The organism is Sphingomonas sp. 22176 (genome assembly GCF_052045505.1).
Lineage (GTDB): Bacteria > Pseudomonadota > Alphaproteobacteria > Sphingomonadales > Sphingomonadaceae > Sphingomonas.
In genome coordinates this window covers 449734-560698 of record NZ_JBQEPL010000001.1, presented here as the reverse complement: position 1 = coordinate 560698, position 110965 = coordinate 449734, and the positions used below count along the sequence as shown (strand labels likewise).

Annotated in this window: 113 protein-coding genes and 2 tRNA genes (2 of these 115 running past the window's edge); 50 read left to right on the top strand and 65 right to left on the bottom strand. The window is 68.0% G+C overall.

Annotation, left to right across the window (positions count from 1 at the left end):
• Together ACTJKY_RS02660 and ACTJKY_RS02655 are read left to right on the top strand one after the other, a co-directional pair.
• On the top strand, positions 1–553 hold the 3' end of the coding sequence (locus tag ACTJKY_RS02660; protein WP_440844028.1) for a membrane-bound PQQ-dependent dehydrogenase, glucose/quinate/shikimate family. It extends 1850 nt beyond the left edge of the window; the window shows 553 of its 2403 coding nt (coding positions 1851–2403); the start codon falls outside the window, past its left edge; its stop codon occupies positions 551–553.
• A 139-nt stretch (positions 554–692) separates the two neighbouring features.
• Complete coding sequence (locus tag ACTJKY_RS02655) at positions 693–2603, top strand: ATP-binding protein (protein ID WP_440844026.1); 1911 nt, start codon at positions 693–695, stop codon at positions 2601–2603.
• 7 nt (positions 2604–2610) lie between these two features.
• Here the strand turns inward: ACTJKY_RS02655 and ACTJKY_RS02650 are convergent, their stop codons facing one another.
• The 8 genes from ACTJKY_RS02650 to ACTJKY_RS02615 all read right to left on the bottom strand — a co-directional run bounded on the left by ACTJKY_RS02650 (position 2611) and on the right by ACTJKY_RS02615 (position 15563).
• On the bottom strand, positions 2611–3348 hold the full coding sequence (locus ACTJKY_RS02650) for a Crp/Fnr family transcriptional regulator (RefSeq protein ID WP_440844024.1): 738 nt from the start codon (positions 3346–3348) through the stop codon (positions 2611–2613).
• A gap of 203 nt (positions 3349–3551) precedes the next feature.
• On the bottom strand, positions 3552–5741 hold the full coding sequence (locus ACTJKY_RS02645; protein WP_440845209.1) for a xanthine dehydrogenase family protein molybdopterin-binding subunit: 2190 nt from the start codon (positions 5739–5741) through the stop codon (positions 3552–3554).
• A 14-nt stretch (positions 5742–5755) separates the two neighbouring features.
• Complete coding sequence (locus ACTJKY_RS02640; protein ID WP_440844022.1) at positions 5756–6739, bottom strand: FAD binding domain-containing protein; 984 nt, start codon at positions 6737–6739, stop codon at positions 5756–5758.
• Complete coding sequence (locus ACTJKY_RS02635; RefSeq protein WP_121072803.1) at positions 6736–7236, bottom strand: 2Fe-2S iron-sulfur cluster-binding protein; 501 nt, start codon at positions 7234–7236, stop codon at positions 6736–6738. Before ACTJKY_RS02635 ends, ACTJKY_RS02640 begins: the two co-directional genes overlap by 4 nt.
• Before the next feature lie 211 nt (positions 7237–7447).
• Positions 7448–8386, bottom strand: coding sequence for a DUF808 domain-containing protein (locus ACTJKY_RS02630; RefSeq protein ID WP_440844020.1), 939 nt, complete (start codon positions 8384–8386; stop codon positions 7448–7450).
• Between the two features lie 73 nt (positions 8387–8459).
• A complete protein-coding gene (locus ACTJKY_RS02625) occupies positions 8460–11102 on the bottom strand; it encodes a glycoside hydrolase family 3 C-terminal domain-containing protein (RefSeq protein WP_440844019.1) in 2643 nt (880 codons plus the stop codon).
• Between the two features lie 20 nt (positions 11103–11122).
• Positions 11123–12664 carry a tryptophan halogenase family protein gene (locus tag ACTJKY_RS02620; protein WP_440844017.1) on the bottom strand — a complete coding sequence of 514 codons (1542 nt, stop codon included), beginning with the start codon at positions 12662–12664 and terminating at the stop codon, positions 11123–11125.
• Between the two features lie 70 nt (positions 12665–12734).
• Positions 12735–15563: a TonB-dependent receptor gene (locus ACTJKY_RS02615; RefSeq protein ID WP_440844016.1), complete on the bottom strand. Its 2829-nt coding sequence runs from the start codon at positions 15561–15563 to the stop codon at positions 12735–12737.
• A gap of 384 nt (positions 15564–15947) precedes the next feature.
• Here ACTJKY_RS02615 and ACTJKY_RS02610 point away from each other — a divergent pair, with 384 nt between their 5' ends.
• Together ACTJKY_RS02610 and ACTJKY_RS02605 are read left to right on the top strand one after the other, a co-directional pair.
• The gene (locus tag ACTJKY_RS02610) at positions 15948–16625 is read left to right on the top strand and encodes a SapC family protein (RefSeq protein WP_440844015.1); all 678 of its coding nucleotides are present in this window, start codon (positions 15948–15950) and stop codon (positions 16623–16625) included.
• Between the two features lie 2 nt (positions 16626–16627).
• Positions 16628–17620: a cupin-like domain-containing protein gene (locus ACTJKY_RS02605; protein WP_440844013.1), complete on the top strand. Its 993-nt coding sequence runs from the start codon at positions 16628–16630 to the stop codon at positions 17618–17620.
• A 3-nt stretch (positions 17621–17623) separates the two neighbouring features.
• On the opposite strand, the gene upp is transcribed toward ACTJKY_RS02605, so the two are convergent.
• Positions 17624–18274: a uracil phosphoribosyltransferase gene (gene upp / locus ACTJKY_RS02600; protein WP_440844011.1), complete on the bottom strand. Its 651-nt coding sequence runs from the start codon at positions 18272–18274 to the stop codon at positions 17624–17626.
• Between the two features lie 230 nt (positions 18275–18504).
• On the opposite strand from upp, the gene ACTJKY_RS02595 reads away from it, so the two are divergent.
• Positions 18505–19575 (top strand): alpha/beta hydrolase, encoded by a 1071-nt coding sequence (locus tag ACTJKY_RS02595; protein WP_440844010.1) that lies wholly within the window; start codon positions 18505–18507, stop codon positions 19573–19575.
• Here ACTJKY_RS02595 and ACTJKY_RS02590 read toward each other — a convergent pair.
• From ACTJKY_RS02590 to ACTJKY_RS02555, 8 genes are all read right to left on the bottom strand, one after another.
• Complete coding sequence (locus tag ACTJKY_RS02590) at positions 19524–19697, bottom strand: hypothetical protein (protein ID WP_440844009.1); 174 nt, start codon at positions 19695–19697, stop codon at positions 19524–19526. The two genes, ACTJKY_RS02595 and ACTJKY_RS02590, sit on opposite strands and share 52 nt — an antisense overlap.
• An 85-nt stretch (positions 19698–19782) precedes the next feature.
• Positions 19783–20979 carry an FAD-binding domain-containing protein gene (locus ACTJKY_RS02585; protein WP_440844008.1) on the bottom strand — a complete coding sequence of 399 codons (1197 nt, stop codon included), beginning with the start codon at positions 20977–20979 and terminating at the stop codon, positions 19783–19785.
• A 62-nt stretch (positions 20980–21041) separates the two neighbouring features.
• On the bottom strand, positions 21042–21938 hold the full coding sequence (locus ACTJKY_RS02580; RefSeq protein WP_440844007.1) for a ParB/RepB/Spo0J family partition protein: 897 nt from the start codon (positions 21936–21938) through the stop codon (positions 21042–21044).
• On the bottom strand, positions 21935–22717 hold the full coding sequence (locus ACTJKY_RS02575; protein WP_141987810.1) for a ParA family protein: 783 nt from the start codon (positions 22715–22717) through the stop codon (positions 21935–21937). The genes ACTJKY_RS02580 and ACTJKY_RS02575 overlap by 4 nt, the downstream gene beginning before the upstream one ends.
• On the bottom strand, positions 22714–23337 hold the full coding sequence (locus tag ACTJKY_RS02570) for a 16S rRNA (guanine(527)-N(7))-methyltransferase RsmG (protein WP_440844006.1): 624 nt from the start codon (positions 23335–23337) through the stop codon (positions 22714–22716). The genes ACTJKY_RS02575 and ACTJKY_RS02570 overlap by 4 nt, the downstream gene beginning before the upstream one ends.
• A complete protein-coding gene (gene mnmG / locus ACTJKY_RS02565) occupies positions 23334–25169 on the bottom strand; it encodes a tRNA uridine-5-carboxymethylaminomethyl(34) synthesis enzyme MnmG (RefSeq protein ID WP_440844004.1) in 1836 nt (611 codons plus the stop codon). Before mnmG ends, ACTJKY_RS02570 begins: the two co-directional genes overlap by 4 nt.
• 80 nt (positions 25170–25249) lie before the next feature.
• On the bottom strand, positions 25250–26533 hold the full coding sequence (gene mnmE / locus ACTJKY_RS02560; RefSeq protein WP_440844003.1) for a tRNA uridine-5-carboxymethylaminomethyl(34) synthesis GTPase MnmE: 1284 nt from the start codon (positions 26531–26533) through the stop codon (positions 25250–25252).
• 11 nt (positions 26534–26544) lie between these two features.
• A complete protein-coding gene (locus ACTJKY_RS02555) occupies positions 26545–26781 on the bottom strand; it encodes a DUF6489 family protein (RefSeq protein ID WP_010542707.1) in 237 nt (78 codons plus the stop codon).
• Between the two features lie 46 nt (positions 26782–26827).
• On the opposite strand from ACTJKY_RS02555, the gene ACTJKY_RS02550 reads away from it, so the two are divergent.
• On the top strand, positions 26828–27313 hold the full coding sequence (locus ACTJKY_RS02550) for a methylated-DNA--[protein]-cysteine S-methyltransferase (RefSeq protein ID WP_440844002.1): 486 nt from the start codon (positions 26828–26830) through the stop codon (positions 27311–27313).
• Positions 27310–28005 carry a dienelactone hydrolase family protein gene (locus ACTJKY_RS02545; RefSeq protein ID WP_440844000.1) on the top strand — a complete coding sequence of 232 codons (696 nt, stop codon included), beginning with the start codon at positions 27310–27312 and terminating at the stop codon, positions 28003–28005. Before ACTJKY_RS02550 ends, ACTJKY_RS02545 begins: the two co-directional genes overlap by 4 nt.
• Before the next feature lie 47 nt (positions 28006–28052).
• Here the strand turns inward: ACTJKY_RS02545 and ACTJKY_RS02540 are convergent, their stop codons facing one another.
• From ACTJKY_RS02540 to hemE, 4 genes are all read right to left on the bottom strand, one after another.
• The gene (locus tag ACTJKY_RS02540; protein WP_141987815.1) at positions 28053–28772 is read right to left on the bottom strand and encodes a TerC family protein; all 720 of its coding nucleotides are present in this window, start codon (positions 28770–28772) and stop codon (positions 28053–28055) included.
• Between the two features lie 135 nt (positions 28773–28907).
• A complete protein-coding gene (gene rho, locus ACTJKY_RS02535; RefSeq protein WP_064313625.1) occupies positions 28908–30164 on the bottom strand; it encodes a transcription termination factor Rho in 1257 nt (418 codons plus the stop codon).
• Positions 30165–30340: 176 nt separating this feature from the next.
• A complete protein-coding gene (locus ACTJKY_RS02530) occupies positions 30341–30793 on the bottom strand; it encodes a CopD family protein (RefSeq protein WP_440843998.1) in 453 nt (150 codons plus the stop codon).
• Positions 30790–31746, bottom strand: a complete 957-nt coding sequence (gene hemE, locus ACTJKY_RS02525) for a uroporphyrinogen decarboxylase (RefSeq protein ID WP_440843997.1) — start codon at positions 31744–31746, stop codon at positions 30790–30792. Before hemE ends, ACTJKY_RS02530 begins: the two co-directional genes overlap by 4 nt.
• Before the next feature lie 377 nt (positions 31747–32123).
• Here hemE and ACTJKY_RS02520 point away from each other — a divergent pair, with 377 nt between their 5' ends.
• The 11 genes from ACTJKY_RS02520 (at position 32124) to ACTJKY_RS02470 (ending at position 39007) form a co-directional block, all read left to right on the top strand.
• Entirely contained in the window at positions 32124–32939 is an 816-nt protein-coding gene (locus tag ACTJKY_RS02520; protein WP_183049464.1) for a pyruvate, water dikinase regulatory protein, read from the top strand.
• Complete coding sequence (locus ACTJKY_RS02515) at positions 32939–33538, top strand: Maf family protein (RefSeq protein ID WP_440843996.1); 600 nt, start codon at positions 32939–32941, stop codon at positions 33536–33538. The genes ACTJKY_RS02520 and ACTJKY_RS02515 overlap by 1 nt, the downstream gene beginning before the upstream one ends.
• Positions 33535–34344, top strand: coding sequence for a shikimate dehydrogenase (gene aroE / locus ACTJKY_RS02510; protein WP_440843995.1), 810 nt, complete (start codon positions 33535–33537; stop codon positions 34342–34344). Before ACTJKY_RS02515 ends, aroE begins: the two co-directional genes overlap by 4 nt.
• Positions 34341–34946, top strand: coding sequence for a dephospho-CoA kinase (gene coaE, locus ACTJKY_RS02505; RefSeq protein WP_440843993.1), 606 nt, complete (start codon positions 34341–34343; stop codon positions 34944–34946). The genes aroE and coaE overlap by 4 nt, the downstream gene beginning before the upstream one ends.
• A gap of 7 nt (positions 34947–34953) precedes the next feature.
• Positions 34954–35664 (top strand): DNA polymerase III subunit epsilon, encoded by a 711-nt coding sequence (dnaQ, locus tag ACTJKY_RS02500; RefSeq protein WP_440843992.1) that lies wholly within the window; start codon positions 34954–34956, stop codon positions 35662–35664.
• A 35-nt stretch (positions 35665–35699) separates the two neighbouring features.
• Positions 35700–36299, top strand: a complete 600-nt coding sequence (gene hpf / locus ACTJKY_RS02495; RefSeq protein WP_121072758.1) for a ribosome hibernation-promoting factor, HPF/YfiA family — start codon at positions 35700–35702, stop codon at positions 36297–36299.
• A 44-nt stretch (positions 36300–36343) separates the two neighbouring features.
• Complete coding sequence (locus tag ACTJKY_RS02490) at positions 36344–36811, top strand: PTS sugar transporter subunit IIA (RefSeq protein ID WP_440843989.1); 468 nt, start codon at positions 36344–36346, stop codon at positions 36809–36811.
• Positions 36798–37265: a PaaI family thioesterase gene (locus ACTJKY_RS02485; RefSeq protein WP_440843988.1), complete on the top strand. Its 468-nt coding sequence runs from the start codon at positions 36798–36800 to the stop codon at positions 37263–37265. The genes ACTJKY_RS02490 and ACTJKY_RS02485 overlap by 14 nt, the downstream gene beginning before the upstream one ends.
• A complete protein-coding gene (locus ACTJKY_RS02480; protein ID WP_440843986.1) occupies positions 37262–37603 on the top strand; it encodes a DUF1491 family protein in 342 nt (113 codons plus the stop codon). Before ACTJKY_RS02485 ends, ACTJKY_RS02480 begins: the two co-directional genes overlap by 4 nt.
• A gap of 197 nt (positions 37604–37800) precedes the next feature.
• Complete coding sequence (locus ACTJKY_RS02475; RefSeq protein ID WP_440843985.1) at positions 37801–38424, top strand: cell wall hydrolase; 624 nt, start codon at positions 37801–37803, stop codon at positions 38422–38424.
• An 85-nt stretch (positions 38425–38509) separates the two neighbouring features.
• Positions 38510–39007, top strand: a complete 498-nt coding sequence (locus ACTJKY_RS02470) for an MmcB family DNA repair protein (protein WP_440843984.1) — start codon at positions 38510–38512, stop codon at positions 39005–39007.
• A 7-nt stretch (positions 39008–39014) separates the two neighbouring features.
• Here ACTJKY_RS02470 and ACTJKY_RS02465 read toward each other — a convergent pair whose 3' ends face one another.
• Positions 39015–39632: an ankyrin repeat domain-containing protein gene (locus ACTJKY_RS02465; RefSeq protein WP_440843982.1), complete on the bottom strand. Its 618-nt coding sequence runs from the start codon at positions 39630–39632 to the stop codon at positions 39015–39017.
• A gap of 71 nt (positions 39633–39703) precedes the next feature.
• Here ACTJKY_RS02465 and ACTJKY_RS02460 point away from each other — a divergent pair, with 71 nt between their 5' ends.
• Genes ACTJKY_RS02460 through ACTJKY_RS02450 form a run of 3 tightly spaced genes read left to right on the top strand, consistent with a single transcriptional unit; the run spans position 39704 to position 41384 of the window.
• A complete protein-coding gene (locus ACTJKY_RS02460; RefSeq protein ID WP_440843980.1) occupies positions 39704–40285 on the top strand; it encodes an SCO family protein in 582 nt (193 codons plus the stop codon).
• The gene (locus ACTJKY_RS02455; protein WP_440843979.1) at positions 40273–40716 is read left to right on the top strand and encodes a YcgN family cysteine cluster protein; all 444 of its coding nucleotides are present in this window, start codon (positions 40273–40275) and stop codon (positions 40714–40716) included. Before ACTJKY_RS02460 ends, ACTJKY_RS02455 begins: the two co-directional genes overlap by 13 nt.
• Complete coding sequence (locus tag ACTJKY_RS02450; RefSeq protein WP_440843978.1) at positions 40713–41384, top strand: M48 family metallopeptidase; 672 nt, start codon at positions 40713–40715, stop codon at positions 41382–41384. The genes ACTJKY_RS02455 and ACTJKY_RS02450 overlap by 4 nt, the downstream gene beginning before the upstream one ends.
• Before the next feature lie 63 nt (positions 41385–41447).
• Here the strand turns inward: ACTJKY_RS02450 and ACTJKY_RS02445 are convergent, their stop codons facing one another.
• The 4 genes from ACTJKY_RS02445 to ACTJKY_RS02430 are packed head-to-tail and all read right to left on the bottom strand — an operon-like array spanning position 41448 to position 45572.
• A complete protein-coding gene (locus ACTJKY_RS02445; RefSeq protein ID WP_440843976.1) occupies positions 41448–43598 on the bottom strand; it encodes a transglycosylase domain-containing protein in 2151 nt (716 codons plus the stop codon).
• 44 nt (positions 43599–43642) lie between these two features.
• Positions 43643–44056, bottom strand: a complete 414-nt coding sequence (msrB, locus tag ACTJKY_RS02440; protein ID WP_440843974.1) for a peptide-methionine (R)-S-oxide reductase MsrB — start codon at positions 44054–44056, stop codon at positions 43643–43645.
• Positions 44057–44106: 50 nt separating this feature from the next.
• On the bottom strand, positions 44107–44607 hold the full coding sequence (locus tag ACTJKY_RS02435; protein WP_440843972.1) for a sterol desaturase family protein: 501 nt from the start codon (positions 44605–44607) through the stop codon (positions 44107–44109).
• A 59-nt stretch (positions 44608–44666) separates the two neighbouring features.
• Entirely contained in the window at positions 44667–45572 is a 906-nt protein-coding gene (locus ACTJKY_RS02430) for a LysR substrate-binding domain-containing protein (RefSeq protein WP_440843970.1), read from the bottom strand.
• A 296-nt stretch (positions 45573–45868) separates the two neighbouring features.
• On the opposite strand from ACTJKY_RS02430, the gene ACTJKY_RS02425 reads away from it, so the two are divergent.
• Together ACTJKY_RS02425 and ACTJKY_RS02420 are read left to right on the top strand one after the other, a co-directional pair.
• Positions 45869–48154 carry a CDC48 family AAA ATPase gene (locus tag ACTJKY_RS02425; RefSeq protein ID WP_440843968.1) on the top strand — a complete coding sequence of 762 codons (2286 nt, stop codon included), beginning with the start codon at positions 45869–45871 and terminating at the stop codon, positions 48152–48154.
• Between the two features lie 69 nt (positions 48155–48223).
• Positions 48224–48898 carry a phosphatase PAP2 family protein gene (locus tag ACTJKY_RS02420; RefSeq protein WP_440843966.1) on the top strand — a complete coding sequence of 225 codons (675 nt, stop codon included), beginning with the start codon at positions 48224–48226 and terminating at the stop codon, positions 48896–48898.
• 3 nt (positions 48899–48901) lie between these two features.
• On the opposite strand, the gene ACTJKY_RS02415 is transcribed toward ACTJKY_RS02420, so the two are convergent.
• Entirely contained in the window at positions 48902–50353 is a 1452-nt protein-coding gene (locus ACTJKY_RS02415; protein ID WP_440843964.1) for an ATP-binding protein, read from the bottom strand.
• A gap of 75 nt (positions 50354–50428) precedes the next feature.
• Positions 50429–50941, bottom strand: a complete 513-nt coding sequence (locus ACTJKY_RS02410) for a GAF domain-containing protein (protein WP_440843962.1) — start codon at positions 50939–50941, stop codon at positions 50429–50431.
• Positions 50942–51050: 109 nt separating this feature from the next.
• Here ACTJKY_RS02410 and recQ point away from each other — a divergent pair, with 109 nt between their 5' ends.
• Both recQ and ACTJKY_RS02400 read left to right on the top strand, forming a co-directional pair.
• Positions 51051–52820: a DNA helicase RecQ gene (gene recQ / locus ACTJKY_RS02405; protein ID WP_440845208.1), complete on the top strand. Its 1770-nt coding sequence runs from the start codon at positions 51051–51053 to the stop codon at positions 52818–52820.
• Between the two features lie 64 nt (positions 52821–52884).
• Positions 52885–53310, top strand: coding sequence for a TIGR01244 family sulfur transferase (locus ACTJKY_RS02400; protein ID WP_440843960.1), 426 nt, complete (start codon positions 52885–52887; stop codon positions 53308–53310).
• Positions 53311–53484: 174 nt separating this feature from the next.
• Here ACTJKY_RS02400 and ACTJKY_RS02395 read toward each other — a convergent pair whose 3' ends face one another.
• The 4 genes from ACTJKY_RS02395 to ACTJKY_RS02380 form a co-directional block, all read right to left on the bottom strand.
• Entirely contained in the window at positions 53485–54909 is a 1425-nt protein-coding gene (locus tag ACTJKY_RS02395) for an ammonium transporter (protein ID WP_440843958.1), read from the bottom strand.
• Between the two features lie 14 nt (positions 54910–54923).
• Positions 54924–55262: a P-II family nitrogen regulator gene (locus tag ACTJKY_RS02390; RefSeq protein WP_010542740.1), complete on the bottom strand. Its 339-nt coding sequence runs from the start codon at positions 55260–55262 to the stop codon at positions 54924–54926.
• Between the two features lie 145 nt (positions 55263–55407).
• On the bottom strand, positions 55408–56016 hold the full coding sequence (locus ACTJKY_RS02385) for an LON peptidase substrate-binding domain-containing protein (RefSeq protein WP_440843956.1): 609 nt from the start codon (positions 56014–56016) through the stop codon (positions 55408–55410).
• Complete coding sequence (locus tag ACTJKY_RS02380) at positions 56013–56909, bottom strand: tetratricopeptide repeat protein (protein ID WP_440845206.1); 897 nt, start codon at positions 56907–56909, stop codon at positions 56013–56015. The genes ACTJKY_RS02385 and ACTJKY_RS02380 overlap by 4 nt, the downstream gene beginning before the upstream one ends.
• A 220-nt stretch (positions 56910–57129) precedes the next feature.
• On the opposite strand from ACTJKY_RS02380, the gene ACTJKY_RS02375 reads away from it, so the two are divergent.
• Positions 57130–57204, top strand: a tRNA-Gly gene (locus ACTJKY_RS02375).
• A gap of 29 nt (positions 57205–57233) precedes the next feature.
• Here the strand turns inward: ACTJKY_RS02375 and ACTJKY_RS02370 are convergent.
• Complete coding sequence (locus ACTJKY_RS02370; RefSeq protein WP_440843954.1) at positions 57234–57926, bottom strand: FadR/GntR family transcriptional regulator; 693 nt, start codon at positions 57924–57926, stop codon at positions 57234–57236.
• Between the two features lie 63 nt (positions 57927–57989).
• On the opposite strand from ACTJKY_RS02370, the gene ACTJKY_RS02365 reads away from it, so the two are divergent.
• From ACTJKY_RS02365 to nhaA, 5 genes are all read left to right on the top strand, one after another.
• Complete coding sequence (locus tag ACTJKY_RS02365) at positions 57990–58793, top strand: DUF72 domain-containing protein (RefSeq protein ID WP_440843952.1); 804 nt, start codon at positions 57990–57992, stop codon at positions 58791–58793.
• A 285-nt stretch (positions 58794–59078) separates the two neighbouring features.
• The gene (locus ACTJKY_RS02360) at positions 59079–59357 is read left to right on the top strand and encodes a FeoA family protein (RefSeq protein WP_440843950.1); all 279 of its coding nucleotides are present in this window, start codon (positions 59079–59081) and stop codon (positions 59355–59357) included.
• Positions 59354–61210: a ferrous iron transporter B gene (feoB, locus tag ACTJKY_RS02355; RefSeq protein WP_440843948.1), complete on the top strand. Its 1857-nt coding sequence runs from the start codon at positions 59354–59356 to the stop codon at positions 61208–61210. Before ACTJKY_RS02360 ends, feoB begins: the two co-directional genes overlap by 4 nt.
• 41 nt (positions 61211–61251) lie before the next feature.
• Complete coding sequence (locus ACTJKY_RS02350) at positions 61252–62847, top strand: lysine--tRNA ligase (RefSeq protein ID WP_440843946.1); 1596 nt, start codon at positions 61252–61254, stop codon at positions 62845–62847.
• A gap of 62 nt (positions 62848–62909) precedes the next feature.
• Positions 62910–64172 (top strand): Na+/H+ antiporter NhaA, encoded by a 1263-nt coding sequence (gene nhaA, locus ACTJKY_RS02345; protein ID WP_440843944.1) that lies wholly within the window; start codon positions 62910–62912, stop codon positions 64170–64172.
• Here the strand turns inward: nhaA and ACTJKY_RS02340 are convergent.
• Positions 64073–65191, bottom strand: coding sequence for an MFS transporter (locus tag ACTJKY_RS02340; protein ID WP_440845205.1), 1119 nt, complete (start codon positions 65189–65191; stop codon positions 64073–64075). The genes nhaA and ACTJKY_RS02340 overlap by 100 nt on opposite strands.
• Before the next feature lie 140 nt (positions 65192–65331).
• The gene (locus ACTJKY_RS02335) at positions 65332–66402 is read right to left on the bottom strand and encodes an AI-2E family transporter (protein ID WP_440843942.1); all 1071 of its coding nucleotides are present in this window, start codon (positions 66400–66402) and stop codon (positions 65332–65334) included.
• Positions 66403–66513: 111 nt separating this feature from the next.
• On the opposite strand from ACTJKY_RS02335, the gene ACTJKY_RS02330 reads away from it, so the two are divergent.
• From ACTJKY_RS02330 to ACTJKY_RS02320, 3 genes are all read left to right on the top strand, one after another.
• Positions 66514–67089 carry a sigma-70 family RNA polymerase sigma factor gene (locus tag ACTJKY_RS02330; protein WP_440843940.1) on the top strand — a complete coding sequence of 192 codons (576 nt, stop codon included), beginning with the start codon at positions 66514–66516 and terminating at the stop codon, positions 67087–67089.
• A complete protein-coding gene (locus tag ACTJKY_RS02325; RefSeq protein WP_440843938.1) occupies positions 67082–67777 on the top strand; it encodes an anti-sigma factor in 696 nt (231 codons plus the stop codon). The genes ACTJKY_RS02330 and ACTJKY_RS02325 overlap by 8 nt, the downstream gene beginning before the upstream one ends.
• A gap of 85 nt (positions 67778–67862) precedes the next feature.
• Positions 67863–68426 (top strand): fasciclin domain-containing protein, encoded by a 564-nt coding sequence (locus tag ACTJKY_RS02320; RefSeq protein ID WP_440843936.1) that lies wholly within the window; start codon positions 67863–67865, stop codon positions 68424–68426.
• Positions 68427–68510: 84 nt separating this feature from the next.
• Here the strand turns inward: ACTJKY_RS02320 and ACTJKY_RS02315 are convergent, their stop codons facing one another.
• The 6 genes from ACTJKY_RS02315 to ACTJKY_RS02290 form a co-directional block, all read right to left on the bottom strand.
• Positions 68511–69173, bottom strand: a complete 663-nt coding sequence (locus ACTJKY_RS02315) for a phytanoyl-CoA dioxygenase family protein (RefSeq protein WP_440843935.1) — start codon at positions 69171–69173, stop codon at positions 68511–68513.
• A gap of 7 nt (positions 69174–69180) precedes the next feature.
• Positions 69181–70110 carry an electron transfer flavoprotein subunit alpha/FixB family protein gene (locus tag ACTJKY_RS02310; RefSeq protein WP_440843933.1) on the bottom strand — a complete coding sequence of 310 codons (930 nt, stop codon included), beginning with the start codon at positions 70108–70110 and terminating at the stop codon, positions 69181–69183.
• Complete coding sequence (locus tag ACTJKY_RS02305) at positions 70110–70859, bottom strand: electron transfer flavoprotein subunit beta/FixA family protein (protein ID WP_440843931.1); 750 nt, start codon at positions 70857–70859, stop codon at positions 70110–70112. The genes ACTJKY_RS02310 and ACTJKY_RS02305 overlap by 1 nt, the downstream gene beginning before the upstream one ends.
• A gap of 60 nt (positions 70860–70919) precedes the next feature.
• Positions 70920–71393: a GFA family protein gene (locus ACTJKY_RS02300; protein WP_440843929.1), complete on the bottom strand. Its 474-nt coding sequence runs from the start codon at positions 71391–71393 to the stop codon at positions 70920–70922.
• On the bottom strand, positions 71390–72589 hold the full coding sequence (gene sucC, locus ACTJKY_RS02295; protein WP_440843928.1) for an ADP-forming succinate--CoA ligase subunit beta: 1200 nt from the start codon (positions 72587–72589) through the stop codon (positions 71390–71392). The genes ACTJKY_RS02300 and sucC overlap by 4 nt, the downstream gene beginning before the upstream one ends.
• Positions 72590–72857: 268 nt before the next feature.
• Entirely contained in the window at positions 72858–73313 is a 456-nt protein-coding gene (locus ACTJKY_RS02290; protein WP_440843926.1) for a peptidylprolyl isomerase, read from the bottom strand.
• A gap of 117 nt (positions 73314–73430) precedes the next feature.
• Here ACTJKY_RS02290 and mgtE point away from each other — a divergent pair, with 117 nt between their 5' ends.
• Positions 73431–74834 (top strand): magnesium transporter, encoded by a 1404-nt coding sequence (gene mgtE, locus ACTJKY_RS02285; protein ID WP_440843924.1) that lies wholly within the window; start codon positions 73431–73433, stop codon positions 74832–74834.
• 36 nt (positions 74835–74870) lie between these two features.
• Positions 74871–75272, top strand: coding sequence for a DUF1489 family protein (locus ACTJKY_RS02280; protein WP_440843922.1), 402 nt, complete (start codon positions 74871–74873; stop codon positions 75270–75272).
• 123 nt (positions 75273–75395) lie between these two features.
• Here ACTJKY_RS02280 and ACTJKY_RS02275 read toward each other — a convergent pair whose 3' ends face one another.
• Together ACTJKY_RS02275 and tsaD are read right to left on the bottom strand one after the other, a co-directional pair.
• Positions 75396–76373: an NAD(P)H-dependent glycerol-3-phosphate dehydrogenase gene (locus ACTJKY_RS02275; RefSeq protein ID WP_440843920.1), complete on the bottom strand. Its 978-nt coding sequence runs from the start codon at positions 76371–76373 to the stop codon at positions 75396–75398.
• Positions 76370–77395, bottom strand: a complete 1026-nt coding sequence (gene tsaD, locus ACTJKY_RS02270) for a tRNA (adenosine(37)-N6)-threonylcarbamoyltransferase complex transferase subunit TsaD (RefSeq protein WP_440843918.1) — start codon at positions 77393–77395, stop codon at positions 76370–76372. The genes ACTJKY_RS02275 and tsaD overlap by 4 nt, the downstream gene beginning before the upstream one ends.
• A gap of 106 nt (positions 77396–77501) precedes the next feature.
• On the opposite strand from tsaD, the gene hemC reads away from it, so the two are divergent.
• Genes hemC through ACTJKY_RS02240 form a run of 6 tightly spaced genes read left to right on the top strand, consistent with a single transcriptional unit; the run spans position 77502 to position 82805 of the window.
• A complete protein-coding gene (hemC, locus tag ACTJKY_RS02265) occupies positions 77502–78407 on the top strand; it encodes a hydroxymethylbilane synthase (RefSeq protein ID WP_440843916.1) in 906 nt (301 codons plus the stop codon).
• Positions 78404–79066: a uroporphyrinogen-III synthase gene (locus tag ACTJKY_RS02260; protein WP_440843915.1), complete on the top strand. Its 663-nt coding sequence runs from the start codon at positions 78404–78406 to the stop codon at positions 79064–79066. Before hemC ends, ACTJKY_RS02260 begins: the two co-directional genes overlap by 4 nt.
• Positions 79067–79098: 32 nt before the next feature.
• Complete coding sequence (locus tag ACTJKY_RS02255; RefSeq protein WP_440843913.1) at positions 79099–79992, top strand: hypothetical protein; 894 nt, start codon at positions 79099–79101, stop codon at positions 79990–79992.
• A 1-nt stretch (position 79993) separates the two neighbouring features.
• On the top strand, positions 79994–81178 hold the full coding sequence (locus ACTJKY_RS02250; RefSeq protein ID WP_440843911.1) for an acyl-CoA dehydrogenase: 1185 nt from the start codon (positions 79994–79996) through the stop codon (positions 81176–81178).
• Complete coding sequence (locus tag ACTJKY_RS02245) at positions 81178–81690, top strand: GNAT family N-acetyltransferase (protein WP_440843909.1); 513 nt, start codon at positions 81178–81180, stop codon at positions 81688–81690. The genes ACTJKY_RS02250 and ACTJKY_RS02245 overlap by 1 nt, the downstream gene beginning before the upstream one ends.
• Positions 81687–82805, top strand: a complete 1119-nt coding sequence (locus ACTJKY_RS02240; RefSeq protein ID WP_440843907.1) for a CaiB/BaiF CoA transferase family protein — start codon at positions 81687–81689, stop codon at positions 82803–82805. The genes ACTJKY_RS02245 and ACTJKY_RS02240 overlap by 4 nt, the downstream gene beginning before the upstream one ends.
• Here ACTJKY_RS02240 and ACTJKY_RS02235 read toward each other — a convergent pair.
• Entirely contained in the window at positions 82790–83446 is a 657-nt protein-coding gene (locus ACTJKY_RS02235) for a COQ9 family protein (protein ID WP_440843905.1), read from the bottom strand. The two genes, ACTJKY_RS02240 and ACTJKY_RS02235, sit on opposite strands and share 16 nt — an antisense overlap.
• Before the next feature lie 39 nt (positions 83447–83485).
• Entirely contained in the window at positions 83486–84391 is a 906-nt protein-coding gene (locus ACTJKY_RS02230) for a DMT family transporter (protein ID WP_440843903.1), read from the bottom strand.
• Between the two features lie 54 nt (positions 84392–84445).
• Here ACTJKY_RS02230 and ACTJKY_RS02225 point away from each other — a divergent pair, with 54 nt between their 5' ends.
• Positions 84446–85561, top strand: a complete 1116-nt coding sequence (locus ACTJKY_RS02225) for an alkene reductase (RefSeq protein ID WP_440843901.1) — start codon at positions 84446–84448, stop codon at positions 85559–85561.
• Here ACTJKY_RS02225 and ACTJKY_RS02220 read toward each other — a convergent pair.
• The 8 genes from ACTJKY_RS02220 to ACTJKY_RS02185 form a co-directional block, all read right to left on the bottom strand.
• Positions 85522–86049, bottom strand: a complete 528-nt coding sequence (locus tag ACTJKY_RS02220; protein ID WP_440843899.1) for a hypothetical protein — start codon at positions 86047–86049, stop codon at positions 85522–85524. The two genes, ACTJKY_RS02225 and ACTJKY_RS02220, sit on opposite strands and share 40 nt — an antisense overlap.
• Positions 86050–86053: 4 nt before the next feature.
• Positions 86054–86599: a GNAT family N-acetyltransferase gene (locus ACTJKY_RS02215; RefSeq protein ID WP_440843897.1), complete on the bottom strand. Its 546-nt coding sequence runs from the start codon at positions 86597–86599 to the stop codon at positions 86054–86056.
• A complete protein-coding gene (ribH, locus tag ACTJKY_RS02210; RefSeq protein WP_440843895.1) occupies positions 86599–87018 on the bottom strand; it encodes a 6,7-dimethyl-8-ribityllumazine synthase in 420 nt (139 codons plus the stop codon). Before ribH ends, ACTJKY_RS02215 begins: the two co-directional genes overlap by 1 nt.
• Positions 87018–88154: a 3,4-dihydroxy-2-butanone-4-phosphate synthase gene (ribB, locus tag ACTJKY_RS02205; protein ID WP_440843893.1), complete on the bottom strand. Its 1137-nt coding sequence runs from the start codon at positions 88152–88154 to the stop codon at positions 87018–87020. The genes ribH and ribB overlap by 1 nt, the downstream gene beginning before the upstream one ends.
• Complete coding sequence (locus ACTJKY_RS02200; RefSeq protein ID WP_141987864.1) at positions 88141–88749, bottom strand: riboflavin synthase; 609 nt, start codon at positions 88747–88749, stop codon at positions 88141–88143. The genes ribB and ACTJKY_RS02200 overlap by 14 nt, the downstream gene beginning before the upstream one ends.
• The gene (gene ribD / locus ACTJKY_RS02195) at positions 88749–89714 is read right to left on the bottom strand and encodes a bifunctional diaminohydroxyphosphoribosylaminopyrimidine deaminase/5-amino-6-(5-phosphoribosylamino)uracil reductase RibD (RefSeq protein ID WP_440843891.1); all 966 of its coding nucleotides are present in this window, start codon (positions 89712–89714) and stop codon (positions 88749–88751) included. Before ribD ends, ACTJKY_RS02200 begins: the two co-directional genes overlap by 1 nt.
• Positions 89711–90058, bottom strand: coding sequence for a hypothetical protein (locus ACTJKY_RS02190; RefSeq protein WP_440843890.1), 348 nt, complete (start codon positions 90056–90058; stop codon positions 89711–89713). The genes ribD and ACTJKY_RS02190 overlap by 4 nt, the downstream gene beginning before the upstream one ends.
• 73 nt (positions 90059–90131) lie before the next feature.
• The gene (locus ACTJKY_RS02185) at positions 90132–90800 is read right to left on the bottom strand and encodes a TonB family protein (RefSeq protein ID WP_440843888.1); all 669 of its coding nucleotides are present in this window, start codon (positions 90798–90800) and stop codon (positions 90132–90134) included.
• 201 nt (positions 90801–91001) lie between these two features.
• Here ACTJKY_RS02185 and ACTJKY_RS02180 point away from each other — a divergent pair, with 201 nt between their 5' ends.
• Positions 91002–91937, top strand: a complete 936-nt coding sequence (locus tag ACTJKY_RS02180) for a ribose-phosphate pyrophosphokinase (RefSeq protein WP_125972996.1) — start codon at positions 91002–91004, stop codon at positions 91935–91937.
• A gap of 40 nt (positions 91938–91977) precedes the next feature.
• Here the strand turns inward: ACTJKY_RS02180 and ACTJKY_RS02175 are convergent, their stop codons facing one another.
• Positions 91978–92736 (bottom strand): sulfite exporter TauE/SafE family protein, encoded by a 759-nt coding sequence (locus tag ACTJKY_RS02175; protein ID WP_440843885.1) that lies wholly within the window; start codon positions 92734–92736, stop codon positions 91978–91980.
• 64 nt (positions 92737–92800) lie between these two features.
• Here ACTJKY_RS02175 and ACTJKY_RS02170 point away from each other — a divergent pair, with 64 nt between their 5' ends.
• Positions 92801–93124 carry an antibiotic biosynthesis monooxygenase family protein gene (locus ACTJKY_RS02170; protein WP_440843883.1) on the top strand — a complete coding sequence of 108 codons (324 nt, stop codon included), beginning with the start codon at positions 92801–92803 and terminating at the stop codon, positions 93122–93124.
• Positions 93121–94413, top strand: coding sequence for an MFS transporter (locus ACTJKY_RS02165; RefSeq protein WP_440843881.1), 1293 nt, complete (start codon positions 93121–93123; stop codon positions 94411–94413). The genes ACTJKY_RS02170 and ACTJKY_RS02165 overlap by 4 nt, the downstream gene beginning before the upstream one ends.
• A gap of 16 nt (positions 94414–94429) precedes the next feature.
• On the opposite strand, the gene ACTJKY_RS02160 is transcribed toward ACTJKY_RS02165, so the two are convergent.
• Entirely contained in the window at positions 94430–94705 is a 276-nt protein-coding gene (locus ACTJKY_RS02160) for a hypothetical protein (RefSeq protein WP_440843880.1), read from the bottom strand.
• 98 nt (positions 94706–94803) lie between these two features.
• Positions 94804–94877 (bottom strand) — tRNA-Gln (locus ACTJKY_RS02155).
• Positions 94878–95055: 178 nt separating this feature from the next.
• Between ACTJKY_RS02155 and ACTJKY_RS02150 the strand changes: the two genes are divergently transcribed.
• The 3 genes from ACTJKY_RS02150 to ACTJKY_RS02140 are packed head-to-tail and all read left to right on the top strand — an operon-like array spanning position 95056 to position 97371.
• Positions 95056–96093, top strand: a complete 1038-nt coding sequence (locus tag ACTJKY_RS02150; protein WP_440843878.1) for a Ppx/GppA phosphatase family protein — start codon at positions 95056–95058, stop codon at positions 96091–96093.
• 18 nt (positions 96094–96111) lie between these two features.
• A complete protein-coding gene (locus ACTJKY_RS02145; protein ID WP_440843876.1) occupies positions 96112–96804 on the top strand; it encodes an RlmE family RNA methyltransferase in 693 nt (230 codons plus the stop codon).
• A gap of 51 nt (positions 96805–96855) precedes the next feature.
• Positions 96856–97371, top strand: coding sequence for a DUF4269 domain-containing protein (locus ACTJKY_RS02140; protein ID WP_440843874.1), 516 nt, complete (start codon positions 96856–96858; stop codon positions 97369–97371).
• 57 nt (positions 97372–97428) lie between these two features.
• On the opposite strand, the gene rpoZ is transcribed toward ACTJKY_RS02140, so the two are convergent.
• Positions 97429–97773, bottom strand: a complete 345-nt coding sequence (rpoZ, locus tag ACTJKY_RS02135; RefSeq protein WP_294257031.1) for a DNA-directed RNA polymerase subunit omega — start codon at positions 97771–97773, stop codon at positions 97429–97431.
• A gap of 150 nt (positions 97774–97923) precedes the next feature.
• Between rpoZ and ACTJKY_RS02130 the strand changes: the two genes are divergently transcribed.
• Positions 97924–99156, top strand: coding sequence for a phospholipase D-like domain-containing protein (locus tag ACTJKY_RS02130; protein ID WP_440843871.1), 1233 nt, complete (start codon positions 97924–97926; stop codon positions 99154–99156).
• A 16-nt stretch (positions 99157–99172) separates the two neighbouring features.
• On the opposite strand, the gene ACTJKY_RS02125 is transcribed toward ACTJKY_RS02130, so the two are convergent.
• The 8 genes from ACTJKY_RS02125 to ku form a co-directional block, all read right to left on the bottom strand.
• Positions 99173–100063, bottom strand: a complete 891-nt coding sequence (locus ACTJKY_RS02125) for a transglutaminase family protein (protein ID WP_440845204.1) — start codon at positions 100061–100063, stop codon at positions 99173–99175.
• The gene (locus ACTJKY_RS02120) at positions 100063–102543 is read right to left on the bottom strand and encodes a circularly permuted type 2 ATP-grasp protein (RefSeq protein WP_440843869.1); all 2481 of its coding nucleotides are present in this window, start codon (positions 102541–102543) and stop codon (positions 100063–100065) included. Before ACTJKY_RS02120 ends, ACTJKY_RS02125 begins: the two co-directional genes overlap by 1 nt.
• 76 nt (positions 102544–102619) lie before the next feature.
• Positions 102620–103828, bottom strand: a complete 1209-nt coding sequence (locus tag ACTJKY_RS02115) for a histidine-type phosphatase (RefSeq protein ID WP_440843868.1) — start codon at positions 103826–103828, stop codon at positions 102620–102622.
• A 14-nt stretch (positions 103829–103842) separates the two neighbouring features.
• Positions 103843–106614, bottom strand: a complete 2772-nt coding sequence (locus ACTJKY_RS02110) for a TonB-dependent receptor (protein WP_440843866.1) — start codon at positions 106612–106614, stop codon at positions 103843–103845.
• A gap of 78 nt (positions 106615–106692) precedes the next feature.
• The gene (locus tag ACTJKY_RS02105; protein ID WP_440843864.1) at positions 106693–107646 is read right to left on the bottom strand and encodes a FecR family protein; all 954 of its coding nucleotides are present in this window, start codon (positions 107644–107646) and stop codon (positions 106693–106695) included.
• A complete protein-coding gene (locus ACTJKY_RS02100) occupies positions 107612–108187 on the bottom strand; it encodes an RNA polymerase sigma factor (RefSeq protein ID WP_440843862.1) in 576 nt (191 codons plus the stop codon). Before ACTJKY_RS02100 ends, ACTJKY_RS02105 begins: the two co-directional genes overlap by 35 nt.
• Positions 108188–108247: 60 nt before the next feature.
• The gene (gene ligD / locus ACTJKY_RS02095; RefSeq protein WP_440843860.1) at positions 108248–110800 is read right to left on the bottom strand and encodes a DNA ligase D; all 2553 of its coding nucleotides are present in this window, start codon (positions 110798–110800) and stop codon (positions 108248–108250) included.
• Positions 110793–110965, bottom strand: partial view of a non-homologous end joining protein Ku gene (ku, locus tag ACTJKY_RS02090; RefSeq protein ID WP_440843858.1) — the 3' portion only. Its footprint extends 694 nt past the window's final position; the window shows 173 of its 867 coding nt (coding positions 695–867); the start codon falls outside the window, past its right edge; its stop codon occupies positions 110793–110795. Before ku ends, ligD begins: the two co-directional genes overlap by 8 nt.

Genomic DNA, 110965 nt, shown 5'->3' with positions numbered 1-110965 from the left:
GGTGCCGCGCAAGGAATCGGATGCCGCGCCGCGCGGGCAGCGTGGTCCGGCCGGCGGCTCGGACTTCAGCGGATCGGACATCAAGGGCTTCAACCCGAACACGGGCGCGCCCTTCGCGGTGGCGCTCAACCCGTTCCTCTCGGCGCTCGGCCTGCCCTGCCAGGCGCCGCCCTGGGGCTATGTCGCCGGGATCGACCTGGTAAGTGGCAAGACCGTGTGGAAGCACCGCAACGGCACCTCGCGCGACCAGACACCGGTACCGCTGCCGTTCAAGCTGGGCGTACCCTCGCTCGGCGGGCCGATGCTGACCGCGGGCGGCGTGGCGTTCATGGGCTCGGCGCTCGATTATTACCTCCGCGCCTATGACGTGACGAGCGGCAAGGTGCTGTGGCGCGGCCGGCTGCCCGCGGGCGGCCAGGCGACGCCGATGAGCTACTGGTCTGCGAAGAGCGGCCGCCAGTTCGTTGTCATCGCCGCCGGCGGCCATGGCTCGCTGGGCACCAAGCGGGGTGATTCGATCGTCGCCTATGCGCTGCCCAAGGGGACGCAGTGAGGGCCAGAGGTCGTTTCGCCCTAGGTATTGATCCAGGATATGGGTTTGACTTTCCCCATGAAATACATGCCTGATCCGAAACGGGCATGATCGGCCCGGAGAACGGGGACGGGTCACTTTGCGACGCTCGCTGATCCTGATGGGTCTCACCGGCCTGCTGCCGATCGTCGTCCTCGGCTCGGCTTATGGCGCGGTGACCTTGCGTGAGCAGCGCGCCGCGCTCGATCGCCAGGCGGCGCTCGCCAGCCGGTCGACCGCACGGCTGGTCGGCCGCGAGATCGCCGCGACGGTGGACGCGGTGAAGATGATCAGCCGCTCGCCGACGCTCGATGGCGGTATCGATCGCCCCCGTTTCACGCTGCTGGGCCTGCGCCTGTTGCAGGACCATCCGAATTGGGCCGCCCTCAGCGTCGCCGATTCGGACGGCAATCGCCTGCTCGACCTGCCCAAGCCGATCGGCGGCAAGATGGGCAAGGTGGTCGATCCGATCAGCCTCGCCCGCGCGGTACGGACGCGCCTGCCGCAGGTGGGCCACGTCGTAAGCGATGCCGGCCTGACGGCCTTCGCCGTGCGCGCACCCGTGCTGAATCACGGTGCCCCGCCCTATGTCGTCTCCGCCGTGGTGCCCATCGCCTCGATGCAGCACCTGCTGTTCGCCGAGGAAATCCCCGCCGGCTGGCGGCTGCGGATCTTCGACAAGCGCGGTGCGGTGATCGCCCAGTCGGGATCGGCCGGGGAGGAGGCGATGCAGTCCCTCGTCACCCCCGTGCCGGAAGCGGGCTGGCACGTCGAAGTGGCGGTGCCGCGAGGCAACTTCGCCGCGCTCACCCAGCAGGCCCAGCTGGTGTTGATCGGCGGCAGCGTGATTGCGCTGGCGCTGTTCGCAGCGCTTACCTTCGCGCTCGCCATCGAGCTTCGCCGCTACCGACAGCGTCAGGCGGCGACCTTGCAGGCGCAGCGGCTGGAGGCGCTGGGACGGCTGACCGGCGGCGTCGCGCACGATCTCAACAACCTGCTGACCCCGATTCTGGGCGGGCTCGATCTGCTGCGCGCGCGGATCGGCGAGGATGCCAAGGCGCTGCGCTACATCGACAGCGCGACGAGCAGTGCCGAGCGCGCCCGCACACTGGTCGCGCGGCTGCTCGCCTATGCCAAGCGCCAGTCGCTTACCCCCGAGGCGATCGATGTCGGCGCGATGCTCGCCGACCTCCACGAACTGCTCCAGCGCTCGGTGGGACCCACCATCACCTGTACCATCCGCAGCGCGCCCGATCTTCCCGCCGTCCGCGCCGATCGCAACCAGCTGGAGCTGGCGGTACTCAACCTGGTGATCAACGCGCGCGACGCGATCAAGACCGATGGCCGGACCAGCGGCACGATCGTGGTCGAGACGCGCCTCCCCCGCCGCGACGAGGCACGCGGCCTCGCCCGCGGCGACTATCTGGCGCTGGCGGTGCACGACGATGGCTGCGGCATGGACGCCGCCACGCTGCGCCGCGCGCTGGAGCCCTTTTTCACCACCAAGGCGGGCGACCGCGGCACCGGGCTGGGCCTGTCGATGGTGCATGGCTTTGCCGAACAATCGGCAGGCCGGCTGGTGCTGGAAAGTACGCCGGGCCAGGGCACCAGCGTCATTCTGGTGCTGCCGGCAACCGACGCCGCGCCGCCGACGCTCGATACCCTGCGCGATCGGCCGACCCGCACCGCCGAGATCCTGCTGGTGGACGATGACCCCGCCGTGCGCGAGGCCGCCGCCGAAGTGCTGCGCGCGCACGGCCATCTCGTCGCCGAGGCGGAATCGCTGATCCAGGGCATGGCCGCGCTCACCGGTGCGCCCGAAACGGCACTGGTGATAACCGATTACATGATGCCCGGCGGCACCGGCGGCGAATTCATCACCCGCGCCCGCGATGCGGGGCTCCCCCAGCCCTTCCTGCTGCTCACCGGCTATACCGATGCGGCGGAAGACCTGCCGGGCGACGTGCCGCAGCTCCGCAAGCCCTTCCGCGAGCGCGAGCTGCTCGACGCGGTGGACGCGTTGCTCGGCTGAGCGCGGTTCACATCTCGCCGGGGCCGGGCAGCCAGGCGGGATCGAAGCGGATGTGCCGCGGCGGCACCGGCGACATCTTGCGCAGCGCCTCGATGTCGCCGAACGCGATGCGCTGGCCATGCCGGGCGATCAGTCCCTCGCGTTCAAGCAGCCGCAGCGTCCGGTTGACGTGCACCGCCGTCAGCCCGAGCGCATCGCCCAGCACTTCCTGGGTCAGCGGCATGTCGAAGCGCCCCTCCTCCACCGCGCCGATCTTCGCCAGCCGATCGTGGAGATCGAGCAGCAGCCGCACCATCCGCTCGCGCGCCGAGGACTTGCCCATCGCCGCGACGATGTCCATCAGCGCCAGCCGCTCGACCTGCACGCCCATCAACAGCAGCGGCCCGAGCCGCGGAGAGGCGATCAGCACCTCGCGCAGGCGGTCAAACGACACCTTGGAGACGCGACATTCGGTTACCGCCGTCAGCGTATCCGCGGCGGTGTCGAGCACCATGCTCGGCGTGCCCATCATGTCGCCGGTGATGTGGACCTTGACGATCTGCCGCTGCCCGGCGGGAAGCCGGATCGATGAGGTCGCCCACCCTTCCAGCAGCAGATACATACCATCAACGGGTTCGCGGTCGCGCCGGATGGTCGCATTGCGGCGATAGACGATCTCCGGATCGCCGAGGCCGTGCAATGTCTGTGCTTCGTCATCGGTGAGCGTCGCCTGCTCGTGGAATCGCGTCAACGGGTAGTTCGGCACCCCAGATGCTCCCCTGTCCTGGATGTGTCCCCCGCCGGCAGAACGCCGGCGAACGGAGGGGCGGCCCCCATGAAAGGGGCCGCACCGCTCGCGAAACAATGCCTAGCGGGCGGGTGTCCCACTGACAATTCCACCCTGCGGGGTATTCGACTTAACCTGTTATAAGGTTTGCCTTTTCATCCGTGAAGACAAGGTGCTTGCGCTCACACTTCCGGCAGCTGTTCGAGCAGCTTGTCTGGGGTGATCGGGAAGCTCCGCACCCGCACCCCGCAAGCATGATGGATGGCATTTGCGATCGCCCCCGCCGCGCCGCAGATGCCCAGCTCGCCGACGCCCTTGGCCTGGAGCGGGCTGCCCGCCGGATCGCGCTCGTCGACCAGCACCACGTCGAGCGCGGGCACGTCGGCATTCACCGGCACATGATATTCGGCGAGGTCGTGGTTGACGAGGTGGCCGTCGCGCGGATCGAAGACGAGCTCCTCGGTCAGCGCGCTGCCGATGCCCCATACCATGCCGCCCAGGCACTGCGAGGTCGCCGTCTTCTCGTTGAGCGCACGGCCGAGCCCGAAGGCGCCGGTCATTCGCCGCACGCGGGTCTCGCCGGTATAGGCATTCACGCCCACCTCGACGAAGAAGGCGCCGTACATCGCGATGGCGAACTGCTCGTCGATCCCGCCATTCTTGAAATGGCCGGTCTCGGTGAGGTCGGCCTTGAGCAGTTCAGTGAACGGAATGCGGCGGTTGCCTGTGATCGCCTCGCCATCCTTGAGCGTGAGATCGGCTTCCTCGACGCCGAGTTGCGCCGCCAGCTGCTCGCGGATCGCCTCGCAGGCGGCGAACACTGCCGAGCCGGTAGACGCCGCGCCCCAGCTGCCGCCCGAGCCGGCACCCGGCGGGAAGCGCGTGTCGCCGAGCTGGACGAGCACCTTTTCCGGCGGCAGGCCGAGCATCTCGCCCGCGATCTGGCCCAGCACGGTATAGGTGCCGGTGCCGATATCGGTCATGTCGCTTTCGACCACGGCGGTGCCGTCCGCCGACAGCGTCACCTTGGCCTGCGCCTCGTTGAGGTTGTGGACGCGGCAGGCGGTTGCCATACCGGTGCCGATCCACCATTCGCCCTCGCGGCGCTGAAGCGGGCGGCGGTCGCTGCCGTCCCAGCCGAAGCGCTCGGCGCCGACCTTGAGGCTCTCCGCGAACCGCCGCGAGCTATAGGGCAGGCCCTCGCTCGGATGCTGTTCGGGGATGTTGCGCAGCCGCAGTTCGACGGGATCGATACCGCTGGCCAGCGCGAGTTCGTCCATCGCGGCTTCAAGGCACTGCATGCCCACCGCCTCGCCCGGTGCGCGGACCGAGCCTGCGGTCATCCGGTGGATGCGGGCGAGATCGATCCGCAGCGTGCGGTGCTCGCCGCGATAGAGAAACTCGCTCGCCTGGGTGACCGGCTCCGCGAATTTCTCGCCCGGCAGGTTGGAGACCCAGGCCTCATGGCCGAAGCCGTCCAGCCGGCCCTCGGCATCGGCGGCGAGGCGGATGCGCTGGCGCGTCTCGGAGCGCCGCATCACCGTCTGGAACACCTGCTGGCGGCTCATCACCACCCGCACCGGCCGGCCGAGCTCGATCGCCGCCACCGCCGCTGCGGTGAGCTCGGCGCTGATGCCCAGCTTCGAGCCGAAGCCGCCGCCGACATAGGGCGAGATCAGCCGCACCTGCTCGGGCTTGATCCCCAGTGCGTCGGCGAGCTCCTTCTGGTTGTATTTGAGCATCTGCAGGCTCGAATGGGCGGTGAGCGTGTTGCCGTCCCATTCGGCGATGCTGGCATGCGGCTCCATCGCCGCGCTGGCATGGCCCTCGGTGGTGTAGGTGACGTCGACGGCATAGACGGCATCGCGCATCGCGGCGTCGAGATTGCCCTGCTGCACCGGGTCGCCATAGGCCTCGTGGGAGGCATGGCTGTCCTCGGAATCGAGCGGCACCTTGGCGGGATCATCGGCGCGATAGGCGATGCGCAGCCGTGTCGCGGCATCGCGCGCCTGCTCGAAGGTCTCGGCGACGACGAGTGCGACCGGCTGGCCGAAATAATCGACCTTGTGGATCTCGCGCACCGGCGACTTGCCCGCGCCGCCTTGCGCCGAGCGGGTGATCATCCGCGGATCGGCAATCACCGCCAGCACGCCGGGCATGGCGAGCACCGGCTCGGATTCGATCTCGACGACCTCGCCGCGGCTGATCGTCGCGAGGACGAGCACGCCCTCCGCGCAGTCGGCGATCTTGTACTCGGCCGCATAAGGCGCGACGCCGCTGGTCTTGGCGCTGCCATCGGGCCGGTCGAGCGGGCGGCCGATGATGCCCTGCGCCATCGCATCCAGCCGGTTGCGGTCGTCCGGCTTGTCCATCGTGTACAGGCGAGTCACAGCGTACCTCCCGTCGCTTCGCGCAGCACCGCTTTCAGCGTGCGGCGGGTGAGCGGAATCTTGAAATCGTTGCTGCCTTGCCCGCGGGCATCTTCCAGCAGCAGCGCCGCGGCCTGGTCGAACAGCGCATCGGAGGGCGCCTCGCCTTCGAGCAGTGCCTCGACGCGGGTGTCGTGCCAGGGCTTGTGCGCCAGCCCGCCGAACGCGAGCCGCGCCTTGGCGATCTTGCCCTCCGCGACATGGATCACCGCCGCCACCGAGACGAGCGCGAAGGCATAGGAAGCACGGTCGCGGACCTTGCGGTAGAGCTGCGTGCCACCCGCCGGGGCCGGCAGCACCACGCCGGTGATCACATCGCCGGGTTCGAGGACATTGTCGCGCTCGGGCGTGTCGCCGGGCAGGCGATGGAAATCGCGCACCGGGACCATGCGCTTGTCGCCCTTCGCGTCGACGATCTCGACCGTTGCGTCGAGCGCCGACAGGGCAACCGCCATGTCGCCGGGATAGGTCGCGATGCAGGCGTCGCTCGCGCCGAGGATCGCGTGGATCCGGTTGAACCCGCCGATCGCCGCGCAGCCGGTGCCGGGCTCGCGCTTGTTGCACGACTGGCTGAGGTCATAGAAATAGTAGCAGCGCGTCCGCTGGCAGAGATTGCCGCCGGTCGTCGCCTTGTTGCGCAGCTGGAAGGTCGCGCCCGCCAGGATCGCACGCGCCAGCACCGGATAGTCGGAGCGGATCCGCGGATCGGCGGCGCAGGCGCTGTTCGAGACGAGCGCGCCGATGTGCAGCCCCTCGCCATGCTCCGTGATCCCGCCCAGCGGCAGGCGGTTGACGTCGACCAGCGCGGTCGGTGTCTCCACCTCCAGCTTCATCAGGTCGAGCAGATTGGTGCCGCCGGCGATCGGCTTGGCACCGTCGGCGACGAGCAGCTGTCCCGCATCGCCCAGGCCATGGGCCCGCTGATATTCGAAGGGTTTCATGCCTGCGCCTCCGCCACTTCCGAAATCGCCGCGACGATGTTGGAGTAGGCACCGCAGCGGCAGACATTGCCGCTCATCCGCTCGCGAATCTCGTCCTCGGAGAGCTTGGGGGTGCCGGCGACGTCGTCGCTGACATAGCTGGTCCAGCCCGCCGCGATCTCGTCGAGCATCGCCTTGGCCGAGCAGATCTGGCCGGGCGTGCAGTATCCACACTGATAGCCGTCATGCCGCACGAACGCCGCCTGGAGCGGGTGCGGCGCATCGGGGGTACCGAGGCCTTCGATCGTGGTGACGCTGTCGCCGTCGTGCATCACCGCGAGGGTGAGGCAGCTATTGATCCGCTGGCCGTTGAGCAGCACCGTGCAGGCGCCGCACTGGCCGTGATCGCACCCCTTCTTGGTGCCGGTAAGGCCGGCGTCGCGGCGGAGAAAATCGAGCAGACTGGTACGGGGATCGACGTCGAGCTCATGATCGACGCCGTTGATGGTGATGGGCATGCGCGGACTCCCTGGGTCAGGAGGCGAACGCGCAGATGTCGGGATTGGTCCCGATCTACTGCAAGATCCTCCCCTGCAAGGGGAGGTGGCGCGCGCAGCGCGACGGAGGGGTGTCAGCGCTGGTGTGGCGGACCTCCGCTTCGACGGGGACACCCCTCCACCACCGCTTCGCGGCGGTCCCCCTCCCCCTTCGGGGGAGGATCGGTTCTGCTCAACGCCCTTTGCGCGGGATCAGGTGGAGCAGCCCCGCGACAACCGCCCCCACGACCAGCCCCGCCACTGCCGAGCCCAGCGCATAGACCAGCCATGCGACCACGCCGCTCAGCGGGCCGGTCGCGGCACCCACAACCTCGGACCAATGGTGCAGCGCGTGGGGTACCGCACCGACGCCGAATTCCTCCAGCCCATGCAGCAGGATGCCGCCGCCCACCCAGGCCATTGCCGCCACGCCGATATGCGACAGCGCGGTGAGCAGCACCGGCATCGCCGTCACCAGCCCGCGCCCGAACACCGCGACACCGCCCGATCCGCCATTCCGGCTGAGGTGCAGGCCGATATCGTCCATCTTCACGATCAGCGCGACGACGCCGTAGACGCCGATGGTGATGGCGAACGCCACCAGCACCAGCGCGCCCGCGCGGGTAACGAAGGACATGTCGGCGGGCAGCTGCGCCAGCGCGATCACCATGATCTCGGCCGAGAGGATCAGATCGGTGCGGATCGCGCCGAGCACCTGGCGCTTCTCCAGCGCCTTGGCGTCGGTGATCTCGGCCACCGCGTCGGCATCGTGCGTCCCGGTCAGCGCCTCGAGGATCTTCTCCGCCGCCTCGAACGAGAGATAGGTGCCGCCCAGCATCAGGATCGGAGTCAGCGCCCAGGGCGCGAAGGCGCTGAGCAGCAGCGCGAGCGGCAGGATCACGACGAGCTTGTTGGCAATCGAGCCCAGCGCGATCTTGCCGATGATCGGCAGCTCGCGATCGGGGGTTAGCCCCACGACATAGCGCGGCGTGACCGCGGTATCGTCGATCACCACGCCCGCGGCCTTCACCCCCGCGCGGCCCGCGGCGGCGCCCACGTCGTCAAGCGACGCCGCCGCCAGTTTCGCCAACGCCGCGATATCGTCCAGCAATGCGACCAGGCCACCCGCCATCAAATCCCCCTCATGTTTCGCCCGGGCTAGCCGAGATGAAGCGGAAATGCACGCGGATGGCCGAGGCTCCGCCTCAATTCGGCAGATCGATCGCCTTCTCGATCTTGAACTGCACCGACGCCCCCGCCGCACCGCTGCCCGGCTGGCCGCCGCCGACGGTCGCGCGATAGGTGCCGGCGAGCACCCGGTGCTGCCCTTCCACCGTCACCGTGCTCAGGTCACGCGGCGAGAGGGTGAAGGTGACCTTCCGCGCCTCGCCCGGCTTGAGCGACACGCGCTGGAAGCCGCGCAGCGCCACCTTGGGCGCGCCGGGATCCTCGGGGAAGTTGAGGTAGAGCTGCGCCACCTCGTCCCCTGCCCGCGCGCCGGTGTTGCGCAGCTCGGCGGTAACCGTCAGCCCCGCCTCGGCCTTCTCCACCACCGGCGCGCCATAGGCGAAGCTGGTGTAGCTAAGCCCGAAGCCGAACGGATAGACCGGCGTGCCGGTGAAGTAGCGATAGGTCCGCCCTTTCATGCCGTAATCGCCGAACGGCGGCAGGTCGTCGACGCTGCGGTAGAAGGTCAGCGGCAGGCGGCCCGAGGGGCTGGTCTTCCCCGACAGCACATTGGCGATCGCGGTGCCGCCCACCTCGTCCGGATACCAGGCTTCCAGGATCGCGGCGGCATGGTCCTTCGCCCAGCTCAAGTTGATCGGGCTGCCGTTCATCGCGACGACCACCAGCGGCTTGCCGGTCGCCCTGGCCGCGTCGAGCAGCGCCTGCTGGTCGGGCAGCAGGTCGAGGCTGGTCTTGTCGCCGCCCTTGAAGCCTGGGACCTGGATCGGCGATTCCTCGGCCTCGAGGTCCGAGGTAATACCCACCACCGCGACCAGCACGTCCGCCTTGGCCGCCGCGGCCTTCATTGCCGCCACCGGATCGGCGCTGATCCGTTTCCAGACGAGATCGATGCCCGAGAGCACATGCTCGTCGGTGCGCACCTCGATCGGATAGCGCTTGCCCTTGACCAGCTGCACCTCGCGCATCGTCGGCAGGCTGCCCCAGCCGGACTTGGTAAGGTCGACAAACGGCTTGCCGTCGAAGCTCATCGCGCCGCCGAAGCCGGTCAGGCCCAGCCGATAGGTGCCGGTTTCGGGCGCCACGAGGAAGCCGGTCCAGATCGTGCGGTGATGCTCAGAGACGGTCGGCAGGTCGAGGCTGCGCGCCGAGACATCGGCCTCGACGCGGGTCACCACCGGCGTGTCGGCGAACTGCATCTTGGCGACGGCATCGCGGAAGGTGCCAGGGGCGAACTCGGTCGGCGCCGGCGTCGTCGGGTTGAAGTAGCGCGCGAGCAGCCCCGGCTTGCCGCTGGGGGTGCGCAAGGCCGAGCCGGAGACGCGGTCGCCATCGGTCACCGAGGCGCTGAACGGCGCATAGCTGACGTTCGCGCGCGGGAAGGCGCGGCGCAGGCCCTCGACCACCGAGACGGGCTGCCCCGACAGCGACGAGGAATAATTGCCGCGCAGCACCCGCGTCGCGTCGCCGAGCGGGCCGATCACGGCGATGCGGCTGCCGCGCTTGAGCGGCAACAGCCCGTCATTCTTGAGCAGCACCAGGCTCTTCTCGGCCGCATCGAGCGCCAGCGCACGGTGCGCCGGCGCGCCGACATCGGCGGCCTTGCCGCTGGTGGTGCGGATGCCCGGCAGGTCGCCGTTGCGCAGCCGCGCGGAGAACAGGCGGACCAGCGTCCGGTCGATCTCGGCTTGCGTGATCAGTCCCTTGGCGAGCGCGTCGCGATACCGATCCCCCAGCCCCGCCGTATCAGTGAGCGTCGCGCCGTTGCATTCATTGTCGACGCCCGCGCGGATCGCTGCCGCCACCGCGGTCGGGCCGTCCGGCGCATAATGATGGTTGTCGCTGATGTCCTTCACCGCGTCGCAATCGGAGACGACATAGCCCTTGAAGCCCCAGGCGCCGCGCAGATGCTCCTTGAGCAGTTCGTCGCTCGCGCAGGCAGGCTGGCCGTCGATGCGGTTATAGGCGCACATCACCGATCCCGCCTTGCCCTCGACGATCGCGGCGCGGAACGCGGGCAGATAGGTATCCTCCAGATCGTGGCGCGAGACGAACACGTTCGCCGCATGCCGCGTCGATTCCGGGCCGCTATGGACGGCGAAATGCTTGGGCGTGGCGATCACGTTCGGCAGGTCCGGATTGGGCCCCTGCATGCCCTGGATGAAGGCGACGCCGATCTTCGCGGTGAGGAACGGATCCTCACCGTACGTCTCCTGCCCCCGGCCCCAACGCGGATCGCGGAAGATGTTGATGTTGGGCGACCAGGTATCGAGCCCGGTGCCGATCCGGCCCATCCGCCCGGTTTCGCGGGCGAGCGCGTGCAGCCCCTGCACCTCGCTGCTGATCGCAGCGGCAACATCATGGACCAAGGGCGCATCGAAGCTGGCGGCAAGGCCGACCGGCTCGGGAAAATTGGTGGTCGGCAGCGTGCCGAGCGCGCCGTGGAGCGACTCGGTCCACCAATTGTAGCGCGGGATGTTCAGCCGGGGGATCGCCGGGGCGACGTTGAGCAGCTGGGCGAACTTCTCCTCCGGCGTCAGCTGCGCGACGATCGCCGCCGCCTTGGCATCGGCCTCGGCGCGCGGATCCGCCGCGGTCTGGGCAAGTGCGGGCAGCGGCAGGAGCGCGGCGGCCAGCAGCGCGGCGCGGAAGGTGCGATTCATGGTGATCTCCCCTGGGGCCGTCAGACCGGTTGCAGCCCGTGTTCGTGAATCTTGCGGATCAGGTCGCGGTGGCGCGGCAGCCCGGCACAGAGCCGTTCGGTCTGTGCGGCATTCTCGCGCATCGCCCGCTCGGCGAGCCGCTGGTCGCCGCTCAGCGCCTCGGGCTCCACTTCGCTGCGGAAGCCCATGCCGTAGAGGACGTACTGGTAGCTGGCGGGCGGGAAGACCTCCTCCACCCGATCGAACTCGTCATGAAACCAGGGCGGCTGGTAGCGCCACAGGGTGAGCAGTTCCTGGAGCCGCTCGGGGATCGTCTCGGGCAGCAGATTGTCGCGCCAGAAGGCCGTGTCGGTGCGCTTGGTCAGCACATAATGGAGCTTCAGGAAGTCGATGATCCGCCCCCAGCGATAGAGCGTGGTGGCGTTGAAGCGCTTGGCGACCACGTCCATCACCTCGCGCACCGCCGGCATCTGCTCGGCGATCAGCTTGGCGGAAAGCTCGATCAGCACGATCGCCGAGGCTTCCAGCGGCTCGAGGAAACCGGCGGCGAGGCCGACCGCGACGACATTGTTCTTCCAGAAGATCTCGCGGTGGCCCGAGCGGATCGGGATGCGGCGGACGGCGACGTCGGCGCCGGCGGGGCCGAGATAGGCGCGCAAGGTCGCCTCGGCCTGGTCGTCGCTGGTGTGGGCCGTGGAATAGACATAGCCGGTGCCCCGCCGCGTCGGCAGGCCGATGTCCCAGATCCAGCCCGATCCTTGCGCCGTGGAGAGGGTGTGGGTGGCGATCGGCGCATTCTCTTCCGGATAGGGAATCTGCGCGGCGAGCGCGGCGTCGCAGAACAGCACGTCGCCGCAATCCTTGAACTTCACGCCCATCGCCTCGCCGAGCAGCAGCGAGCGGAAGCCGGTGCAGTCGACGAACAGATCGCCTTCGATCCGCCCGGCCTGTTCGGTGTCGATCGCGGCGATGTCGCCATTCTCGGCCAGCTCTACGGAGCGAACATCGGCGAGCACATGGCGGACCCCGAGCTTACTGGTGCAGTGGCGGGTCAGGAAGGGCGCGAACTTGCCGGCGTCGAGGTGATAGGCATAGTTGGCCTGCCCGTGATATTCGGGCGTGGCGACCGTCTTGGGCGCGAGCCCCGCGTCGCAGATCCGGCCCTGCGGGGTGACCGTGTCGCAGAAGCTGCGGCCCTTCGAATCGGTGATCCAGTGCGGCACCAGGCTCAGCTGGTGGAAGCCCTGGGGCAGCATCAGCGGGTGGTAATAGGCGTCGTCCGCGGCGCCGGTGGTCCAGCGGGCGAACAGCGCGCCCTGCTTGAACGCGGCGTCGCATTCGCGGAAGAACTCGGTTTCGGAGACGCCGATCTTGGCGAGCGTGGTCCGCAGCGTCGGCCAGGTCCCCTCGCCCACCCCGATGATCGGCGTGGTCGGCGATTCGACCAGGGTAACGGTGAAGCCGCCGGGCATCCGGCTCTGATGCCGCGCGGCGATCACCCCGGCGGTGAGCCAACCGGCGGTGCCGCCGCCGACGATGACGATGTTCTGAACCCGTTTCACGCGCGCCGACCCGTGGAAAAAGAAGGGGGATGCCGGACGATACCGACATCCCCAGTCGTGGGAAGAGACCTTAGAAGCGATAGCGCACGCCCGCGGTGAAGCGCCGGCCATAGGCGAACACGTCGAGCAGCTGGTTCGAGAAGCGGCCATGGGTGCTCTGCACCTCGTCGGTGATGTTGAGCGCTTCGCCGAAGATGTTGATCGCCTCGGTGATCTGGTAGCTCGCGCTCAGATCGATCTGCAGGCTGGAATTGACGAAGGTCGGCTCGGCACCGAACGACCCCGTATTCTGCGCTTGGCCGAACTGGAGCAGATACTTGTCGCGCCAGTTGGCCGCCGCGCGGAATTCGATGCCATGCTTGTCGTAGAAGCCGACGAAATTGGCCGAGTTTGCGAGGCCGGTCACCGCGAAGCCGCTCTGGCTGATGTCGCTCGAGTCATAGGGCTTGTTGGTGTCGACCAGCGTCGCATTGGCGATGAAGCCGAAGCCGCTGTCGCCGAAGGTGTTCTGCCAGGCGATCTCCACACCGCGGACAGTTGCCTTGGGGCCATTGACCCGCTGCGAGACGGCAAACTGCGCCAGCGTTCCCGTCGACGGATCGACCACGTTGTTGATGGTCTGCCGCTGCACGCCCTGGACGATGAAGTTGCGCACGTCCTTCAGGAAGAAATTCACCGCGGCATAGGAGTTGCGCTGGTAATACCATTCCACTGCCGCGTCGAAATTGTCGGCGAGGTACGGCTGCAGCGTGGGGTTGCCGCCATCCGCGGTCAGCGCCCCCACGCGCTGACCGATGCCGATGTTGAGCGCTGGCGTCAGCAGGTTGAGCGTCGGGCGGGTCAGCGTGCGCGAGGCGTCGAACCGCAGGTGCAGCGAATCGGTGAGTTCGAGCTTCAGGTCCATCGACGGCAGCAGATAGGAATAGTCGGACTTGGTGGTAATCGGCTGCTGGTTGCCGGGGATGATGGTCAGAAGCGTCTTGTCGGTATCGCTGCCGACGATACGAACCGGCAACTGCCCGATACCGGTGGAGGAGACATGGGTGACTTCCTCGCGCACCCCGGCGTTGAAGTAGAACGGCATGCCGGCGACTTCGCTCTTGAAGTTCGCCGACAGATACAGCGCCCAGGTCCTCTCGCCGATGTCGCGATAGCTGCCCACGTCGTTCGCTACCGCGAACTGTCCTGCGAACTGCCCTTGGCAGCACGTCGTGTTGTAGCCCGGAATGGTCTTGGTCTGCGGATTGCCGAGGCTGGTCAGATAGGCCTGATAGTCTGCGGCACGGAAGTTGAGCAGTGCCGGCGGCAACGCGCCGGTATAGCCCGGCAGGAAATTGGCGGTGCCGACGGTGCCCTTGTACAGGCTTGCGGGCAACGCGACGCCGCCGGGGGTGCCCGAGGCGGGGCCATAGCCCGAATAGGCCTGCCAGAAATTGTTGGTGAAAGTATTGGCACTGCGGAAGCTGAACTGATCGTCCAGATAGGAGCCGCCCACCCGCAGCGTCAGATCGTCCTGCTGCCACTTGAGGCCCAGCCGCGCCTGCTTGATCTCGTCGGTGTTCTTGTTGGCGATGTTGACGGTGACATGGCTGCCGATCGCGGACAAATCGGTCCAGCGGCTGGCGTTTCCGTTGACGCCATATCCATGCAGCACCGGAATCGTGTCCTTGCTGTCGCCATTCACGGCGATGCCCAGCGCGGGACCGATGTCGAAGCCATAGCCGACGTCCGCCCCCTTCGAGTTGACCCGCCCATCCGGGTTCAACCAGCTCTTCGACCAGCTGCCGTCGGCTTCGACCTGCAGCTTGTCGGTCACGTCCCATTTGACGTTGAGGCCGGTCTGGTTGGTGCGGCGATAATTGCTGTCGGTCCCCGCGGTGAAATCGGTCTGCGAACCGGCCTGCGTGAAGTCGACGATCGTGCCGTTCTTGTCGAGCTTGACGTTGCGCAGATTGCCCTGGTTGAACCAGATGCCGAAGCCGAAACTGTCCGTATTGATGCGCTGATCCGAGTAATTGTCGTCGAGCGTCAGCAGGATGTTGTCCGCTGGCTTCCACTGCAGTGCGATGCGGCCGTCGACGCGTTCGTCACGCGTATAGTTCTGGGTGGCGCCGAACTGCTGTTCGAACCAGCTGACGATCGTCTTGCGCTGGCTGGGATCGGCAGTGGGGTCGTCGGTGGGAATACAGGTCGCCGCGGTGCTGCCGGCCTGTTGGCAGGGCGCGATCTTGCCGCCCGGCCAGCCATGGACGAACACGTTGTTGGTCTGGGTATCGTGCCGCGTGTAGATCGCGTTGGCGAGGATGCCGAAGGTGTCGTCGGCGAAGGTCTTGCTGATCAGCACCCCGCCGGTCGGCACCACCTTGCCGGCATCGTCCTGGATCGAGCCCGAGGCCGAGACCGCGAGGTGGAAGCCCGGCCGGTCGAACGGCTTGGGATAGGCGACGTTGATCGTCGCGCCGATCGAGCTCGACGACAGCGACACGTCGGGCGTCTTGAGCACGGTCAGCCCGCCGACGAAGTCCGACCCCACGGTCGAGAAGTCGATCGAGCGGCCGCCGGTTGCGGTCGAGAGGCGCCGGCCGTCGACCAGCGTTTCGTTGAAGTCGCCGCCGAAGCCGCGGACGGTGACGCCGTTGGGCTCGCCGCGCGGCCCGTCGCGCTGGATCGAAATGCCCGGCAGGCGCTGGAGTGAGGCCGCGACGTTCGAATCCGGGAACTTGCCGATATCCTCGGACGAGATCTGCTCGATCACCCCGGAGGCATTGCGTTTCGCATCCAGATTGCGTTGCAGCGAACCGCGAATACCGGTGACGATGATCTCCTCATCCTGCGCCTGGCTGGTGGACGGCGCCGTCGTCTGCGCCTGTGCCGGCGCAACCAGGCTCAGCGCCATCATGCTCGTGGCCCCCGCCAGTACATGCCGCGCAAGACGTGCGCGCCGCTGCGAAGAACCCGTTTCGACAATGTTCTGCATGTGCCTACCCCCTCCGTATTTATTGTTGGGATCGATACAGATCCGCACCCGCTGCACCGCAGTGCACGCGACATATGCTCGGAGAATAGGCGCAAGCCTTCGCATCCGCACAAATAGCGGCACAACATCCTCCCCGATTCATTCTTCTTATGCGAATCTATAGGCAGGTGTAGCTCGTCACGTTAGCGCTATCAACTGGTTTTTTGTCGGCGTATTCTTGTCCTTTAGTCAGGCCATTGGCGGCAGAGGTGCGAGCCGATATGCAGAAGCGGGCACGCACCGCGCGCCGGATGGGAGAGGATAGGAATGGCTGAAGGCGTGACATTGCTCGATTCGGTGGAGCATCGCGATTTGCGGGTCCGCCCGGCCGCCGGCCCCCTGCCCTATTTCGTGCCGGTCGTGGCCGCCGAGTTCGCCGCCGCTGCCGCGGCCTGCCCGGTGCTGCTCACCAAGGATGCCGAGACCGGGCGCTTCTATGTCGGCGCGATGCTGGGCTTCGAGCCCGGCGAATCGCTGGTCGAGTTGCGCACCGGCGAAGGCTTCTGGCCGCTCCATGTCGAGCGCCAGGGCTTCTTCATCGCCGGCGATTCGATCGCAATCGATCCGCAGGATGCCCGCTTCGCCGGCCGGGACGGCGAGCCGCTGTTCGGTGAGGACGGTGCTCCTGCCCCGGCGCTCCGCGGCATCCAGCAGACCTTGGTCCAGCTGCACCGCGGCGTTGAGGCTACCCAAGCCTTTGTCGACGCGCTGCTCGCCCACAAGCTGCTCGAGCCGATCGACGTGACGCTGCGCTTCGACGACGGCACGTCGCTCGACCTGACCGGGCTCTACACGGTGAGCCTGGATGCGCTCCACGCACTGGACGATGCGGCGGTGCTCACGCTGTTCCGCGCCGGGCATCTCCAGCTGGCCTATGCGCTGGCCGGCTCGCTACGCCAGATCGCGGTGCTCGCGGCGAGGCGCAATCGCCGGCTCGCGGCCTGACGATGCTGCGCGAGGTCGCCGCCGACATCGCACCCGCCGACTTCGCCGAGGCGCGCCGCGCCTGCCAGCCGATCGTGCTGCGGGGCGCGGCATCGGCCCTCCCCGTCACGCAGGCGGCTGTTGGCGTCGAGAGCCTGTGCCGCTATCTGCGCGGCTTCGACAACGGACGCACGGCCCAGGCGTTCGTCGGCGATCCGGCGATCGGCGGGCGCTATGCCTATGGCGACCAGCCCGACGGCTTCAACTTCTCCCGCGAAACGCTCGGCCTGGGTGCGGCGCTGGACCGCATCGCCCGCGCCGCCGCCGATCCGCACCAGCCCAGCGTCTATTGCGGCTCCCTCCCCGCCGAGGACCATCTGCCCGGCTTTGCCGAGGCCAACCCCATGGCCCTGGTGCCCGAGGGTATGCTGCCACGGCTATGGATCGGCAATGCCTCGACCATCGCCTGCCATTATGACCGGTTCGACAATCTCGCCTGCGTGATCGCGGGCGAGCGCCGCTTCACGCTCTACCCGCCCGATGCGATCGGGGATCTGTATGTCGGCCCGATCGACCATACCATGGCGGGCCAGCCGGTGAGCCTCGCCGCCACCGCAGCCTCGCAGGATCCCCGCTATCCCCGCTTCGCCGCAGCCCGGGCGCTCGCGCTGACGGTGACGCTCCACCCCGGCGACGCGCTCTATCTGCCCAAGCTCTGGTGGCACCAGGTCGAGGCGACCGCGCCGTTCAACCTGCTGATGAACTATTGGTGGGACGATTTCGCCAGTGGCCCCGATTCCCCCTACACCGCGCTGCTGCTGGCGATGACGACGCTTGCCGAGCGGCCCCCGGCCGAGCGCGCAGCGTGGCGGGCGTTTTTCGATCATTATGCCTTCCGGCCCGACGGCCATCCGCTCGCGCATCTGCCCCCCGAGCGCCACGGCATCCTCGCCGACAGTCGCGAGAATCGCGGACGGATTCGCGCCTTCGTGATGCAGCTGCTGCGCGGCGGCTGAGGCTCAGCTATGCTCGGTGCCGAAGGCGCGGTCCCCGGCGTCGCCCAACCCCGGCACGATATAGCTGTGCGCATTGAGCTCGGCATCGAGCCCCGCCGTCCAGATCCCCACCTCGGGATGCGCCGCGCGCACCGCTGCCACGCCTGGCCGCGCCGCGAGCAGGCAGACGAAGCGCAGGTCGCGCGCCCCCGCCGCCTTCAGCCGATCGAGCGCGGCGACCGCGCTGTTGCCGGTCGCCAGCATCGGATCGACCATCACCACCGGCCGCGACGCAATGTCGGCAGGCGCCTTGAAATAATATTCGATGGCCTCAAGCGTCTGCGGATCGCGATAGAGGCCGAGATGTGCCACCGCGGCCTCTGGGAGCAGATCCAGCAGCCCCTCGGCCATGGCGAGCCCGGCGCGCAGCACCGGCACCACCACGGGGGCTGCGCAGCCCAGCACTGGCGATTCCATTGCGGCTACCGGCGTCTCGATCGCGCACGGCGCGAGCGGCAGATCGGCCAGCGCGGCCGCCCCCAGCAGCGTCGCCACCGCACGCAATTCGGCCCGGAAGCGCTCGGGCGGCGTGGTCCGGTCGCGCAGCCGGGTAAGGCGGTGCTGGACCAGCGGATGGGCGACGATCGTCGGCCCTTCGAAATGGGGTTCGGCCATGGCCGCGTGGTGCGCGATGCACCGCCGGCATGCAAGCCGGTGGTGGGGCATGCGTTGACGCGTCTCTTCTTCTGGCGCTCCGGTTGCTGTATTTAGGCAGATGATAGCGCTACCGTACATCGGGGCGCACAACGCCGATCGTTGCTGATGAACGCTGCTGGTCAGCACGTTCCTTGGTGCACTGCCGACAAGAAACGATGGCCGCTACGGCCGACAAGGGAGAGAATGCGATGCGCAGTCGATACGTCGTGGTGGGCGCCGCCCTGCTGGCCAGCCTCTGGATGGCCCCGGCAGTGGCACAGGTCCAGACGCAGATACCGCCGGTGGTGGCCGGTGCCAAAGCGGTGACGGTGGAGCGGATCAAGGTCCATTCGCCCGCGATCGAAGGCAATCTGGAAGGCGAGAGCGCCGACCGCGACGTGATCGTGGTGCTGCCGCCCGATTATGCCCGCGCGCCCCGCAAACGCTATCCTGTCGTCTATGCACTGCACGGCTATTCGATCGGCGCCGAGCAGTGGATCAAGGAGATCCATGTCCCCCAGGTCGTCGAGGGCGCCTATGCGCTCGGCGCCAGGCCGGTGATCCTGGTGCTGCCGGACAGCAAGACGCTGCACAACGGATCGATGTATTCGAGCTCGCCGACCACGGGCGACTTCGAGCGCTTCGTCGCGCATGATCTCGTCGCCTATATCGATGCGCATTACCGCACGATCGCGACGCGTGAGAGCCGGGGCCTGGTCGGCCATTCGATGGGCGGCTATGGCGCCAGCCGCATCGGGATGAAGCATGCAGATGTGTTCGGCGCGGTCTATATGATGAGCCCCTGCTGCCTCTCGGCACGCGACGCGAGCATGCTCGATGCCAATGGGCTCGCGCAGATCGCGGCGATCAAGACTCGCGAGGATGCGACCAAGCTCCCCTGGGGCCTGCGCGCCACGCTGGCGGCCGCCGCGGCCTGGTCACCCGATCCCAAGGCGCCGCCGCTCTATCTCGACCTGCCGATCGAGAACGGCAAGCAGCGGCCCGAGGTGCTGGCGAAATGGGCCGCCAACGCACCCCTGGCGTTCGTCGACCAATATATCGGGGAATTGCGCCGCTATCGCGCCATCGCGATCGACGTCGGCGACAAGGACGGCCTGCGTGGCGACGCGCAGGCGCTGCACGAGACGCTGGACCGCTACGGCGTCGCCAACAGCTTCACCCTCTATCCGGGCGACCACACCAGCGCGGTGGCCGACCGGTTCCAGAATTACGTCCTGCCCTTCTTCAGCAAGAACCTGGTTTTCCCGAACCAGCGCTGAGGCCGCTCCTGGGGCGACGCGAGCCGGTGGCGGATCGCGTCGCGCGCGGCGTCATGCCAGGTCGGGCGCAGCGCCTCGGAGCCGTGGCCCCGCCATTGGTCGTCGTGCAGCTGCTCGATCATGCCTCACCCCTCGTCCTGCGCCAACGCTGCAGTGCGACGAAGTGTTCACCATTTCTTTACCATGATCCAGCATTTTGCCGCACTGCTACACTTCAATCCGCGCAGGTGCGAGCAGCTCGGGGATGCGTTCCGCGAGGGCGAAATAGCCCTTTCGGCAATGGGGCCAGGCTTGCTCGTCCCAGGCGCGACGATATTCGGCGATACGGACCCCCGCCCCTTCGGGATGCGATTGTAGCGACTCCGCAATGGGTCCCACGAGCGCGTAGCCGGTAACGATCTGCGCACAGTTCTCGGCCTGCGCGACTGCCAGTGCGGCGTCGATATCGTCCACCCAAAGCGCCGGCACCTGCCAATGGCTCGACGCGCGCTGCAGCCCGTCCGCGACCGCGGCAATGTCGGCGGCGCCGCTGCAATGCTGGCGACAGGCGATCACGCGCCGCACGTCGAGGGCGTGGAGCTTCGTCTCGTTCTCCAGCGACAGGTCTTCCGGCGTCAGCAGCAACAGCGATGGGGTATGCAGCTCGGGAAGTACTGGGGCTCGGATCGGAGCTGGCTCCGGAAGAAATGTTTCACGTGGAACGTTAGCCTGTGTTGCCAGGCCCACCGGGTTGAAACGCCCGCCCGTCATCATCCGGATTCGCTCTGCGTCCGCCAGATACGGCTTCCCTCGCGTGTGCAGCCCGGCAACCCAGCGCCACGAAAGCGTGTTCGACGCGGGGTCCGCGTCGACGAGGTGCCGAAAGGTACATGCCGCACCGAGCTCCCAAGGCAGCCCCAGCGTGAAGATCCAGATCGAGGCGAACTGCATCCGCGCCCAATTGTGCAGATAGCCCGTCTCACGAAGCTCCCGCGCCCAGACGTCAAAAGCATCAATGCCCGTCCGGCCGTCGAGCGCCGCCGCGTAGCCGTCCGGCACCCCCTGCTCGATCAACCGCGCGCACGCCGATCGCCAGTTAGCCCATACGGAGGGGTGCTGCTCCAGCCATCCCTTCCAATAGGTCCGCCAGAACAGCTCGGCGACGAATTTGGAGGCTGCCGAATAGCCGTGCAAGCCGATCACCGCCTCGGCGACCTCGGCCTCGCTGACCAGCCGGCGGCGCAGGGCGGCGGAGAGCCGCGACACGGCATGGTGCCGCCCCTGCCCGCGCTCCTCGTTGCGATACTGGGCATACTCCGCCCCCGCGTGCGGCAGAAACGCGTTAAGCCGCGCGAGCGCCGCGCTGCGCGACAGCGGGAAGTCGAAGGACAGGATCGGCCCACGGCCCGGTGCGGAGAGCAGCATGACGACAGGCTGCCATGCTGCTCCAAAAGGTCAAACCTGCCACTAGGGACAGCGGAACCCGATCAGATCCGCTCGCCGCTCAGCCGCTGGCAGATCATGTCGAGCTGGTCGAGCGTCGAATAGCTGACCGTCAGCGTGCCGCCCTTCTCGCCATGCGCGATGCGGACGTTGAGACCCAGCACGTCGCCCAAATGCCGCTCCAGCGCCGTGATATCGGGGTCGCCTTCGCTGCGGCTCTCGCTGACCTTGCGCTTGGACGCCGGCTTGGCGGTGCGTGCCAGCTTCTCGGTATCGCGCACCGACAGCCCCTTGGCAACGACTTCGCGTGCCAGCTTTTCGGGATCGGGTGCACCGATCAGCGCACGGGCATGGCCCATCTCCAGCGAGCGATCGACCACCATTTCGCGCACCGGCACTGGCAAGTCGAGCAGGCGCAGCAAATTGGCGATGTGGCTGCGCGACTTGTGGACGATCTTGCCCAGCGCCTCCTGGGTATGGCCGAACTCGCGGATCAGCCGGGCATAGCCCTCGGCTTCTTCGATCGCGTTGAGGTCCTGGCGCTGGATGTTCTCGATCAGCGCGATTTCAAGCGTCTCGGCGTCGCTCAGCTCTCGGACGATCACCGGTACCTCGTGGAGCCGCGCCCGCTGCGCCGCCCGCCAGCGGCGCTCGCCCGCGACGATCTGGAAGCTCTGGCCATGCGGCCGGACGAAGATCGGCTGGATCAGCCCGCGGGTACGGATCGACTCCGCCAGCGTGTCCAGCGCCTCCTCGTCGAAATGGCGTCGCGGCTGGTTGGGATCGGCGACGAGCGAACTGATCGGCAGCATCCGAACGCCCGAGGCGCTGGTCGGATTACCCTTGATCGGCTCTTCAGGGATGCTGTCGCCCAGCAACGCGGAAAGCCCGCGGCCGAGACCGGGGCGGGGCTTGCGGGCGGCGGCGGGAGATTCGGTCATGCGGCTTTCTGCAATTTGGGAAGGCGGTCGATCACTTCGCGGGCGAGCGCGATATAGGCTTCGGAGCCGGCGCAGCGATGATCGTAGATCAGCGCGGGCACCCCGTGGCTCGGCGCTTCGGACAGGCGGACGTTGCGCGGGATGACGGTGTCGAACACCACCCTGCCCAGCACTGCGCGGACATCGTCCGAAACCTGGTCGGTCAGGCGATTGCGGCGATCATACATGGTCAGCGCGACGCCGAGGATCGACAGGCCCGGGTTGAACCGGGTGCGGATCCGCTCGACGGTGTTGAGCAGCTGGCTGAGCCCTTCCAGCGCGAAGAACTCACACTGGAGCGGCACCAGCAGCGCGTGCGCCGCAACCATCGCATTGACCGTCAGCAGCCCCAGCGAGGGCGGGCAGTCGACCAGGATCACATCCCAGCGCTCGGCCTGGTGGCGCTTGATCGCGGCGTCGAGCCGGTGGGTACGCGCATCGAACTCGATCAGCTCGATCTCGGCGCCCGATAGGTCCTGCGTCGCCGGCACCACGTCGAGGCCCGGCACGGTGGTGGGCACCGCCACATCTTCGAGATCGGCGTCCGACACCAGCAGGTCGTAGCTCGAATGCTCGCGATCGCCGCGGCCGATGCCGAGCCCGGTCGAGGCATTGCCCTGCGGGTCGAAATCAATCAGCAGCACACGCTTGCCGGTCGCGGCGAGGGCGGTGCCGACATTGATGGCGGTCGTGGTCTTGCCCACCCCGCCCTTCTGATTGGCGATCGTGATGGTGATCATCTGGCGCCTATCTGTGTTGCGACCACGATGCCCGAGTCCGGCTGCGTGATGCTGGGTTCCACGTGAAACCGACCTTGCCATTTCGCGCGCGCGGCATCCACCTCCGATTGCGCACTCCGCCCCTTGGGCAGCAACCAGACTGTGGACGAATCGGTGCAGTGCACTGTGGATAACATCAGCGCGGACATTTCGGCGACCGCTCGGGCGGACACAACGGCCACGGGCCGATCCGGACGATAGGATTCCACCTTGCTGCCGATCACCGTCACGCGGCCGCCGATCCCGAGCTGGTCGGCGGCATCGCGAAGGAACTGGACTCGCTTGGTCCGCGGCTCGACCAGCAGGACGGGACGATTGGTGAGCAGCGCCACCACAATGCCGGGCAATCCGGCACCGCTGCCGACATCCAGCCAGGCTCCCTCTCCCGCCGCTTCGGCCAACGGCACCAGCTGGGCGGAGTCCGTGAGATGGCGGCCCCAGAGGCTATCTAGCGTCGAGCGCGCGATCAGGTTCTGGTGCTCGGCTTCCGCGACAAGGATGTCGCCGAACGTGGCAACCAGTGTTTCACGTGAAACACCGAAGCGGTCGCGTACCCAGGCCTTGGCTTCGTCTTCGTTCATGCCACGGCCTTTCGCGCGTGCAATAATATGGAGGAGAGTGCGGCGGGGGTGATTCCGCGGATGCGAGCAGCGGCCCCCAGCGTCTCTGGGGCAGCGACACTCAACCGTTCGACCATCTCGTTCGACAGCCCGGGAATGGCGGCATAGTTCATGTCGACCCGCAACCGCACGGCGTCGTTCGCGCGCAGCTGCGCAACCTCGGCATCCTGGCGTTCGAGATAGGGTGCATAGCGCGCGTCCTCGACATACTCCGCCAACAGCGCCGGATCGGCATCCGGGTCAGCATCCAGTACATGCTCGAGCGCGACGCCGGGGAAGCGCAGCCACTCCCGCGCCGGCCGCTTCGCGCCGTCCTGCGCCACGGGTGCGCCGCGGGTGGCAAGCTGATGCGCGGTGCGCTCGACCGCGAAGATCACGTCGAGCTTCTCCCGGCCTTCTCGGCTACGGTCGAGCCGCGCCTGGCGCTCCGAACCGAGCAGCCCCAGCGCCTCGCCAATCGGACCCAGCCGCGTCTCGGCATTGTCAGCCCGCAGGCGCAGGCGGAACTCGGCGCGGGCGGTGAGCATGCGATAGGGTTCGGTCACCCCTTGCAGCACCAGGTCGTCGATCATCACGCCCAGATAGGAGGTGGCGCGATCGAGCACTAAGGGCGCGATGTCCAGCGCCAGTGCCGCGGCATTGGCGCCGGCGGCGAGCCCCTGCCCGCCTGCCTCTTCATAGCCCGTCGTGCCGTTGATCTGGCCGGCGAAGAACAGGCCGGGGATCTGCGGCAGCGCCAAGGTCGATTCCAGCGCGCGCGGATCGATATAGTCATATTCGACCGCATAGCCGGGCACGGTGATGACCGCCTGCTCCAGCCCCGGGATCGACGCAATCATTGCCGCCTGCACGTCGGCCGGGAGCGAGGTCGAGAGCCCGTTGGGGTAGATCCAGTGATGGTCGAGCGCCTCGGGCTCCAGGAACACCTGGTGCCCGTCGCGGTCGCCGAAGCGGTGGACCTTGTCCTCGATCGAGGGACAGTAGCGCGGCCCCTGCGCCTCGATCGCGCCGGTGAACAGCGGCGAGCGATCCAGCCCGCTGCGGATCGCATCGTGCGTCGCCTGCGTCGTGCGGGTGACCGCGCAATGGAGCTGCGGCAGCGGGCGCGTCGCGTTCATCGCCGACATCGTCCACGGCTCGGCATCCGAGGCCTGCTCCTCGGTGCGCGCCCAGTCGATCGTGCGGCCGTCGAGCCGCGGCGGCGTGCCGGTCTTGAGCCGACCCATCGGTAGTGCCAGCTCGCGCAGCTGCGCGGCGAGGCGAAGCGCGGATGCCTCCCCTACCCGCCCGCCCTCGAACCGCTCCTCGCCGCGGAACAGCCGGCCGCCGAGGAAGGTGCCGGTGGCGAGCACGACGGCAGGCGCAGCCAGGCGGGTGCCGTCGCGCAGCTGCACACCCGCGACGCGACCACTCTCAAGGATCAGCGCTTCCGCTTCGCCCTCGACGAGCTTCAGATGGTCTTGTGCACGCAGCGTCGCCTGGATCGCTGCGGCGTAGCGCGTGCGATCGGCCTGGACGCGAGGACCTTGGACGGCAGTGCCCTTGGAGCGGTTGAGCATGCGATAATGGATGCCGGCGGCGTCGGCCGCGCGCGCCATCAGCCCGTCGAGCGCGTCGATCTCGCGGACGAGATGGCCCTTGCCGAGCCCGCCGATTGCCGGGTTGCACGACATCGCGCCCAGCTTTTCCAGATCGAAGCTGAGCAGCGCGGTGCGGGCACCACGGCGCGCGGCCGCAGCCGCTGCCTCGGTACCGGCATGGCCGCCGCCGATCACGATCACGTCGAATTGCATGGCACCGCTAAACGCCTTCGGCGCGCGCTTGTCCAGAGGGGTGCGGTGGAACGCCCCATGCGTGTTCCACGTGGAACACTTTATTTACCGATGCAGAACTTCCCAAACAGGGCGTCGAGCACGTCCTCGACACCGGCGTGACCGGTGATCGCATCGAGCGCGCGGCGCGCGGCGCGGAGCTCCTCGGCGAAGAGCAGCGGGTCCATGAGTGATGCAGCGCGTGCCAAGGCGCCGGCAGCCGCCATGCACCAACTGCGCTGGCGCGCGTTGAGTGCGACGAGGTCGGGCGGCGGGAGCAGGTCGGAAGCGAGCACCGCCATGCGCTGCCAGAGCGTATCGAGCCCCCTGCCCTCGCGTACCGACACGACCAGCTGATCTGGCTGCGCGGGCGCGCGGCCCTCGACATCGGCGCGGGCATGGACCCATAAGGCACAGGCATGCGGCGGTGGCGGATCGTCGCCCAGCCACAGCAGCATGTCGGCCTCAGCCAACGCATCGCGGGCGCGTGCCACGCCGATCGCTTCGATCGGGTCGTCGGTTTCCTCCGCGAGCCCGGCGGTGTCGATCAGCAGCCAGGCTATCCCTTCACGGACCACCGGCACTTCGATGCGGTCGCGCGTGGTACCGGCGATCGGCGACACGATCGCCGCGTCGCGCTCGGCAAGGGCATTGAACAGGGTAGACTTGCCGGCATTGGGCGGGCCGCCGAGCGCGACGCGCAACCCGTCGCGCAGCCGCTCGACCGGCGGCCTTGCGGCCACGGCGGCGATGTCGCTGCCCAGCGCCGCCGCCCCCGATCGCAGCGCCGGCAGCGGATCGGCGCCGGCAACGTCATCCTCATCCCCGTGGTCGAGCTCGGCTTCGATGCGCGCGGCGAGGCCGAGCAGCCGCGTCGTCCAGTCCTCGGCATGGCGCCGCACCGCGCCGCCCGCGCTGCGGATCGCCGCGCGCCGCTGCGCCTCGGTTTCGGCCATCAGCAGATCGCCCAGCCCCTCGGCCTCGCTCAGGTCCAGCCGGCCGTGAAGCAGCGCCCGCCGAGTGAACTCCCCTGCCTCCGCTGCGCGAAGTTCGGGAAGTTTCGCCAGCGCCGCCTCGACCGCACGCACGACGGCGCGGCCGCCATGCAGGTGCAGCTCGGCAAGATCCTCGCCGGTCGCCGATCGCGGGCCCGGGAAGCACAGCACCAGTGCCTGGTCGAGCGGCTCGCCCGCCGCATCGCGCAAGGTGCGCAGCGCAGCGCGCCGCGGTGCGGGAACATCGCCCGCAAGCTGCTGCACCGCAGCAAAGGCCTGCGCGCCGCTGATGCGCAGCACCGCGATCGCTGCGGGCGGAGCGCCGCTCGAAACCGCGAAGATCGTGTCCATGCGGGGCGCCGTCAGCTCCCGGGCTTCTTGGTCGCGGCGTCGAACATGCCGCGCCAGAAGTTCATCCCCGCCTCGCCCATCGGCGCCCAGCTGCGCATCATCTGCTCGAAGCCTTCCGGGGTGCCGTGGTTCTCGATCGCCTTGACCATCAGCTGCACATAGCGATCGTGCACCGGCGTCAGGTCCGGAAGTCCCATGGCGCGGCGGGCTTCTTCCGGCGTGCACTCGACTTCGACGTTGATCTTCATGTGATCCCTTCCGCGCTTGAGTGCATCCCCGGCCGCCTGCTAGGCCATGGCCATGTATGCGCGCGACCATGCCCTGATCGCAACGCCCATCGGCCCGATCCGGATCGAAGGCAAGGACGGGTATCTGGAGCGGATCACCATCGACGCGGGAGGTCCGCCAAGCCGCGGGAGCGCCGACGCGGTCCGCATGGCAGCGGAGCAGCTCGAACAATGGTTTGCCGGCGAACGGCGCGCGTTCGACGTGGCACTGTCGCCGGCCTCGACGCCGCGCGGCGCGTGTTTGCGCGAGGGCCTGATCGCGGTGCCGTTCGGACAGACCATCAGCTATGGCGAACTTTCGCGTGCGCTGGGTTCAAGCGCCCGCGCGATCGGTCAACTATGTGCACGAAACCCGTTTCCGCTCGTTGTACCCTGCCACCGCATCCTCAACCAAGGCGGCGGACTCGGCGCCTATTCGGCCGGGCAAGGGCCGATCACCAAATCCTGGCTGCTCGAGCATGAGCGGCGCTTAACCGGAGACTATCTGCTATGAGCAATCTGACGATCGACGCGCTGGACGAAAGCGGCAGCTTCTCCGCCTATGTCGCGCGCCCCGAAGGCACCCCGCGCGCCGCGATCATCGTGATCCAGGAAATCTTTGGCGTGAACGAAGGCATCCGCCAGAAGTGCGAGGATTTCGCGCGCGACGGCTATCTGGCAATTGCGCCCGACCTGTTCTGGCGCCTCAAGCCCGGCATCGAGCTCGATGCGGACGTGTCGGAGGAGTTCCAGCAGGCGCTCGACCTGTTCGGCAAGTTCGATCAGGACAAGGGCATCGCCGATATCGAATCGACTATCCAGGTGGCGCGTGCCGAGCTGGGCGGCGGCAAGGTCGGCGCGGTCGGCTTCTGCCTCGGCGGCCGTCTCGCCTACATGACCGCGGCGCGCACCGACATCGATGCGAGCGTCGGCTATTATGCCGTGGGGATCGACGGACTGCTCGACGAGAAGCACGCCATCGCCAAGCCGCTGATGCTGCACATCCCGGAGGCCGATCATTTCGTGTCGCCCGAGGTGCAGGCGAAGATGCACGAGGGGCTGGACAATCACCCCAAGGTCACGCTGTACGACTATCCGGGTGAGGACCATGGCTTCGCCGCCGAACTCGGCAAGCGCCGCTCGGAAGAAGCCGCACAACTCGCCGACAAGCGCACCGCAGACTTCTTCGCCGCGAACCTCGGCTGACGCCCCTGCCCGCCCCTCCCTGCCGCGCAGGGAGGGGGCCTGGGGGCTCAGAACAGGCTGGTGATGCCGGCAGTGCCAGGCGTGCCCACCCAGCCCTCATAGATCATCTTGAACGCCACGAAGACGATCACCGCCAGGCCGAAATAGGCGATCCAGCGGTGCTTATCGATCAGCTTCGCGATCAGGTTCGCCGCCAGCCCCATCAGCGCCACCGACAGCAGCAACCCGACCACCAGGATGCCAGGGTGCTCCCGCGCCGCACCTGCGACGGCCAGGACATTGTCGAGGCTCATCGAAACGTCTGCCACAGCGACTGCCCAGGCCGCCCCGGCAAAGCTGCGCGCGGCACGTACGCCCGAGCGCTCGTCACCCTCGATCTCTTCGGATCCCGCGCTCTCGCCGCCATGGCGGATCTCGCGCCAGAACTTCCAGCTGACCCAGAGCAGCAGCAGCCCGCCCGCGAAGATCAGCCCAACGATCCCCATCAGCCAGCTCACGATCAGCGCGAAGGCGATCCGCAGCACCAGCGCAGCACCGATGCCGATCAGGATCACCTTCTTGCGCTGGTCCGCGGGCAGCCCCGCCGCCAGCGCGCCGACGACGATGGCATTGTCGCCGGCCAGCACCAGGTCGATCATCAGCACCGATCCGAACGCGGCCAATGCCGCCGGATCGCCGAGATTGGAGAAATCGGCGACGATGTGCTGCCAGATGTCGAGCGGGGAGCCGACGCCCCCGGCGGCTGCGCTGAGAAGAAGATCGATCATGCCAAAACCCTAGCGCCCTGATCGGCGCACGCAACGCCTACGCTTGCCCGAGCCGAGACGTTCCCTGCAGCCAAACGCAAAAAGGCCGGGCACTCAAGCCCGGCCGTTCCGAAATCACGAAGGCAGGCGCCTGCGTTACTGGTTCATGCTGTCGAAGAAGTCTTCGTTGGTCTTCGAATCCTTCATCTTGTCGAGCAGGAATTCCATCGCGTCGATGGTGCCCATCTGCATGAGGATGCGGCGCAGCACCCACATCTTGGTGAGCTTGGCCTTTTCGACCAGCAGCTCTTCCTTGCGGGTGCCCGACTTGCCGACATCGAGCGCCGGGAAGATGCGCTTGTCCGCCACCTTGCGGTCGAGCACGATTTCCGAGTTGCCGGTGCCCTTGAACTCTTCGAAGATCACTTCGTCCATGCGGCTACCGGTGTCGATCAGCGCGGTGGCGATGATCGAGAGCGAGCCGCCTTCCTCGATGTTGCGCGCCGCGCCGAAGAAGCGCTTCGGGCGCTGCAAGGCGTTGGCGTCGACACCGCCGGTCAGCACCTTGCCCGAGCTCGGCACCACGGTGTTGTAGGCGCGGCCGAGGCGGGTGATCGAGTCGAGCAGGATCACCACGTCCTTCTTGTGCTCGACCAGGCGCTTGGCCTTTTCGATCACCATTTCCGCGACCTGCACGTGGCGCGTCGCGGGTTCGTCGAAGGTCGAGCTGATCACTTCGCCCTTCACCGAACGCTGCATGTCGGTGACTTCTTCCGGGCGCTCGTCGATGAGCAACACGATCAGGAAGACTTCAGGATGGTTGTCGGTGATCGCCTTGGCGATGTTCTGCAGCAGCACCGTCTTACCGACGCGCGGCGGGGCAACGATCAGCGCGCGCTGGCCCTTGCCCTGCGGCGCGACGATGTCGATCACGCGGGCCGACTTGTCCTTGACCGTCGGGTCGAGCGTGTCGAGGCGCAGCTTCTGCTCGGGATAGAGCGGCGTCAGGTTGTCGAAGTTGACGCGGTGGCGCACCGCATCCGGATCGTCGAAATTGACCTTCACGAGCTTGGTGAGGGCGAAATAGCGTTCGCCGTCCTTCGGCCCGCGGATCTCGCCTTCCACCGTGTCGCCGGTGCGCAAGCCGAACTTCCGGACCTGGTTGGGGCTGACATAGATGTCGTCGGGGCCGGCGAGATAATTGGCTTCGGGCGAGCGGAGGAAGCCGAAGCCGTCGGGCAGCACTTCGATCGTGCCTTCGCCCATGATCTGGTCACCCTGTTCGGCCTGGGCCTTGAGGATGGCGAAAAGCAGGTCCTGCTTGCGCAGCGTCGACGCGCTCTCGACGCCCAGTGCCTCGGCCATCGTGACCAGTTCGGCGGGGGCGGTTTTCTTGAGGTCCTTGAGATGCATGTAAGGTCCGGAAATTCTAAGGGGGAGAGCGTCGATCGGCGATAGGTACGCGCAGGATTCGATGCTTGAAGGAAGGATGCACCGAGGTCCGGTACACAGCCACAAAATTAGGTGGGGGCTCCCGCCAAGTCAACTGCGATTCGGCGCAGATTTACCCCGCCGAATCGCAGTGGTTCTCAGAACGGCTTCACCTCGGCGAGGATGACGATGAAGACCAGCGCCAGCGCCGGCACTTCGTTGAGGAAGCGCAGCGTGCGGGTCGCGATCGGCGCCTCGCCACGGCCGAGCTTCCGCGCATAGCCCACCGCCCAGCCATGATAGCCGCTGAGCAGCACGACGAGCAGCAGCTTGGCATGGAGCCAACCGATGCCCGGCTGCCCTTCGAACAGCCCGATATTGGCCGATAGCGCCAGCCCAAGAACCCAGACGATGAGCATCGAGGGCGTGAGGATCATCCGCTTGAGCAACGCCTCGCGCCTCGCCCAGGCCGCCGCCTCGGGCGTGCCCAGCGCTTCTTGGTGGTGGATTAGGTAGCGCGGGAACAGGAACAGCCCCGCCATCCAGAACACCACGAAGATGACGTGGAACGCCTTCACCCACAGATAAGCACTACCGAGCCAGCCGATCATGCCGCGGTCCCCCGCACGCGAGCCAGCAGCTGCTCGACATGCGCGATCGGCGTGTCGGGCAGGATGCCGTGGCCCAGGTTGAACACATGCGGCCGCTCCGGGAAGGCCGCGAGGATCCGGTCGATCGCGCTGTCCAGCACCGGGCCGCCGGTGATCAGCGCCAGCGGATCGAGATTGCCCTGCACCGGCAGCCCCTCCGGCAGCACTGCGTTGGCCCAGGCGGGGTCCACCGTCTCGTCGAGTCCGATCGCATCCACACCGGTTTCGCGAGCATAGGCGGCGAGTTTGCCCCCTGCCCCCTTCGGGAATCCAATTACGGGCACCAGATCCCGAACGGCTGCCGCGATCCGCGCATTGGGGGCGATCACCCAACGTTCGAACTGAGCGGGGCTGAGGCTGCCCGACCAGCTGTCGAACAGCTGCACCGCCTCCACGCCCGCCTCGGCCTGGGCGCGCAGATAGGCGATGGTCTGGTCGGCGATGCGATCGACCAGCGCCTGCATCAGGCCCTCATCGCGATAGGCGAGCCGGCGCGCCTCGGCCTGCTCGCGGCTGCCCTGGCCGGCAATCATGTACGTCGCCACGGTCCAGGGAGAGCCCGCAAAGCCCAGGAAGGTGGTTTGGGGGTCCAGGACCGCCTTCACCCGCCGAATCGTGCCGTAGATGGGTTCCAGGACGCTGGAATCGGCATCGAAGCCGTCGAGCACGTCCCGCGCCGTCACCGTCGGGGCAAGTCTGGGGCCCTCTCCTGTCTCGAACCAGAGCTGCTGGCCGAGGGCCATCGGCACCACGAGGATGTCGGAAAACAGGATCGCGCCGTCCATGCCGAAGCGGCGGATCGGCTGCAGCGTGATCTCGGCCGCGGAGTCGGAATCCATCGCGAGTGCGAGGAATCCGCCCTTCTCGGCACGGAGCGCACGGTATTCGGGCAGGTATCGGCCGGCCTGGCGCATGAGCCAGACGGGCGGAACGGGCTGGCGAGTCCCTTGCAGGGTCGCGAGCAGCGGCTTGGAAGCGCGAAGAGTCAGAGCCGGGATCCCACTACTAGAAGATTCGATTCTCAGGATGTTGGAGTCTGTTGGCCGGTGAAAGCCGGGGCTTATGGTGATGTGAGTCAGTTGCCAACAATTTGACTCCTGTCGCTATGCGGAATCGCACGGATTCGGAAAATCTGTCCACAAGACTCACAGGCTGTGAATGAAAAGCACAAGCTGGGGACGCTGCTGTGGACGAATCACCAGCTGAATCGCGGAATCGGGCGGGTTGGCCCGATGCCGAGGTTACGCTACCGCTTGTTCGACATGTTATGCACAGATCGGTCCCCAGCCTGATGCGGCTGCACCTGCACCTGCTCTCGGACTCCACCGGCGAGACCCTGGAAAACATCGCCAAGGCGGCGCTGGCGCAGTTCGACGATGTCGAGCCGCTGCGCCATTTCTGGCCGATGGTGCGCAGCGAGGCGCACCTCGAGCGCATCCTGCAGGAGATCGCGCAGAACCCCGGGCTGGTGATCTACACGCTGGTCAATCGCGACATCCGCCGCATGCTGGAGACGCGCTGCCGTGCGCTGGGGCTACCGGCGATCGCGCCGCTCGACCAGGTGAGCCATGCGCTGTCCAACCTGCTCGGCCAGGAAGCCAAGGCGCGGCCGGGGCGCCAGCACATGCTCGATGCCGCCTATTTCGCCCGCGTTGATGCGATCCAGTTCACTATCGCGCATGACGACGGGATCGGCTGGGAGGATTGGGAGGAAAGCGACATCCTGCTCGCCGGCGTCTCCCGCTCGTCGAAGACGCCGACGTCGATCTATCTCGCCAATCGCGGCTACAAGGTCTCGAACATCCCGATCGTGGTGGAATCGCCGCCGCCGGCCAAGCTTTTCCAGCTGCAGCGGCCGCTGATCGTCGGGCTCACCACCAGCGCCGATCGGCTGGTGCAGATCCGCCGCAACCGGCTGCTCTCGCTCAACCAGGCGCCCGAGACCGACTATGTCGACCAGGAAGCGGTGCAGCGCGAGATCGCCTTCGCCCGCCGGATGTTCGCCGACAATGGCTGGCCGGTGATCGACGTGACCCGCCGCTCGATCGAGGAGACCGCGGCCGCGATCATCCAGCTGTGCAACGACCGTGAAATGGACCGCCGATAATGCCGACACTCGTTCTCGCCTCCCAGAGCGCCTCCCGCCGGGCGATGCTCGATGCGGCGGGCGTGGCGCACGAGGCGCTGCCCGCCCTGGTCGATGAGGCCAGCGCGAAGGAATCGCTGCTTGCCGAAGGCACGAGTCCGCGCGACCTCGCCGACGCACTCGCCGAGCTGAAGGCGCTCAAGGTCTCGCGCATGGCGCCCCAGGCGCTGGTGCTGGGCGGAGACTCGCTCGTCGCGCTCGACGATGGCAGCCTGCTCGACAAGCCCGAGAGCCGCGAACAGGCGCGCGACCATCTCCAGCGCATGTCGGGCAAGACCCATGACATTTACAGCGCCGCGGTGATCGCCGAGGGCGGTCGGCCGGTGTGGCGCTATGTCGACCGGGCGCGACTCCACGTCCGCCCCCTGAGCGAGGCGTTTATCGAGTCGTATCTCGACGTCGAATGGCCGGCCATCGCCGGGTGCGTCGGCTGCTTCCGGATCGAAGGGCCCGGCGTGCAGCTCTTCAGCCGCACCGAAGGCAGCCATTTCACCATCCTCGGCATGCCGCTGCTGCCGATTCTCGACTATCTGCGCACCCGGGGAGTGATGCCCAAGTGACTCGCTATGCCGAGGTGATCGGGGATCCGATCGCTCATTCGAAATCGCCGATCATCCATAGATTCTGGCTCGATGCGATGGGCAACGAGGGCGATTATCGCCGCACCCATGTGCTGGGCGACGATCTTGCCGGCTATTTCGCCCGCGCGAAGGACGATGCCGACTGGCGCGGTTGCAACGTCACCATTCCGCACAAGCTCGCGGTGATGGATCTGGTCGGTGATCCCGGCGGGGTGCGAAACACGATCGGCGCGATGAACACCGTGATCCGCGGCGAGGACGGCACGCTGATCGGCACCAACACCGATGCCGGCGGCTTCTTCTCGCCGATCGCCGGGCTGGAGCTGGAAGGCAGCCATGCGGTGGTCGTCGGTGCCGGCGGCGGCGCCCGGGCGGTCTTGTTTGCGCTCTCCCGCATCGGCATCGGCAAAGTGACGATTCTCAACCGCAACGTGCTCAAGGCGGCGGCGCTGCTCTCCAGCTTCGGGGTGAAGGGCGATGCGTTGCCGATCGGCGCACCGCTGCCTGCGGCCGACCTGCTGGTCAATGCGAGCCCGCTCGGCATGGACGGCCAGCCGCCGCTCGACCTGAACCTCGATCCCCTGCCCGAGCACGCGGTAGTGTATGATATCGTCTACGCCCCGCTCGAGACGCCGCTGCTCGCCCAGGCGCGGGGCCGTGAGCTGGACACGGTAGACGGCCTCGAGATGCTGGTCGGCCAGGCTGCGCTCGCCTTCGAGCTCTTCTTCGGCGCCGAGCCCCCGCGCGACCGCGACGAGGAACTGCGCGCGCTGCTCACCGCATGAGCAGGCGGCCGATCGTGCTGGGCCTCACCGGCTCGATCGGCATGGGCAAGTCGACCGTGGCGGCGATGTTCGCGGCGGACGGCGTGCCGGTGTTCGACGCCGACGCGACCGTCCACCACCTTCAGGGCCCGAATGGTGCGGCGGTGGCGGCGATCGAGGCCGAGTTCCCCGACACCACGACCGCGCTGGGCGTGAATCGGACGTTGCTGCGCGAAGCGGTGATGGCGGATCCCACCGCCTTCGCCCGACTCGAAGCGATTCTCCACCCTGCCGTCGCCGACGCGCGCGAATCGTTCCTGGCCGCATATGCCGAGTCGCCGCTGGTGCTTCTCGACGTACCCTTGCTGTTCGAGGCCGGCGGCTGGCGGCATGTCGACAAGATCGCGGTGGTGTCCGCACCCGCGGCGATTCAGCGCGCGCGGGTCCTCGCCCGCCCCGGCATGACCGCAGAGCGCTTCGAGGCGATCCTCGCGCGCCAGATGCCCGACGCCGAAAAGCGCGCCCGTGCCGATTTCGTGATCCCCACCGGGGAAGGCCTGCAGGTTACGGAAGATTGCGTACGCACGGTCATCGCTTGCCTCGCGCCGCCTGTGGGTGGATAAGCGCTCCATGCGGGAAATCGTGTTTGACACCGAAACGACGGGACTCAGCTTCTCAGGCGGCGACCGCCTCGTCGAAATCGGCTGTGTCGAGCTGGTGAACCGGGTTGCCACCGGCAACCATTTCCACGCCTATATCAATCCGCAGCGGCCGATGCCGGTGGAGGCGTTCAACGTCCACGGCCTGTCCGAACGATTCCTTTCCGACAAGCCGCTGTTCACCGACGTGGTTGAGGATCTGCTCGCCTTCATCGGCGATTCGCCGATGGTCGCGCACAATGCGGGCTTCGATTTCAGCTTTCTCAATGGCGAGCTGGGCAAGTGCAGCCGGCCGCTGATCGATCTCGGCCGCATGGTCGACACGCTGGTGCTCGCGCGCACCCGGCACCCGGGCGCCAAGCACACGCTCGACGCGCTGTGCAGCCGCTACGGCATCGATCTCAGCGCGCGTACGCTGCACGGCGCGCTGCTCGACGCGCAGCTGCTGGCGCAGGTCTATGTCGAACTCACCGGCGGCCGCCAGATCACGCTGGGCCTGGCGGAGGAAGTGCCGGTGGTGCCGGAGACCGTCGCGGAGGCGCCGACTCGGGTACATATCCGGCCGGCGCGGCGGTTCACCGCGAGTGCGGTGGAACTTGAGCGCCACGCAGCGTTTCTGAAGTCCCTGGACGAGCCGCTATGGGGTGTTCCCACAATCGACGCGGTTTCGGTGCACCCCTAGGTCGCTCGTCCTTAATTGCGAAGTGGAGGTACATTATGGATATCCGGATCTCGGGGCATCAGGTCGATACGGGCGCAGCGCTCAAGACGCAGGTGACGGATCGGGTCCAGGGTATCGCCGACAAATATTTCTCTCGGGCCATTTCCTCGCAGATCACCTTCGGCAAGGGCCCGCACGACAACGGCTTCACCTGCGATATCGTGATGCACGTGACGCAGGGCCTGGTGCTCAAGGCGACGAACGCGGGCATGGAGGCGCATGGCGCGTTCGACGGCGCGGCGGACCGGATCGACAAGCAGCTGCGACGCTATGTCCGACGCCTCAAGGATCGACGTCCCACCGAGGTGATCGCGCTGGCAGAGGGCGGTGCCTATGACAATGGCTTCGACAATGCCGGCTATACCCTGTTCCAGGAAGCACGCGAGGAAGAGGAAGTCGCCGACGCCCCGCTGGTGATCGCGGAGACCCGCGTCGATGTGCCGGAGGCCACGGTTTCGGACGCGGTGATGATGCTCGACTTGCGCAATACCAACGCATTGTTGTTCCGCAACAGCGGTACGGGCGCCTATAATATGGTCTATCGCCGCGGTGACGGAACGATTGGCTGGGTTGAGCCCAACCGCGCACCGGCGTAAGGCGCCGGCTTGCAGGCGGGCAGCCGCTTCTTTGGAACGAGTAAATGACTGATCTGAGCGATTTGCTCGTACCGGAGGCGGTGCTCGCCGGGGTTACGGCGGGCAACAAGAAGGCGCTGTTCCAGCAGCTTGGTGCCAGTGCGGCGGCGACCTACGGGGTCGACGCCAAGCTGGTGGCCGAGCGGCTGACCGAGCGCGAGCGGCTGGGCTCGACCGGCTTCGGCGGCGGCATCGCGATCCCGCATGCCCGGCTCGACGAGCTGCCGCGCGTGTGCGGCGTGTTCGCCCGGCTGGAGCAGCCGCTCGATTTCGGCGCGGTCGACGATCTGCCGGTGGATCTGGTGTTCATGCTGCTCTCGCCGACCAACGCCGGAGCCGAGCATCTCAAGGCGCTCGCCTCGGTCTCGCGACGGCTGCGCGAGCGCCCCTTTGCCGAGAAGCTGCGCGGCGCCGGCTCGAAGGACGCGCTCTACGTGCTGCTCACCGGAGTCGAGGCGCGTGACGCCGCCTGAATCGGCGCCCACGGGCGCCGAGGCGCATTACCGGGCGCTCGAATCGCTCTACGCCGCCGCCCCGATCAACCAGCTCTTCCCTTCGGTGCTCGAGATTCCCGAGGCGGGGATCGCGCGGATCCGCTTCGACGTGGACTCGCGCTATTTCCACGCCGCCGGGGCGACCCACGGCACCAGCTATTTCAAGATGCTCGACGATGCCGCCTTCTATGCGGCCAACAGCCTGGTCACTGATCGCTTCCTTCTGACCACCGCCTTCAACCTGCTGCTGACCAGGCCGCTGCCCGAGGGGCCGGTGATCGCCGAAGGCCGCTGGGTGAGCGGGCAGCGCCGCGTGTTCGTCGCCGAAGCGCGGCTGATCGATGCCCATGGCGAGGAAGCTGCGCGCGGCACCGGCACCTTCATGCGCTCGCGGATCGCGCTCGCCAGCCTGCCCGGCTATCGCACCGCATGACTCCGCGGCTGACCAGCGCGGTGCTGGTGAGCGCGCTGGTGCGGCGGGCGGATAGTGCCGGCGGCTCGGCGATGGTTCTCGCCAAGGGCGATGCGACCTCGGGTGCGATTCTGCTGCTGCTGCTCGATCGCGGCACGCAGCCTCGCTTCCTCGAACGCGGCATCGGTCCGGAGGGCGTGCCCGCCCTGCTCCCCTCCGGCCCCCAGCAACTGGCCGACGAGGCGGAGGCCAGCGCCTATTGGCGGCGCCGCCGCGAACGCGACACCGATCTATGGGTCGTGGAACTGGATATCGCAGGCGGCGAACGGTTCGCCGCTGAAACGATGAACCTTTGTTGACAGTCCGGCCCTCGCCCGCGAAAGGGTTCACCACGTCAATTCGCGTTGTGCCGTTCGGGGTGTGAAGTCGATCGGTTACGCAGTCGGGGGGTAAGTCCGACGGTCCAGTCTCCTCGGGAGCAGCGGCCGCTCGCACGCCAACCGCACAATACAGATATGAAATGAAGTTTCTGCCACGGGCTGCGACTTTCGCAGCTGTGACTTTTTGCGCTGGCGCACTTGCGAATGCCGCCACGCTCAACCTGAGCCCGCTCCCCCAGCAGGAAGCGAAGCTTCAGGCGACGGTGCAGCCGGCACCGGCACCGGCACAGATTCAGAACGTCCTTGCTTCCCAGCAGGTTCCCGCGCCTCAGGCAGCGGTCGAGCAGCAGGGCACCGATGCCGAGGACGATGCCACCCCGGAATATGCCACGCTTTCCGACGCGGTCGCCGCGCAGGAAGACGTTGCTGCGCTCGAAGAGGATCGCGAACTCCGCTGCCTCGCCACCGGCGTCTATTTCGAAGCCCGCAGCGAGCCGCTGTCCGGCCAGCTCGCGGTTGCCGACGTGATCCTGAACCGCAGCACCTCGGGCCGCTTCCCCGGCTCGGCCTGCTCGGTGGTGACCCAGAAGGGCCAGTTCTCGTTCGTGCGCGGCGGCAAGCTGCCGACGCCGCCGGCGAATGCGCACTGGCGCCGCGCGCTTGCCGTGGCCCAGGTCGCCCGCAAGAATCTCTGGGAGAGCCCCGCCGGCGACGCGCTCTATTTCCATGCGCGCTACGTCAGCGGCGCCCAGGGTCGTGCCACGGTCGCGACCGTGGGGAACCACATCTTCTATCGCTGATCGGGAACTCCCCGCTCGCGCTTGAAAAGCCGCCGAAGCGATTCGGCGGCTTTTCTGTGTTCGTGAAATGTTCTATGTTCCACCGATGAACGCGCTTACCCCTTTGCCCCCTGCCCCGACCCCTGAAGCCGAGGCGCTGGTCGCGGCCGATGTCGTACGGGGCGTGTGCCGGATGCTGCTGCGCCACGATTGCGTGGCGATCGGCGAGGTGCCGCTGGAGGGCGGCCGGAGGGTCGATCTGATGGCGCTGGATGCGCGCGGCAACATCGTCATCGTCGAGGTCAAGGTGTCGCGCGCCGATCTGCTCGGCGACGCCAAATGGCCCGAATATCTCGGCCATTGCGATCGTTTCTTCTGGGCGGTGCCGCACGGGTTCGACCTGCGCCCGCTCGACCAGCCGCATTTCCTGCCGGAGCGGACCGGGCTGATCGTTGCCGATCGCTATGACGCGGCGGTGGCGCGCGAGGCGGCGACGGTGCCGCTGGCGGCCCCTGCCCGCCGCAAGGCCACCCTCGCCTTCGCCCGCCGAGCGGGACGAAGGCTGCTGGGGATGCTCGATCCCGACGTCGCCGACGGGTTCTGAGCGTCGGTTAGAGCTTGGGGCCCGCGGCCGCCGCGGCGCGGCCGACCTTTGGCGCGTCGGCGAGCAGCTTGGCGATCGAGGGATAGCGAGTCTCGCGCTTCGCATATTCGCGCGCCGACAGGCCACCGCCGAAATCGCTGCGATCGGGATCGGCGCCTGCGTCGAGCAGCTTCTTCACCACCTCGGCGTCATGGGCGAGGACCGCGCGGATCAGCGGGGTGACGCCGCCATTGTTCGCCAGGTTGACGTTGGCCTTCTTGGCGAGCAGCGCGTCGACGCCGGGTGCCCAGCCAAGGCCAGCGGCGAAGATCAGCGGCGTGTTGCCGTCACGATCCTGGATGTTCACGTTGATGCCGGGCTGGTTGATCAGCACGGTGAGGTAGGTTGGGTCCTGGCGCTTGACGACGATGTGCAGCGCCGACTCGCCGGTGCCATAGGGATCCTTGACGTTGATCATCGAGGCTGCCTTGTCTCGCAGGAACTCGTTGACCTTGTTCCCGTCCGCCTTACGGATCGCGTCGAGGAACTGGATGCTCTCGCGCGGCTGGCCCATGCCCTGGGCGAGCGCCGGAAGCGGCAGGAGGAGAAGCGCCGCGGCGGCGGCAGAGGCGAGACGGAACGTCATTGCTGGATCGGTACCTTCGATACGGGCGACGGATGCAGGAGCGTTCCTAGCAAAGACTGGCGGTAGATACCATGAACTGGATGTTTCGCGCGTTGATAGCTTCCGCAATGTTGGCGCTGGCGGCCTGCGGGGCGAGCAGCCCCGGCGAACCGCCGCTGGCCGGCGCGCGGATCGGCGGGCCGTTCACCCTCACCGACCAGAACGGCAATACCGTCACCGATGCCGATTTTGCGGGCAAATACCGCATCGTCTATTTCGGCTACACCTATTGTCCGGATGTCTGCCCGACCGACCTGACCAAGATCGGCGCGGCGCTGCGCACGCTCGACAAGCAGGTGCCTCGCACCGCGCAGAAGATCGTGCCGTTGTTCATCTCGGTCGATCCCGAGCGGGATACCGCGGCCCAGCTGAAGCAATATGTCGCTAATTTTCACCCGCGGCTGGTGGGGCTGACCGGCAAGCCCGACGCAATCGCGCAGGTGGCAAAGGAATATGCGGTCGCCTATATGAAGCAGCCGACGCCGTCGGGCTATCTGATGGGCCATACCGAAGTGGCCTATCTGATGGGGCCGGACGGCAAGCCGATCACCAGCCTGCCGCTGGAAAAGGATCCTCCGGCGATCGTCGCCGAGCTTGAGCATTGGGTGCGTTGACCATTAAATTCTGGGAAGATCTGCCGCTGGAGGCCCTAGACCGCGCGCAATGGGAAGCCCTGTGCGACGGCTGCGGCAAATGCTGCCTGCACAAGCTGGAGGACGAGGAAACGGGCGAGCTGTTCGCCACCAACGTCGCCTGCAAGCTGCTCGATCGGCGCATGGGGCTGTGTAAGGACTATAAGCACCGCCGGGCCTATGTGCCGGAGTGCGTGCGGCTGACGACGCGCAACGTGCGCGACATCGAATGGCTGCCCACCACCTGCGCCTATCGCCTGCGCGCGAACGGCGAGAAGCTGCCCGACTGGCATTATCTCGTCTCGGGCGACCGCGAGGCGGTGCACAAGGCGGGGGAATCGACCCGCGGCTGGACCATCTCCGAAGACGATGCCGGCGATCTCGAACATCACATGACGGACCGCCGCCTTTGATCGAGGGGCTCGAAGTGATCCGCCATCCCCGTGCGCGGCGGATGCGGCTCGCGATCGACCCCCGCGACGGCAAGGTACGACTGACCATCCCGCCGCGCGCGAGCCTCGCCAAGGCGATGCAATGGGTGGGCGAGCAGCAGGGCTGGATCGACGCCCAGCGCGAGCGGCTGCCGGGCGGGCGGCCGTTCGTGCCCGGTGCGCATGTGCCGTTCGGCGATGGCATGCTGACGATCGTCTGGCCCGCGGCTGGGGTGCGCGGTGTGCGGCGCGAGGGCGACCAGTTGCTCTGCGGCGGAAGCGAAGACGGGCTGGGTCGCCGCGTCGAGCGCTGGCTGCGTGCCGAGGCGCTCCGCGTGCTGAGCGAAGAAACCGCGCATTATGCCGCGCTGGCCGGGGTGCGGGTCACCAAGGTGGCGATCGGCGATGCGCGCAGCCGCTGGGGCAGCTGCGCCTCCACCGGCGTGATTCGCTACAGCTGGCGGCTGATCCTGGCGCCCAGCGAGGTCCGCCGGGCGACGGTGGCGCATGAAGTTGCGCACCGAGTGCACATGAATCACGGCCCCGAGTTCCACGCGCTGGTCGAGCAGCTCTACGGCGCCGACCCGACCCCGCACCGGCATTGGCTGCGCCAGCACGGGTCCAGCCTGCATTGGGTGGGACGCGAATAACTTCCGCTTGCCAAATCCCCCTCCCGCAAGCGGGAGGGGAGCTTAGAGGAGCACCCTCACCCCTCAATACTCGTCGTTGGGCCGCTGACGGTCCTGCGGCGCGGGCTGGCGCTGCGGCTGGCGGGGTTGCTGCTGCTGCGCCGGCGGGCGGCCGGTCATCCGGTTGATCCAGTCGCGATCGAGCCGCTCGCCCTGCTGCTGGACCGGCGCGGGGCGCCCGCCCTGCTGCGCCGGTGCGGGTGCGGCGTCCATGTCCTCGCCGTCCTGCGGCTCGGTCGGTACCTGGGGCGGCGGGGCGATCGGGTTGCCGTCGGGATCGACCATCATGCCGTTGTCGGGGGCGCCATAGGCGTCCTCGTCGGGCTCCAGCATGTTGTCGGGCGGGGTCAGCTGGGTCTCGAACTGCTCGACCGGACGGTTGGCGACCGCCTGGATCATGAAGTCGTGGAAGGCACGCGCGGGCGCACGGCCGCCCTGCAGGCCCGGCACCACCTTGGCATCGTCGCGGCCCATCCACACGCCGGTGGTGAGGCCGCTGGAGAAGCCGATGAACCAGCCGTCCTTGTTCGAGCTGGTCGTGCCGGTCTTGCCCGCGACCGGACGCCCGATCTGCGCGGCGCGGCCGGTGCCGGTGGCCACCGCGGTCTGCATCAGATCGATCATCTGCGCCGCGACATAGTTGGCGACCAGCACGTGGCTCGTGTCCACCTCATGCTGGTAAATCACGCGGTTGTTCGCGGTCACGCGGGTGATTCCATAGGGCGTCACCGCAACGCCGTTATTGCCCACCGAGGCGAAGGCGCGCGTCATGTCGATCAGGCGGACGTTGGAGGTGCCGAGCACCATCGCCGGCTGGGTGTTGATCGGCGTGGTGATGCCGAAGCGCTTCGCCATATCGGCCACGGTGGTGAAGCCCACCTCTTGGCCAAGCTTCGCGGCGATCGTGTTGACCGAATAGGCGAAGGCGGTGCGGATCGTGATCGGCCCGCTGTTGCGACGCGAGTCGTTGCGCGGGGTCCAGCCGTCGATCGTCACCGGCTCGTCGACGACGATGTCGTCGGGCTTGTGCCCGGCTTCGAGCGCCGCGAGATAGACGAACAGCTTGAACGACGAGCCCGGCTGGCGCTGCGCCTGAGTCGCGCGGTTGTAGATCGAGGACACATAGTCCTTGCCGCCCACCATCGCCCGCACCGCGCCGTCGCGGTCGATCGAGACGAGCGCGCCCTGCGCGCCGTCGGGCGCGTTGACGCGGATCGCCTGGTCGGCGCTGCGCTGCATGTTGAGGTCGAGCGTTGTCCACACGTCGAGCGGCGCTTCGGTCTCGTCGATCAACGTCTCCAGCTGGGGCAGCGCCCAGTCGGTGAAATAGCGGACGCTGTTCTGCTTGGGCTCGGGCGCCAGCTGCACGGCGTGCGGATCGGTGCTGTTGGCCTGGGCCTCGCTGATCTTGCCGGCCTCGGCCATCAGCTTGAGCACCACCGTCGCGCGATCGACCGCGGCCTCTGCGTCTGCGGTGGGCGAATAATGCGAGGGTGCCTTCACCAGCCCGGCGATGATCGCGGACTCGCCGAGCGACAGGTTGGTCGCGGGATGGCCGAAGAATTTCCGGCTCGCCGCGTCGATGCCATAGGCGCCGCCACCGAAATAGACCTTGTTCAGGTACAGCTCGAGAATCTCCTGCTTGGAGAATTTGCGCTCGAGCGCCAGCGCCAGGATCGCCTCACGAATCTTGCGGCCGACGCTGTACTTGTTCGACAGGAAGATGGTGCGGGCCACCTGCTGGGTGATCGTCGAGCCGCCCTGCAGGCGCCGGCCTTCGTCGTGCAACCGCTTGGCCACCCAGAAGATTCGCGCCACGCCGACCGGATCGACGCCCCAGTGCGATTCGAAGCGGCGGTCCTCGGTCGCGATGATCGCGTCCTTCATCGCCTGCGGGATCTGATCGTACTTGATCCAGTCGCCATAGCTCGGCCCGAGCGACACCAGCACGGTGCCGTCGACCGCGTGGACGCGGATCATCTGGCCGTTGGGCGAGGACTTCATCTGGTCGAAGCTCGGCAGCGTCGATCGCGCCGAATAGACCGCGATCACCAGCGCTATGCAGGCGATCAGCGCCAACGCCACGCCGCTGATCAGCGACCATAGGAAGAACTTCTTCCAGAAGGAGCCCCGGCGCCACCAGGGCGCAGCTGCGGTTTTCGATTTCACGGCCATGTACGGCGTGGTCGATTACAGGCTCGCGGGGCTTCCCACAAGGATTAGGCGGCAGATGCGCCCGCCGCGCGCGGCCGGAACTCGAGGCTGACCGAGTTCATGCAGTAGCGCAGGCCCGTTGGCGGCGGGCCGTCGGGGAAGACATGGCCGAGATGGCCGTCGCAGCGAGCGCAGCGCGCCTCAATGCGGCGCATGCCGTGGCTGGTATCGGCATGTTCGTTCACATGGTCGGGAGCCACCGGCTGGGTGAAGCTGGGCCAGCCCGAGCCGGAATCATATTTGTCGATGCTGTCGAACAGCTCGAGCTGGCAGCCGGCGCAGCGATAGATGCCGTCGGCCTTGTTGTCGTTGTAGCGGCCCGAAAAGGCGCGCTCGGTGCCTGCCTCGCGCAGCACGTGGAACTGCTCGGGGGTGAGGCGCTTGCGCCATTCGGATTCGGAGAGATTCAGCTGTTCCATAGGGTTGAGATGTGGGTTCGGCGGGCCGTGCCGTCAATCCGGTGAACGGCTCAGTCCGGGATCGTGATCCGCTGCACCACCGCGCCGCTCTCGCGCAACTGCGCCTTCAGCACGTCGGGCCGGGGGGCGTAGAGGAAGCCGAAGCTCACCGTGCCCTTGCGGGTGCGCACGGCATGGTGGAGCCGGTGCGCCTGGACGATCCGCTTCATGTAGCTGGAGCGCGGGATGTAGCGGTGGCGGATCCGCTTGTGCACGATCAGATCGTGGAAGCCGAAATAGATCGCGCCATAGGCCGCGATCCCCGCGCCGATCCAGGTGAAGCCCGGCCACCAGCCGAGCTGCACGCCGCCGAGCAGCAGCACGAACGAGGGCACCGCGAAGATCGCGGCATAGAGGTCATTGAGCTCCCAATTGCCGGTGCGCGGGCGGTGGTGACTCTCATGGAGGAACCAGCCGGGCCCGTGCATGATCCAGCGATGCGCGGCATAGGCGAACAGTTCCATGCCGAGCACGGTGGCGAGGAAGATCAGGACGGCATTCAGCGGCGACATGGGCCCCATGTAGGCGATCGCGCCGCGCCATTCCATTGACTTTGCCCAAAGAGGCAGGGTCAGGCCTGGGGTATGTCCAGCAGGTCTGCGCCCATCGCCGAGATCAGCCAGTCGTGGAAGATCTGCACCGGCCGCAGCGTCAGCGCGCGTGGACGGCAGACGAACCAGTAGCTGTAATGGCTCTCCACGGTCAGATCGAACAGCTGCACCAGCCGCTCGTCGCGGGCGGACTGGTAATGCGATTCGAGCATGAAGGCGACGCCGAGTCCCTGCGCGGCGGCTTCCAGCATCAAATTGCCCGAATCGAACAGGTCGATCGCCGCCGGCTCGAGGTCGGGATAGCCCGCCGCCATCCGCCAGGCGGTGAAGGTCTCGGGCATTTCGCGGTGGACCAGGGCGGTGAGTCGCGACAGGTCCATGGGATCACGCACCGGATTGGGCCCTTCGACCAGGCTCCGCGCGCCGATCACGTGCACCCGGTTGCGATCGAGCCGGCGCGAATAATAGCCGGGATCGATGTCGCGGGCGATGACGATCGCCGCATCGAGCCCGTCGCCCAGCCGCGCCATGCCGTGGCTGCCGGTATCGACGTCGAGATGCAGTTCCGGATGCCGCTTCTTCAGCTCGGGTAGGCGCGGCAGCAGCTGCTGCGTCGCATAGAGCGGCAAGACGCCGAGTCGGAGCCGCAGCAACTCGCTGCCGCTGGTCATCGTCTCGATCGCGTCGGTCATCGTGTCGAGCGCCGGGGCGATCAGGCTGAGCAGCCGGTCGCCGTCGTCGTTGAGCCGCAGCGACTGGTGCCGCCGCTCGAACAGGGGCTTGCCGATGAAGCGCTCTAGCGCCTGCACGCGCCGACTGAGCGCGGGAGACGACAGTGCCAGTTCCTCGGCGGCAGCCTTGATCGAGCCCAGGCGGGCGACCTGAACAAAGGCTTCGATCGCGGTGAGCGGCGGTAGGCGACGCATCGATCCGTGTCTCTCAATTGGTGCGGTGCAGCAAAAGGCTGACAAAAGCACGACGCCATTGCCGGTACCCTCTCCGCTGGGAACGAATATCGCGCGGGACAATCGCGATTGCAAGCCGTGCATCTAAGCGGTGTAAATTTCGCACTTGCACAAAAATGTGCCGCACCGCACATAGGGGGTGCCTTTCAGGCATCCTCTCCTAAAACTTTCCAAGGCCGCCCTTAATTGAGGCGGCCCTTTTTTTTATCTCCGCCGTTCTTAGCTTTCGTGCGTACCGCCACGAAGGAACCCACAGAATGGCCGATGACGAATCCCGCACCAGGCGGCTCCAGGTCGCCAATGCGCGGCCCGAGGACAGCGGCCGCGGACTGGCCCATATCCCGCGCAGCCTGATGGCCGCGCTCGGCATCACCGAGGGTGATGTGATCGAAATCGTCGGCAAGCGCACCACCCCTGCGCGCGCCGTCCTCCCCTATTCCGAAGACGAAGGGCTGGAGCTGCTCCGGATCGACGGGCTCCAGCGCGCCAATGCCGGCGTCGGCTCGGGCGATTTCGTCGAGGTGCGCCGCGCCGATTCGAAGCCTGCGACTCGCGTCGTGTTCGGTCCGGCCCAGGCGAATCTGCGGCTGCGCGGCACCGGCGAGGCGCTGAAGCGCACCTTCTTCACCCGTCCCCTCACCTCCGGCGACACCATCGCCACGGTCGGCCACCAGCGCGCCGATGTGCCGCCCAACGTCCAGCAGTTCGTGCGGGCGCCCGCCTATGCGCTGCAGGAGATCCGCCTGACGGTGCTCTCCACCGTGCCCCGCGGCGTGGTGCATATCGACGAGAATACCGAGGTCGAGCTCCGCACCGAATATGAGGAGGCCAAGGAAAGCCGCCGCGCCGACGTCACCTATGACGATATCGGCGGGATGGCCGCCACGATCGACCAGTTGCGCGAGATGGTTGAGCTGCCGCTGCGCTATCCCGAGCTGTTCCAGCGTCTGGGCGTCGATCCGCCCAAGGGCGTGATCCTGCATGGCCCTCCCGGCACCGGCAAGACGCGGCTTGCCCGCGCGGTGGCCAACGAAAGCGATGCCAGCTTCCACCTGATCAACGGGCCGGAGATCATGGGTTCGGCCTATGGCGAATCCGAGCAGCGGCTGCGCCAGGTGTTCGAGGAAGCGGCGAAGAACGCGCCGTCGATCGTGTTCATCGACGAGATCGATTCGATCGCGCCGAAGCGCGGCCAGGTGACCGGTGAGGCGGAAAAGCGTCTCGTCGCCCAGCTGCTGACGCTGATGGACGGGCTGGAAGCACGCGCGAACATCGTCGTGATCGCCGCGACCAATCGCCCCGAGGCGATCGACGAGGCGCTGCGCCGTCCGGGCCGATTCGATCGCGAGATCGTTGTCGGCGTGCCGGACGATCGCGGCCGCCGCGAGATCCTGGGCATCCACACCCGCGGCATGCCGCTGGGCGATACCGTCGACCTCGCCGAGCTGGCGCGCACAACCTACGGCTTTGTCGGTGCCGATCTGGCAGCACTCACCCGCGAAGCTGCGATCGATTCCGTGCGCCGGATCATGCCGCGCCTCAATCTCGAGGAAGGCACGATTCCGCCCGAGGTGCTGGACACGCTGTCGGTCACCCGCGACGATTTCCTGGAGGCATTGAAGCGCGTCCAGCCCTCGGCGATGCGCGAAGTGATGGTGCAGGCACCGACGGTCCGCTGGGAAGATGTCGGCGGGCTCGACGATGCGCAGATGCGGCTCAAGGAAGGCGTCGAGCTGCCGCTCAAGGATCCGGATGCGTTCCGGCGCCTGGGCATTCGGCCGGCCAAGGGCTTCCTGCTCTACGGGCCGCCGGGCACCGGCAAGACGCTGCTCGCCAAGGCCGTAGCGCGTGAGGCGGACGCGAATTTCATCGCCACCAAGTCTAGCGACCTGCTCTCCAAATGGTATGGCGAGAGCGAGCAGCAGATCGCCCGGCTGTTCGCGCGTGCCCGCCAGGTCGCGCCGTGCGTGATCTTCATCGATGAGCTCGACTCGCTCGTGCCGGCGCGCGGCGGTTCGATGGGCGAGCCGCAGGTGACCGAGCGCGTAGTCAACACCATCCTCGCCGAGATGGACGGGCTGGAGGAGCTCCAGTCGGTGGTGGTGATCGGGGCGACCAACCGGCCGAACCTGATCGATCCTGCCCTGCTCCGCCCGGGCCGATTCGACGAACTCGTCTATGTCGGCGTGCCCGACAAGGCCGGGCGCGAGCGCATCCTGCGGATCCAGACCGACAAGATGCCCCTCGCGGCGGATGTCGACCTGGGCTCGATCGCCGAGCAGACCCAGCGCTACACCGGCGCCGATCTGGAAGACGTGGTCCGCCGCGCCGGCCTGGTCGCGCTCCGCCAGTCGCTGGACACCCGCGAAGTGACGATGGCGCATTTCGAGGAAGCGCTGAAGGACTCGCGCGCCACTGTCACGCCCGAGATGGAGAGCGACTATGAGGCAATGCAGGGCCGGCTGAAGCAGCAGGCCTCGTCGATCCAACCGATCGGCTTCATCGCGCCCGGCATGCTGGAAGGCCGCGGGCCGAAGGGCTAAGTCGACCGACTCCAAGGCCGCCGACGATCACGGTGTCGTCGGCGGCCGTTTCTCTTTCAAGCGAGCAGCATGGCCGAGCCCAATCCCCTTCAGCAATCCAACCGCCAATGGCTCTGGCCTGCGCTCGCTCTGCTGGGCTTGTCGCTGGCGGGGTTGGCGGTATTTCTCTGCCTGCGCTTTGCTAGCGGCTTTGCTTTTGACCCCGAACTGCTGCTCGCCCTCCGTCGGCCGGAGGATCTGGCGACGCCGATCGGCCCGGCCTGGCTGCTCCAGTCCGCGATCGATATCAGCGCGCTCGGCGGCTTTACCGTGCTGTGCCTGGCGGGCGTGGCGACGCTGATCTTCCTATTGGCGTTCGGCAAACGCGCCGAAGCGCTGCTGCTCGGCGGGTCGCTGATCGGCGCCTCCTCGATCAACGGGCTGCTCAAAATCTTCCTGAATCGACCGCGCCCGGAGGTGGTCCCTCACCTCGCCCATGTCTCCAGCGCCAGCTTTCCGAGCGGCCACGCGATGACCTCGGCGGCGGTGTACCTGACCCTCGGGGTGATGGTTGCGCAGACGCAGGACAGTCGCTGGGCCCGTGCGTATCTGCTCGGCATGGCGGTGCTGCTCGTGCTGCTGATCGGCTGCAGCCGCGTCTTCCTCGGCGTGCACTGGCCGTCGGACGTGCTGGCGGGCTGGTGCTTCGGGGCGATCTGGGCGCTGTGCATGTTCGCGCTCAACGCACGGCTGCACCGGCGCTGAGGCTCAGCCGTCCGAGGCCTGCGTCGTCCAGCCGAGCCTTGGAATCGTGATCGAGCGCTTGCCCGACAGGTCGACGCGGGTGACGAACAGTCCCTTGCTCTCGATATATTGCATCAGCCGCCGCGCACGGCCGAGCGAGCTGGTGCCGTAGCTGGTCGCGATGTCGGTGTCGCTCGGGCAGGGCAGCCCCTCGCGCGCCGCTTTGGCGACGAGCAGGAAGGGAGCGAGCATGTCGTCGGGCAGCGCCCGTGCCGCTTCCAGGGCTTGCGCCCACTCGTCGTCGGGGTCGCCATGGATGCCCGCGCGCGCTGCCGAGAGACGCCGCACGAAGCCCGAAATGTCGAGCGGCGGACGGGTGAGCCCCACCATCCGGCAGCGCACCTGGAAATCCTGGTAGAGCACCGCGGGCGAGCGCAGCGTCGATTGCTCGTCCTCGACGATAGCGCGCAGCACGTCGGCCACCAGCCCGGCGACTTCTTCGGGATCGCGATCCGGCTCGACTTCCATCGGCGCGGGCCCCGAGCGGGCAAGCTGCTCGAGCACGGTTTCCGGCGGAGCATAGGCATGCGCGGGCGGCGGGGCCGGGGGCACCCATTCGGGCTCCGCCGGGGCCAGCAGTAGATCCTTCATGTCCTCCGACGGCGCCTGGGGCAGCGGCGTCAGTTTCGGCGACGAGCTGCGCGCGCTGGTCTCCACCGATCCGATCCGGATCGCCACCGGACGCCGCGTGATTGCCGGGCCTAGTCCCAGAAAGTGGCCGCGCTGCAGGTCGCGGATCGCCTCGGCCTGGCGGCGTTCCATGCCGAGCAGGTCGGCTGCGCGTTGCATGTCGATGTCGAGAAAGGTGCGGCCCATCAGGAAGTTCGACGCTTCCGCCGCGACGTTCTTGGCCAGCTTGGCCAGCCGCTGCGTCGCGATCACGCCAGCGAGCCCGCGCTTGCGGCCGCGGCACATCAGGTTGGTCATCGCTGAGAGCGAGGCACGGCGCACCTCTTCCGCGACTTCGCCGCCACCGGCGGGCGCGAACAGCTGGGCCTCGTCGACCACGACGAGCGCCGGGTACCAATGGTCGCGCGGGGCATCGAACAGGCCGTTGAGGAAGGTGGCGGCGCAGCGCATCTGGCCTTCCGCCTCCAGTCCTTCCAGGCTCAGCACCACCGAAGCACGATGCTCGCGGATGCGCGCGGCGAAGCGGGCGACGTCGCGCTCGCTGTGGTCGACCGCCTCGATCGCGAGATGGCCGTAGCGATCGGAGAGGGTGACGAAATCGCCCTCGGGATCGATCACCACCTGCTGCACATGACCCGCGGACTGTTCGAGCAGACGGCGGAGCAGGTGCGACTTGCCCGAGCCCGAATTGCCCTGGACGAGCAATCGGGTTGCAAGCAACTCCTCCAGATCGACCGGCACGGGTCCGCCCGTGCCGTCGACGCCCATGTCCACGCTGACGGTCATCGCCGCCGCTTTGCCGGATCATGGGGGGCAGCGGCAAGGGCTGCCGCCACGAAAACTGTGGGTGTTTGTTTCGCTTCAGGCCGCGTCGGCGGCATTCAGGCGTTGGCGGCGGCGTTCGAGCGCCTGCATCGTCTTCTCGGCGAGCAGCGTGAGGCGGGCGGTATCCTGCTCGGTCAGCTGCGGACGGGCGGTGCTGTCGATCACGCACAGCGTGCCGATCCGCTTGCCGCTGGCGGTGCGCAAGGGGGCCCCGGCATAGAAGCGGATATTGGGATCGCCGGTGACCAGCGGGTTCTCCGAAAAGCGCGGGTCTGCCTTGGCGTCGTGGACCACGAACACATCGGGTCCCCGGATCGCGTGGGTGCAGAAGGAGATCGAGCGCGGCGTCTCCTGCGGCTCCAGCCCGACCCGCGCCTTGAACCATTGGCGGTTCTCGTCGATCAGCGAAATAAGGGCGATCGGCACGCCCAGCGCCGCTGCGGCTTCGCGAACGATCGCGTCGAATTCCGCTTCGTTGGGGGTATCGAGCACGCCATAGCCCTTGAGCTCGGCAAGGCGGGCGGGTTCGTCCGAGGGTTCCACCGGCATCGTTCGTCTTCCTGCGTTTGCGCCCCCCGGCACATTCGGTCTACTACCGAGCCAGAAGTTAACATTTGCTCGACAGCGCAAGCATGTGCCGGGCAGTCTGATGGCAGCCATGCGTCCCGATCCCATTGAACATCTCCGCCGGGTTTTCGGCTATGACGCCTTTCGCGGCGTGCAGGGCTCGGTGGTCGACCGTGTCATGACGGGCCAGCGCACGCTCGCGGTGATGCCCACCGGCGCGGGCAAGTCGCTCACCTACCAGCTGCCCTCGGTGATGCTGGAGGGGACCTGCGTCGTCGTCAGCCCGCTGATCGCGCTGATGCACGACCAGCTGCGCGCCGCCGAGGCGGTGGGCATCCGCGCCGCTACGCTGACCAGCGTCGACGACAATCGTGCCGAGACGATCGAGCGCTTCCGCGCCGGCCAGCTCGACCTGCTCTATATCGCACCGGAACGTGCCTCGGGCGAGGGTTTCCGCAATCTGCTGACCCAGGCGCCGCTCAGCCTGTTCGCGATCGACGAAGCGCACTGCGTTTCCGAATGGGGGCATGATTTCCGCCCCGATTACCGGCTGCTGCGCCCGCTGCTCGATCGCTTCCCCGAGGTGCCCCGTCTCGCGCTGACCGCCACGGCGGACGCGCATACCCGTGCCGACATCCTCGAACAGCTGGGCATTCCGGAAGACGGGCTGATCGTCGCCGGCTTCGACCGGCCCAACATCCGCTACCATATCGCCCCGCGCGAGAACACGACGCGGCAGATCATCGACATCGTCGCCGAGAATCCGGGCCCCGGCATCGTCTATGCCCAGACCCGCAAGGGCGTGGAGCAGCTCGCCGAGAAGCTGGCGGCAGAGACCGGGCGGCCGGTGCTCCCCTATCACGCCGGGCTCGATCCCGAGGTGCGTCGTCGCAACCAGGCGCAGTTCGTCGCCAGCGAGGACATGGTGGTGGTCGCGACCGTCGCGTTTGGTATGGGCATCGACAAGCCCGACGTGCGCTTCGTCGCCCATGCCGGGCTGCCCAAGTCGATCGAGGCCTATTACCAGGAAACCGGACGTGCAGGGCGTGACGGGGATCCGGCGGTCGCGCATCTCTTCTGGGGCGCCGATGATTTCGCCCGCGCCCGTCAGCGGATCGGCGAAGTCGAGCCCGCGCGCCAGCCCGGCGAGCGCACCCGCTTGACCGCGCTCGGCGCGCTGGTCGAGACGGCGGGGTGTCGCCGTCACATCCTGCTCAGGCATTTCGGCGAGGACGCGCCCGAGACCTGCGGCAATTGCGACAACTGCCTGAATCCGCCGGCGGCGATCGACGTCAGCGTCACCGCGCAGAAATTCCTCTCGGCGGTGTTCCGCACCGGAATGCTGTACGGAATAGGCTATATCGAGGGCATCCTGACCGGCGTCTCGACCGAGCGCAGCCTGATGAACGGGCATGAGAAGCTGTCGGTGTTCGGCATCGTCGACGGCGACGAAGTGGCGATGCTCAAGCCGGTGTCGCGGGCGCTGCTGCTGCGCGATGCGCTGCGCACCAATGAGCATGGCGGGCTGGAGTTCGGTCCGGAGGCGCGCGCGATTTTGAAGGGCGAGGCCAAGCTCGAGCTGGTCCTCCCCCCGCGCCGCGAACGGAAGCGTCGCGGGGCCAAGGGGTCAGTGCCCAACCCGGTCGGCAATCCGGTGTTCGAGGCGCTGCGGGCAAAGCGCCGCGAAATCGCGCAGGAGACGGGGCTGCCGCCTTACGTCATTTTCCATGATTCGGTGCTGCGCGACATGGCGATGGTGCGGCCGTCGTCGCTGGCGGAGATGGGGCAGCTCTCGGGCGTCGGCGCGCGCAAGCTCGATGCCTATGGGCAGGATTTTCTGAACGTCCTCCGCCAGTTCTGATCGGCTTCCTTGGGGCAGCGCTGCGCGCTACAGCCTCGCGCTGGAATCAGAAGGAGGACCTGCCATGCCCAACAAGATCGACGACCGCATCTCGGTGGCCCCGCAGATCCGCCCCGAGGACGTGCCTGCGCTCGCGGCGGCGGGGTTCGTGCACATCATCAACAATCGCCCTGAAGGCGAGGAGTTCGGCCAGCCGACCGGTGCGCAGATCGCCGAGGCGGCCGAGGCGGCGGGGCTGGGCTATACCGAGATCCCGGTGACGCCGGGCGGCTTCTCGATGGCGCAGGTCGAGGCGATGGCGGAGGCGCTCGCGTCGGTCGACGGGCCGGTGCTGGCGTACTGCCGCTCGGGCACCCGCTCCTGCAACCTCTGGGCGTTGGCCACCGCGTACAAGGGCGGCCAGCCGGACGAACTGGTCGCGAAGAGCGCGGGTGCCGGCTACGACCTGTCCGGCATCCGCCCGGCGCTGGCGCAGCTTTCGGGCAAATAAGCTTCTATTCCCCCCTCCCGCAGGCGGGAGGGGAACGCCTGCTGCAAGCGGCGGGCCCCTGCTTCCCCTCACGCACAAAAAATGGGCTGGTGGTTGCCCACCAGCCCAGTCGTCCGCAGGAGGAACCTCGGTGGGGCGCCGCGGCAGGAGAGGATCCCGCGGCGCCCGAACTTGTCAGTAGTTGTAGGCGCGCTCGCCATGCTCGTTGATGTCGAGCCCTTCGACTTCCACTTCCTTGGAAGGACGGATGCCGATGGTGAGCTTCAGGCCGTAGAAGAGAACCGCCGAGACCAGGCCCGACCAGAGCAGGGTGATCCCCACCGCCTCGGCCTGGATGATCAGCTGCGCCGCGGTGTCGTAGCTGGGTGCCGCGACCGCCGGGAACTTGGTGTAGTCGATGACGCCCTGGCCGCCGAGCGCCGGGTTGGCGACGATCGCGGTGCCGAGCGCACCGATGATGCCGCCGACGCAGTGGACGCCGAACACGTCGAGCGAGTCGTCATATTTCAGCTTGTTCTTCACCGTGGTGACGAAGAAGAAGCAGATCGGCGAGACGACTAGGCCGAGCACGATCGAGGTCATCGGCGCGGCATAGCCCGAGGCCGGGGTGATCGCGACGAGGCCGGCGACCGCACCGGTCACGCCACCCAGCAGCGACGGCTTCTTGTGCACGACCTGCTCGATGACGGCCCAGCTGACGGCAGCGGCCGCGGTGGCGACGAAGGTGTTGATGAAGGCGACCGCGGTGACGCCGTTCGATTCCAGGTTGGAACCCGCGTTGAAGCCGAACCAGCCAACCCACAGCAGCGAGGCGCCGATCATGGTCATGGTCAGCGAGTGCGGCGGCATCGGCTCGCTCTTGAAGCCCACGCGCTTGCCGATCACGAGGCAGCCGACCAGGCCGGCGATGCCCGCATTGATGTGGACGACGGTGCCGCCGGCGAAATCGAGCGCGCCCTTGCCCCACAGGAAGCCGTAATCGGTCGGCGTGTCGACCAGGAAGTCCGGACCCGCCCAGTACCAGACCATGTGCGCGATCGGGAAATAGGCCAGCGTCATCCACAGCACGGTGAAGATGATGAGGGGGGTGAACTTCACACGCTCCGCAAAGGCCCCGACGATCAGCGCCGGCGTGATGCAGGCGAAGGTCATCTGGAAGCAGACGAAGGCGAATTCGGGGATATAGACGTTGTTCGAGAAGGTCGCGCCATAGGTGCTGGCACTCACCCCGACCAGGAACGCCTTGGAAAGGCCGCCGAAGAAGTGGTTCTCGCCGCCGCTGGTGAATGCGATCGAATAGCCCCAGCTGACCCATACCAGCGAGGCGACCGAGACGATCATGAACACCTGCATCAGCACCGAGAGCATGTTCTTGGTGCGCACCAGGCCGCCATAGAACAGCGCCAGCGCCGGCACCGACATCATCAGCACGAGCGCCGAGGAGATCAGCATCCAGGCGGTGTCGCCCTTGTTCACCATCGTCGCCTGCTGGGCGGCGCTGGGGGCCTTGATCAGTGCCGTCTGTGCCCAGGCGGGCATTGCCGCGACCAGCGCGGCCGCGCCGAGCGCGAGCCCGGCGGTCTTCCATCCTTGCTTCATTGCTACCCCCTTGCTCACAGCGCCGTCTCGTCGGTCTCGCCGGTGCGGATGCGCACGGCCTGGCCCATGTCGAGGACGAAGATCTTGCCGTCACCGATCGCGCCGGTGCTCGCCGCTGCCTGGATCGCTTCCACGGCGCGGTCGGCAAGATCGCTGCCCACGGCGACCTCGATCTTGATCTTCGGCACCATGTTCGTGCTGTACTCGGCGCCGCGATAGATCTCGGTCTGGCCCTTCTGGCGGCCGAACCCCTTCACTTCGGTAACGGTCATGCCCGTCACGCCGACGGTGGTGAGCGCCTCGCGCACCTCGTCGAGCTTGAAGGGTTTGATGATGGCGATGATGAGCTTCATGTCGCCCCCTCTGGCGGTTGTCCCGGAGAGCAACGTCGCAAGGGGCGTGCCAAATGGAACGCACAGAGGGGATGTGCGTTTCGTGCCGCCAAATATTACGAACTGGTGAATTTTGCGACGCGCATCTGCCCGAAAAACGGGCAGATCACTGCAGCGTGGCGCTGTCCTCGCCGTGGCGGCCGAAGAACTGCATCAGCTGGACGATCAGCTCGGCGCGGTCCTCCAGCCGGGGGGCTTCGAGCAGTGCCTGCTTCGAGGCGGCATCGAACGGCGCGATCTGCGCGATGCCGTTGACCAGCGATTCGTCGTCGAGCCGGGTCACCGCCTCCCAATCGACCATATAGCCGAGGCCATCGGCGAAGCGGCGCGATTCCATCTCGATCGAGGCGCGACCGGCCAGCGACAGCGATTCGGATTCGCCCACCACTTCCAGCGCCGCCTCGACCTGGCGGAACGGCGTGCTCACCTCCAGCTCGCGGACGATGGTGAAGCGGCTCAGCCCCTCGAGCACGATGTTGAAGCGGCCGTCTTCGAGCGCCTCGACATCGGCGATCCGGCCGACACAGCCGACATCGAACAGCGTCGGCGGATCGCGCTCGTCGCGCGGCTGGACCATGCCGATGCGCCGGTCGCGCGCGAGCGCCTCGGAGACCATCGCGCGGTAGCGCGGCTCGAAGATGTGGAGCGGCAGGTGCATGCGTGGAAACAGCAGCGCACCTGCCAGCGGAAACACCGAGAGCCGCGTCGTCTTCATCCGAACAGGATCTGCGACAGCTTGCGACGCTGGGCGGCGACCCAGGGATCTTCGAGACCCACGACCTCGAACAGCTTGAGCAGCCGCTGGCGCGCGGCGCCCTCGTTCCACGCACGATCGTCGCGGACCATGGCGAGCAGCGTCTCCGCCGCGCCCTCGCGATCGCCTGCCGCCATCTGGCCGCCGGCGAGCTCGTAGCGCGCATCCATGTCCTCGGGATTCGCGGCGGCGCGCGCGGCGAGCCCGGCGAGGTCGCCGACCGGCTGGGCTTCGCGGGCGAGGCTCAGCGCGGCGCGCGCGCGCTCAACTTCAGGCGCCTTGGCCGCGTCGCCCGGGATCGCGTCGAGCGCGGCCTGCGCCTCGTCATGGCGGCCCAGCGCGGTCAGCGCGCGGACACGGCCGGCGGCAACCACGGCGTGATCGGGGGCCATTTCGGCGATCTGGTTGAAGATCGCGAGCGCGCGCTCGGCATCGCCGTCGGCCAGCACCTGCTCGCCCATCGCGATCAGCGGCTCGAGCTCGGCTTCCACATCCGCTTCCTCGCCGCTGATCGGCAGCTGGCGCAGAATCTGGTCGAGCATCGCGCGCAGCTGCGATTCGGTGCGCGCGCTGGTCAGGTCGGCGACCAGCTGGCCCTGGAACATCGCATAGACCGTCGGGATCGAGCGGACCTGGAATTGGCTCGCGATGAAGTTGTTCTTGTCGACGTCGATCTTGGCCAGCATCACGCCCTTGGGGGCATATTCGTCGGTGACCTTCTCGATCACCGGGCCCAGCGCCTTGCACGGCCCGCACCATTCGGCCCAGAAATCGATGATGACGAGCTTCGACATCGACGGCTCGACAACGTCTTTGCGAAAGGCGTCTACGGCCTGTTTGTCGGCGGGGCTCATACCAAGCGTGGCCAAAATGCGCTCCTCTAGGCGAACTGCGGGTGCCGGCGCCTCTGAAGGGCACACGGGCGGGTCGGCTCCTATTTGGGCGTTCGGGGCCAAACCGCCAAGCCTTTTCCAAAAAGTGCAAATTGGGGGTTGCGCCCTTTGAAACCCGCTGTTAGTTGGCCCGCCTCACCCGCCGAGAGCGCTTCGAAACGCTCCCGGCCACGACGCCAGAGCGGGCGTAGCTCAGGGGTAGAGCACAACCTTGCCAAGGTTGGGGTCGAGGGTTCGAATCCCTTCGCCCGCTCCAGTCGCCGACCAGCGACTGCACTGTCGATGTCACGGCATCAGCCGTTTCCTCCCTTCCGACAAATGCCAGCGCATCGCGAGCGCCGCGCCGTCCGCATCCTGTGCGCGGATCGCCTCGACGATCGTCGCATGCTCGCGCACCATCGCCGCAATGGGCTCGGCCTCGCGGAGGCGGGCGATATCGACACCGGCGCGCATGATTCGCATCGTTTCCTCATGGAGGTGCTCGAACGCTTTCTCGAAGGCGGGGTTCGAGGTGGCGCGGAAGATCGCTCGGTGCAGCCGCCAATCCTCGTCATGCGCGGGATCGCTGGAGAGCAGCGCCTTGCGCAGATCGGCCATCGCCGATTCGATTTCCGCCAACTGGTCGGGCGAGCGCCGACGTGCCGCCAGTCGCGCGGCTTCCGATTCGAGCGCGAATCGCACCTCATAGGTGCCGAGCGTCGCCGAAAGCTCGTCGAAGGCCATGTGCGCGCCCAGCCGCAGCGACGGGCGGCGCATCACATAGGAGCCCGCCCCACGCCGCGCTTCGGTGATGCCATCGGCTGCCAGCCGCACCAGCGCCTCGCGTACCACGGTGCGCGACATGCCGAAGCTTTCAGCCAACCGCGATTCGGAAGGCAACCGGTCGCCAACGCTCAGGCCGCCCAGGATGATCTCGACAATGCGCGAATAGGCCTGGTCGGCGAGGCGCTGGTCGGAAGGTGCGTGGTTTCGCAGCATGATGCGCCACGATACTAAGCCGTTCGGAAATGGCGAGTCGTGCCATGGTCTTAGGAGAAGCCGATGTCCGCCACCCCCGCCCCTATCCGCATCGGCATCGGCGGCTGGACCTTCGAGCCGTGGCGCGGCACCTTCTATCCGAACAAGCTGCCGCAGAAGCGCGAGCTGGAATATGCCGCCGCCGCGCTCACCGCGATCGAGATCAACGGCACCTATTATTCCACCTTCAAGCCGGCGAGCTTCGCCGGCTGGGCCGCGGCGGCGCCCGACGGGTTCGTCTATACGGTGAAGGGATCGCGCTTCGTCACCAACCGCAAGGTGCTGGCGGAGGCAGGCGAATCGATCGCGCGCTTCTGCGGCCAGGGGCTGACCGAACTTGGCGACAGGCTCGGCCCGATCTTCTGGCAGTTCATGGCGACCAAGAAGTTCGACGCGGAGGATTTCGGCGCCTTCCTCAAGCTGCTGCCCGCCGAACAGGACGGCGTGACGCTGCGCCACGCGGTGCAGGTGCGCCATGACAGCTTCCAGACGCCCGAGTTCGTCGCCCTGTGCCGGGCGGCGGGCGTGGGAATCGTCTTCGCCGATTCGCCGCAATATCCGGCGATCGCCGATGTCAGCGGCGACTTCGTCTATGCCCGGCTCGAAGCCGGCGAGGACGACAACCCCTTCTGCTACCCCGAGGCCGATCTGCCGCGTTGGGTGAAGGCCGCCAAGACGTGGGCGGCGGGCGGCCAGCCCGAGGGGCTGCCCACCTTCGCCCCTGAGCCCGCGCCGGCACAGCCGCGCGAGACCTTCGTCTTCTTCATCCACGGCGGGAAGGTACGCGCCCCCGCGGGTGCCCAAGAGTTCATCCGCAGGCTAGGCTGAGCGGCGAACCCTTTGCGGCGTCGCTTCGTTGAGTGTTGGCAACCCCAGGAGGCCCAGCATGATTCACGATCCCGAACAGCAGAAGCCGCAGGACGACGAAGCCGAAGCGATGGAAGAGGCGCAGAAGGATGCCGCCGAGGAACGCGAGGAAGAAGGCGGCTATCAATGAGGTCCCGGGCGTGGCGGCGGGAGACCGTACGCCGCGCCCTGCCCCCGATGTCGGGCCTTTGCCGAGTTCGTTCAAGGCCTAGCCAAACCCCCAGGTAATTGATAATCACTCGCAGCATGAACGCCTCCGCTGCGATCCCCGTGCCCGTACGCCTCGCCCAGCTGCATCGCCATGCCCCCGGCACCGTAGCCGGAGTCGAATGGGACCGGCTCGCCGAACCCGAGGCGCGCCGCCTGCGCGAACTGGGCCTGGACGAGGGCGTGGAAGTCGAACTGCTCCACCGCTCCGGCCTGTTCGGTGGTCCCCTCGCCTGCCGCATCGGCCGGATGACGGTTGCGCTCCGCCGCCATGTCGCCGCCGCGATTCATGTGACGCCGCTGGCCAAACAGGCATGAACACGACGCCATTGGTTGCGCTGGTCGGCAATCCCAATGCCGGCAAGAGCGCGCTTTTCAATGCCCTCACCGGCGCGCGCCAGAAGGTGGGCAATTATCCCGGCGTCACCGTCGAGCGCCACTCGGGCCGCATGGCGCTGCCCGATGGCCGCCCGATCGAACTGGTCGACCTGCCCGGCGCCTACAGCCTCGATCCCGGCAGCCCCGACGAGCAGGTGACCCGCGACGTGCTGCTCGGCCGGCAGCAGGGCGAGCGGCTGCCCGACGCGATCCTCACCGTGGTCGACGCCTCCAACCTCGACAACCATCTCCGCTTCACGCTCCAGCTGATCGCGCTGGGCCTGCCGATCGTGGTGGCGCTCAACATGGTCGATCTCGCCGAGCGCGACGGCCTCAAGCTCGACGCGGAAGCGCTGGAGCGCGAGCTCGGCGTCCCCGTTGTCTCCACCGTCGCGGTGCGACGCCGCGGGCTCGATGCGCTCAAGGAGCGGATGGGCGAGATGGTCAAGGGCGTGACCAGGATACGCCCCTCGGCCGGCGTGCAGCACGACATCGTCCTGCTCCAGCGCCGCGCTCGCCAGATCGCCACCGCCGTGACGATTTCGGAAACCGCCGCGCGGCGCTGGACGCACCGGCTCGACGCGCTGTTCCTCCATCCGGTGGCCGGGCCGATCATCCTGCTCGGCACGATGTTCCTGATGTTCCAGGCGGTTTTCGCCTGGTCGCAGGTGCCGATCGGCTGGATCGAGGGCGGGATGAAGTGGCTCGGCGTCGAGGTCGGCAGTGCACTACCCGACGGCGTGTTCCGCTCGCTGATCGTCGACGGGGTGATCGCCGGCGTGGGCGCGGTGATCGTCTTCCTGCCGCAGATCCTGATCCTGTTCGCCTTCATCCTGGTGCTGGAGGCGACCGGCTATATGGTCCGCGCCGCCTTCCTGATGGACCGGGTGATGGCGAGCGTGGGGCTGTCCGGCCGCGCCTTCATTCCGCTGCTCTCCAGCTTTGCCTGCGCGGTGCCGGGAATCATGGCGACGCGCACCATCTCGGACGAGAAGGACCGGCTGACCACGATCCTGATCGCCCCGCTGATGACCTGCTCGGCGCGGTTGCCGGTCTACACCATCATCATCGGTGCGCTGATTCCCGATCGCGCGGTACTGCCGGGCGTGGGGCTGCAGGGGCTGGTGCTGTTCGCGCTCTACATCCTCGGTATCGTTGGCGCGTTCTGCGTGGCGTTGGTGCTGCGGCACACCGTCACCAAGGGCGCGACCTCGGGCTTCATGATGGAAATGCCCAAATATCAGTGGCCGAGCGCGCGCGACGTAGTGCTCGGGCTCTGGCAGCGCGCGCTGATCTTCCTCAAGCGCGCGGGCACGATCATCCTCTACACCACGGTGATCCTGTGGGCGCTGCTCAGCTTCCCCAAGCCGCCCGAGGGCAGCGGGATCTCCAAGGTCGATTATTCGATCGCCGGGCGGATCGGCAGCGGGCTGGAGAAGATCGTCGCGCCGATCGGCTTCAACCGCGACATGGCGCTGGCCGTGATCCCGGCGATGGCCGCGCGCGAAGTGGCGGTCGCGGCGATCGGCACCGTCTACGCGGTCGACAATCCCGATGACGAGGCGGGTGAAGAGTCGATCCGCGAGCAGCTCCAGAAGCATTGGAGCCTGCCGAGCGCCCTCGCCTTTCTGATGTGGTTCGTCTTCGCGCCGCAGTGCATCTCGACCATCGCGGTGACGCGGCGCGAGACCAACGGATGGAAATGGCCGGCCTTCATGATCGGCTATCTGTTCGCGCTCGCCTACATCGCGGCCGGCATCACCTACTGGAGCGCGGTGAGCCTCGGCCTCTAGCAATTGCATCGCGGGCGCGAAAACGGCAGAGGCAGGGGACTATGAGCACCGTCACCCCCGAACTCCGCGCAGCTGCGCTCGTCTCCAAGGCCTGGCCCTATGAAGAGGCCCGCAAGCTGCTCAAACGCTATCCGCAGATCGCAAGCGGCGGCGCGCCGGAGAAAGGCCATGTGCTGTTCGAGACTGGGTACGGCCCCTCGGGGCTGCCGCATATCGGCACCTTCAACGAAGTGCTGCGCACCACCATGGTCCGTCGAGCCTTCGAAAGCCTGTGCGACGTCCCCACCCGCCTGATCGCGTTCAGCGACGACATGGACGGCCTGCGCAAGGTGCCGGACAACGTGCCCAACCAGGCGATGCTGCGCGAGCATCTCGGCAAGCCGCTGACCCAGGTGCCCGATCCGTTCGAAAAGTTCGAAAGCTTCGCGCACAACAACAATGCCCGCCTGCGCGAATTCCTCGACCAGTTCGGCTTCGAGTACGAGTTCGCCTCGTCGACCGACTATTATACCGGCGGCCGCTTCGACGCCGCGCTGAAGGGCGTGCTGAGCCACTATCAGGGCATCATGGACGTGATGCTGCCGACGCTCCGCGCCGAGCGCCAGGCGACCTATTCGCCGGTGCTGCCGATCAGCCCCAAGACGGGCATCGTGCTGCAGGTACCGGTCGAGGTCGTCGATGCCGAGGCCGGCCTGATCGCCTTCGACGACGAGGGCGAGCGGATCGTGCAGAGCGTGCTCGGCGGCAAGGCCAAGCTGCAGTGGAAGGTCGACTGGGCGATGCGCTGGGTCGCGCTCGACGTCGATTACGAGATGGCGGGCAAGGATCTGATCGATTCGGTCACCCAGTCGGGTAAGATCGCTCGCGTGCTCGGCGGCCGCCCGCCCGAGGGCTTCAATTACGAGATGTTCCTCGACGAAAAGGGCGAGAAGATCTCCAAGTCCAAGGGTAATGGCCTCAGCCTCGAACAGTGGCTGACCTATGGTCCCGAGGAGAGCATCGCCTTCTACGCCTATCGCGAGCCGAAAAAGGCCAAGCAGCTGCATCTCGGCGTGATCCCGCGCGCGATCGACGAATATTGGCAGTTCCGCGGCAACTATGCCGGCCAGGCGGTCGAGCAGCGGCTGGGCAACCCGGTCCACCACATCCACAATGGCGAGCCGCCGGCCGAGACGCTGCCGGTCACCTTCGGTCTGCTGCTCAACTTGGTCGGCGTGATGGGCGAGGCGACCAAGGAGCAGGTCTGGGGCTATCTTACGAATTATGTCCCGGACGCGAATCCGGAAACTTATCCGGCGCTCGACCGTCTGATCGGCTATGCGCTCGCCTATGCCCGTGACTTCGTCGCACCGACGCTGAAGAAGCGGGCACCGGTAGGCGTGGAGATCGAGGCCTTGCAGCGGCTCGACGTCGAACTCGCTGCCCTGCCCGCCGACGCGACTGCCGAGGCGATCCAGGACCAGGTCTACGAGATTGGCAAGACCGGCGGCTTCGAGAATCTGCGCGACTGGTTCAAGGCGCTGTACGAGACGCTGCTCGGCTCCGAACAGGGGCCGCGCATGGGCAGCTTCATCGCGCTGTACGGTATCGAAAACAGCCGCAAGCTGATTGCCGAGGCGCTGGCGAAGGTGGCTTAAGAACGAGCCATATCCTCCCCCTGGCGGGGGAGGATACGCTACTGATCGAGAGGACCGAGACCATGCGACGCCGAATCCGCCATATCCGCTCGGCGACGCGGGCCTTCCTTCACGGCGAGGCGGCCGGGGGCATCTTTCTGATCGCCGCCGCCGCGCTGGCGATGCTCGCGGCGAACCTGCCGGGCATTTCCGAAACCTATTTCCACACGCTGCATCTGGAGACCGGCCCGGTGATCGCGCCGCTCTATGGGCCGATGACGGTGCATCTGTGGATCAACGACGGGCTGATGGCGGTGTTCTTCCTGCTCGTCGGGCTGGAGATCAAGCGCGAGTTCGTCGACGGGCGGCTGGCGAGCTGGGACCGCCGCCGCCTGCCAGTGATCGCCGCCGCCGCCGGCATGGCGGTGCCGGCGCTCGTCTATCTGCTGATCGCCGGGCGCACACCCGGCGTCACCAGCGGCTGGGCGATTCCGGCTGCGACCGACATCGCCTTCGCGATCGGCGTGCTGGCGATCCTCGGCAGCCGCGCGCCCGCCGCGCTCAAGCTGTTCCTGACGACGGTGGCGATCGTCGACGATATGGGCGCCGTCGCCATCATCGCGGTGGCGTACACGGCGCATATCGACCTGATCGCGCTGGCCGGAGCCGCAGTAGTGCTCGGCGTGATGATCGCCTGCAACCGCTTCGGTGTGCGCCACCTCGCCGTCTATCTGGCGCTGGCGGTGGTGCTGTGGGTGCTGGTGTTCCAATCGGGCGTGCATGCGACCATCGCTGGCGTCGCGGCGGCGATGACGATCCCGCTGGTCAAGTCGCCCGCCGCGCCCGACGCGGTGGACTCGCCGCTCCACCGGCTGGAGCATGCGCTGCATCCCTGGTCGGCGTTCCTGATTGTGCCGCTGTTCGGCTTCGCCAATGCCGGCGTATCATTTGAGGGCCTGTCGCCGGCGATCCTGCTCGAGCCGCTGCCGCTCGGCATCGCGGCCGGCCTGTTCCTCGGCAAGCAGCTCGGCATCTTCGGCAGCATCTGGCTGGCGGTGAAGACGGGCATCGCCAAGCGCCCGGGCAATGCCAGCTGGCGGCAGATCTACGGCGTGTCGCTGCTCGCCGGCATCGGCTTCACGATGAGCCTGTTCATCGGCGGCCTCGCCTTCCCCGGCAACGAACTGCTGGTCGACGAGGTGAAGATCGGCGTGCTGCTCGGCTCGATCCTGTCGGCGGTGGCGGGTTACGCGGTCCTGCGGTCGACCAGCACCGCGACCCCCAAGATCGCCAACCCGCCCAGCGCCAGCAGCGCACCGACCCAGCCGGTCGACGTCCAGCCGTAGCCGGCGGCAATCGCCAAGCCACCAAGCCAGGGGCCGAGCGCGTTGGCGGTGTTGAACGCCGAGTGGTTGAGCGCGGCGGCCAGCGCCTGCGCGTCGCCTGCCACGTCCATCAGCCGGGTCTGCAGCACCGGCCCCAGCGCCCCGGCAAAACCGATCGCGAAGACGTCGAGCGCCACCAGCGGCAGCGAATGCGCTGCCAGCGGGTAGAGCGCGAGGGCAATGGCGCTGGCGACCAGCAGCGCCGCGCCGGTCGGCATCAGCGCGCGATCGGCGAAGCGCGGCACGACGAGGTTGCCGCCGATCATCCCCAGGCCGAAGACCGCCAGCACCAGCGGCACGCCCCAAGGCGGGGTGCCGGTGACGTGCATCAGCGTCGAGGCGACATAGGTATAGACGCAGAACAAGCCGCCAAAGCCGATCGCGCTGACGCCGAGGGTGAGCCAGACCTGCCCGTTCGCCAGCGCGCGCAGTTCCCGCAAGGGAGTCGCGCCCTGCTGCGGGCGATCCTGCGGCGCCAGCCACAGCACCAGCAGCACGGTGAGCAGCGCCAGCGCGGCGACGATCGCAAAGCCCCAGCGCCAGCCCACCGCCTGGCCCAGCCAGTTGGCCGCCGGCACGCCCAGCACCGTCGCCGCCGACAGTCCGAGCATGATCCGCCCCACTGCCTGCGATCGCTGGTCGTTGGGCACCAGCGAGGCGGCGACCAGCGAGGCGATCCCGAAATAGGCGCCGTGCGGCAGGCCGCTAAGGAAGCGGAACAGCAGCATCCAGTGATAGGTGGGGGCCAGCGCGCTCAGCGCGTTGAACAGCGCGAAGCTCGCCATCAGCGCGATCAGTAGCGTCCGCCGCGACCATTTCGCCGCGGCCACGGCCAGCAGCGGCGCGCCCACCACCACGCCCAGCGCATAGGCGCTGATCACATGGCCAGCGGTCGGCTCGTCGATGCCGAGGCCCTTGGAGAAATAGGGCACCAGGCTCATCGTCGCGAATTCGGTGGTGCCGATCGCGAACCCGCCCATGGCGAGCGCGAAATGGACCAGACCCGGCGAGCGGGTGGCGGAGCGTTGAACGGGAGCGTGCACGAACTGCAAATGGGTTTGCTGCAGTGCAGCGTCAACTGCGATCGCGGCCGCGCTGCCTGCAAATAGCGCAAGCCAAATCAGGGTGTTGGCGTATCCGCTGTCTGTTCGCGATCCAGCAGCCGGGTGAATACCGCCTGCGCCAGCGCCGCCACCAGCGGGCCGACCAGCAACCCGCCGAACCCGAACGCCTCCACGCCGCCCAGCGTGGAGATCAGGACGATGAAGTCCGGCATCTTCGTCTCCGACCCGATCAGGATCGGCCGCAGGATGTTGTCGACCATGCCGATCACGAACAGGCCGCACAGCACCAGCGCAATCCCCTGCACCATCTGGCCGCTGGCGAACAGGTATAGCGCCACTGGCACCCACACCAGCCCGGTGCCGACCGCAGGCAGTAGCGCGGCGACCGCCATGACGATGCCGAGCAGCAGCCAGCTCTGGACGCCGAGGATCGCCAGCACGACCGCGCCGACGGCACCCTGCGCCAGCGCGACGAGGATGCCGCCCTTCACCGTCGCGCGCACCACCGTGACGAAGGTGGAGGCGATGACCGCCTGATAGCCCGCATCGATCGGCGCCAGCACGGCGAAGCGGCGGGCGAGCTTCTCGCCGTCGCGCAGGAAGAAGAACCCGAGATAGAGGATCACCGTCACGGAAAGCAGCAGGTTGAGAATGCCTCCGCCCACCGCGAGCGCCTGGTTGGCGAAGGCGGGGATGCCCTGCGAGACGCCCGCGGCGATCTTCGCCTGGATCGTCGCGAACTCGCCGAGCCCGACCCGTGCCAGCAGCCCGCGAAGGCTCTCCGGCAGGTGCGCGACCATGCCTTCCAGCGCTGCCGCCGGGTTGAACCGCCCGCTTGCCACGCTTTGCGCGAAGCTGCCGATCTGGTCCACGGCGACGATCGCGAGCAGCGCCATCGGCAGCAACAGCGTCAACGACATCACCGCCAGGGCGATCAACGCCGCGCGGTTGGGCTGGCCAGGATGCCGTGTCAGGTACCAGCGCTGGACCGGCTGGAACAGGATGGTCCCGACGATGCTCCACAGGATTTCGTCCAAAAACGGCAGGAAGACGCGCAGGCAGAGCAGCGCAAGGCCGACCACCACAACCGGCAGGGCCATCGCTCGCACCCAGTTCGTCGTCGTCATGCGTCGTTTCCTCGCCACGGTAGTGGCGGGGGCGTAGCGGGCGGGCGTGGCTTTCGTCCAGCCGCATGGCGGCGGCTTGCTCCCGGCGATGAAGCCGTTACACGGGTAACCGTGGCATCCTCCACCCCTTCGGCCGGCGACGGCGCGCGAGCCCGGCTCGTTCACGCGCTCGGCGAAGTCGCGGGCGGTGACCGCAAGGCGCTCAAAACCGTCTATGATCTGACGGCGGCGAAGCTGATGGGCGTTTGCCTGCGTATCTGCCAGGACCGCGAGGCCGCAGAGGATGTGATGCAGGAAGTGTATCTGAAGGTGTGGGACAGGGCAGGGCGCTTCGACGCGTCGCGCGCCAGCCCGATCACCTGGCTGTGCACGATTGCCCGCAACACCGCGATCGACTGGCGCCGGGCGCGCGGGCTGGGCGAAACCGCCCCGGTCGAGGCCGCGCTGGAGCTGCCCGATGGCCGCCCCTCGGCCGAGGCGCTGCTCGAAGCCGGGGAGACGCGGGCGCGCATCTTCGATTGCCTGGAGGCGCTGGAGGAAAAGCCGCGCGGGGCGATCCGCGCCGCCTTCTTCCACGGCCGCACCTATCCCGAACTTGCCGCCGCCGCCGCGGTGCCGCTCGGCACGATGAAGAGCTGGATCCGGCGCGGGCTGCTGCAATTGCGGGGGTGCCTCGGCGATGGCTGAGCCGCTGCGCCCCGAAGAGGAAGACATCGCGCTCGCGGCCGAGCTGGCCTTGGGGCTGCTGGAAGGCGAGGACCTCGCCGCTGCCCGCCGCCGGCAGCTGGCGGACCCCGCCTTCGCGGCGGCCGTTGAACGCTGGGTACTCGATTTCGCGCCGCTGGCGCTGGGCGGGCTCGATGCGCCGGTCTCGGCCGGGCTGTGGCAGCGGATCGAGGCGCGACTCCCCGGCGAGGATCACGGCACCGTCGTCGCATTGCGACGCTGGCGGGCGACCGCGATCGCCACCAGCGCGGCTGCGGCGGTGCTGCTCGCCATCCTGCTGCTGCGCCCGGTGCCGCAGCCGGTGGTGATGCCGCCGCCGCCGGTCGTCGTCGCACAGATCACCGGCACGGGGAGCGCCGCCTTCGCCGCGCGCTACGATGCCGATGCGGGCATGCTGCATGTCCGCACCGAGGCAATGCCGTCCAGCCGCCGCGCGCCCGAGCTGTGGGTGATCCCGGCGGGCGGCAAGCCGGTGTCGCTCGGCCTGGTCGCCGCGCAGGGCAACCGTGACGTCGCGGTGACGCCGGCCCACCGCGCGCTGCTCGCTGAGGGCGCGACGCTGGCGGTGACGATGGAAGATGCCGCCACCGCGCCGCATGCCGGCCCCAGCGGCCCGCCGGTCGCGGCAGGAAAAATCACCATTCTTTAAGATTCGCTGCATCCGGGGCGCAGGCCGTCCCGTAGCTCCGTCGCATCTCCGCAAAGAGGGGTGCGTAGCAAGAGGAAGCTAGAAGATGCGCAAGACCCGTCTCGCCTCGGCCACCGGAATCGTCGGTGCCGCGCTGCTCGCCACCGGCGCGGTTGCCGCCGTGCAGAACTTCCCGATGGTCGGCGGTGCCGCGATGTACCCGACCAAGAACATCGTCCAGAATGCGGTGAATTCGAAGGATCACACCACGCTGGTCGCCGCCGTGAAGGCCGCCGGGCTGGTCGACACGCTGTCGGGCCCGGGTCCGTTCACCGTCTTCGCGCCGACCAACGCCGCGTTCAAGAAGCTGCCGGCCGGCACCGTGGATACGCTGCTCAAGCCCGAGAACAAGGCGACGCTGACCAAGATCCTCACCTACCATGTCGTCGCCGGCAAGATGAGCGCGGCGCAGATCGCGGCCAATGCCAAGGCGCATGGCGGCAAGGCGACGCTCACCACGGTCGAAGGTGACCCGATCACGATCATGAAGGGCCCGAGCGGCGGCTGGTGGATCCAGGACGCCAAGGGCGGCAAGGCCAAGATCACCATTGCCGACGTCAACCAGTCGAACGGCGTGATCCACGTGATCGACAGCGTCCTCATGCCCTGAGGCTGTCGAGGGGTCTCGCGCGCTCCCCCCTTTGGGCGAGGCCCCGGCCCGCCGGCGACCCTCCTTGCCGGCGGGCCTACCCGTTTACAGGCCGAGCCATTCCAGCGGCGCGGGCAGGTCGGCCGTCGTATAGTCCACTTGCAATACGCGGCGATGGCGGGCAGCGCTGCTCGCGGCCGAGGCATGGAGGATGGGCGTGTGATAGGCCCAGATATCGCCTGCGTCGGCGAGACACGTCGCGGTGCCGCATGCCGCGACTGCCTTCGCGATCTCCGCTTCCGGCACACGCCCGAGCCGATGTGAACCGGGGGCGACAAGGAGCGGCGCGTTTTCCTCCGGCACCGGATCGAGATGAATCCGCACCGTCACCATGGAGTCGAGAACAGCGAAGGGCGGCTCGACATGGAGCAGGCCCTGCTTGGTCGACCATGGGCCATAGCCGGGAACATCCGCGCGTGCGCGGACGGCGATGGTGCGATCCTGATGCCAGCCCAGCGCCCAGTTGTTCGCCGCGCTCTTGTCGAACCAGATCGCGCGCACCGGCCGGGTCGCGGGGCCCAGATGTTCAGCGGCTGCCGCGCCCAACGCATCGGATGCAAGCAACTCGGCGAGACCATCGACGCCGTGCAGCCGCAGCCCGGCCCTGTCTGCCGGCAGCGCCTCAGCCAGCGCCCGTAGCCGGCCAAGAAAAGGGGCGGCCGCACCGGCAAGGTGCGCCGCCCCATCGCGTTCGAAATCGAGCGTCACGCCTGGCTCAGAGCTTTTCGGTCAGTTCCGGCACCAGCGTGAACAGGTCGCCGACCAGGCCGATGTCCGCCACCTGGAAGATGGGGGCGTCTTCGTCCTTGTTGATCGCGACGATCGTCTTCGAATCCTTCATGCCGGCGAGGTGCTGGATCGCACCCGAGATGCCGACCGCGACATAGACCATCGGCGCGACGATCTTGCCGGTTTGGCCGACCTGATAGTCGTTGGGCGCATAGCCTGCGTCCACCGCCGCGCGGCTGGCGCCGACCGCGGCACCCAGCTTGTCCGCCAGCGGATCGATCAGCGCGTGGAACTGCTCCTGCGAGCCCAGCGCGCGGCCACCCGATACGATGATCTTGGCGCTGGTCAGCTCCGGACGCTCCGACGTCGCGATCTCCGAGCCGGCAAAGGTCGAGAGACCCTTGTCGCCCGCCGCCGCCACGGCTTCCACCGTGCCGCTGCCGCCGGTCGCCGCCGCCTTGTCGAACGCGGTACCGCGCACGGTGATCACCAGCTTCTTGTCGCTGGTCTGCACGGTGGCGATCGCGTTGCCGGCATAGATCGGCCGGGTGAAGGTGTCCGGACCCTCGACCGAGAGGATGTCCGAGAGCTGCATCACGTCGAGCGCGGCGGCAACGCGCGGCGTCACGTTCTTGCCCGTGGTGGTCGCCGGGAACAGCACCGCGTCATGGCTGTCCATCAGCTGGACGACCAACGGCGCGACATTCTCGGCGAGGAAATGCTCATAGGCCGCATCATCGGCGACATGAACCTTGCCCACGCCCGCGATCTGCGCAGCGGCCTCGGCCACGGCCGAGACGCCCTTGCCGGCGACGAGCAGGTGCACGTCACCCAGCTTTGCCGCCGCGGTGACGGTGGAGAGCGTTGCGTCCTTGACGCTCTGATTGTCGTGTTCGACCCAAACCAGCGTCTTCATCACGCGACTCCCATGCCCTTGAGCTTCTCGACCAGTTCGTCGACCGAACCCACCTTGATGCCCGCCTGACGCTTGGCCGGCTCGACCACCTTGAGCGTCTTGAGGCGCGGGGTGACGTCGACGCCATAATCGGCGACGGTCTTCTTCGCGACCGGCTTGGTCTTCGCCTTCATGATGTTCGGCAGCGTCGCATAGCGCGGCTCGTTGAGGCGGAGATCGGTGGTGACGATCGCCGGCATCTTCAGGTCCACGGTCTCGAGGCCGCCGTCGATTTCGCGGGTGACCTTCACGCGCTCGCCGTCGATCTCGACCTTCGAGGCGAAGGTGCCCTGCGCCCAGCCGAGCAGCGCGGCGAGCATCTGGCCGGTCTGGTTCGAATCGTCGTCAATCGCCTGCTTGCCGAGGATGATCAGCCCGGGCTGTTCCTCTTCCGCGACCTTGGCGAGCAGCTTGGCGACTGCCAGCGGCTCGACCTCGTCATCGGTCTGGATCAAGATGCCGCGATCGGCACCCATGGCGCGCGCGGTGAGCAGCACATCGGTCTCCGCCTTGGCGACGCCGATGGTGACGACGACGATCTCGGTCGCTGCGCCCTTTTCCTTCAGCCGCACCGCTTCCTCGATCGCGATCTCGTCGAAGGGGTTCATGCTCATCTTGACGTTCGCCAGATCGACGCCCGTCCCGTCCGCCTTCACGCGGGGTTTCACGTTGTAATCAAGCACGCGCTTGACCGGTACCAAGACCTTCATTCGCATCCTTCCTGTCTGCCAGGGTTATCCCCGGACAATTGGGTTACGTTTACGCGAACGTCAACTGCTCGCAAGCGATTCGGCGTACGCCTGCATCAGCGTGCCGAAGGATTCCGGGGGCGGAAATTTTGGATAGCGGTGCGAAGCGCCCGTCGCGGCCCAGGGCAACGCTTCCTCGGTGTAGGTCTCGAAGAAGGGCTGGGCGGACATCGGCGCATCGAGAATCGTCGTGCGGATGTTCACAAAGGCGTCGAGGCCCTCAGGCCGGGTGAACAGCCAGCTCTTGCAATGCTCGCAGTGGAAATGGCGGGTGGCGCCGTGGAGGCCACCGATCACCGGCTCGCCTTCGATCACCGCGAAGCTTTCCGCCGGGTAGAGGCCGCTCAGCGAATAGGCGCTGGCGGTCATGCGCTGGCAGCCGGTGCAGTGACAGGCCATGGTGACGAGCGCATCGCCCGTCACCCGGAACCGCACGCGGCCGCAGCGGCAGCCGCCCTCGACCGACTTGCCAGTCGGGGCGGCCGTGTCGCTCACGCGACCTTCTTGACCTCCGCCACGATCTTCTGGGCGGCGTCGCCCAGGTCGTTGGCGGGAACGATCGCGAGGCCCGAATTGGCCAGGATGTCCTTGCCCTGCTGCACGTTGGTGCCTTCCAGGCGGACGACCAGCGGCACCGACAGGTTCACTTCCTTGGCAGCCGCAACGATGCCCTCTGCGATGATGTCGCAGCGCATGATGCCGCCGAAGATGTTAACCAGGATGCCCTTCACCGCCGGGTCGCTCAGGATGATCTTGAACGCCGCGGTGACCTTCTCCTTGTTCGCGCCGCCGCCGACGTCGAGGAAGTTGGCCGGGAACATGCCGTTCAGCTTGATGATGTCCATCGTGGCCATCGCCAGGCCGGCGCCGTTGACCATGCAGCCGATGTCGCCGTCGAGCTTGATATAGGCGAGGTCGTACTTCGACGCCTCGAGCTCCATCGGATCCTCTTCGGTCTCGTCGCGCAGTTCCATCAGGTCCTTGTGACGGAACATCGAGTTCGAATCGAAGCCGACCTTGGCGTCGAGCACCATCAGCTTGTTGTCTTCGGTGACGGCGAGCGGGTTGATCTCGATCTGCGAGGCGTCGGTGCCGAGGAAGGCGTTGTACACCTTGCCGGCCAGGCTCTGCGCCTGCTTGGCGAGATCGCCCTCGAGGCCCAGCGCCTTGGCGACGGCGCGGCCGTGGTGCGGCATGAAGCCGGTCGCGGGATCGACGTCGAAGGTGTGGATCTTCTCCGGCGTATCATGCGCGACGGTTTCGATGTCCATGCCGCCTTCGGTCGAGACGACGAACGCGACTCGGCCGGTGGCGCGATCGACCAGCAGCGCGAGGTAGAATTCCTTGGCGATGTCGACGCCGTCGGTGACGTACAGGCGGTTGACCTGCTTGCCGGCAGCGCCGGTCTGGATCGTCACGAGGGTGTTGCCGAGCATCTCGGTCGCGGCGTGACGGACTTCGTCCTCGGTCTTGGCGAGGCGGACACCGCCCTTGGCTTCGGCCGGCAGTTCCTTGAACTTGCCCTTGCCGCGGCCGCCGGCATGGATCTGCGCCTTCACGACATAGAGCGGTCCAGGCAGCTTCTTCGAGGCTTCGACGGCCTCCTCGACGCTCATCGCGGCAAAGCCGGCCGGCACGGGCACGCCGTACTTCGCGAGCAGTTCCTTGGCCTGATATTCGTGGATGTTCATGGGAGCAGTCCGCCTTTTCAAGGGAACGGGGAAAGGATCGCGCCCGCCTAAGCACAGCGCGCGCGCGAAATCCACCCTTTTAGGGATTATTGCGATTGCGAATGGTTTGCAACATGGGGCGTCATCCGGATGGAGCGCGAAGCCTTAGGCTCGGCGGGCTTACCATTCGGTGAAGTGGGGAGGGGGTGTGCGCCCTCTCGGCGCAGACCTCGTCCCCATCGCCGCAACAACCCCTCCCGCCTCGCCGAAGCGGGAGGGGGAAGAAGCATCAAGCCTCGGTCGTCGCCTTCACGATCTTGCCCGGCTTCGCGGGCGGCTCACCCTTGGGCAGCGCGTCGACATGCTCCATGCCTTCGATCACTTCGCCCCAGACGGTGTACTGGCCGTCGAGGAAGGTCGCGTCGTCGAGGCAGATGAAGAACTGCGAATTGGCGCTGTTCGGGTTGTTGGTGCGCGCCATCGAGCAGACGCCGCGGACATGCGGCTCCTTCGAGAATTCCTGCGCCAGGTCCGGCTTGTCCGAACCGCCCATGCCGGTGCCCGAGGGATCGCCGCCCTGTGCCATGAAGCCGTTGATCACGCGGTGGAAAATCACGCCGTCATAGAAACCTTCGTCGGCCAGGCCGGCGATGCGCGCGACATGGTTCGGCGCCAGATCGGGGCGCAGGCGGATGCGGACGTCGCCGGTATCGAGCGTGAGTACGAGGGTAGTGGGTTCGGCCATGGGGCACCTCTTCTCTAAAACTGGAACGAAGCCCTAAGCGGTGCGCTGCCGACTTGCAAATCCCCGCCGGGGATGGCAGCGCCCCCGCCACGGGGCCGCAGCACGGGAGGTCGGACGGTGAGCGAGACCGAACTGCACGAAGAGGCCGCCGCGCCCGAGAGCCAGCTCGACGAGGACGATCGGCTCAAGCCCGAATTCGTCAGCGCGGTGCTCGATGCGGTGGACCAGGGCAATGACGAGGCCGCGCACATGCTGGTCGCGCCGCTCCACCCCGCCGACATCGCCGACCTGATCGAGCTGGTGCCGTCCGAGCGGCGCGCCGACGTGGTCACCGCGATTTCCGACCTGATCGACGGCGACGTGCTCGCCGAGATGAACGACTGGGTGCGCGAGGCGCTGGTCGACGCGCTCGAGCCGCACCAGGTGGCGAACCTCGCCGCCGAGCTCGATACCGACGACGCCGTCGCGATCATCGAGGACATGGACGTCGAGGACCAGCGCGAGGTGCTCCGCGCGCTCGACCCCGACGATCGCGCCGCGATCGAGGAAGCGCTGTCCTACCCCGAGGAATCCGCCGGCCGCCTGATGCAGCGCGAGCTGATCGCGGTGCCCGAGCATTGGACCGTCGGCGACGTGCTCGGCTATCTGCGCGGCAATGACGAGCTGACCACCGATTTCTGGGAAATTTTCGTCGTCGATCCCTCGCACAAGCCGATCGGCACCTGCGAGCTCTCCTGGATCCTGCGCACCCCGCGTGGCATCACGATCAGCGACGTGATGAAGCGCGAACAGACGCTGATCCCGATCGACATGGATCAGGAGGAAGTGGCGCTGCGCTTCCAGAAATATGCGCTGATCTCGGCTGCGGTGGTCGATCTCAGCGGGCGGCTGGTCGGCATGATCACGGTGGACGACATCGTCCATATCATCTCGCAGGAAGCCGGCGAGGACATCCTCCGCCTGTCCGGCGCCGGTGAGGGCGACATCAACGAGCCGGTGCTGCTGACGGTGCGGACGCGGCTGACCTGGCTGTTCGTCAATCTCGGCACGGCGATGCTCGCGGCGTCGGTGGTCGGGCTGTTCCAGGGCGAGATCGCCAAGTTCGCGCTGCTCGCGGTGCTGATGCCGATCGTCTCCGGCATGGGCGGCAATGCCGGCACCCAGACGCTGGCGGTGGTGGTCCGCGCGATCGCGACCAACCAGCTGACCGAATCGAACACTTTGCGGATGATCTGGCGCGAGCTGCGCATCGCCGCCGCCAATGGCGCGACGCTGGGGCTGGCGATCGGGGCAGGGACGATGCTGGTCTATGGCATCCCTTGGCTGGCGGCGGTGATCGCCGCGGCGATGGTGATCAACAATGTGATTGCGGGGCTTTCCGGGGTGCTGATCCCGGTAACGCTGGATCGGCTGCGCGTCGACCCCGCGGTTTCCTCCGCGGTGTTCGTCACGATGATGACCGACGTGATGGGCTTCTTCTCGTTCCTCGGCCTCGCGACCCTGGTGGGGCTGGGCAGCTGACTTGATCGCGGGGCGCCCACTGCCCAAATCGGCGGCGTGCCACTCCATCTCACCAAGGTCGCCTTTGCCTGCGACAGCGTCGATTTCCTGCGATCCCGGCTCGAGGCGCGCGCTGCGGCGGGCGGCGTCGCGCTGACCACCCGCTACCTGCCCAAGCGGCACGCGGAGATCGACGGCGGTTCGCTGTTCTGGATTCTCAAGCACCAGCTGATCGGCCGCTCGCCGATCCTCGGCTTTGGCGAGGCCGAGGGCGGCCGCACCGCGATCCTGCTGGAGCCCAAGCTGGTGCTGGTCCAGGCGCGGCCCAAGCGGGCGCACCAGGGCTGGCGCTATCTCGAAGCGGCCGATGCGCCGCCGGATCTGGGCGATCTGGAGGGCGGGGCGGACGAACTGCCGCCGTCTCTGATGGGCGAGCTGGCCGGGCTGGGCTTGCTATGATCTCTAAGCCCCTCCCCTTCAGGGGAGGGGCTTGGGGTGGGGCAGTGTCTCACCGAGACCAACGTACGTTCTGAAATCCCTCCACCCCAACCCCTCGTCCAAGGAGGAGGGGCTAAGCGATGCTTACACCGCCTCCGCCCGCAGCGGCCGGCTGAGCAGTGCGTCGATCACCTCGGCAACCGGCGCGCCTTCGAGCAGCGCGTTGACCGCCAGCGTCACCGGCATCTCCACGCCTGCTTCGGCCGCCGCCTCGCGCAGCACTGGTGCGGTGAACGCGCCCTCGGCGACCGTCTTGCGGTCCGACAGCAGCTCGGCCGCGCTGCGGCCCTGGCCGAGCCCCACGCCCAGCGAGAAATTGCGCGAATTGGTCGAGGAGCAGGTGAGCACCAGGTCGCCGAGCCCCGAAAGCCCGGTCAGCGTCTCTGCCTGTGCGCCGCGCGCCAGGCCGAAGCGCGTCATCTCGGCGAAGCCCCGCGCGATCAGCGCCGCGCGGGCATTGAGGCCGAGCCCGGCCCCCTCCACCACCCCGCAGGCGATCGCGAGCACGTTCTTCACCGCCCCGCCGATCTCTGCGCCGATCACGTCGGCCGAGGCGTAAGGCCGGAAGGCGGGCGCGCCGAGCCGGTCGCTTAGCCGGGTACGCAGGTCTGCATCCTCGCACGCCAGGGTCACCGCCGTTGGCTTTCCCGCCGCGACTTCGTGCGCGAAGGTGGGGCCGGACAGCACCGCGATCGGCGCCTCGGGCGCGACGCTGCGGGCGACTTCGCCGACCAGCAGCCGGGTGCCCGCCTCGATTCCCTTGGCGCAGAGCACCATCGGCGTCGCGCCGACCGACATCTCCGCCAGCACCGAACGGACATGCTGCGCCGGCGCCACCACCAGCAGCGCGTCGCAGCCGCCAAGGTCGCCCAGGCTGCCGGTCGCGCGTATGCTGGGCGAGAGCGGTACGCCGGCGAGGAACTGGCGGTTCTCGTGGATAGCGTTGATGCTCTCCACCACCTCCGGCTCGCGCGCCCAGAGCAGTACGGGCGCATCGCCGCGTGCCGCCACCTGCGCCAGCGCGGTGCCCCAGGCGCCGCCGCCGATCACCCCGATCTTCATGCCTTCACTCCTGCACCGCGTACCTTTTCCGCATCCGGATCGAGCGGCCAGCGCGGCCGCGCCGGCACGTCGAGCGGATCGGTGAGGCCTTGGGCAAAACGCTCGGCGCCGGCCCAGGCGATCATCGCGGCATTGTCGGTACACAGCCACAAGGGCGGCGCGACGAAGGGCAGGGCGTGCTCGCCGGCGAGTGCCTCCAGCGCGGTCCTTACCGCCGTGTTGGCCGCGACGCCGCCCGCGACGACCAGCGCGGTCGGCCGCGTGATCGCCAGCGCCAGCCGGGTGCGATCGACCAGGCAATCGACCACCGCCTGCTGGAACGAGGCGGCGAGATCCTCGGCGCTATAATCGTTCACCGCGCGCGCGACCGCGCTTTTGAGGCCTGCAAAGGAGAAATGCGGCTCGCCCGAACCGACCAGCGGGCGCGGCAGCGGCACGGCTTTGGGGTTGCCGCGCTCGGCGGCCTTCTCCACCGCCGGGCCGCCGGGAAAGCCGAGGCCGAGCAGCTTGGCGGTCTTGTCGAAGGCCTCGCCCGCGGCATCGTCGATCGTCGTCGCCAGCCGGCGATAGCGATTGACGCCCTCGACCAGCAGCAACTGGCAATGCCCGCCCGATACGAGCAGCAGCAGATAGGGAAATTCGAGGCGGCGGTCGCCGAGTCGGGGCGAGAGCGCATGCCCCTCCAGATGATTCACCGCGATCAGCGGTTTGCCCGCGGCAAGCGCCAGCGCCTTGCCGGTGACGAGACCCACCATCACCCCACCGATCAGCCCGGGGCCTGCGGTGGCGGCGATCGCGTCGACATCGGCCAGCGTCACGCCTGCCTCTTCCAACGCCGCCTCGATCAGCGGCCCCAGCATCTCGACATGCGCGCGCGCGGCGATCTCGGGCACCACGCCGCCATAGGGCCGGTGCGCCTCTTCCTGGCGCGCGAGCTTGTGCGCGCGGATCGTGCCGTCGCTTTCCACCAAGGCCGCCGCGGTTTCGTCGCAGCTCGATTCAAGTCCGAGGATGAGTGCCATGCATCCCATCTAAGCCGCTTGGCGGCAGGGTCCAGAGGCGGGGAGGCGTTTGGATACGCGAAGACCCCCATTGCTCTCGCTTTCGCGCGACCCTAGCACCTGCCCCATGACTGCACTTCGCATCGGCACGCGCGGCTCCCCGCTCGCTCTTACCCAGGCCCATATGGTTCGCGATGCGCTCAAGGCCGCGCACGGCATTGAGGGCGAGATCGTCGTCGTCCGCACCACCGGCGACAAGGTGCAGGACCGTCCGCTCGCTGAGATCGGCGGCAAGGCGTTGTGGACCAAGGAGCTCGATCGCGCGCTGCTGGCTGGCGAGATCGACTGCGCGGTGCATTCGATGAAGGACGTGGAGACGGTCCGCCCCGAAGCGATCGCGATCGCCGCGATGCTGCCCCGCGCCGATGTGCGCGACCGGCTGGTCGGTGCCGAATCGCTCGCCGCGCTCAAGCCCGGCGCGGTGATCGGCACCGCCTCGCCGCGCCGCGCCGCGCAGGTGAAGCGGCATCGGCCGGATCTGACCACCGTGCTGTTCCGCGGCAATGTCGACACGCGGCTCGCCAAGCTGGCGGCGGGCGAAGCGGATGCGACGCTACTCGCCTCGGCGGGGCTGGAGCGGCTGGGACGCTTCGATGTGGGTCATGTGCTTCCCACCAACGTGATGCTACCCGCACCCGCCCAGGGCGCGGTCGGGATCGAGGCGCGCGCCGACGATTCGCGGATGCTCGGGCTGCTCGCCGCGATCGACCATCCGAAGACGCGCGCCTGCGTGCTGGCCGAACGCGCGCTGCTCGCCGCGCTGATGGCCGATTGCCATTCGCCGGTGGCTGCGCTGGCGGCGATCGAAGGCGCGATCCTCACCATCGAGGCCGAACTCTACGCCGTCGACGGCAGCGCGCATGTCCATGGCATGATCGAAGGCGCGCCCGAGGACGCGATGCTGCCGGCGACGCTCGCCCGCGACCTGCTCGACCGCGCGCCCGATGCCGTACGCGCGCTGTTCGCCGGATGAGCCGCGCCATCGCGGTACTGCGGCCCGAGCCCGGCAACCGCATCACCGCCGCCGCCGTCGAAGGGCGCGGGCGCACCGCGATTCGCCTGCCGCTGTTCGAGACGCGGCCGCTGGCGTGGGAGGTGCCCGATCCGGCGGCCTATGACGCGCTGATCCTGACCAGCGCCAATGCAGTGCGCTGGGCGGGGCAGGGGCTCGGCGCCTTGCGGGCTTTGCCCGTCCTCGCGGTGGGGGAGGCCACCGCCTCCGCCGCGCGGCGCGCCCATCTCGACGTCGTCGCCGTCGGCGATGCCGGTGCGGCGGCGGTGGTCGCGCAGGCCGAGGCGGAAGGCATACGGCGTGCCCTGCACCTGGCGGGCCGCGAGCGGACGCTGGAGGCGGGCGGCATCGTCGCCGCGGTGCTCCCGGTCTATGCCAGCGAGGTGCTGCCGGTCACCGCCGAGCAGGTCGCGGCGCTCGTTGGCTGCGTCACGCTGGTCCAGTCGGCCCGTGCGGGCGCGCGGCTGGCGGAGATCGTTCCCGACCGGCGCGCCGTCCTTCTCGCAGCGATCAGCGAAGCCGCCGCGCAAGGGGCGGGACAGGGCTGGCGAGCGACCGCGATCGCCCCGCGGCCCGAAACCGAAGCGCTGATCGACCTCGCCATCGCGCTCGCCGATTGACCCGGGGGGCCCGCGCGGCGAAAAGGGCGGCCATGAGCGACGAGCCCCTGGCGCCCGAGCCGGTCCGAACCCTGAGTCCGCGCCGCAACCGAATGATCCCCGTAGGCGTGGGTTTCCTTGCCGGCGTCGCGCTGACTGCGGGCGCGATCGAGCTTGCCGGCCCGCATCTCACGACCACGGCGGCGGATACCGCCAAGCCGACCGCTGCCGCATCGCCGGCGATCCAGCCCCTGAAGGTGCCGCCGCCGGTGCTCGCCCCCGCCACCGACGTGGCGACGCTCGACGCCCGCGAAAGCCAGCTCGCCGCCCGGCTCGATGCGCTGGAAGTGGAGCTGCGCCAGGCCGACGAGAGCGCGCGCAATGCTGCGCAATATTCCACCCAGGCCGAACGGCTGATGATCGCTGCCGCGGTGCGCCGCGCGGTCGAGCGCGGCCAGCCGCTGGGCAGCCTGGAGCAGCAGCTCCGCGCCCGTTTCGGCGAGCGTCATCCGCAGGCGGTGGGGGCGATCGTCGCCGCCGCCAGCGATCCGCTGACCATCGAAGACCTGCGCATCGCGCTCGACACGATCGCGCCGCGGCTCGGCACCGGGCCGGACGACAGCCTGTGGGTGCGGATCCGCAGCTTCGTGGGCGATCTGTTCGTGCTGCACCAGGTCGGCATGCCGAGCCCGCGCCCAGCCGAGCGCCTGCGCCGCGCCCGCAGCGCGCTGGCCGCCGGCAATGTCGAAACCGCGATCGCCGAAGTGGCGCACATGCCCGGCGCTTCCGTGGCGGAAGGCTGGACCAGCGCCGCCGCCCGCTATGTGAACGCCCGCAAGGCACTGGACGAAATAGAGAAGGCGGCAGCTGCAACGCCGCCCAAACCCCCGGTCGTGGCGCAGGCAGCCGCCCCCGCCCCGGCACCGGAGACACCGAGGAACGACTGAAATGGCAGAAATGGGCCGGTTCGACTGGCAGGATCCGTTCGGGCTCGACGGCGAGCTAACCGACGAAGAGCGGATGGTGCGCGACGCCGCACGCGATTATGCGCAGGGCGAGCTGCTCCCGCGCGTCACCTCCGCCTATCTGGAGGAGCGGTTCGACCGCGAGATCATGACCGAGATGGGCGCGCTGGGTCTGCTCGGCCCGACGATCCCGGAAACCTATGGCGGGGCCGGGCTCGGCTATGTCGCCTATGGCCTGGTCGCGCGCGAAGTGGAGCGCGTCGATTCGGGCTATCGCTCGGCGATGAGCGTGCAATCGAGCCTCGTGATGCACCCGATCCATGCGTACGGCAGCGAGGAGCAGCGGCGGAAATACCTGCCCAAGCTCGCGAGCGGCGAATGGGCCGGCTGTTTCGGGCTGACCGAACCGGACGCTGGCTCCGATCCCGCCGGCATGCGCACCCGCGCCGAGAAGATCGATGGCGGCTACCGGATCACCGGCGCCAAGATGTGGATCACCAATTCGCCGATTGCCGACGTGTTCGTCGTCTGGGCGAAGAGCGATGCGCATGACGGCGCGATCCGCGGCTTCGTGCTCGAACGCGGCATGAAGGGGCTCACCAGCCCGAAGATCGAGGGCAAGCTGAGCCTGCGCGCCTCGGTGACCGGCGAGATCGTGATGGACGGCGTGGAAGTGGGCGAGGACGCCCTGCTCCCCAACGTCCAGGGGCTGAAGGGCCCGTTCGGCTGTCTCAACCGCGCGCGCTACGGCATCGCCTGGGGCACGATGGGCGCGGCCGAGGCCTGCTTCCATGCCGCGCGGCAATATACGCTGGATCGCCACCAGTTCGGCCGGCCGCTCGCCGCGACCCAGCTGGTCCAGCTCAAGCTTGCCAATATGGAGACCGAGATCGCGCTCGGGCTGCAGGCGGCGCTCCGCTGCGGGCGGATGTTCGACGCTGGCACGCTCAGCCCTGAGGCGATCAGCATCATCAAGCGCAACAATTGCGGCAAAGCGCTCGATATCGCCCGTGTCGCGCGCGACATGCACGGCGGTAACGGCATCTCGGCCGAATTCCACGTGATCCGCCATGCAATCAACCTTGAGACGGTGAACACGTACGAGGGCACCCACGACGTGCACGGGCTGATCCTCGGCCGGGCGATCACCGGCATCGCGGCGTTCTGATGGACCTGCAGCCGGTCCTTCTCGGCACCACGGTCGACCTCCGGCCGACGGTGGCGGAGGACTGGGACGCCCTGTACGCAGCCGCGTCCGATCCGCTGATCTGGGAGGTGCATCCGGAGCCGAACCGCTGGCAGGAGGCGGCTTTCCGCACCTATTTCGAGCGCGCGCTCGAAAGCGGCGGCAGTCTCACGATTCGAGACCGTGAGACGGGGGACGTGATCGGCGCGAGCCGCTACGTCTATCCTGACCCGGTGCGTGACGAAATCGAGATCGGCTTCACCTTCCTCGTCCGCAGCCGCTGGGGCGGGAGCTGCAACCGGGAAGTGAAGCAGCTGATGCTCGATCATATCCACTGCACTGTCGGCGCGGCGGTGTTCGCCGTCGGCCGCGACAATGTTCGCTCGCGGCGGGCGATGGAGAAGATCGGCGGCGTGCTGCAGGCTGGGCGGCACGAGCGCGGTAACGGGCAGTGGCTCGCCGACCACGTCTTCTACCGGATCGCGCGCCCGTGAAGCCGCTCGCCGGCATTAAGGTCGTCGAGCTTGCCCGCATCCTCGCGGGACCCTGGTGCGGGCAGCTGCTCGCCGATTTGGGCGCCGAGGTGGTCAAGGTCGAGCGGCCGGGGGCAGGGGACGATACCCGTCACTGGGGCCCGCCCTTCCTCCACGATGCCGAGGGCACGAACCGCGATGCCGCCTATTTCCACGCCTGCAACCGCGGCAAGACGAGCATCGGCATCGACATCGCCACGCCCGAGGGCCAGGCGGCGGCCGAGGCGCTGATCGCCGATGCCGATGTGGTGATCGAGAACTATAAGGTCGGCGGGCTGGTGAAGTACGGGCTCGACGCCGCCAGCCTGCGCGCCGCCGATCCGCGGCTGATCGTCTGCTCGATCACCGGTTTCGGCCAGACCGGGCCCTATGCGGCGCGCGCCGGCTATGACTTCATCATCCAGGGCATGGGTGGGGCGATGAGCCTCACCGGCGAACCCGACGGCGCGCCGCAAAAGGCGGGCGTCGCCTATGCCGACATCTTCACCGGCGTCTATTCGGCCGTCGCGATCCTCGCGGCGCTGCGTCGGCGGGACGTGGAGGGCACAGGCGCCCATATCGACATGGCGCTGCTCGACACCCAGGTGGCGGTGCTGGCGAACCAGGCGCTCAACTGGATGGCGAGCGGCAAGGTGCCCCACCGCATGGGCAACGGCCATGCGAACCTCGTTCCCTACCAGGCCTTTGCCTGCCGCGACGGCGAGCTGATCGTGGCGGTGGGCAATGATTCGCAGTTCGCCAAGCTCTGCGCGATCCTGGGCCTCGATCTGGCGCGCGATCCGCGCTTTGCCACCAACCCGGCGCGAGTCTCGAATCGCGACGTGCTGATCCCGCAGCTCGCGCGCGCGATCCTCGATTGGGCCAAGGCCGATCTCTATGAGGCCCTGGAGGCACAGGGCGTGCCCGCTGGGCCGATCAATCGCGTCGACGAGGTGTTCGCCGATCCGCAGGTCATCGCCCGCGGCATGGCGATCGTGCGCGAGGGGTTGCCGGGCCTCGCCAGCCCGATCACGATCGACGGCGAACGCATGGTGGCGGACCGGGCAAGCCCGGCCCGCCCTCAAATTGCCGGGTAGCGCAGGCGGCCGATGAAGCGGGAGAGGCTCGGCCGGTTGGTCGTGCGGTTGACGAACCCGGCCTTGGCCTTTTCGAAGCGCATGATCCCGTCGATCCGGCGGGCGAGGAAGGCGCGGGTGTCTGCCCATTCCTCGCTCTCGTCCTGGACGAACACGGCGATCGTCGCGGCATAGACGCTGCCGAGCGTTATCCGCTTGGTATAGTGGTTATAGTCGGTCGCGGTGTCGCCCGCCGCCCGCCACATCGCATCGGCCGCGCGCCAGCCGAGCTTGCTGGCGCGAGTAAGGTTCTGCGGCATGGCGAGGATCGCCAGCGCCCGGCGCAGCGCGTCGCGATAGGGGGCGAGCAGCGCCAGCCGCGCCTCGACCAGCGCGGTGATGCGCGCGCGGATCTTCATCCCCGCCAGCGCCTCGGGCGAAAGTTCGTCGAGCATCGCGCGGTCGATGTGCGCGAACCAGGCGTCGATCATCGCCAGCGGGCCGTCGGAGAAGGCGAGTCGCGCCACGTCGCGGTCGACCCCCATGCCGTCGGCGGTGGCATCGAGCGCGCGCTGGTTCCAGCCGTCGAAGGCGGCGTTGGCGGCAAGCGACGGCGCAAGCGCCGCGCGCAGTTCGTCGAGGGTGGCGTCGGCGAGATCCATGGGACTGATCTAGGCGTGAAGCCGCGCCCCGGCAACCGCCTACCCCTTGGGCCGTACTGCGCCTTGCCGGACCAGCACCAGCGCAGCCGCGACCAGCACCGCGCCGAACAAGTCGGCGGTACCGAGCTTTTCGTCGAAGATGATCCAGCCGAGCGCCGCGCCCACCGCCGGCTGCACCAGCAGCGCGATGCCGATCACCAGCGGTGAGAGGTGGCCGAGCGCATAGATCATGCAGCCCTGCCCGATCAGCTGGCTGACAATGGCGAGCGCGAGCAGCGGCCACCAGAGGTGCGGCACGATCTGCTCGCCCATCGCCAGCGCGATCACCAGCAGCGGCGGGATAGTGGCGAGCGAGGACAGGGCCAGCGCGGGTACGGGGCCGAGCGATACTCGCACCCGCGCCATCAGCGCGAAATAGACCGCGTAGAACACGCCCGCGGCGAGGCAGAACAGGTCGCCCGCCAGATGCCGCGAGGAAAGCTCGGCCGAGCGCCCGAGCAGCAGCGCGCCGCCGATCGCGGCGAGGAGGAGTGCGGCGCCCTGCATCTTGCTCGGCCAGGCGCGGGCGATGACGAAGCCGTAGATCGGGAAGATCAGCGACGCCGAATTGCCGAACAGCGTGGAGTTGGCGAGCGTGGTGCGGACGATGCCGATATGCCAGCTGGCGAGATCGAGCGCGAACACCACCCCGGCGATGCTGAGGATCCACCAGCGGCCGCGCGCCAGCGCGAGCGGCTTTTCGCCCATCGCTGTCGCCGCCGCGAACAGAATGGGCGTGGCGATGATCAGCCGCCAGAATGCCGCCGACACCGGGCCCACATCCGCCATCCGCACGAACAACGGCCCGGTGGCGAGCGCGGCATTCGCGATCAACGCTGCGACCAGCGCGGTCGCAACATGGCTTCGTGCCGGGGTAGTTTTTGTTGTCGGTGCGTTGCGCTGCATGGCGCCCTGTAGCGCCCTATCTGTGCGAAGTCACAAGCTGCAGAAGGAATTTCGATGCCCAGCCTGTTCGATCCGATTCAGCTCGGCGCGATCCACGCCGCCAACCGCGTGTGGATGTCGCCGCTCACCCGCGGCCGTTCGACGCGCGGCCATGTGCCGACGCCGGTGATGGTCGACTATTACCGCCAGCGCGCGAGCGCCGGGCTGATCATCACCGAGGCGACCGGCATCAGCCAGCAGGGGCTCGGCTGGGCCTATGCCCCCGGCATCTGGAGCGACGAGCAGGTCGAGGCATGGAAGCCGGTCACCGCGGCCGTCCACGAAGCGGGCGGCAAGATCGTCTCGCAGCTCTGGCACATGGGCCGGCTGGTCCACTCGGACTTCCTCGGCGGCGAGCCGCCGGTCTCCGCCTCGGCGACCACCGCGCCCGGCGAAGTGCGCACCTATCCGGCGGAGGACGCTGGTGAGATCAAGCGCCCCTACAGCCAGGCCCGCCCGCTGCGCACCGACGAGATCCCCGGCATCCTCGACGATTATGCCCGCGCGGCGGAAAACGCGATCCGCGCCGGCTTCGACGGGGTGCAGATCCACGCCGCCAATGGCTATCTGATCGACCAGTTCCTCCGCGATAACGCCAACTTCCGCGAGGACGAATATGGCGGCTCGATCGAGAACCGTATCCGCTTGCTCCGCCAGGTGAGCCAGCGCGTTGTCGACACGATCGGTGCCGATCGCACCGGCGTGCGGCTTTCGCCGAATGGCGAGGTGCAGGGCGTCAACGACAGCAACCCGGTGCCGCTGTTCGAAGCTGCCGCGGCGGCGCTCGACGAGATCGGCGTTGCGTTCCTCGAGATGCGCGAGCCGCGTCCGGGCGGCAGCCGTGGCCTGCCCGACCAGCCGCCGATCCATCCGGTGATGCGCAAGGTCTATCGCGGGGTGCTGGCGCTCAACTCGGACTATGATGCGGCCAGCGCCCAGGCGGCGCTCGATGGGGGCGAGGCCGACGCGATCGCGTTCGGCCGAACCTTCCTTGCCAATCCGGACCTGCCGCGCCGTCTGCGCGAAGGGCTGCCGCTGAATCCGCAGCGCGAGGAACTGTTCTATGTCGGCGGCGCGGAGGGCTATACCGACTATCCGACCGTGGACGAACTGGCGCTTCCGTCGGCCTGATCGAACCCGTCGATCCACCGGGTGCTGGCCTCGCGGAGACGCTCGCGCGTCTTGGGCGGGGTCAGCACCGCCGCGACGGTGAAGGGAAACCAGGGCCAGAACAGGAAGGTCCCGCTCACCAGCAGCGCGATCAGGATCGCCCCGCCGAAGCGCAGCGTCGCCAGCCGTGAATGGGCGGTGTAGTTGAGCTTGATCGTGCGCGGCGCCTTTGCGTCGAACCAACTCCGGGTGACGAAGCTGTCGGGCGTAGCGCGCGTCTGCTTGAGGCCGAATTTCCAGCCCTGTGCACCCCTTCCGCTTGCAGGAGGGGACGGGGGAGGGGTTGATCCACGGCCCGAACGCTTTTGGCTGCCATTCCCACCCCCGACCCCTCCGCCAAGCGGAATAGGAGATTTGGTGTGGGAAACTTCGCGTCCGGTCTTGCGATCGATGACGACCAGCCGCCGCCCCCGCTCTTCGACGCGATAGCGAGAGGGGGGCATATCCATGGCGTCAGCCCAGCGCCGCGCGGCGGGCGCGCCATTGATCGGCGGTCTGCGCCCAGCGATCGACCCGCAGATGCTCGAGCGGCGCGGGTAGCCGGGTCGGACCCCCATTCTCGGCACCGAGGGCCTGTGCCAACCGGATCGATGCCGTGTTCTCCGGATCGATGGTATGGATCACCTCGTCCCAGCCGAGCACATCGACCGCATAGTCGATCGCCGCAATGGCAGCCTCACGGGCATAGCCCTTGCCGGCGGCCTCCGAGGCGAGGCCCCAGCCGACTTCCAGCCCAGGCCAGCCTTCGGGAGAGTGCGGGCCGATGCGGCCGATCCAGCGGCCGCTCGCGCGCTCGATCACCGCGAACATCGAGAAGCCGCGGATCGTCCAGGCGCCCGCCATGCTGCACAGGCTGCGCCACGCGGTCCCGCGCGGCTGCACACCGCCCAGAAACCGCATGACGTCAGGATCGGCATGGAAGGCGGCCCATGCTTCGAAATCGCCAGCCGCGTGCTGGCGCAGGATCAGGCGCTCGGTTTCGAGCACCGGCACCTGCATCAGCCGAACTTGGCCTTGAGCGCCAGCATCGCCAGCGCCGCCTTGGCGGCCTCACCGCCCTTGTCCTTCTGCTTCGGATCGGCGCGGACCAGTGCCTGGGCCTCGTTCTCGACCGTCAGGATGCCGTTGCCGATCGAGACGCCGTCCATCGACAGCGCCATCAGCCCGCGCGCGCTCTCGCCCGCGACGATCTCGAAATGATAGGTCTCGCCGCGGATCACCACGCCGATGCCGACGAACGCGTCATAGCGGCCGCTGTCCGCCGCAAGCGCGACCGCGCCCGGAATCTCCAGCGCGCCCGGCACGGTGATCACCTCGGCCTTGTGCCCGGCCGCCTCGATCGCGGCCTTGGCACCGGCGATCAGCATGTCGTTGAGATGCTCGTAGAAGCGCGCTTCGACGATGAGGATGTTGGCCATTATTGCTCCGAGTCGATGGGCCGCGTGCCGGCGATCGACAGGCCATAGCCGTCGAGCCCGATCAGCGTGTGATGGGTGTTGGAGAGCAGGATCATCTCCTGCACCCCGAGTTCGGTGAGGATGGTCGCGCCGACGCCGTAATCGCGCAGTTCGTCCATGTCCTTGGGCGGGATCGCGCCGCTGCGGGTCTGCAGGGCGACGGTATAGCCGTCGGGGCGGGGGCGGTTGATGACCACGATCACGCCGGCACCTTCCGCGCCGATGATCTCCATCGAGCGGCGCAGCAGCCCGCCGCGCGGTCCGCCTTCGCCGAACACATCGGCAAAGGGCGACAGCGCGTGCATGCGGACGAGCGTGGGCTTGTCCGGATCGATCCGGCCCTTGACCAGGGCGACCTGCTCGCTGCCCGTCGCCTTGTTCCAGAAGGTGAGCGCGCGCCACTCGCCGCCCCATTCGCTGGTGAAGGTGGCTTCGGCGCGCTGCTCGACGAGATGGTCGTGGCGGCGGCGATAGGCGATCAGGTCGCGAATCGTGCCGATCTTGAGGTTGTGGAGCTGGGCGAAGCCGACGAGATCGTCGAGCCGCGCCATCGTCCCATCGTCCTTCATGATCTCGCAGATCACGCCGGCGGGATTGAGCCCGGCGAGGCGGGCAACGTCCACCGCCGCTTCGGTATGGCCGGCGCGGACCAGCACGCCGCCATCGCGCGCGACCAGCGGGAAGACATGGCCCGGGGTGACGATGTCGGCACGTTCCTTGGTGCTGTCGATCGCGACCGAGATCGTGCGGGCGCGGTCGGCAGCGGAGATGCCGGTGGTCACGCCTTCCTTGGCCTCGATCGAGACGGTGAATGCGGTTTCGTGGCGGGTGCCGTTGGCGCGGCTCATCAGCTCGAGCCCGAGCTGGTCGACACGCGCCTTGGTCATCGCCAGGCAGATCAGCCCGCGGCCATATTTGGCCATGAAGTTGATCGCGTCGGGCGTCGCCATCTGGGCGGGGATGACGAGATCGCCTTCATTCTCGCGATCCTCGTCGTCGACCAGGATGAACATGCGGCCGTTACGGGCCTCGTCGATCAGTTCCTCGGGCGAGGAGAGGAAGCCGTGCTTGAGCGCGGCGAGTTCAGCCTTTGGCACGCAATGCCTCCATGCGCTGAAGATAGCGCGCCAGCACGTCGATCTCCAGATTGACCGCCTGGCCCTCCGCCAGCGTGGCGAAGGTGGTGACCGCAGCGGTGTGGGGAATGATGTTGAGGTGGAATTCGACGCCCTCGGGCGTATCGTCCACCGCGTTGACCGTCAGCGACACGCCGTCGACGGTGATCGAGCCCTTGGGGGCGACGTACGGCGCAATCTCCGGCCCCGCCGCGATCACGACATGGTGCGAGCCGTCGATCGCCTCGACCAGCTTCACCCGGCCGATGCCGTCGACATGGCCGGTGACGATGTGCCCGCCCAGCTCGTCGCCCAGCCGCAGCGCGCGCTCCAGATTGAGCTTGCGGCCGGCGGTCCACTGGTCGTCGGCGGTGCGCGAGACGGTCTCGCCCGACACGTCGAAGTCCAGCCAGCCAGGGCCCTTGTCGACCACCGTCAGGCACACGCCCGAACAGGCGACCGAGGCGCCGAGGTCGATCTCATGGGTGGGATAGGCCGTCGCCACGCGCACGCGCAGGTCGCCCTGGCGCTCTACCGCGTCGATCGTGCCGACATCGCTTACGATTCCGGTGAACATCAGTTGCGCTCGTAGACCTCGAACCGATCGCTGCCAAGCATACGAGAGTCCAGCAGGCGCCAGCGATCATGCGCCTCGGACAATGCGGCGAGGCCGAACGCCTCGACCGCGGGTTTGCCGCCGCCGAGCAGGATCGGCGCGCGGTAGAGGAGAAGCCGATCGACCAGATCGGCGCGCAGGAATGCCGTCGCCGCCTTGGCGCCGCCTTCCACCATCAGCGTGTCGATGCCCGACAGGTGGTGAATGTCGGCGATATCGGCGATGCGTTCCCAGCCCGGCGGGGTGGGGCCGGTGGAGGAAAGCAGGATGCGGCGCGGCGCGCGATCGGCGAGGCCGGGCAGCCGCACGTCCAGCTTCGGGACATCGGCAAGGAACGTGCCGCGGCCGACCAGGATGCCGTCATGCCGGGCGCGTTCGAGATGGGCATGGGCGCGGGCCTGGGGGCCGGTGATCCATTTGCTCTCGCCCGTCGACAGCGCGATGCGGCCGTCGAGCGAAGTGGCGAGCTTGAGGGTGACGTGCGGGCGGCGCTTGGCGAGGCGGGTGAGGAAGCCGGCCATGCTGCGCCGGGCCTCCGCGGCCATCAGCCCCGATTCGACGGCGATGCCGGCCTCTGCCAGCCGCGCGAAGCCGGTGCCGTCGGTGCGGGAATCGGGATCGCGCAGCGCCGCGACCACGCGGGCGACGCCGGCGGCGACCAGCAGGTCCGCACAGGCCGGACCGCGCGGCGAGACATGCGCGCAGGGCTCCAGCGTGACATAGGCGGTGGCGCCGCGGGCGGCCTCGCCGGCCTCCGCCAGCGCCATCGCCTCGGCGTGCGGACGCCCGCCGGGCTGGGTCCAGCCGCGCCCGGCGATTCGGCCGCCCTGCACGAGGACGCAGCCGACATTGGGGTTGGGCGCCGTCCGCCCCTTCCCCCGCTCAGCAAGCCCGAGCGCGACCGCCATCCAGCGCGCGTCGTTCAAATGCCGTGCTTCTTCAGCCAGTCGTCGTACTTCTTGAACTCGGCCGCGCGCTTTTTCTGCCGCTCCAGGAAGGCGGCTTCCTCTTCCTGCCGCTTGGCCTCGTCGACCTTCTGCTTGGCGCGGATCTCCGCCTCGGTGCGGGTGATCGGCCAGCTGTCCACATAGATGATGTTCTTCTTGTACGGCACCGGCACGTACGAATCCTTCACGAACACCACGATGATGCCGAAGGTGATCGCCAGCGCGAGCATCATGAACCAGAGCTCGTGCTTCTTGCGCGTCGCGAGATAGCCGCGGAGGTCGCGTAGCGCCTTGAGCGGCGAGATGTACTTGAGGAAGGTCATCGGTGGTCGGAGATAGGGACGCGGGGGCTCCAGGGCCAGCCCCCGCGTCCACGCCGCTGGGATCGGAGGGCGATCAGCGGGCGTCTTCGATCCGGAACCGCACGGTCATGGTCTTCCAGCTCTCTTCGGCGACGCCGCCGCGGCTGGCGGGGCGGAAGCGCCATTTGCCAAGCGCCTGGCGCTTGGTGACGGCGAAGAAGGCATCGCTGGTGGCGCTCACCGGCTCCACCGCCTTCACCCGCCCATCGGCATCGATCAGCACCCGCAGGGTGACGAGCCCGTCGCGCTGGGCGCGCATTTCCTGCGCCGGATATTCCGGCTGGAAGTCCTGCGCATATCGCGGATCGGTGGTGGCGCCGATCAGCGCTGGGACGGGCGCGGGCGGATCGATCGTGCGGATCGGGCCGGAATCGGCCGGCTTCTCGATCGGCGGCAGCGTATCGGTGATCTTCGTCGTGGTTTCGATGGTCGTCGTGCTGTTCGTGTCCACCAGCGGCTTGGGCGCGACCGGGGGGGCGGACGTGCGCGGCTGGACCTTCTCTACCGGTTTGGGCTCGTCGACGGGCGGGGGCGGCGGCTGGTCGACGTGGATCGTGTCGATCACCGTGTCCGGGTGTTTGACGACCAAGATGTTCGGCGCGGCGAAGATCATCCCCGCCAGAATTGCCCCATTGATGGCGAGCGCGGCCCCGAAGCTGACCGAACGCGGTGCATTTGCATGATAGCGGGTATCGGCATGCATCACCTTGCACTCCTTCTCCAACACCGGTCTATGAACGCCGGATGAAAGTGATGGTACAACGTCACATTTCCATCGTAAAGTGCCAAGGGTGCAGCGCTGGTACAGGGAGAAGCGCCGATGCCCTCTTTGCGTCACGGAAACGTCGCACTAAAGGGCGCGAGCATCGGGACATCGCGACGCGGCACGGGAGGCCACGCACCTATGAAACTCATGGCCGGCAATTCGAACCTGCCGCTGGCGAGCGCCATCGCCGACTATCTGGAAATTCCGCTCACCCAGGCGAACGTTCGCCGCTTCGCCGACGAGGAGATCTTCGTCGAGATTCTCGAGAACGTCCGCGGCGAGGACGTGTTCGTGCTCCAGTCGACCAGCTATCCGGCGAACGACAATCTGATGGAGCTGCTGATCATGATCGACGCGCTCCGTCGCGCGTCGGCCAAGCGGATCACGGCGGTGCTCCCCTATTTCGGCTATGCCCGCCAGGACCGGAAGCCCGGGCCCCGCACGCCGATCTCGGCCAAGCTGGTCGCCAATCTGATCACCACCGCGGGCGCCAACCGCGTGCTCTCGGTCGACCTCCATGCCGGTCAGATCCAGGGCTTTTTCGACATTCCCACGGACAATCTGTTTGCGGCGCCGGTGATGTCCGCCGACATCCAGACGCGCTTCATCGACAAGCAGTGGATGGTCGTCTCGCCCGACGTTGGCGGCGTGGTGCGTGCGCGCCAGCTCGCCAAGCGGCTGGACAACGCGCCGCTCGCCATCGTCGACAAGCGGCGCGAGCGTCCGGGCGAATCGGAAGTGATGAACATCATCGGCGAGGTGAAGGGCCGCTTCTGCATCCTGATCGACGACATCGTCGATTCGGCGGGCACGCTGTGCAACGCCGCCGCGGCGCTCAAGGCGGCAGGCGCCGAGGACGTGGTAGCCTATTGTACGCACGGCGTGCTCTCGGGCGCGGCAATGGCGCGCGTCGCCAAGTCCGAGCTGCGCGAGCTGGTGATCACCGATTCGATTGGCAACCACGAGATCGTCGCGGCGGGCGAGAAGGTCCGCCATCTCACCATCGCTCCGCTGATCGCCGAAGCGATCCGCCGCATCGCGGACGAAAGCTCGGTTTCGAGCCTGTTCGACTGAGGCAGGCATGAATTTAGCCCCTCCTCCCCGGAGGAGGGGCTTACGCTGCCTTCGCCACCGCTTCCCACACCAGCGCCCCGCCCACCGCGATCATCAGCACATAGATCGCCGTGTAGAACCGCTCGGGCGCAACCCGCCGGACCAGCCACACGCCTGCCAGCGTCGACGCCAGCGCAAGCGGGAACAGCACCGCCGAGGTCAGCAGGTTCGCGGGCGTGAACTGACCCAGCGCCCAGTAGGCGGGCACCTTGATCCAGTTGGTCGCGGCGAAGAAGATCGCGGTGGTCCCGACCAGCCGGTCGCGGGGGAGGCCCCTCGGCAGCACCCAGAGCTGGAAGGGCGGCTGCCCGGCATGGGCGATCTGGCTGGTGAAGCCCGAGGCGACGCCGAACAGGCTGCCTACCCATTCGGGCCAGCGCGCCGCCATCGCCGGCGTCGACCGGCCGCTCGCCCACAGCCGGTAGCACCCGAACAGGATCGAGATCGCGCCTACCGCCGCCAGTACCAGCACCGGCGACACGCTCGCGGCGAAACCATAGCCGATCGCGATTCCCGCCATCGATCCCGGCAGCATCCATGCCAGCAGCCGCCAGTCGACGGTGCGGCGGAACGCCCACACGCTCACCACGTCCTGCAGGATCAGGATCGGCAGCGTGATCGCCGCGGCGCGCACCGGATCGATTGCGAGTGCGAGCAGCGGCAGCGACAGCGCGCCCATGCCGGCGAACCCGCCCTTTGAGAGGCCGAGCAGCAGCACGGCGGGCACGGCGAGCGCATAGAAATGCCAGTCGGTGATCATCCGGGCCTGCTCTCGCAGGGCTCGTACGGATTGCAAAGCGCTGAGTCCCTTCTACGATTCCTGTATGGGAGAGGATCGTACCGGCCAGATCGCGGTGCTGTTCGTATCGAAGCGCACCGACGACGACGATGCAGGCTATGCCGAAGCGGCGACCGCGATGGACGTGCTGGCGGCGCAGCAGCCCGGCTATCGCGGCGTCGAATCGCAGCGCGGGGACGCGGGCGTCGGCATCACCATCAGCTATTGGGCGGACGACGCCAGCGCGATCGCGTGGCGCGACCATCCCGAACATGCGGCGATCCGCGCGCAGGGTCGCGAACGCTGGTACGACTGGTATGAGGTGATCGTCACCCGGGTCGAGCGCGGCTATCGGTGGCGCCGGGCATGAGCCGGGCGATCGACCGCGACTTCGCGCTGCTGTTCGGCGTGATGCTGATGATTGCCGCGGGCAACACCGCGCTGCAATCGATCCTCCCCGCGCTCGGGCGCGAGCTGCACGCCGCGGACAGCGCGGTGGCGGCGGTCTTCTCGGTCTCGGCGCTGCTGTGGATGCTCACCGCGCCCTATTGGGCGAATCGATCGGAGCGCGCCGGGCGGCGCAAGATGGTGCTGCTCGGCATTGCCGGGTTCACCGCGTCGCTGGGGTTGTGCGGGCTGTGTCTCGCGCTCGGAATCAACGGCGTGCTGAGCCCCTTCGCCACCTTTGCCGCCTTCGTGGTGGGTCGCATGCTCTATGGCGGCTTCGGCTCGGCCGCGCCGCCGGCAGTGCAGGCGATCGTCGCCGCGCGCACCAGCCGCGAGGAGCGCACCAAGGCGCTGACCCTGCTCGCTTCCGCCTTCGGGCTGGGAACGATCCTGGGGCCGGCGGTGGCGCCCTATCTCGTCATGGGCCATCTCTGGCCCGGCGGCCCGCTGATCGGTCTGTCCGGCCCGGCGTTCGCGACGAGCCTGGCTGGGCTGGTGCTGATGGTCGCGGTAGTGCGGCTGCTGCCAGCCACCTCTGGCGCGATCGAGCATGGCGCCGCACCCAGCTATCCTTCGATCGGCGGGCAGGGCACCGGTGCCAATGTGACGGCTGCGATGGGCGAGCATGTCGAGCATATCCGCACCTTCGATCCGCGGGTGCGCCCCTGGATGATCGCCGGGCTTGTCACCGGCCACGCCCAGGCGATGACCGGCCAGGCGATCGGCTTCCTGATCATCGACCGGCTGGCGCTCGCCCCCGCCGCCGCGCTGGAGCCGACGGGGCTGGTGCTGATGATCGGTGCGGGCGCCTCGCTGCTCGTCCAATGGGGGCTGATCCCGCTGCTGGAGCTCAAGCCGCGCGCGCTGATCCTGGCGGGCGCGGCGCTGGGGGCGATCGGCTGCGGGATGACCGCGCTGGCGGGGTCGCTGTACGGAATCGCGCTCGGCTATGCGACGATCGCGCTGGGCATGGGCTTCGCGCGGCCGGGATTCACCGCCGGCGCCTCGCTTGCGGTGGGGCCGCATGCGCAAGGATCGGTGGCGGGGCGGGTCACCTCGATCAACGGCGCGGCCTTCGTGCTGGGCCCGTCGATCGGCGTGGCGATGTACGAGTTCTGGGGGGCGCTGCCCTATCTGGTCGCCGCCGCCGCGCTGGTGCTGCTGTTCGGCTATGGCTGGATGGCGACGCGCCGACAGGTTTCGGCGCCGTGAGCCTTGCGCGAAACGATCAGGGCTTTTCGCCGGGTCCCTGTGTTTCGGTGAGTTCCACGACCTCGAAGTCATAGCCTGCCCAGCCGCGCTGGCGGGCCGCCTCTTCCGTCGCCGCGCGCTTGCCGGTCGCTTCCTTCAGCGACTTGGCGTGCCCCCAGAATACCTCGGTACGCCCATTCCCCAGCTCCGCGACAATTCGCCAATAATGGGTGAAGGGTGCGGCGGTCGGGCCGATCGTCTTCACATAGCCGTCGGCCAGGGTCGCTGTCAGATACCGTTTCCGCTTGGCCATGGCGTCCTCGCTGCTGGCGGCAGCCGCATGATTCGCGCGTCCTGCGACGCAATCTAGCGCCTGTGACGTGGATGTTCAGGGAAGGCTGGAAAGCTGTTTGGATGCCCCGTGAGGATTCGAACCTCAATTGACGGAGTCAGAGTCCGTAGTCTTACCTTTAGACGACGGGGCACCAGACAGGTCGCGCCAGATAGGGGGATGCGGCGGCCCTGTCAACGCGCAATCGCGCGCTCGCCTTGCGCTGCCATCTTTGCTCGTCTAGCCTCGCATCCAAGCACCGGCCGAGCCGTTCTGGTTCGGTGACGGAAGAAGATAAGTGAGTTGATTTTATGGGGGATGGCTCCGCCAGAATGCCCCGCGGGAGGCGCGTTTCCGCCGCCCGCCCTGCGCCGCCACCGGCCGGGAAAGGCCCGGCACCGCGTTGGCCCGAAGCGCGCCATTATGCCGCGCTGGATCTGGGTACGAACAATTGCCGGCTGCTGATCGCGCGTCCGCAGGGCTCGGGCTTTGCGGTGATCGATGCGTTTTCGCGAATCGTCCGCCTCGGTGAGGGGCTGGCGACGACCGGCCGCCTGTCCGATACGGCGATCGAGCGCACGCTCGCCGCGCTGCGCATCTGCGCGGACAAGCTCAAGCGCCGCAACGTGGCGCTCGCCCGCTCGGTGGCGACCCAGGCCTGCCGCCAGGCTGAGAACGGTGCCGAGTTCATCGAGCGCGCCTATCGCGAGACCGGCATCGCGCTCGACATCATCACGGCGGAGGAAGAGGCGCGGCTGGCCGTGCTCGGCTGCCATGCGCTGCTCGAGCCCGGCGACGGCCCGGCGTTGGTGTTCGACATCGGCGGCGGCTCGACCGAGCTGGTGCTGGTCGATTCGCATGCGCCGATCCCGCGCATCCTCGACTGGCACAGCGCACCGTGGGGCGTGGTGTCGCTGAGCGAGGCGACCGGGCAGAGCAAGGCGGTCAGCGCCGATGCCCGCGCCGCCGCCTATGCCGACATGCGCGCCCGGGTGCGCGAGAGCTTCGCGCCCTTCGTCGCCCGGCTGCGCCCGCCCAAGGGTACGCGGCGTCTGCTCGGCACCAGCGGCACGGTGACGACGCTCGCCAGCGTCCATCTGGGGCTCGCCTCGTACGATCGCTCGGCGGTGGACGGGCTGATCGTGCCGAGCGCGGCGATGCGCGAGGTGAGCGCGCGAATCGCCGCGATGAGCGTCAAGGAGCGCGCGCAGGTGCCGTGCATCGGCAACGAACGCGCCGATCTCGTCTCGGCCGGCTGCGCGATCCTGGAGACGATCCTCGACATCTGGCCCGCCGAGCGGCTAGGCATCGCGGATCGCGGCATTCGCGAAGGCATCTTGCGGCGGCTGATCGGCGGCGCGCCCTTATAAGGTTGTGAGGAAGAAGCGATGAGCAGGGGCGGTGGCCGCGGCCATGTTCGCGTGCGCACGGCGCGCGGCCGTACGGCGCAATCGACGCGCTGGCTGGAGCGCCAGCTGAACGACCCCTATGTCCGGCGCGCCAAGGCCGAGGGCTATCGTAGCCGCGCGGCCTACAAGCTGACCGAGCTGGACGAGAAATTCGGCTTCCTGAAGGGCGCCAAGCGCGTGGTCGATCTCGGCGTCGCGCCGGGCGGCTGGACGCAGGTGGTGCGCCGCGTGCTGCCCAAGGCGGCGGTGGTCGGCATCGACCTGCTGCCGGTCGACCCGATCGAAGGCGCGACCTTGCTCCAGATGGACTTCATGGACGATGCAGCACCCGATCGGCTGATCGAGGAACTCGGCGGCGCGCCCGACCTGATCCTGTCGGACATGGCGGCGAACACCGTGGGCCATCCGCAGACCGATGCGCTGCGCACCATGGCACTGGTCGAGACTGCGTTCGACTTTGCGATCAAGACGCTGGCACCCGGCGGCGATTTCGTTGCCAAGGTGTTTGCGGGCGGTGCCGATTCGTCGCTGATCGCCGAGATGAAGCGCGCCTTTACCACGGTGAAGCACGCCAAGCCGCCGGCCAGCCGCAAGGGCTCGGTGGAGTGGTATGTCGTGGCGCAGGGCTTCAAGGGCCGGGCGGAGACCGCCAGCGAGCCGGAGCAGGAGTAAAGATAGCGGATCCTCCCCCGCCAGGGGGAGGATAGGGGCAGGGGGCACGCCATGACGAGGCCAGCGTACACCGAAGCGCTCGTGCACAGCGGTGTTCTCACGCATCTCGCCGCCTTCGACCCGCATGTCGCGGGCACACCGCCGCTCGGCCTCGATCTGCCCGACAGCGACATCGACATCCTCTGCCATGCGCCCGACCCGCAGGCTTTCGCCTCGGCAGTGTGGGAAGCCTGTCGTGACCTCCCCGGCTTCGCGATGTGGCAATGGCAGGGCAGCGACCGCCCCGTGATTGCGCGCTTCCACTGCGCCGGATGGGTGCTCGAGCTGTTCGGCCAGGCCTGCCCCGTCGCCGAGCAGCTCGGCTGGCGGCATTTCGCGATCGAGCGGCGGCTGCTCGCGTTGGGCGGCGAAACGTTTCGTGCCGCCGTAATGGCGCGCCGGCAGGCGGGCGCCAAGACCGAACCCGCCTTTGCGCAGGTGCTCGGGCTGGCGGGCGATCCTTATGCCGCCCTGCTCACGCTGGAGCAGCTCGACGACGACACGCTGCGCGCCCGGATCGGCGCCTGAAACAAAAAGGGCCGGCGTCGCCGCCAGCCCCTTTGTACGTCGTCAGATCGAAGGCGATCAGCCCTCGTAGTCGCCGCCCAGATTCTGGTTGCGCGGCGGGGCAGCGGCGGTGAGGCGGAGCGCCTCGGCCTGTGCCTGGATCGAACCGACCTCGTCGGGTGCATCCTCGTCGTCGACGCGGACGCGCTGCAGGCTCGATACCACGGCTTCCTGCAGATGGTCCGGACGCACGGTCTCTTCGGCGATTTCGCGCAGGGCGACGACCGGGTTCTTGTCGCGATCGCGATCCAGCGTCAGGTCGGCACCACCGGAGATCTGCCGCGCACGCTGCGCAGCAAACAGCACCAGGTCGAACCGGTTCGGAATCTTGTCGACGCAATCTTCGACAGTGACGCGCGCCATCCTGTTCTTCCTTAGATGTCAGGGCCGGGAAAGACCGGCCAGTTAGGGGCCGAGCCCGCAAATGTCAAGAAAAGCCGCCATGGCGGTGCGAGGGAGCGCGATGCGGCTTCGATCGTTACGCAGGTTCACCCACCGGAGGCTTCCCGCTCGATGGCACCTTATGCCGATCCCGAACCGCTTGCCGAGGGCGTAGCCGCGGGGCATGCCCCGACGATGCCGCCGCTCGCCCAGCCCAGCTTCACCGTCGACGGCAACCGGCTGACGCTGCTGCCCGAGGGGCCCGAGCGGATGCGCGCGCTACTCGGGCTCATCGCGGGTGCCGAGCGGACGCTGCGGGTGCTCTATTACATCTATCTCGACGACGCGGCCGGCGCCGCGGTGCGCCAGGCGCTGCTCGATGCGGCCGCGCGGGGCGTGCGCGTCTACCTGATCGTCGACGGGCTCGGCAGCGAGCATGCAGAGAGCAACGACTTCTTCGCGCCGCTCCACGCCGCGGGCATCGAGGTGTGCCGATTCGTGCCGCGCTGGGGGCGGCGCTATCTCCTGCGCAACCACCAGAAGCTGGCACTGGCCGACGAGGCGCGGGTGATCGTCGGCGGGTTCAACATCGAATCGAGCTATTTCGGCACCATCGCCGAGCAGGCGTGGCGCGACATGGGGCTGCTCGTCGAAGGCCCGGCGGCCGAGCGGCTGACCGGCTATTTCGATTCGCTCGCCGCCTGGGCCAAGCGGCCGCGCGCGACGCTGCGGTCCTTGGGGCACACCCTCAAGGCCTGGAGCGAGCCCGAGGGCGATACGCGCTGGCTGCTCGGCGGCCCGATGCGGCGGCTGTCGCCCTGGGCGCGGGTGGTGAAGCACGACATGGAGCGGGCGAACCGGCTCGACCTGATCGCCGCCTATTTCGCGCCCAGCCCGGCGATGCTGCGGCGATTGGACAAGGCCGGGCGGCGCGGCCAAGTGCGGCTGGTGCTGCCGTCGAAGCTCGACCATACCGCCGCAATCTGGGCGGCGCGCTTCACCTATGCCGGGTTGCTGCGCAAGAACGTGCAGATCTATGAATATCAGCCGACCAAGCTGCACACCAAGCTCTACGTGATCGACGATGTCGTCCATATCGGCTCGGCCAATTTCGACATTCGCAGCATGTTCCTGAACCTGGAGCTGATGCTGCGCGTCCACGACCCGGCCTTTGCCGCACATGTCCGCAGCTATGTCGACGGCGAGATCGCGCAGTCCGAGCGGATCACCCCCGAACTCTACAAGGCGCGCACCGGCTGGTGGACGCGGGTGAAGCAATTCGGGGCGTATTTCGTGATGGCGGTGCTCGACTATAACGTCACCCGCCGCCTGAACTTCGGCGACAAGGGCCCGGTGGAGCATTGATCGCGGGCATAGAAGTCTATCCCACCGCCACTTCCAGCGGTTCGACATCCACCGACACGTGCATCGCCTGCGCGCCCGAGCCGAGCACGATGCCGTCGATCGGTGCGATGTCGGCATAGTCGCGGCCGATCGCCATGACGATGTGATCCTCGGCCATCCAGATGCCGTTGGTGGGATCGACGCCCACCCAGCCGAGATCGGGCCCGCACCAGAGCAGTACCCAGGCATGGGTGGCATCCGCCCCCACCAGCCGCGGCTGGCCCGGCGGCGGCAGGGTGCGCAGATAGCCCGAGACATAGGCGGCGGGCAGCCCGGCCGCGCGCAGGCCGGAGAGCATGATCTGCGCGAAATCCTGGCAGACGCCCCCCCGCTTCGCGAACGCCTCGTGCGGCGGCGTGTCGACCAGCGTGGCGGTAGGATCGAAGGCGAAGTCGCGCTGGATCCGCTGCGCCAGCGCGATTCCCGCTTCGAGGATGCCGCGGTCCTGCCGCAGCTCTTCCGCGCACCAGGCGGCGATGCTGCGGTCCAGCGGAATCAGCGGCGAGGGGAAGAGGTACGCGGCGGGGCCAGCGGGCGTGGGGTCGCGGCTGTCGCGCGCCCAGGCGGCAATCTGGGCGATGGTCGGGTCGCTCGCGGCGGGGATCGGGATCTGCCGGTCGACACGCACCCGCGCGCGGCTCTCGATCGTCAGGCTGCTCGCGGCATGCTCGACCAGCAGCCGTACGACATTGGCGAGCCCGGCTTCGGCGCGTGCCGGATAGGTGCGGCCGCCCGGCTGCACGCTCAGCGCATATTCCTCGATCATCTGGCCGGACCAGAGGATCGGCTTCAGCCGCAGGTTGCAGCGCGCGAAGGCGACCGGCTGGTCGTAATCGAACCGCGTTACATGGCGGATGCCGTAGAGCATCATGCGAGGACGAGCCCCGCCGCGCGCAGCGGCTCGGCGCCGTGGAGGAAATAGCGGCGGGCGATCGCCTCTGAGAGGCTCCACAGCCGCGACTGGAGATCGCCGAACCAGGCATCGTCGATCGCGGTGGCGCGGGCGGTGACCAGCGTGGCGGCGATGCTGCGTGCCTGTTCCTGCTGCGCCTCGGCCAGTCCGTCGTCGGAGAGGACCGGCAGCGCGTTGAGGTGCGCCGAGAGCGCCGCCGCCTGGAAGGCGAGGCCGCGCGGGTTGCCCGGATCGAGCGCAAGCAGGTCGAGCACCGGCACGCGGGCGATTCCCGTCAGGTAGCGCTGGCGATAGCTGATCTGGCTGTCGGCCAGGTCGAGCAGGGTCGAAAGGTCGTCGGCGGTTGCCTGGGCGCCGCCGAGCGCGCGCAGGAAGCCGATCGTCGCCAGCGCGCGCTCGATGCGGCGGCCGAGATCGTGAAAGCGCCACGCATCGGTGCGGCCCATATGCTCGCCGGCCTGCCCCGCCAGCGCCGAATAGCGCCGCTGGAGCGAGCCGGCGCGATCGAGCAGCACGCCGCGTTCGGGGAAGGGCGCGTCGAGCAGCCGGATCATGTCGGCCGAGAGCCGGTCGCGCGAGACCGCGCCGATCGAGCGCGCCTGGCGGTTGATGGCGCGGACGCTGGTCCAGCCTTCGGTCGATTCGAGCGCGGTGCGGGCGAGCGCGGTCAGGTCCTGCCGCTTGAGGCCGCGCGGGGCGGGGGCGGCGTTGGCCGTCACCACCAGCTGGGCGAGCCGGTCGACCGTCTCGGCTGAAAGCGCCGCGCCGGTATCCGCGCTGATCGAATGGCCGAGCAGCACGCGCAGCACCGAGAGCAGCGCCTCGCCGCGCTCCAGATAGCGGCCGAGCCAGAACATGTTGTCCGCCACCCGGCTGGGCAGCGTCCCGGGGTTGCGGCGCAGCTGGGTCGAATCGCCCGAGGGGAGCAGCGACACCGGCGCGACCGGATCGGGCCCGTGGATGCAAACGTCGGCCGACCAGCTGCCTTCGCCCATCACCGCGGCGCGGGCATCGGCATGCTCGCCGATTCGCGCGAACCCGCCGGGGAGCACCGTCCAGGCACCCGCGGCATCGCGCGCCGCGAAGACGCGCAGCGTGAACGGGCGGGGCGCCAGCCGATCCTCGGCGACGAAGGGCATGGTCGAGAGGCAGACGACTTCCTGCCCGACATAATCCTGCGGCCGGCGCGTCATGTCGTCGCGCAGCGCCGCACGCGCGGCCTCGTCGAGATGCGCGCCGAGCACCGCCTTGCCCTCGGGCAGGCCGAGCGGCGGAGTGCCGAAGGCGGGGGCCACGACCATCTGGTCGAGATTGGCCGCGACATGCGCCGCTTCGGCCGACTGTCCGCACCACCAGGTCGCGATATTGGGCAGGCGCAGCGACTCGCCGAGCAGGATCTCGCTTAGCCGCGGCAGGAAGGCGGCGAAGGCGGGCGCCTCGAGCAGCCCCGCGCCCGGCGCATTGGCGATCACGACATTGCCCGCCACGGTCGCGTCGATCAGCCCGGCGACGCCGATCTTCGAATGCGAATCGAGCGCCAGGGCGTCGAGATAGCGGGGGTCGAACCGGTGCCACAGCGCGTCCACGCGCTTCAGCCCGGCGATCGTGCGGACATAGACGCGATCGTCTAGCACCGCGAGATCGGCACCCTCGACCAGCAGAAAGCCGAGATAGCGGGCGAGATGCGCCTGCTCGGCATAGCTGGCGGTGAAGCGACCGGGGGTGAGCAGCGCCATGCGCGGCTCGGCGCGGCGGCAGGCGGCGGCGATGCCGTCGCGGAAGGCGGCGAAGAAGGGGGCGTGGCGCTCGATGTTAAGGCGGCCCTGCAAGCCCCCCAGCGTCCGCGCCATCGCCAGCCGGTTCTCCAGCGCATAGCCGGCGCCGGCAGGGCCGCGGAGATGGTCGGCGAGCACGCGCCAATGCCCGTCCGGGCTGCGGCACAGGTCGAAGGCGACGAAGTGAAGGTGATGGCCCCCCGGTGGGGTCAAATGGGTCAGCGGGCGCAGGAAGAAGGGGCTGCCGGTGAGCAGCGCGGCGGGGAGGTGGCCGTCGGCGATCAACTGGTTCGGGCCGTACAGGTCCTGGAGCAGCCGCTCCATCAGTTCGGCGCGCTGGGCTACGCCCGCCGCGATGCCGCGCCATTCGGCCTGGTCGATCAGCAGCGGCACCGGGGAGAGCGGCCAGGGGCGCTCGTCGCCTTCGTCGCCGATGCGATAGCCGGTGCCGATATCCTCGGCATGGCGATGCGCACGTTCGCGGGCGATCGTCAGCCCGTCGCCGGAAAGCCCTGCCAGTTCCTCGAACAGCCCGCTCCAGGGGGCGCCGCGTTCGGCGCACAGCACATCGCCGGCGGGTGCATGGCCGCAATAGTCGGCGATCCAACGATCGGCGATCGTGCCCGCATCAAACAATCCCGCCTCGGCAAGGCTGGCCACAGCTGCTTCCCTTTCTCGGCCGCGGTGATGGGCGAAACGATGGTGCCATGCAACACGGGAGATATGCGGGACGGTCTCAGCCGAGCTTGGCGAGCGCCTCGTCCAGGGTACACAACCCTGCAACGCCGCGTGCGTTGCACCCGGGCACGGGAAGAATCCGATCGTGCGGGCCTTTCAGCCCCAGCGGTGCTGCGGTGCGGAGCTGCTCCAGCGTTTGCGCGCGGTAGCGGACCCGCACATAGCGCTTGCCGGCCTTGTCGTGCAGCCGCTCCAGCACCAGGGCGCCGCCGGGCACGGGATCGTCGGCGGCGAAGCCGGGGACCTGCCAGTGCACGTCGAACAGACCGCCGAGATTGGCGACATTGGTGTCGTGGCCGGAGATCATCGTCACCTTCGGGCCGCTGCCGGCGAGGCTGGCGCGGACGATATCGGCCAACCCGGCGAAATTCGCCGCCGCGATAGGCCTAGGCCGGGCGAGGATGCGGAATTCGAGCGCGTGGAATTCGCCGAGCGCGGCCACATCGGCAAGGGTTGCGCGGCCCCAGCCCAGCTGCGCCGCCGGCATGCCTTCGGCCGCCTCCAGCAGCAGGATCTGCGCCGCGGTGGACGCGCGGTCGAGTGCGCCGGTCAGCTTGGGCCGCTTGTCCGCGCGCGCCGGGGCAAGCCCGGTCGGGGTGCCCGACACGCCGCAGCCGGGGCGCGGGGTGCCGCACAGGATGGTGTCGATCCGCGCTAGCAGCGGCCCGTAGCGCGCGTCGAGTGCTGCGAACCCGCCGGGCCCCACTTCGGCCGCCACCGCTGCATCCGCCTTGGCGGGATAGAGCGGCGCCTTGCCCGATTCGATCGCGTTGAAGCGCGGGTCGGGCTCGTCCTGCGGGCGATGATCGATGGTGAGCGTGCAGCCCGGCGCCAGCGTTCCCGCCCAGGCCTTGGCAGTCTCGATCGTCCGCTGGTCGCTATCGGCGACGATGCGAATCGCTCCGGGCACCGGGCAGCCCTTGGCGGGGAGCAGGCGGTGGAAACGCAACGCCGTGCCGTCGGCCGCGCCCAATTGCGCTACCGCCGCTGCGCCGTGCGGCGTGAGCCAGCCCGGCTGGGTCGGCCAGTCCGGCCAGCGCTCGGGCGTCACCTCGGGCGGCATCGCCGGGGCCTTGGTGGGCGGGCGCACGCCGTGGCGCATCAGCAGCACGACGCGGTCCACCACCAGCGGATCGGCGGGGCGCGCCGCGGCAATCGCAGGAGAACCGAGCGCGAGGGTTAGGCACAATCCGATCCGCAGTTTCATCGTCTCGTCGTCCTTCAGAAGTGGATCTGCACGCCGCCGCGCAGCTGGGTGCCGTAGCGCTCGCGCTCGACCAGCTGGGTGCGGGTGCCGATATAGCGCCGCCACGGCGCGTCGGTGAGGTTGGTCGCATCGCCGAACAGCGTGAACTGCGGCGTCACCTGATAGCTGAGGTGGACGTCGAGCTGGCCGTTGCCATCGGTATATTGGTCGGCGGCGGCGGTGGTCGCGATCGTGTCGAGATAGGAGGAGCGGTAGTTGAACGCCACGCGCGCGCTCAGCCCGGATTTCTCGAAGAAGATCTGCGCATTGCCGACATTCTTCGACTGATAGGCGAGCGGCACGTCGCCCGCGCGGATCACGCCGGCATTGGCATGGCCCCAGACATGGGTGAAGTTCGCCGACACGCCGAAGCCGCTCAGCACGCCCGGCAGGAAGGTGAACTGCACCTGCACATTGCCTTCGACGCCGGTGATCGTTTCCGAATCGGCGTTGAGCAGCTGGGTGACGTTGGCCGCCGCATAGGTCACGCCCGCGGCGGTGAAGTTGGTCTGGCGATTGGTGTTGCTGTAGATCGGATTGTCGATCTGCTTGTGGAACGCCCCCGCCGAGAGGATCGCACCCGGCGCCGGATAATATTCCAGCGCCGCGTCATAATTCACCGCGCGATAGGGCTTCAGATTCGCATTGCCGAGCGAGATCGCGGCGGCCGAGGGATCGCTGGTGTCGACCACCACGAAGGGCGCGAGATTGGCGTAGTTGGGGCGGCCGATCGAGGTCGTCACCGCGCCGCGCAGCAACAGGTTGCGGGCAAATTCGAACTTGGCGTTCACGCCCGGAAACACGTCCGTATAGCTGGTGTGGCCGAAGCTGTTATAGCCGTCGGTCAGCGTCGAGGCGGCAGTGACCAGCTTGGCCTTCACGTCATCCTCGGTATGTTCGACGCGCACGCCCGGGACCAGGGTGAGCCCGCCGAGCTTGAGCGTCGCCATCACATAGCCTGCGGCGATCTTCTCCCGCACGTCGAAATCGTTCGACAGCGTGTCGCTCAGCGTGCCCGCCTTGTCGATCGCGGCGACGCCCGAGTTCGCATCGAAATACGCCTTGGCCGCGTCGTAGTTGATCCGCGTGCCGAAGCCGAACATGCCGTCGTAAAAGTCGCTCGCGCCGGGATAGCCGACCGGATTGGCCAGCGTCCACACGGTTTTGGTCGCCTTGTAGTTGGTCTTGTTCTGATCGTTGAACTTGTCGCGGGTCAGATATTTGCCGCCCAGCTTGAAGGTGGAGCCGTCGCCGATGCCGATATCGTGCGTATAGTCGAACCGGCCCTGCCACAGTTCCTCGTAGGTGCTGCGCTGATCGAAATTCACCTTGCTGAAGGTGAACAGCGAAGGCGTGGTGAAGGCGGGCGTGGTCGGCGTCAGCGTGTAGGGATAAGTCGAGGGATCATAGGTGGACGTCAGCGCGCCCTTGGCGGTGGTGAAGGTGAACTCGCTGCGCAGCGGGTCCAGCTTCTCGGCGCGGGTCCAGTTGCCCGACAGCTCCAGCGTGCCGCCCGCGACCTGACCGAACTCGCCGCCCAGCGTCACCGACTTGGTGTTGTCGTCCTCGTTGCGGTTGCGCACTAGGATCGTGCCGGTGGCCTTGGGCGTCGCGCCCGGCGTGGTGATGGCGAGCCGGTTCTGGTCGCGGGTCTCGTGATCCTGGAACTTGGAATAGCTGGTGCGCAGGTAGAGCTTCACCGTGTCGCTGGCATGCCAGTCGAAATTGCCGACCACGCCCAGCCGGGTGCGGGTGAGGTTATAGTCGCGCAGGCCGTTGCCGTCCGGCACGCCGTTCACCCAGTTGGTCGAGCCCTGATAATTCTGGCTCTCGATCGGGCGCTGAGAATAGTTGACCGAGACGACCGCGCCGAACTGCTGCCGCGCGCCGAAGCGGCCGCCCACCGTGCCGTCCAGCTCGTACGGCACCTTGTGGTTGAGCGAATACCAGCCCTGCGCGGCGCGCGCGTCGAGGAAGAAGGGCTTGGCGCTGTCGAAGCCGGTGCGGGTGCGGATCGCGACTTCGCCGGCGATGGCGTTGGCGTCCTGGCTCGGCAGCAGCGACTTGGTGACCGCCACCGACTGGATCATCGCCGAGGGCAGGTCGTCCAGCTTCACCTGGCGGCCCGCGGGCTCGGGCGCGGGCAGCGTCTGGCCGTTGAGCGTCACGTTGAGCAGGCTGGGATCGATGCCGCGGACGATCGCATAGCGGCCCTCGCCCTGGTCGTTGGCGACCGACAGGCCGGGCAGGCGCTTGATCGCCTCGGCGACGTTCTGGTCGGGCAGCTTGCCGACATCGTTGGCGTGGAGCGTCTCGATCACATTATCCGCGGCGCGCTTCTCGGCGACGGCTTCGCGCTGCGAGGCGCGGAAGCCGGTGACGACGATGTCGGCCGGAACCGGGACCGTGTCCGGCGCGGTATCGCTCCCCTGCGCACGCCATTCGCCGGGGACGATGACGTAGCGATTCGCGCCGGTGCTGATGGCGATCAGGCCGGTCTTGGCCAGCATGCGCTCCAGCGCGTCGCTGGCAGGCAGCTTGCCGGTCACGGCGTTGGTGCGGTGGCCCGCGCCCACATTGTTGGCTACGATGATCTGCATGCCGCTCTGACGCGCGAACAGCAGCACCGCGCTCGTCACGTCCTGTGCCGGAATGTTGAAGCGCTGCACCTGCGCCAGCGCCGGCTGGGCGAGCGTGCTCATCGCCACGACAGCCGTCGCGCCGAGCCAGCGATACTTCGAGATCATGTCTTCCACCCCAAGGCGCCGGAATGGCGCGGTTCTCATGGGCCTGACGGCGGGGGCGGCGATTTCCTTACCCTCGCGCTACTTTTTTTCGGGATCGCCGAGCAGGATCGCGTCTGGGCCGATACGCGCCCGGGTGCCGAGGCCGATCGCGGCGCTCTGTGCGAAGCCGGCGGGATCGTCGATGCGGAAGGCGCCGTACAGTTTCTCTCGGGCGAGCGCGGGGCTGGCCAGGGTGATCTGCAGCTGGTTGTGGCGATTGAGCTCGGCCACCGCCTCGCCCAGCGTCTCGCCGTCGAGATCGAGCCGGCCGCTGGTCCAGCCGAGCGCGCGTTCGATGCCGGGTGCGTCGACATGCTCGACCTTGGCGAGCGCGGCCCCATTGATCGCGAAGCGCGTGCGCTGGCCGGCGGTGAGGCGCAGCGTGCGGCCGCCGGCGGCAACGGCGACCACGCCTTCGCGCACCAGCACGTCCACGGTGCCGCCCGCGCGATCGGCATCCACCTGGAAGACGGTGCCGATATCGGTGATCGTCACGTCGCCGACGGTGACGCGGAACGGCGCGGCGGCGTCATGGCGGACGCGGAACAGTGCCTTGCCATCGTGGAGCGCGACGGTGCGGGCGCCGCTGCCGATTCGGGTGACGAGATCGCTGCCTGCATCGATCGCGAGCGAGGAGCCGTCCTGCAACGCCACCGATCGCACCTCGCCGATGCCGGTGCGGATCGCCTCGCCGCGGGCGGGCAGCAGCAGCGCGGCGGCGACGAGCGCGGCGGCCAGGGTGGCGCTTGCCCCGCCCAGCCACCAGAAACGGCGGGAGCGGCCGGGATCTTCCGCCACCAGCGTTTCGGGCACCGCCGCCCCCAGCATCACCAGCGTCGCCTGCGCCCGCAGCAGCGCGCCGGCATGGGCAGGATCGGCGCGCAGCCAGCGATCGAGGCCGGCGGGCGCAGTATCGGACGATGCGTCGATGCGGGCCGCCCAGCGGGCAGCCTCGTCTTCAAGCCGGGATGCGGTGTCGCCGCGGTTCGCCAACGCCCTGATCTTCCTTCTCGAACCGCTCGGTCCGTACCGCGTGCTGGATGCGCCGCAACGCCTTCTGTACGTCGTTCTCGACGATGCTTTCACTTACCCCGAGCCGCCGCGCAATCTCTCTTTGCGGCAGCCCTTCGATCCGCTTGAGCGTGAAGATGGTGCGGCATCGCTCGGGCAGGTCGGCGAGCAATCGCTCCACCATCCGCACCTGCTCGCGCGCCGCCACCGCCGCTTCCACGCCCAGTTCCTCTGCCTCGACGAGCCACTGGGCAATTTCCGTAAGTTCCTCGAAGCGAACCACACGCGCGCGGCGCAGCTGGTCGCGCCAAAGGTTCTTCACCACCTGCATGAAATAGGCGCCGGGCCGATCGACATGGGCGATGCTGTCCATCGCGGCGAAGCGGCAATAGGCCTCCTGGATCAGATCGTCGATGTCGGCTTCGGCAACGCCGGCACGGCGCAGCGCGCCGCGCACCTGGGGCTCCTGCGGCACCACATGGCGTGCCACCCAGCGAATGATCTCGGACGAAGCTGTGCGCACGGACCTGCCTTCCCGGGAGCGCCGCTAGAGCCTCCGTGCGAAAGTCTCGTGACGGACAGGTTACAGATCGGGGAGCGTCTGGTCGGCGGTCCCCCAGCCCCGCAGTGCCCGGCTGCCCGCGCGTTCGATCAGCGTGGCGGCATCCTGAATCGTGAAGACGTGGGCGCTGTCGATCGTCCTGAGCTCGGTCCAGGTGACAGGGGTGGCAACCGGCGCGTTGGCCCGAGCGCGCGCGACATAGGGGAGCACCGCCGTCGCGCCGCGCTGGTTGCGCAGATAGTCGATGAAGATGCGGCCCGTGCGGCTCGCCTTTTTCAGGTTGGCGGTGAAGCGCTCGGGCTCGGCCTGAGCGAGCGCGCGGGCGAAGCGCTCGCAGAAGCTCTTCGCCGCCGGCCATTCGGCCTGCGGCACCAGCGGCACCACGACGTGCACGCCCTTGCCGCCGGAGAGCATCGGCCAGCTGGTCAGCCCGATCTCGGCGAGCTGTTCCTTCAGATGCTCGGCGGCCTTCTTGACCACATCGAAATCGAGGCCCTCGTCGGGATCAAGGTCGAACACCAGCCGGTCGGGCTTCTCGACATCGGCGATGCGCGAGCCCCAGCCATGGAATTCGATCGTGCCCATCTGCACGCAGGCGAGCATGCCGTCGGCATCGGAGACGTAGAGATAGGGCTCGGTCGATCCGTCCTTCTCGCGGATATCGACATGGTGGACCTGCTCGCCGAAGCTGCCGGCGTCATGCTTCTGGAAGAAGCACTGCTTGGCGCGGCCCTGCGGACAGCGGACCAAGCTGATCGGCCGCTCCGCAAGCCAGGGCAGGGCGATAGGCGCGACCGCGGCGTAATAGTCGGCGAGGTCGCCCTTGGTGAGCTTCGACTCTGGGAAGATCACGCGGTCGCGGCTGCTGATCTTGATGGCGGACGGCGCGGCGTCGGGGAGCGCGGACGGCTCTTCGGCGACGACGGCGTCGGCCGTTTTGTCCTCGCGGAGACCCAGGAAGCTGGCATGGCGGACGACGTTCTCGGCGGTGAACTCGGCGAAGGCGATTTCCGCAACCAGCTCAGGCTTCACCCACTGTGCGCCGCGCGCCTCCGGGCGGGGAACTTTGGCGGCGGGCTTGTCGGTGGCGAGCGCGTCGAGGCGTTCGCGCATCGAGAGCAGCGTCTCGGTATTGAACCCGGTGCCGACCTTGCCGGCATAGACGAGGCCGTCGGGTCCGTTCAGCCCGAGCAGCAGCGACTTGAAGCCGCGGCCCTTCGCGTTGGAGGCGCTCCATCCGAGGATCACGAACTCCTGGCGGTGCGTGCACTTGATCTTGAGCCACGCCTTGCTGCGCGTGCCGCGATAAGGCGCATCGGCGCGCTTCGAGACGACGCCCTCAAAGCCTTCGCGGCACATGTTCTCGAACAGCTTTTCGCCCTGGCCAATGATATGTTCGGAAAAGCGGATACGGTCGTCGGCACCGTCGAGCAGCGCGCGCAACCTCTCCTTGCGGTCGATCTGGGGGAGGGCGGTGATGTCCTCGCCAGCATCGGCGAGCAGGTCGAAGGCGAAGCAGAGCAGCCCCTCGCCGCCGGCGGAGATCGCGTCTTGCAGCGTGGAGAAATCGGGCTTGTCGCCTTTCATCGCGACGATTTCGCCGTCGACCAGCGCGCCCGGCGGCAGGGTGGCGGCGGCTTCGGCGATGCCGTGGAATTTCGCGGTCCAGTCGAGGCCGGAGCGGGTGTAGATCTTCGGCCCGCCGCTGCCGGTGGCGATCAGCGCGCGATAGCCGTCATACTTGATCTCGTGGAGCCACTGGTTGCCGGTGGGGACGGTATCGACCAGCGTAGCGAGCTGGGGGGATTGGAAGGCGGGGGCCTTAGATCCCTTGCCGGAAGCGCGCTTCGTTTTCGCTCCCCTCCCGCTTGCGGGAGGGGCTGGGGGAGGGACTGATGTGGGAGAAGCACTGCTAGGGCTCAGCCCCTCCCCCGACCCCTCCCGCAAGCGGGAGGGGAGCGCGCGGGGGGAGCGCTTCCCCTTATTGGAAGGTGGCTTCTTCCCCTCGGCAATCTCCTGCATCGTGCGGCCTGTGGTGACGCTGGTCAGCCCGGCCTCGACCAGCTCGTCCGTGGCGCCGGCATGCTCGTCGTTGATCTTGCGGAGCAGCCAGTTCTCGGCCTTCTCCTTGCCGCGGGGTTTCAGCCGGATCAGCAGCCATTCGCCCTGCATCCGCTCGCCGTGCAGCACGAAATGGAGATGGCCCTTCTCCAGATCCTTGGCGCTCTTGCCCGGGATCGGTTCCCAGGTGCCGGTGTCCCACAGCATCACCGTGCCGCCGCCATATTCGCCCTTGGGGATGGTCCCCTCGAAATCCGCATAGGAGAGCGGGTGATCCTCGGTGCGGACCGCCAGCCGCTTCTCGTCGGGGTCGAGGCTGGGCCCGCGCGTCACCGCCCAGCTCTTGAGCACGCCGTCCACTTCCAGACGGAAGTCCCAGTGCAGCCGCGTCGCGTCGTGCTTTTGAACAATGAAGCGGTTGCCGCTGCCCTTGGCGACCTTGCCCGCCGGCTCCGCCGTCTTGGCGAAGTCGCGCTTGGCGTTGTAGCGGGCGAGGCTGTCGGCGTCAGGCACGCTTCTTCGCCGCCGGCTTCTTGGCCGGTGCCTTCTTCGCCGGCGCCTTGGCCTTGGGGGCGGGCTTGGCGTCGCCGGGCCCAAGCGATTTCTTGAGCGCCGCCATCAGGTCGACCACGTTCGAGCCGCGGCTCTCCGGCTTGTCGGGATCCTCCAGGATCTTGG

Bases quoted from the DNA above. Each gene is read 5' to 3' on its own strand.
- ACTJKY_RS02655 (WP_440844026.1), top strand. From the start codon at position 693: ATGGGTCTCACCGGCCTGCTGCCGATCGTCGTCCTCGGCTCGGCTTAT.
- rho (WP_064313625.1), bottom strand. From the start codon at position 30,164: ATGCATCTCAAGGACCTCAAGAAAACCGCCCCCGCCGAACTGGTCACG.
- ACTJKY_RS02165 (WP_440843881.1), top strand. From the start codon at position 93,121: ATGAGCCGGGCGATCGACCGCGACTTCGCGCTGCTGTTCGGCGTGATG.
- feoB (WP_440843948.1), top strand. From the start codon at position 59,354: ATGAACACGACGCCATTGGTTGCGCTGGTCGGCAATCCCAATGCCGGC.
- recQ (WP_440845208.1), top strand. From the start codon at position 51,051: ATGCGTCCCGATCCCATTGAACATCTCCGCCGGGTTTTCGGCTATGAC.
- ACTJKY_RS02335 (WP_440843942.1), bottom strand. From the start codon at position 66,402: ATGACGACGACGAACTGGGTGCGAGCGATGGCCCTGCCGGTTGTGGTG.
- ACTJKY_RS02340 (WP_440845205.1), bottom strand. From the start codon at position 65,191: ATGGGCGGGTTCGCGATCGGCACCACCGAATTCGCGACGATGAGCCTG.
- coaE (WP_440843993.1), top strand. From the start codon at position 34,341: ATGAGCAGGCGGCCGATCGTGCTGGGCCTCACCGGCTCGATCGGCATG.
- ACTJKY_RS02625 (WP_440844019.1), bottom strand. From the start codon at position 11,102: ATGAATCGCACCTTCCGCGCCGCGCTGCTGGCCGCCGCGCTCCTGCCG.
- ACTJKY_RS02305 (WP_440843931.1), bottom strand. From the start codon at position 70,859: ATGAAGGTCTTGGTACCGGTCAAGCGCGTGCTTGATTACAACGTGAAA.
- ACTJKY_RS02170 (WP_440843883.1), top strand. From the start codon at position 92,801: ATGGGAGAGGATCGTACCGGCCAGATCGCGGTGCTGTTCGTATCGAAG.
- ACTJKY_RS02115 (WP_440843868.1), bottom strand. From the start codon at position 103,828: ATGAAACTGCGGATCGGATTGTGCCTAACCCTCGCGCTCGGTTCTCCT.
- nhaA (WP_440843944.1), top strand. From the start codon at position 62,910: ATGCGACGCCGAATCCGCCATATCCGCTCGGCGACGCGGGCCTTCCTT.
- ACTJKY_RS02640 (WP_440844022.1), bottom strand. From the start codon at position 6,739: ATGAAACCCTTCGAATATCAGCGGGCCCATGGCCTGGGCGATGCGGGA.
- ACTJKY_RS02615 (WP_440844016.1), bottom strand. From the start codon at position 15,563: ATGATGGCGCTGAGCCTGGTTGCGCCGGCACAGGCGCAGACGACGGCG.
- ACTJKY_RS02320 (WP_440843936.1), top strand. From the start codon at position 67,863: ATGCGCAAGACCCGTCTCGCCTCGGCCACCGGAATCGTCGGTGCCGCG.
- ACTJKY_RS02400 (WP_440843960.1), top strand. From the start codon at position 52,885: ATGCCCAACAAGATCGACGACCGCATCTCGGTGGCCCCGCAGATCCGC.
- ACTJKY_RS02190 (WP_440843890.1), bottom strand. From the start codon at position 90,058: ATGACCTTCCTCAAGTACATCTCGCCGCTCAAGGCGCTACGCGACCTC.
- rpoZ (WP_294257031.1), bottom strand. From the start codon at position 97,773: ATGGCGCGCGTCACTGTCGAAGATTGCGTCGACAAGATTCCGAACCGG.
- ACTJKY_RS02325 (WP_440843938.1), top strand. From the start codon at position 67,082: ATGGCTGAGCCGCTGCGCCCCGAAGAGGAAGACATCGCGCTCGCGGCC.
- ACTJKY_RS02245 (WP_440843909.1), top strand. From the start codon at position 81,178: ATGGACCTGCAGCCGGTCCTTCTCGGCACCACGGTCGACCTCCGGCCG.
- ACTJKY_RS02275 (WP_440843920.1), bottom strand. From the start codon at position 76,373: ATGAAGATCGGGGTGATCGGCGGCGGCGCCTGGGGCACCGCGCTGGCG.
- mnmE (WP_440844003.1), bottom strand. From the start codon at position 26,533: ATGGACACGATCTTCGCGGTTTCGAGCGGCGCTCCGCCCGCAGCGATC.
- ACTJKY_RS02215 (WP_440843897.1), bottom strand. From the start codon at position 86,599: ATGCAGGTGCCGGTGCTCGAAACCGAGCGCCTGATCCTGCGCCAGCAC.
- ACTJKY_RS02570 (WP_440844006.1), bottom strand. From the start codon at position 23,337: ATGAACGAAGACGAAGCCAAGGCCTGGGTACGCGACCGCTTCGGTGTT.
- ACTJKY_RS02480 (WP_440843986.1), top strand. From the start codon at position 37,262: ATGACTCCGCGGCTGACCAGCGCGGTGCTGGTGAGCGCGCTGGTGCGG.
- ACTJKY_RS02250 (WP_440843911.1), top strand. From the start codon at position 79,994: ATGGCAGAAATGGGCCGGTTCGACTGGCAGGATCCGTTCGGGCTCGAC.
- ACTJKY_RS02125 (WP_440845204.1), bottom strand. From the start codon at position 100,063: ATGCTCTACGGCATCCGCCATGTAACGCGGTTCGATTACGACCAGCCG.
- ACTJKY_RS02180 (WP_125972996.1), top strand. From the start codon at position 91,002: ATGAAACTCATGGCCGGCAATTCGAACCTGCCGCTGGCGAGCGCCATC.
- ACTJKY_RS02605 (WP_440844013.1), top strand. From the start codon at position 16,628: ATGCTGCGCGAGGTCGCCGCCGACATCGCACCCGCCGACTTCGCCGAG.
- ribH (WP_440843895.1), bottom strand. From the start codon at position 87,018: ATGGCCAACATCCTCATCGTCGAAGCGCGCTTCTACGAGCATCTCAAC.
- ACTJKY_RS02150 (WP_440843878.1), top strand. From the start codon at position 95,056: ATGCCCCGCGGGAGGCGCGTTTCCGCCGCCCGCCCTGCGCCGCCACCG.
- sucC (WP_440843928.1), bottom strand. From the start codon at position 72,589: ATGAACATCCACGAATATCAGGCCAAGGAACTGCTCGCGAAGTACGGC.
- ACTJKY_RS02360 (WP_440843950.1), top strand. From the start codon at position 59,079: ATGAACGCCTCCGCTGCGATCCCCGTGCCCGTACGCCTCGCCCAGCTG.
- dnaQ (WP_440843992.1), top strand. From the start codon at position 34,954: ATGCGGGAAATCGTGTTTGACACCGAAACGACGGGACTCAGCTTCTCA.
- ACTJKY_RS02630 (WP_440844020.1), bottom strand. From the start codon at position 8,386: ATGGCGGGTGGCCTGGTCGCATTGCTGGACGATATCGCGGCGTTGGCG.
- ACTJKY_RS02255 (WP_440843913.1), top strand. From the start codon at position 79,099: ATGAGCGACGAGCCCCTGGCGCCCGAGCCGGTCCGAACCCTGAGTCCG.
- ACTJKY_RS02140 (WP_440843874.1), top strand. From the start codon at position 96,856: ATGACGAGGCCAGCGTACACCGAAGCGCTCGTGCACAGCGGTGTTCTC.
- ACTJKY_RS02365 (WP_440843952.1), top strand. From the start codon at position 57,990: ATGTCCGCCACCCCCGCCCCTATCCGCATCGGCATCGGCGGCTGGACC.
- ACTJKY_RS02380 (WP_440845206.1), bottom strand. From the start codon at position 56,909: ATGAGCCCCGCCGACAAACAGGCCGTAGACGCCTTTCGCAAAGACGTT.
- ACTJKY_RS02580 (WP_440844007.1), bottom strand. From the start codon at position 21,938: ATGACCGAATCTCCCGCCGCCGCCCGCAAGCCCCGCCCCGGTCTCGGC.
- ACTJKY_RS02145 (WP_440843876.1), top strand. From the start codon at position 96,112: ATGAGCAGGGGCGGTGGCCGCGGCCATGTTCGCGTGCGCACGGCGCGC.
- ACTJKY_RS02465 (WP_440843982.1), bottom strand. From the start codon at position 39,632: ATGACGTTCCGTCTCGCCTCTGCCGCCGCCGCGGCGCTTCTCCTCCTG.
- ACTJKY_RS02260 (WP_440843915.1), top strand. From the start codon at position 78,404: ATGAGCCGCGCCATCGCGGTACTGCGGCCCGAGCCCGGCAACCGCATC.
- ACTJKY_RS02160 (WP_440843880.1), bottom strand. From the start codon at position 94,705: ATGGCCAAGCGGAAACGGTATCTGACAGCGACCCTGGCCGACGGCTAT.
- ACTJKY_RS02430 (WP_440843970.1), bottom strand. From the start codon at position 45,572: ATGCGTCGCCTACCGCCGCTCACCGCGATCGAAGCCTTTGTTCAGGTC.
- ACTJKY_RS02110 (WP_440843866.1), bottom strand. From the start codon at position 106,614: ATGATCTCGAAGTATCGCTGGCTCGGCGCGACGGCTGTCGTGGCGATG.
- ACTJKY_RS02385 (WP_440843956.1), bottom strand. From the start codon at position 56,016: ATGAAGACGACGCGGCTCTCGGTGTTTCCGCTGGCAGGTGCGCTGCTG.
- ACTJKY_RS02520 (WP_183049464.1), top strand. From the start codon at position 32,124: ATGCGGCTGCACCTGCACCTGCTCTCGGACTCCACCGGCGAGACCCTG.
- ACTJKY_RS02490 (WP_440843989.1), top strand. From the start codon at position 36,344: ATGACTGATCTGAGCGATTTGCTCGTACCGGAGGCGGTGCTCGCCGGG.
- ACTJKY_RS02445 (WP_440843976.1), bottom strand. From the start codon at position 43,598: ATGGCCGTGAAATCGAAAACCGCAGCTGCGCCCTGGTGGCGCCGGGGC.
- ACTJKY_RS02470 (WP_440843984.1), top strand. From the start codon at position 38,510: ATGAACGCGCTTACCCCTTTGCCCCCTGCCCCGACCCCTGAAGCCGAG.
- ACTJKY_RS02370 (WP_440843954.1), bottom strand. From the start codon at position 57,926: ATGCTGCGAAACCACGCACCTTCCGACCAGCGCCTCGCCGACCAGGCC.
- ACTJKY_RS02415 (WP_440843964.1), bottom strand. From the start codon at position 50,353: ATGACCGTCAGCGTGGACATGGGCGTCGACGGCACGGGCGGACCCGTG.
- hpf (WP_121072758.1), top strand. From the start codon at position 35,700: ATGGATATCCGGATCTCGGGGCATCAGGTCGATACGGGCGCAGCGCTC.
- ACTJKY_RS02575 (WP_141987810.1), bottom strand. From the start codon at position 22,717: ATGATCACCATCACGATCGCCAATCAGAAGGGCGGGGTGGGCAAGACC.
- tsaD (WP_440843918.1), bottom strand. From the start codon at position 77,395: ATGGCACTCATCCTCGGACTTGAATCGAGCTGCGACGAAACCGCGGCG.
- ACTJKY_RS02460 (WP_440843980.1), top strand. From the start codon at position 39,704: ATGAACTGGATGTTTCGCGCGTTGATAGCTTCCGCAATGTTGGCGCTG.
- ACTJKY_RS02530 (WP_440843998.1), bottom strand. From the start codon at position 30,793: ATGATCGGCTGGCTCGGTAGTGCTTATCTGTGGGTGAAGGCGTTCCAC.
- ACTJKY_RS02545 (WP_440844000.1), top strand. From the start codon at position 27,310: ATGAGCAATCTGACGATCGACGCGCTGGACGAAAGCGGCAGCTTCTCC.
- ACTJKY_RS02595 (WP_440844010.1), top strand. From the start codon at position 18,505: ATGCGCAGTCGATACGTCGTGGTGGGCGCCGCCCTGCTGGCCAGCCTC.
- ACTJKY_RS02555 (WP_010542707.1), bottom strand. From the start codon at position 26,781: ATGAAGATCAACGTCGAAGTCGAGTGCACGCCGGAAGAAGCCCGCCGC.
- upp (WP_440844011.1), bottom strand. From the start codon at position 18,274: ATGGCCGAACCCCATTTCGAAGGGCCGACGATCGTCGCCCATCCGCTG.
- ACTJKY_RS02540 (WP_141987815.1), bottom strand. From the start codon at position 28,772: ATGATCGATCTTCTTCTCAGCGCAGCCGCCGGGGGCGTCGGCTCCCCG.
- hemC (WP_440843916.1), top strand. From the start codon at position 77,502: ATGACTGCACTTCGCATCGGCACGCGCGGCTCCCCGCTCGCTCTTACC.
- hemE (WP_440843997.1), bottom strand. From the start codon at position 31,746: ATGCGCCAGGCCGGCCGATACCTGCCCGAATACCGTGCGCTCCGTGCC.
- ACTJKY_RS02590 (WP_440844009.1), bottom strand. From the start codon at position 19,697: ATGATCGAGCAGCTGCACGACGACCAATGGCGGGGCCACGGCTCCGAG.
- ACTJKY_RS02350 (WP_440843946.1), top strand. From the start codon at position 61,252: ATGAGCACCGTCACCCCCGAACTCCGCGCAGCTGCGCTCGTCTCCAAG.
- ACTJKY_RS02220 (WP_440843899.1), bottom strand. From the start codon at position 86,049: ATGGATATGCCCCCCTCTCGCTATCGCGTCGAAGAGCGGGGGCGGCGG.
- ACTJKY_RS02395 (WP_440843958.1), bottom strand. From the start codon at position 54,909: ATGAAGCAAGGATGGAAGACCGCCGGGCTCGCGCTCGGCGCGGCCGCG.
- ACTJKY_RS02610 (WP_440844015.1), top strand. From the start codon at position 15,948: ATGGCTGAAGGCGTGACATTGCTCGATTCGGTGGAGCATCGCGATTTG.
- mnmG (WP_440844004.1), bottom strand. From the start codon at position 25,169: ATGCAATTCGACGTGATCGTGATCGGCGGCGGCCATGCCGGTACCGAG.
- ACTJKY_RS02420 (WP_440843966.1), top strand. From the start codon at position 48,224: ATGGCCGAGCCCAATCCCCTTCAGCAATCCAACCGCCAATGGCTCTGG.
- ACTJKY_RS02175 (WP_440843885.1), bottom strand. From the start codon at position 92,736: ATGATCACCGACTGGCATTTCTATGCGCTCGCCGTGCCCGCCGTGCTG.
- ACTJKY_RS02130 (WP_440843871.1), top strand. From the start codon at position 97,924: ATGGCACCTTATGCCGATCCCGAACCGCTTGCCGAGGGCGTAGCCGCG.
- ACTJKY_RS02390 (WP_010542740.1), bottom strand. From the start codon at position 55,262: ATGAAGCTCATCATCGCCATCATCAAACCCTTCAAGCTCGACGAGGTG.
- ACTJKY_RS02235 (WP_440843905.1), bottom strand. From the start codon at position 83,446: ATGGATCTCGCCGACGCCACCCTCGACGAACTGCGCGCGGCGCTTGCG.
- ACTJKY_RS02290 (WP_440843926.1), bottom strand. From the start codon at position 73,313: ATGGCCGAACCCACTACCCTCGTACTCACGCTCGATACCGGCGACGTC.
- ACTJKY_RS02425 (WP_440843968.1), top strand. From the start codon at position 45,869: ATGGCCGATGACGAATCCCGCACCAGGCGGCTCCAGGTCGCCAATGCG.
- ACTJKY_RS02230 (WP_440843903.1), bottom strand. From the start codon at position 84,391: ATGCAGCGCAACGCACCGACAACAAAAACTACCCCGGCACGAAGCCAT.
- ACTJKY_RS02550 (WP_440844002.1), top strand. From the start codon at position 26,828: ATGGCCATGTATGCGCGCGACCATGCCCTGATCGCAACGCCCATCGGC.
- ACTJKY_RS02585 (WP_440844008.1), bottom strand. From the start codon at position 20,979: ATGCTGCTCTCCGCACCGGGCCGTGGGCCGATCCTGTCCTTCGACTTC.
- ACTJKY_RS02225 (WP_440843901.1), top strand. From the start codon at position 84,446: ATGCCCAGCCTGTTCGATCCGATTCAGCTCGGCGCGATCCACGCCGCC.
- ACTJKY_RS02635 (WP_121072803.1), bottom strand. From the start codon at position 7,236: ATGCCCATCACCATCAACGGCGTCGATCATGAGCTCGACGTCGATCCC.
- ACTJKY_RS02410 (WP_440843962.1), bottom strand. From the start codon at position 50,941: ATGCCGGTGGAACCCTCGGACGAACCCGCCCGCCTTGCCGAGCTCAAG.
- ACTJKY_RS02310 (WP_440843933.1), bottom strand. From the start codon at position 70,110: ATGAAGACGCTGGTTTGGGTCGAACACGACAATCAGAGCGTCAAGGAC.
- msrB (WP_440843974.1), bottom strand. From the start codon at position 44,056: ATGGAACAGCTGAATCTCTCCGAATCCGAATGGCGCAAGCGCCTCACC.
- ACTJKY_RS02185 (WP_440843888.1), bottom strand. From the start codon at position 90,800: ATGCATGCCGATACCCGCTATCATGCAAATGCACCGCGTTCGGTCAGC.
- ACTJKY_RS02200 (WP_141987864.1), bottom strand. From the start codon at position 88,749: ATGTTCACCGGAATCGTAAGCGATGTCGGCACGATCGACGCGGTAGAG.
- ACTJKY_RS02435 (WP_440843972.1), bottom strand. From the start codon at position 44,607: ATGTCGCCGCTGAATGCCGTCCTGATCTTCCTCGCCACCGTGCTCGGC.
- ACTJKY_RS02645 (WP_440845209.1), bottom strand. From the start codon at position 5,741: ATGGACAAGCCGGACGACCGCAACCGGCTGGATGCGATGGCGCAGGGC.
- ACTJKY_RS02515 (WP_440843996.1), top strand. From the start codon at position 32,939: ATGCCGACACTCGTTCTCGCCTCCCAGAGCGCCTCCCGCCGGGCGATG.